Source organism: Ornithinimicrobium cerasi, from assembly GCF_003702705.1.
GTDB lineage: Bacteria > Actinomycetota > Actinomycetes > Actinomycetales > Dermatophilaceae > Ornithinicoccus > Ornithinicoccus cerasi.
Window position 1 is genome coordinate 1 of record NZ_QZMN01000014.1, and the last position, 115343, is coordinate 115343.

The window sequence follows — 115343 nt, forward strand, 5'->3', positions numbered from 1 at the left end:
CCAACGCCTCCTCACCAACCCCACCCAGGAGGCCATGGCCGCGACGGGTTGACACAGGGCTTCTCATCGCTCCTCCTCGCCGTCGCCGGTCGCGGGGTCGGTCAGGTGGTGGTCCTGGTCGTCGGGCCACACCTGGACGTGCGTCGACTCCTTCTCGATCCGCACCCGGTCGTGGAGACCGAGCTGCTGCACGTGCTGCTTCGGGAGCTGGATGCGGCCGGCGCGGTCGATCACGGTGTACTCCCGCGCGACCGTCCGCTCGACCCCGTCCGGCCCGACGACCTTCTGTCGCAGGACCTCGGTGGAGGTGCGACCGTCGCGGATCTGCACCGTCCGGCGGACGTGGTCGGAGACCGTGGGGTCGTGGGTGACGACGAGGACCGTGGTGCCGAGCTCACCGGCCGCCGTCCGCATCGCCTCCAGCACCTGCTCCGACGCCGCGTCGTCGAGCTCGCCGGTCGGCTCGTCGGCGAGGAGCACGGCGGGGGAGTTGGCCAGGGCGGTCGCGATGGCCACCCGCTGCTGCTGACCGCCGGAGAGCTGGGAGGGCCGACGGTCGGCGCAGTCGGCGACCCCGAGGAGCTCCAGCAGCTCGCCGACCCGGCCGCCGCGCCCCGTCCGGCTGCTGATGACCATGGGCAGGGCGACGTTGTCGGCGGCGGTGAGGAACGGCAGCAGGTTGCGCGAGGTCTGCTGCCAGACGAAGCCGACGACGTGCCGCTGGTAGTCCACGCGCTGCGCCCGGTTCATCGTGAGGAGGTCGACGCCGGCCACCCGGGCGCGGCCGCCGGTGGGACGGTCGAGCCCGGAGAGGATGCCGAGCAGCGTCGACTTGCCCGAGCCGGACGCCCCGACGAGGGCGACCACGTCACCGGGGTCGACGACGAGGTTGAGACCCTGGAGCGCCTGGACCTCGACACCCTCGGTCGAGTAGATGCGGACGAGGTCCTCGCACCAGATGTCGGGGCCCACGTGGGCCCTGCCGCCCTGCTCCTGCGCCCGGGCTGGACCCCCGGCGCTGTCGGGCGGTCGCTGGGTGCGGTCGGTCGTGGTCATCGTTCCTCCCCGACGCGCAGGGCCTGCGCGAGGTTGGTCCGCCCGGCGAGCCAGGCGCTGACGGTGATGGCGAGCAGGACGGTCAGGACGACGGCGGCCAGGACGGCGCCGACGAGGAGCGGGTCGAGGGAGAGCGGGGGTTGGGCTCGGCCACCGGTGACCCCGGTGAGGTCGAGGGCCCGGACGAGGACCCACGGCACGACGAGGCCGAGCACGGCTCCGACGACGATCGAGGTGAGGACCATCGGGGCGAGCTCCCAGGCCGTCAGGGCACGCGTCTGACGCGCGCCCAGGCCGAGGGTGCGCAACACGGCCAGCAGCCGCGCGCGGGCGTCGGCCCCCATGAGCTGGACGACGGCGATGGCGAGGACCGTCAGCAGGCCGGTGAGGACGGTCGCCCCCACGAACGCCCGCGTCAGACCCGTCGTCACGGGTGCCGAGGCGAAGGCGTCCAGCTCCTGCTGGACCGTGGTCACGACGGAGCTGCCGAGGACACCCTCCACCTCACCGGCGACCCGGCCGTGGTCCGCGCCGTCGGCGAGCGACACCAGGGCGGTGGTGGCCGCCGGGACGCTCCGGCCCGCACGCTCCCACCTCTCCGCGCTGATCAGCACCCAGCTCCCGGGCGTCCGGAACCCGGGCAGCTCGGCGGCGTGCCCGAGGACCACCACCTCCCCCACCCCGCGGACCGAGGCCGGGCCGGACCTCGTCGGGGCCGACCCGCCCGCGAGCACCGGGACGGGTCCTCCCTCGGCGTACAGCCCGGGAGGCGGGCCGGCGGCCGGACCGTCCGCCGGCATGACGGAGGAGAGCTCGGTGTCCGCCAGCAGCACCCGCACCGGCGTCCGGTCCTCTCCCGCGCTCAGCTCGAACGTCGTCCCGGCGTCCCGGAGCCGCACCACCGCCTCGACCCCCTCGATGCCGCGCAGCGCGGCGACCACCTCGTCCGTCATCTGCGGCCCGCGGACCCTCACGTCCGCGCCGTTGCGCTCCCAGGCCGCCGCGTCGGCGCCGTGGGTCACGGTCGTGAGCAGCACCGCGCTGACCAGCGCCACCGACGTCCCGAGGACGACGGCCAGCGTGGGCACGAGCCCGCCGGCCGGGTCACGCAGGGCCCTGGCCGCACCGAGGAACGGGGTCAGGCCGCGCCCGGACCGGAGCACCCGGACGAGCGCGGCCAGCGGGAGCGGGTAGAGACGCAGCGCCACGGAGCACGCCACGAGGGCGAGCAGGACGGGGGCGGCGGCGGCCAGGAGGTCGATGCCCGAGTCGGACGCGGCGTCCCCCCGCGTGTCCCGGTCCAGCAGACGCCAGGTCGCGAGCCCGGCCAGGACGGCCACGGACAGCTCGGCCACCCACCGCCACCTGCTGCGGCTGCGTCCTGACAGGTCGCGACGCTCGTGGAGGAGCGAGGCGTCGTCGAGGCTGGCGGCGAGCGCGACGGCGGGGGTCGCCGCGACGGCGGCGGTCACCAGCCACTCCCACCACCGGCCGGCTCCCGGGACGGCGGCGACCGCCAGGGCGTGACCCAGCAGGGCGGCCGGGACGCCGAGGGCCAGCCCCTCACCCGCGACGAGCCACCGCACCTGCCGGGGGCTCGCCCCGCGGGCCAGGACCACCGCGAGGGCGGCCCGGCGACGGGAGACGACGAGCCGGGCCGCGAGCCCCAGGACCGCCGCCGCGACCCCCAGCGGCCCGGCGGCCACCACCGCCAGCAGGGAGGAGGTGGCTCGCTGCTGGCGCACGACCTTGTCGAGCGCGTCGGTCAGGCCCGTGGTGAAGGCCGGGACCTGGTCGCCCTCGAGGGCTGACAGCGCCGGGTCACCTGCGGGCACGAGCACGTGCTGCTGCGCCAGCATCCCGGTGAGCTGGCGCCGGAGCTCGGCCGTGTCGACGCGCCCCGTGGTGACGGCGGCGGCGTCGACGGGATACCAGACCTCGGTCCGCACCGCGGTCGGCTGGCCGAGGAAACCCCTGCTCAGCGGGCTGACGAACGCGGTGATCGTGCCCTGCTCGCCACGGTTGGGATCGGCGAGCACGCCCATCGTCGTGCCGTTGTCGACGTGCTGCCAGCGGGGGTTGTCGGGGTCGACCGGTCGGTACGTCCCGACCAGCTCGAGCCGTCCGGCGATCTCCTCCCCGACCTCCCAGAGCATCTCCGCGGCCGCCTCCTCCAGGACCACGACGGGGACGAGCGGGCCGGAGGGCTGCTGCGGACCCCGGGCGACCGGCCCCTCGGCCTCCCGGGGGTCGGGGAGCACCGTCTGCTCGAGCTCGGGCCACCCGCCCTCGACGAGCTCGACGTGCTCGGTGAGCCCGGGGTCGGCGCGCACGGTCACCTGGGCGTTGTAGTAGCCGGACTCCACGGCGGGCACGTGGTCGAGCGCGTTGGTGACGCGCGCCGTCATCTGCGCCTCCTGCAGGACCGTGCGCAGCGGCTCCGGCTGGGCGGAGCGGACACGCTCGGCCCCCTCCCGGAACGCCTGCCAGGGGTCTAGCGCGGTGGGCTGCCCGTCCTGGTCGACGCTCCCCACCGCCGTCTCCACGGTCGTCCCCCAGGCGCCGGTGACGTCGCGCTGCTGCGCGGAGAGGAGCCCGAGGTCCTGCACCAGCTGACGGGCGTTGACGTCCTCCAGCGCGCGGGGCACGGCGGTCAGCAGGAACGAGACCAGGGCGACGAGGAGCGCGAGCGCGGCGGACACCCACGGGTCCGCCACGAACTGCCGCCACGCCAGACCCGCTCCGGTATGCCGCCCCGCACCACCGGGAGCCCGGACACCCGTCGTCGCCCCGGTGCCGCGGGGTGTGGCGCGGTGCCGGCCGGTCACCGGATCTCCTCGCGGTAGTCGCGGTCGACCGCCTGGCGCGCCACCATGACGGCCTGGACGAGGACGACCGCCAGCACGACCACGGCACCCGCGGTGAGGAGGGCGACCCAGGGGCCGACCTCGAGCCGCAGCGGCGCGGCGAGCGCCACCTGCGCCCGCTGGGTCGTCGACCGCGCCAGCTCGGGCACCACGGCACGGCTGACGAGCCACCCGGCCGCGAGGCCCATCAGCACCGCGGCCGAGACCACGCCGGCCAGCTCGACGGCGCGCGAGCGCGCCTGGGCCCGCGGCGGCATACCGAGGGCGCGCAGGACCGCGACCTCCGGGCGGCGTGCACCCAGGAGCGTCGCCGCGACGGCGGCGATGCCGGTGGCCGCCAGCAGCACGGCCCCCGCCGAGGCGACCCGGAAGACGAGGCGGGCTGCGGTGGTGGCGTCGGTGACCGTGACCGCACCCGGCCCGGTGACCGTGGCCACGTCCGCGCGCCCGGTCAGCTCCTCGACGACGGCGTCCGTGTCCGCACCGGGTGCCGTGCTGGCCCAGACCTCGGTCGGGTGGGGCAGCGGGCGGTCGAGGTCGGCGAGCACCGCGGCCACCGCGTCGCGGTCCACGAGCGCGGCCAGCGGGGCCAGGGTGCCGGGGACCGCCGGGACGATCGCCGACACGGTCACCGGCAGGGTGGCGCCGAAGGCCCGGATCTGGGCGGGGGACCCCACCGCGAGGTTCGCGGCGCGGGCGGCGGCCGGCGTCAGCGCCACCGGCACGGTGCCCGGCGTCGCCTCGTCGTCCCCCCGCGGGGGCGCGGGCGCGAACGGGCTGCCCGGGACGGGCTCGCGGTAGCTGGTCCCCGGTGCGACCGTGAGCGACGGGGGGAGGTTGACGTTGGACCTCCCGGCGATCACCCAGGGGGTGGCGCTCACGTCGAGGCTGGGTGGCACGTAGACCGCGTCGTCGACGGTCAGGACGTGACCCGTCCGCGGGTCGACGTAGGTCCTGATCCCGGGATCACCCTGCGCCTCCCGCTCGGCCTCCGCCTCGGCGACCACGTCCGGGGGGGCCGCGACCGGCGAGCCCCACCCCGACGCCAGCGCGAGGAGGTCGGTGCCGTCGTCGGTCCGTGCCGTCAGCGTCAGCCGGACGTCCTGGGGGACCGGGTCGAAGCGGTCGTCGTGCGTCACCGGGATGCGCAGGCGCAGGTCGCGCACCACCAGTCCGGTGGCCTCCGGGAGGGTGAACGTCACGGTCCCCCCGCCCCCGCCCGCCGCGACCGCGGAGTCCGTGTAGGGCCGCGGTGCCTGCGGCGGCTCGACGGTCGCCCGCGTCACCTCGACGGGCGCACCGTCCACCGTGCTGATCAGACCGGTCGCGGGGTCGGCGACGGTCATCGAGACGACCCAGTCCTTCACGGCCTCGGCACCGGCGGCACGCAGCGGCTCGTCGGTCATGGAGCGCGCCGTGGCGCGGGCCTCCTCCTCGGGCAGCGGCGCCGCGTCCGGGCCGAGGAAGACCTCCCCCTCGGCCTCGCCGGTGAGCTGGTCGACGAGGGACTCGTAGCCGGCCTGCAGCCTCTCCAGCTCCTCGTCCGGGACCGTGAGCTCGGCCTCGAGGGTGAGCTCGACGGTCCGGGTCCCGGCCGGTAGGAGCACGCCCTGGCCGGTGAGGTCCGGGCCCCCGCCGGTGAGCTCGGCGACCGGCACGACCGGCCCGGACCCGTCCGGCAGGTCGGGCTGCGTCACGACGTCGGCGAGCTGAGCGGCGGGGGCCATGGTCACGGCGACCGTGAGGTCGGCGAGGCGGGCGTCCGGGTCGGTCCAGACGGCGACCGACGACGCCACGCCGGGGGTGTCGCCGAGGAGGTCAGGCGCCGGTGGGACCACCCCGGGGCCCGTGGTGACCGGGGGCTCGACGAGGACCGCGCGCACCGGTGCTCCCTGGCCCACCGCGGCCAGGTTGTCCCGCAGGTGGGCGGCCGTGCCGGCGTAGAGGCCGGACAGGGTGGTCGCGCCGACGGCGAGCACGGTGAGGACGGCGGGCACGGCATACACCGGGAGGCGGCGGGAGACCTGGGCGGCCGCCAGGTGCCCGGACGCCGCCCGCCCGGGCCGGGTGAGGGCCTCAGCCAGGCGCCCGGCCGGGCCCAGCAGGGCCATGGCGACCACCGCCGCGGCGGCCAGGAGCAGCGCCGGTGCCGCTCCGGCGAGGAGGTCGGTGCCGAGGGAACCGTCCGCCCGGACGAGGACCGGGGACCCTGCCCGCCGCAGCTGCCACCACGCCACGCCGGCCGCCCCCAGGACGAGCACGACGGTCGCCAGCGCCGTCGCCGCACGCGCCCGGCCCGACAGGTCGGCGGTGGCCGTCCCGCCACCGGTGAGGCGGCGCACCTGGGCCGTGGCGACGACGGCGAGCACGAGCAGGACGAGGAGCCCGCTCACCGCCGCGACCCCTGCCACGGTGGTGCCCTGGGCGTCACCGGCGGGCACGGCCCGCAGGACGAGGCCGGCGGCCAGGGCCCCGAGCGCCGTGCCGAGCAGGGCCACGAGCGCCGCCTCCCCGACCGTGCCGACGAGCACCTGCGTCCGTGTGGCTCCGCGGGCCACGAGCAGCTGGGCCTGCGCGTCGCGGGTGGTGGCGAGGAGCCGGGCCAGCTGGACGACGGCGAGCATCGTGACGAGCACGAGGACCGACAGCGGGATGACCCCCAGCGCCCGGGCGGTCGCGAGGTTGGTGGACGCCGCCGCGGCGGTCGGGGCGAGGTCACCGTCGACCGTCACCCCCCGGACGTCCACCTCGGGCACCTTGAGCGAGGCCTGCAGGCTGGCCGCCGCGGAGGCCAGCCGGGCCAGGTCGTCGGGCTGGATCCGGCTGGCGTCCGGCTGCACCGTCCAGCGCACGAACGGCGCGTCCACCAGGGTGGTCAGCGTCGACGGGGGGACGACCAGGGGGCCGCGGTCGGACCCGTCGGCGCCGGCAGCCACCAGCCGGTCGCCGAACCAGTACGCGTCCGCGGCGTCCACCGGACGCCAGGTGCCGACGATGGCGACCGGTGTGCCGTCGACCTCGAGGGTGTCGCCGACGCCGACCTCCCACTCCCCGGCCGTCGCCGCGTGCAGCATCCCCTGGACCGGGTCGGTCGCGTCGACGGGCCAGGACCCCTCGGTCAGCGACACCCGGTCGGCCGCACCCGGGTCGGCCGGGGTGAGGGAGCCGCTGGCGAGCACCACGAGACGCCCCGGCAGCGCGGTGCCGCCGAGCGTGACGGGACGCGGCTCGCTGACGAGCGTGCGCTGGACGCTGATCGGCGCCGGCGTGAACGCCGCGTCGATGCGGCTCCGGGCGGCGACGTCCTGCGCCTGCGGGTCCTCGCCCTGACGCGTCTGCACGCGGATGCCGGCCTGGTCGGGCGGCGCGTCGGTGAGGGCCGAGCGGGCGGCCGTGGTCGCGGCCGCGCTGGAGTAGCCCACAGCCCCCGCGAGGATCGCGGTGGTCACGGTCACGAGGGCGAGCAGGGTCAGCAGCAGACCCGTCGAGGCGCGGGCCCGCCGGAGGGCCCACCCCCACCAGGTCGTCATGAGCCGACCCTAGGGAGTGTCCCCGACACACGTCGACCCTGTGTCCGGACGGGACCTGATCGGGACCGCGTCGGGCTCAGCCTTCCTCCCGCCGGTCCACGATCCGGCGGGCCTTGCCGACCGAGCGCTCGATGCCGCCCTCGCCGAGGATCACGACCTGCGCACTCGTGCCGATGCGCGACTTGACCTGGTGCGAGACCTCCCGGGCGAGCGCGTCATACCGCGCGGGGTCCAGGCCGGGGGCGGCCTCGACGTTGACGGTCAGCTGGTCCATCCGTCCGGGCCGGGTGAGGATGCACTGGAAGTGCGGGGTCAGCCCCTCGACCTTCAGCACGATCTCCTCGATCTGCGTCGGGAAGACGTTGACCCCGCGCACGATCATCAGGTCGTCGGAGCGACCGGTGATCTTGGCCATCCGGCGCATCGCCGGCCGGGCGGTGCCGGGCAGCAGGCGGGTGAGGTCGCGGGTACGGTAGCGCAGCACCGGCATCGCCTCGCGGGTGATCGCGGTGAGGACCAGCTCGCCCTCCTCGCCGTCGGGCACCGGCTCCTCGGTGATCGGGTCGATGATCTCGGGGAGGAAGTGGTCCTCCCACAGCGTCAGCCCGTCCTTGGTCTCGACGCACTCCTGCGCCACGCCGGGCCCCATCATCTCGCTCAGCCCGAAGATGTCGGTCGCGTGCATCTGGCAGGTCTGCTCGATCTCCTCACGCATCGCCTGGGTCCAGGGCTCGGCGCCGAACACCCCGATCCGCAACGAGGTCTCCGCGGGGTCCAGGCCCAGCTCCTTGACGTGGTCGACCAGCGCCAGGAAGTAGGACGGCGTCACCATGATGACGTCCGGGCGGAAGTCCTGGACGAGCTGGATCTGCTTCTCGGTCTGGCCACCGCTCATCGGGACGACCGTGCAGCCCAGCCGCTCCGCGCCGTAGTGCGCGCCGAGGCCGCCGGTGAACAGGCCGTAGCCGTAGGCGACGTGCACCATGTCGCCCGGTCGCACTCCGGCGCCGCGCAGGGAGCGCGCGACCAGCCCGGCCCACGTGTCGATGTCCTGCTGGGTGTAGCCGACGACCGTCGGCCGGCCGGTCGTCCCCGAGCTCGCGTGGAGACGCACGCACCGCTCGCGGGGGACGGCGAGCATCCCGAAGGGGTAGTTGTCGCGCAGCGTCGCCTTGGTCGTGAACGGCAGCAGCCGGACGTCGTCGAGGCTGCGGATGTCGTCGGGGTGCAGGTCGCGCCCCTCCATCTCGCGCCGGTAGTGCGGCACGCCGTCGTAGGCGCGCCGCACGCACGACCGCAGCCGGGTGAGCTGCTCGGCGCGCAGCTGGTCCATCGACCATCGCTCGGCGTCGTCGTAGAGCTCCGGTGCGGGTGTGATCTCCGGCAGCGACATCGGTGTCTCCTCCTGGGCTCCTGCTCTGGGGGCAGGGTATGCCGTCCCGCACCCGGGCGGGGCGCTGCCCCTCAGCGGGGCGGCAGCGACCTGCTCCGGCCGCGGAACTCCGCGACGACGGCCCCGTCGGCCTCGCGCGTGACGGTGACGTCGGTGAGGCCGCTGCGGCCGTAGGTGAGGCGCTCGCGGGCGTCCGCCACCAGGACGTCACCGAGGCGGGCCGAGGTGACGAAGGTGATGTCGCAGCCCGCGGCCACAGTCAGCCGGCCGGTGGCGTTGCAGGCCAGGGCGAAGGTGGAGTCGGCCAGCGTGAAGATGTAGCCGCCGTGCATGATGTCGTGGCCGTTCACCATCGTCGCGACGACGGGCATGCGGGTGCGGGCGAGGCCGACGGGCGGCTCGCCCGTGGTGTCGACGGAGACCTCGAGCAGCTCGATGCCGAGCGCGCCCGAGGCCCTGTCGTCCGCCCACATGGTGCGCACGTGGGTGAGGTCGGGCTCGGGCTGCGCGTCGGGGCCCGGTGTCGCGCCGGGCCGGGGTGCCCCGGTGCTCACAGCGCCTCGCTCGGGCGGTAGCGGCCCCCGGGGTAGATCTCGTCCAGCTCGAGCAGCTGGGCCCGGACCTCGGCGGCTCCGATCTCCTCGAGCCACTCGAACGGACCCCTGGGGTAGTTCGTGCCGAGCCGCATCGCGGTGTCGACGTCCTCGGCGCTCGCCTCCCCGCGGTGGACGAGGTCGACGCCCTCGTTGACGAGCATCGCCAGCGTCCTCGCCACCGGGTCGGTGACGAGCGGCCCGCCGACGAGCCGGCCCGCGAGGTCCTGGTCGGGGGTGGCGTCGACCGCGGTGCCGGACTCGTCATAGCGGAAGACGCCGTGCCCGGTCTTGCGCCCGAGCCGGCCGGCGCGCACGAGGTCGCGCTGGTATGCCGTGGGCGCGTAGCGGGGGTCCTCGCCGGTCTGGTGCCACACCGACTCGCCGACCGCAAGGTTGACGTCCTGCCCGATGAGGTCGGTCAGCTCGAACGGGCCCATGCGGAAGCCGGCGGAGCGCAGGGCGAGGTCCAGGGTGGCGGGGTCGGCGATGCCCTCGGCGGCCATCCGCTGGGCCTCGCCGTAGTAGGGGCGGGCGACGCGGTTGACGATGAAGCCGGGGGTCGAGGTGCACCGGACGGGGGTCTTGCCCCAGCGACGCATCAGCGCGCAGGCGTCGTCGAGGACGGCCGGGTCGGTGGCGAGGCCCGTGACGACCTCCACCAGCCGCATCAGCGGGGGCGGGTTGAAGAAGTGCAGCCCCAGCACCTGTCCTGGCCGGGCCATGGCGGGCGAGACCCCCCCGTGGAGCGCGGCGTCGTGACCGGTGGTCGCCTCGCCCGTGATCGCGTCGATCGACAGGCTCGAGGTGTTGGTGGCCAGGACGGTCGTGGGTGGCTGCGTCTCCTCGAGCTGGCGGAAGATGACCCGCTTCACGTCGAGGTGCTCGACCACGGCCTCGATGACCAGGCCGGCAGGGGGGACCGCGCGCATGTCCGCGGTGGTGAGGGTGGACAGGTGCGAGACGGTGGCCTCCGCCTCGTCCGCGGTGACCCTGCCCTTGGCGGCGAGGGTGGCCAGGGTGGCGGCGATGTCGTCGCGCGCCCGGTCGGCCGCCCCCGGCTGGCTGTCGACGAGGACCACCGGGTGGCCGGCCTGCGCCGCGACCTGGGCGATCCCCCGGCCCATCGCCCCGGCCCCGATCACCGCGACCGTGACGCCACCGGGGTCACCGAGGAGGGTGGTGCCGGCTTGGGTGGTGCCGGCGTGGGTGGGCGCCGGTCGGCTGGCGTCGGCGCTGGGGGCGTCCTGCGGCTGCGTCATGGCGCCCACTCTGGCACGCGGCTAAAGGCACCCATGCGCGTCCTCGCTCGCCTCGACCCCTCGCCCCCTTGCCCATCGCTGTGGTCACGTCACCTCGTCCCGTAGAAGAGGGTCCCGTGGAAGTGCGGCGCTCTGCCTCATTCCCACGGGACGCTCTTTCACGGGACCGGTGGGGACGCGGTCGGCACGCGGTTGGCACCCGTGCCCTGTGGACGACGGGCCAGCTCGGCACCCGCCGCGTGGCAGCCTCAGGGTCGGTGGAGATGGGGTAGGGGGCACGAGGTGGCTGGAGGCCAGATGCACGGTGGTGGGCCGGCGGGTGGTGGGCGCTCGGGTGGGGACTCCGGGCGTCGCATCTGGGCACCGACGTCGGCCAGCCGGCTGGCACGGCTGACCGCGATCGGGGACCGTGTCGCCGCCCGGTACTCCGGGGTGGCGCGTCGGGGGGACCTGCTCGCGGCCGGCCTGACGCGGGACGACGTGGACGGCCAGTTGCGACGAGGTGCCTGGCACCGCGCCGGCGTCCGCACCATCTGCGTCGACGGCCGCACGCCGCGGGGCCAGGGTCTGCTCTGGCAGGCGTTGTGGGAGTCGGGGCCGCGCTCCGTCCTCGACGGACCGTCCGCCCTCATCGCCGCAGGGCTGACCTCCTGGACGGAGGCGGAGGTCCACGTGTCCGTGCCGAGGAACGCCACCGTCCGTCCGCTCGACGGGGTCCGGCACCACATCCTGCGGGACGTCGGGCCCGCGATCCGGACGGGTCTGCGGCGGACCCGGCCCGAGGTCGCCCTCGTCCGCGCGGCGGAGTGGGCCAGGACGGACCGCGCCGCCGCCACCATCCTCGCCATGGCCGTGCAGCAGCGTCTCGTCTCGACCTCCGCGCTCCTCGACCGGTGGCGAGGAGTAGGACGCTCACGACGACGCCGGACCCTCGACGGGGTCATCGGGGACATCTGCGACGGCGCCCACTCGATCAACGAGCTCGACGTCGTGGACGTGTGCCGGGCCCGTGGCCTGCCGACGCCGTCACGTCAGGTGGTGCGGACCGGTCCGGACGGGCGGGTGTATCTCGACCTCCTCTGGGACGACGAGGGGGTGCATGCCGAGGTCCAGGGAGCGCATCACTTCGTCGGCCTCACGCTCGTCAGGGACGCGCTTCGGCTGAACAGCCTGTCGATCTCCAGCCCCACGACGATCAGCCTGCAGATCCCGGTCCTCGGATGGCGCGTCGACCCCGAGCCGTTCGTGCAGCAGATCGCGATGGCCCTGGCCGAGGGGCGACGACGCCGACTGGACCACGGCCTAGGGCGTCCCACGACCTAGCGGTCCCACCGCGTCAGGGTGTCCCTTGAAAAGAGCGTCCCGTGAAAGTGAGCCAGAACGCCTCACTCCCACGGGACCCTCTTCCACGGGACGGTGGCCGGAGGCGACCACGCTGGCCACGGGACACCCGCCGCAGGGCACAAAGGAGTGGACTCCGCCACCTCCACCTGCCACCCTCGCTCCCGTGGGGCACGTCGAGCTGAGCCAGATCTCCTACGTCCTGCCGGACGGCCGTCCGCTGCTGGACGAGGTCGGCTTCCGCGTCGGCGAGGGCGAGAAGGTCGCGCTCATCGGCCCCAACGGCACCGGCAAGACGACCCTCCTGCGCATCGTCGCCGGTGACCTCGACCCGCACGGGGGCAGCGTCACCCGCACCGGCGGGCTCGGCGTCATGCGGCAGTTCATCGGGTCGCTGCGCGACGACTCCACCGTCCGCGACCTGCTCGTCTCCGTCGCGCCGGAGCGGATCGTCACCGCCGCACGGGCCCTCGACACCTCCGAGCTCGCCATGATGGAGGTCGACGACGAGCCGGCGCAGATGGCCTACGCCCAGGCGCTCGCGGACTGGGGCGACGTCGGCGGCTACGAGCAGGAGACCCGCTGGGACGAGGTCACCACCGCGGCGATCGGCATCCCCTACGAGCGGGCCCAGTGGCGCCGCGTCTCCACCCTCTCCGGCGGGGAGCAGAAGCGCGTCGTCCTCGAGGCGCTGCTCCGCGGACCGGACGAGGTGCTGCTGCTCGACGAGCCGGACAACTACCTCGACGTCCCGGGGAAGCGCTGGCTCGAGGACCAGCTGCGCGCCACGCCCAAGACCGTCCTGCTCGTCAGCCACGACCGCGAGCTGCTCAGTCGGGCGGCCACCCGCGTGGTCACCCTCGAACCGGGTGCGGCGGGGGCCTCGGCCTGGACGCATGCCGGCTCCTTCGCCACCTGGCACCAGGCCCGGGCCGAGCGCAACGCCCGGCTGGAGGAGTCGCTGCGACGCTGGGAGGAGGAGCACGCCAAGCTGCGCCGGCTCATGCTCCTCTACAAGCAGAAGGCCTCGTACAACGCCGACATGGCCGCCCGCTACCAGGCCGCCCAGACCCGGCTGCGCCGCTTCGAGGAGGCCGGGCCCCCGGAGAAGGTCGCCCGCGACCAGAACGTCACCATGCGCCTCACCGGCGGTCGCACGGCCAAGCGCGCGGTGATCTGCGAGCGGCTCGAGCTGCTCGCGCCCGGACCCGCCACCGGTCCGTCCGTCGACCCGCTCATGCACCCCTTCGACCTGGAGATCTGGTATGGCGAGCGCGTCGCCGTGCTCGGGTCGAACGGGTCGGGCAAGTCGCACCTCCTGCGGCTGCTGGCGGCCGGGGGCAGCGACCCCGACCTCGAGCACCAGCCGGTGGGGGACACCCCGCCGGCGCCGGTGCGGCATACCGGGTCCGCCCGGCTCGGCTCGCGGGTGCGCCCCGGCTGGTTCGCGCAGACCCACGAGGGGCACGGCCTCGCGGGTCGCACGCTGCTGGAGATCCTGCACCGCGGGGACGACCACCGGCGGGGTCGCACCCGCGAGGAGGCCTCCCGGGTGCTCGACCGCTACGAGCTGGCCCACCAGGCCGAGCAGACCTTCGACACGCTCTCCGGCGGGCAGCAGGCGCGGTTCCAGATCCTCCTGCTCGAGCTGTCCGGCGCGACCCTGCTGCTGCTCGACGAGCCGACGGACAACCTCGACCTCGACTCCGCCGAGGCGCTGGAGGAGGGGTTGCGCACGTTCGACGGCACGGTCGTCGCGGTCACCCACGACCGGTGGTTCGCCCGCGGCTTCGACCGGTTCCTCGTGCTGGGCGCCGACGGCGAGGTCTACGAGGCGGACGAGCCGGTCTGGGACGAGGAGCGCGTGCGGCGACGGCGTTGAGCCCGCCGGCGCGCGGCATACCTGCGCGTCCCGCAGGATGGGCCGGTGCAGACCTTCCTCCCCGTCGCGGACTTCGGGGCGAGCGCCCGGCTCCTGGACCCGGCCCGCCTGGGCAAGCAGCGGGTGGAGACGCTGCAGGTGCTGCGCGCCCTGGAGCTGCCGGACTACGGGTGGGCGGCGCACCCGGCCGTGCGGATGTGGCGGGGGCGGACACCCGCGCTCGTCGCCTACGGGCTGGCCACCGTGCGCGCCTGGCGGGACGTCGGGCACGCGGACAGCACCGGGCCGCAGATCGCCGAGTTCGCCCCCCAGGTGGTGGGGATGACGCAGGAGGAGCTGGACCGGGCCGGTCTGCTGCCGAGCTGGCTCGGGGACGAGGCCCTCCACCGCTCGCACCGGTCCAACCTCCTCGCCAAGGACCCCGCCTACTACCGGCCCCGGTTCGAGGCCGAGTTCGGGCTGGAGCCCGACGACCTGCCCTACGTCTGGCCGGAGGGTGACGACCTCCCCGCGGACGAGCCTCCCGAGGGGGTGCGGGTGTGGGTGGTGCGGCCGAAGGGGGACGGCGAGCTCGGGGTATGCCTGGGGGCGGGGGTCGTGGGGCTGGACGCCCGGTCGGGGGTCGAGGTCGACGCCGACGGCCTGCGGCCGGAGGAGCTGAGTGCTCTTGCGCGCGAGCGCACCGGCCGGCGGCCGGCCAAGGACCTGCGGCAGCTGTCGACGTTCCTGGACGAGGTGAGCCCGGGCGACGTCGTGGCGGTGCCGGTCGAGGACGGCACCGGGCTGCTGCTGGGCGAGGTGGTCGGTGGCTACCTCTTCGCCGGGGGCGACGGGCCGCTGCCGCACCGGCGGCAGGTGCGGTGGAGGCAGGTCGTGCCCCGCTCGGCCGCGCTGCGGCCGTTCACGCTGCAGGACCCACGGGGGCTGTTCGCCGTGGTGCTCGATCCTGCGCAGGTCGGACCTGTCAGCAGCGCTGGTTAGGCTGACGTCATGCCGAACACCGCAACGCTGCCGTCGACGCACCCGCTCCTCGAGGCCCACCGTGAGACCCTCGACGCCGCCGCCCGCGCGCTGCGCGAGCGCAGCTACTACAGCCGCTACCCGGAGTCCCCGAGCCCGCGGGTCTACGGCGAGACCGCGCCCCAGGACGGGCAGGCGGCGCACGAGGCGACCCTGAACAAGGACTTCGAGGCCCTTGCCGGCCAGCCCTCGACCGGTGCGGTCGTCGGCTCGGAGGTGAGCCCCTTCGGCCCCCGGCTCGGCGTCCGCTACCCCCAGCTCGACGTGCCGCGCGCGATGGAGGCGGCCCTGGCCGCCATGCCCGCCTGGCGGGACGCCGGTGCCGAGGTGCGGGCCGCCGTCTGCACCGAGATCATCGAGCGGATCAACCGTCGGTCCCACGAGATGGCGCACGCCGTGATGCACACCAGCGGCCAGCCCTTCGTCATGTCCTTCCAGGCGGGCGGACCGCACGCCCAGGACCGCGCGCTGGAGGCTGTCGTCGCGGCGCTCGAGGAGCAGCGTCGGTTCCCGGCGTCGGTGGTGTGGGAGAAGCCGGCCAAGGGGGAGCCGGTGCGGATGCAGAAGGACTACCGGGTGGTCCCGCGCGGGGTCGCGCTGGTCATCGGCTGCAACACCTTCCCGACCTGGAACGCCTATCCCGGCCTCTTCGCCAGCCTCGCCACCGGCAACCCGGTGATCGTCAAGCCCCACCCCCGGGCGGTCCTGCCGCTCGCCCTCACCGTGGCCATCGCCCGGGAGGTGCTGGCCGAGGCGGGCTTCGACAGGGCACTGGTCCAGCTCGCCGCCGAGGACGACGGGGGCACCCTCGCCAAGGACCTGGCGCTGGACGACGCCGTGAAGATCATCGACTACACCGGCGGTCCCGGTTTCGGAGGCTGGCTGGAGACCGAGGCGGCCGCCCGGGGCAAGCTCGTCTACACCGAGAAGGCCGGGCTCAACAGCGTCGTCGTCGACTCCACCGACGACCTGCGCGGGACGCTGGGCAACCTCGCCTTCTCCTTCTCCCTCTACTCCGGCCAGATGTGCACCGCGCCGCAGAACGTCTTCGTGCCCGCGACCGGCGTCGGGACCGACGAGGGCCACCTGAGCGCCGAGGAGTTCACCGGGCGGCTCGCCGAGGCGATCAGCCGCTTCACCGCCGACGACGCACGGGCCGTGGAGATCCTCGGGGCCACGGTCAACGACGACGTCCGCGGCCGGGCCACCGACGTGCCGGCCCTCGCCGAGCGGCTGGGGGGCGAGGTCGTCCTCGACTCCCGCGCGGTGACGCACGCGGCATACCCCGACGCGGTGGTGCGCACCCCCGCCCTCGTCGCGGTCGACGCGGGCAACGCGACGGCCTACACCCAGGAGTGCTTCGGCCCCGTCGCGTTCGTGGTCCGCACCGCCGACACCGGGGAGTCGCTGCGCATCTTCGCCGACACGGTGCGCGAGCACGGCGGCATGACGGCGGCCGTCTACTCCTCCGACGAGCAGGTGCTCGAGGCGGCGCGCGACGCCGCCGCGGAGGCGGGCGTGGCGCTCTCGGAGAACCTCACCGGCCAGGTGTTCGTCAACCAGACCGCGGCGTTCTCCGACCTGCACGGCACGGGCGCCAACCCGGCCGCCAACGCCGCCTACGCCGACGCCGCGTTCGTGGCGAACCGGTTCCGCGTCATCACCAGCCGCCGGCACGTCTGAGCGGCCGGGGAGACGGGGGTATGCCCTCGGGCGGGCCGCGCACCCCCGGCACCACGGCGGTGGCGCCGGGGGTGGCGGCGCTGACCGGCCTGTCGTCGCTGCCCCCGGCCGAGGCGGAGGCGGTCTTGGTGGTGGGTGCACTCGTGCAGGAGGCCTTCGCCGCGGGTCACCACCGGGTGGAGGCGGAGGTGGACGCCGACGACGCGGGGACCCGGCGGGTGCTGCAGCGTGCCGGGCTGCGGCCGGAGGGCCGCGCTCGCGGCCGCGGGCTCGACGGGAGCGGGAGGGTCGACCTGCTGCGGCTGGCGCGGCTGGTAGAGGACCCCGAGCCGGGCACCCCCGCGGCCTTCCTCGGCATGCTCGACGCGACGCTGCCGCTCAAGCGGGTCATCGTGCAGGGCCTGATCCACGACGGGGACGGTCGGGTGCTGCTCTGCGAGCTCACCTACAAGAAGGACTGGGACCTCGTCGGCGGTGTCGCCGAGCCGGCGGAGTCCCCGGTCGACTCGCTCCTGCGCGAGGTCCGTGAGGAGCTGGGCGTCGACCTGCCGGTGGGCGAGCTCCTCGCGGTCGACTGGCTGCCGCCCTACCGTCAGTGGCGGGACGCGCTGCTGCTGGTCTTCGACCTGGGCGTGCACCCTGACCTCGCGCAGCGGGTGGTGCTCCAGCCCAGCGAGCTGACCGCGGTGCGCTGGTGCACGGTCGAGGAGGCGGAGGGACGTGTGGCGCCCTACGTCCACCGGCTGCTGGTCTCGCTGCGGGCTGCCCTCCGTGACGGCGGGAGCACGGTGTTCCTCGAGGACGGCGTCCCCCTCCGGACCGCCCGGTCCCTCTAGTCGCCCGGCAGCCCGTGCGCAGGCTTGCCCCCCGTGGCCAAGCACAGCACCCCCTCCTCCGCCGGGTGCCTTCGTGCTGCGCGACCCGCGCGAGCTGCCCCGGGTCCTCGTCGATGTCGTCGCCCGCCGCGCCCCCTGACAGGCGGACTCACCGGCTGGCAGGATGCGCGCCATGACCATCGACGCGCGTTCCGTCCGGACCGACCGGCTCTCCACCTTCGTCCGTGAGGCGGGGGACCCCTCCGCGCCGGTCCTGCTCCTCGTCCACGGCAACGTCAGCTCCTCGGTGTTCTTCGAGGAGCTCATGGAGGACCTCGCCGCCGACTTCCACCTCATCGCCCCGGACTACCGCGGCTACGGCGACTCCGAGCGCAAGGTCGTCGACGCCACCCGCGGGATGGCCGACTTCTCCGACGACCTCGCCGCCCTGCTGGACACCCTCGGCGTCGAGGGACCGGTGGACGTGCTCGGCTGGTCGGCCGGCGGCAACATCGCGCTGCAGCTGGCGATCGACCACCCCGGGAGGGTGCGCCGGATCGTGCTGGAGGCCTCCGGCAGCCCCTACGGCTTCGGCGGCACGACCGGGCTCGAGGGTCGCCCGGTCGCCGCCGACTTCGCCGGGTCGGGCGGGGGCACGGCCAACCCGGAGTTCTGCCGGGCGATCGCCGAGGGGGACCGTGGGGACGGGCCCACCAGCCCCCGGACGACGCTGCGCTCCTTCTACGTCCGGCCGGGGTTCACCTTCGCCCCGGACGTGGAGGAGAAGTACGTCGACGGGATGCTGCGGATGTCGATCGGCGAGGACGTCTACCCGGGCGACCTCACCCCCACCGACACCTGGCCCGGCGTCGCGCCCGGCACCACCGGGACGAACAACGCCCTGTCCCCGAAGTACCTGGACCAGTCGGTCTTCGCCCGCCTCGACCCCGTCCCGCCGGTGCTGTGGATCCGCGGCGCGGACGACCAGATCGTCTCCGACACCTCGATGTTCGACCTCGCGCAGCTCGGCAGGCTGGGCGTGGTGCCGGGCTACCCCGGCGAGGAGGTCTGTCCCACGCAGCCGATGGTCTCGCAGCTGCGGGCGGTCCTGCAGGCGGGCGGGGGCGAGGTCACCGAGATCATCTACGAGGAGTGCGGTCACAGCCCCCACCTGGAGCACCGGGAGCGCTTCGCGACCGACGTGCGGGAGTTCCTGCTCCGCTGAGGACGCGGCACCCGCCCAGCGACCGTGCGCAGGTCACCCGCCTGAGTGGCTGGTGCACGCCAGGACGGGTAGGCGCGGGCAGGCGCCACTCACGAGAGTGAGTCGGGCACGTCCTGTGCGGGTATGGCGTGCCCGCGCCACTCACGTGGGTTGCGCGCGCCCGGTCAGGCGGGCAGCGGGGTCGCCAGCATCGCCTCGAGCGCAACGGTGACCATGTCGCCGAAGGTCTGTTCGCGCTCCTGGGCCGTCGTCTCCTCGCCCGTGACGATGTGGTCGGAGACGGTCATCACCCCCAGCGCCTGCCGACCGTGCCGCGCCGCCAGCGTGTAGATCTCGGCCGCCTCCATCTCCACCGCCAGCACGCCGTACTCGACGACGTTCGCGGTCAGCTCCGCGCGCGAGTGGTAGAAGCTGTCGGAGCTGAAGACGGTGCCGACCTGGTGGCGGACCCCGGCGCGCTCGGCGGCCTCGACGGCGTTGCGCAGGAGCGCGAACGTCGCGGTGGGCGGGAAGTGGTAGCCCTGGAAACGCAGGGTGTTCATCGAGCTGTCGGTGGCGGCCGCCTGGGCGATGACGACGTCCCGGACCCTCAGCCCCTCCGCGAGCGCCCCGCAGGAACCGACCCGCACGAGCTGCTGCGCGTCATACTCGCGGATGAGCTCGTTGACGTAGATCGAGGCGGACGGCTGGCCCATCCCGGTGCCCTGCACCGAGACCGGCTCACCGCGGTAGGTGCCGGTGAAGCCGAGCATCCCGCGCACCTCGCTGTAGCACTCCGACCCCTCCAGGAACGTCTCGGCGATCCACCGGGCCCGCAGGGGGTCGCCGGGGAGGAGGACTCGGGGGGCGACCTGGCCGGGCTGGGCGGCGATGTGCGTGCTCACGGGGGACAAGGGTATGCCGTGCCGTGCGCCTACGCCCGCAGCGCCGCCTCGATCGCCGTCGCCGCGGCCCCGGCACCGTCCTCCTGCGCCACCGCGGCGGCCTCCTCGCGGGCCCGGCGGACCACCTCGGGAGCGAAGGCGCGCTCCAGAGCGGTTCGCAGTGCGGGGGTGCTGACCCGGGGGGCCGGTACGGGAGGGGCGGCGACGCCGATCTCGTGCAGCCGGCGGGCGAAGAACGGCTGGTCCATGGTGAACGGCACGACGACCTCCGGCCGGCCCGAGAGCAGCGCCGAGGCCGTGGTGCCGGCGCCCCCGTGGTGGACGACGGCGCTGGTCCGGGGCAGGAGCAGGGCGTGCGGCACGTCGTTCACGGGCCGGACCAGCGTGGGGTCGAGGCCGTCCTCGAGCCCCGAGCCGGCCTGGAGCACGACCCGCATGCCCAGCTCTCCGGCCGCCCGCACCGACGCCTCGAGCACCTGGCGCACGGCCGGCAGCGTGTGGGAGCCCATGCCGACGTAGACCGGGGGCTCACCCTCGTCGAGCCACGCGGCCAGCGGCCCGGGCAGCGCGGCTCCCGGAGGGAGGTCCGGGAAGGGGTAGCCGACGCAGCGCACCTGCCGCCCGGCGACCCGCCCCGTGGCGACGAGCCGGGGGGTGTGGGCGACGAAGGCGCGCGTGCTCGCCATCCCGAGCAGGGCCCGGGGGTGCGGCGCGACGAGCCGTACGGCGGTGGGGAGCGCGCCGAGCGCGGCCCGGAGGTTGCGCCAGGATCGCCCCTCCACGACGGAGAACAGGCTGGCGTCGCCGCGCAGGCTCGGGAGCGCGGGCACGAACATCATCAGCACGGGACGGACCCGCCAGCCGCTCAGCCCCGGCCAGCCGGCGGTCATGGCGGTCGTGACCACGCCGTCGTAGGACCCCCGCATCTGGTGCAGCCGGTCGAGCACCGCGGGCGCCATGTGATGCGCCAGGCCCTGCAGCATCCGCAGCTGGGGGCGCAGTTCCACGGGCATCCCGTGCCGCGCGAGGTGCTCGCGGTAGTAGGCCATGGCGTCCACGTGGACGAGCTCGGCCTGCAGGCCGGCGGAGGTGACGAGGTCGGCATACTCGCGGGTGGCGGTGACGCCGACGTCGTGGCCGCGGGCCGCCAGCCGTCGCCCGACCGCGACGACCGGCTGGTAGTCGCCGCGGCTGCCCGCAGCGAGGAGGGCTATCCGCATGGCGAGCCGTCGCCCGACCCGTCCTCGGGCCGGAGCAACCGGGCCAGCCGGGGTCCGGCGTCGATGGTGACGACGTCCGAGCCGGCGGCGACCCCGTGCTCGGCGAACGCGCGCAGGACCGCGACCACGACGGCGTGCGTGGCCTCCTTCGTCTCGAGCTGGCGGGCGCCGGACCAGAACCGCAGCTCCATCTGCACGGTCGCCGTGCCGACGGAGGTGAGGAAGGCCTCGGGGGCGGGCTCGTCAAGGACCTGCGGCGCCGCGTGCATGGCGGCGACCGCGACCTCGGCCGCCCGGTCGAGGTCGCCGTCGTCGGCCAGGTCGACCACGACCGAGCTGCGCACATGCTCGAAACCGGTCTGGACGGTGACGATCTCCGAGTGCAGGGTGCCGTTGGGGACCAGCACCAGCCGACCGTCGAAGGTCCGGACCGAGGTGCTCGTCAGCCCCATGTCGACGACGGTGCCCCGGTGGTCGAGGACCGAGATCTGGTCGCCCACGCGGAACCGGTCGCGGGTGAGGATGACGATGCCGGCGAACATGTTGCCCAGGACCGTCTGGAAGGCGATGCCGGCCGCGATCGAGATGACCCCGAGCCCGCCGAGGACGTTGACGGGCCGGATGCTCGGGAAGGTGACGGCCAGGGCGACGCCCACGGCGAGCGCACCGACCAGCCAGGAGACCAGCCGCCCGAAGACCCGGGCGGAGCTCTCGCTGCGCCCCCGCCACGACAGCCAGCGGCTGACCGCCGTCCTGACGAGCTGCCCGAGGAGCAGGCCCACCAGGAGCACCCCCAGCCCGAGCCCCGCACCGAGCCAGGTGACCGGGGGGAGCTCCAGGGCGTGCAGCGGGCCGCTCACCACGGCGACTCCTCGTCCGCCCGCCCGACCGACGCCTCCGCGCGCCCGAGCCAGGTCCGCAGGTGGGGGCGGTGCGCGGGCAGGGACGCGGTGAGCAGGTCCTCGACCATCGACACCACCCGGCGCGGCACCTGACGGGCGTCGCGGCCGTAGTGCAGCGGCTCGGTGAGCGCGAGGTCGACGAGCTGCTCGACGCGCTGGGGGCGGTGCACCAGGCGCACCGCACCGTCCTGCGTGACGACGGCCGGGAGGTCCGCCCGGGTGACGGTGAGCCGCAGCACGCGGTGCAGCTCGTCGAGAGCCTGCACGGCCGTGGTGGGGTCGTTGATGCCGGGGGAGAGAGCCCGCTCGGCGATGTCGACGAGCTTGCGGATCCCGAAGCCCGGGTCCTGGGTGAACCAGCGGTCCTGGGCGACCACGACCATGCGGCGGGGTCGGCGGAGCTCGTCCTCCTCCAGCGCGGGGGCCGCGCGGTCACGCCATACCCGCAGCGCCGGGGCACCCTCGGGGATGAAGGTGCCCACCTGCGGCAGCACCTCCACAACGGCCCCGTGCTCGGCCGCCCACGACACCAGCCCGTGGTGGTCGACCTCGACGACCGCACCGTGCTCCTGGGCGGGGACCGTCGTCGGGACCAGGCCGTCGTCCGGCTGCCACGTCTGCGCACCCAGGCGCGCACCGGACGCCCCCGCCTCGGGCAGGTAGCGCCCGACCACGTCGACCGTCCCGTCACCCAGGTGCGAGACGATCGAGGACACCTGGATGGAGTTGGTGATGTGGTGGATGAAGGCCAGGAACATCCCCACGCTCGCCAGCACGAGCAGGAAGCTGAGGGTGACCGAGACCTGCGGGACGAAGGCGCCCCCCTCGCCGCTGTCCCCCTCGACCGAGCGCAGCACGGTGAGCGCGTAGGTGAAGCTGGCGGCGAAGATGCCGAGCGTCACCTGCGTGACCCGGCTGGAGAGGAAGTCACCGAGGACGCGCGGGGAGTACTGGCTGCTGGCGAGCTGGACGACCACCATGGTGATGGAGAAGACGAGGCCGGTGACCGAGATCATCGCCCCGGCGATGGTGCCCAGGAGGTCGCGGGCCCCGCTCGGGCCGCCGGGGAAGACGAAGGGCAGCTGCTCCCCGAGGGTGCGGTCGAGCTCCGGCATGAGGTAGCCGGCCAGCAGCGCGACGATGACCACGACCATCGGCAGCACCCAGAAGGGCCGCCACACCCGGTCCCAGCGGCTCGTCCGGTTGGTCCTGGGCAGTGCCCCGAGGTCCTCGCCGTCGGCCGCGTCCGCGGAGGTGGCCCCGGTCCCCCTGTGCGGCTCGGTCCGGTCGGGGGGCGGGCTCGGCATCCCGTCACCCTACGCTGGGCGGTCATGACGAGCGCGCAGGTCACGACGCCGGAGCCGCCGAGGGCCGAGCCGCCCCGGGCCGAGCTGGCGCGGGCCGAGCCGCCCCGGGCCGAGCTGGCGCGGGCCGAGCTGGCCCTGGGCAGGACCGCCGACCGGCTGCAGGCAGTCGCGCTGCGCAGCCGGCACGAGGCGGTCCTGGGGGCACTGGCCGACGCGGCCGGGATGCCGGCCGAGCCGCGGGCGCTGGTGGGGCGCCTGCTGGCGGGCGCGCCGCTGCCCCGGCGCTCGCTCGTACCCCGCCGGACGCTGCCGTTCACCCTCTCCCTCGCGACCGCCTGGGCGGGGATGGCGCGGGAGGACGCGGAGCGGTCGGCGGCCGTCGAGGTGTACCGCCAGGTGCTGGCCGAGCACGGGCCCCGGGGGTTGCGGCGCCTCGAGCAGAGGCACTACCTCCAGGCCGCCTTCCTCGCCGGCCGGCACGACCTGGTGCGGGAGGGTCTGGGCCTGCTCGACGGGGTCAGCGGCGACGTGACCGCGGGGCTGCGCGCCGACCTGGCGAACCCGCATGCGCTGCAGGACGGGCGCCCGGTGGTCGGTGCGGCGCCCGAGGACCACCGCCGGTGGGTGGAGCTGCTCGGGTCGCGGTTCGTCGAGCGCGGGCTCGCTGCGCCACAGGTCGACCCGGAGGCCTCCCCGGCCCTCGACGGGCTCTCCCTGGCTCCCGGCAGGTCGGTCGACGGACCGCTGGTGACGGTGGTGGTGCCGGCGTGGCGGCCCGGCCCGGAGCTGCTGACCTCGGTGCGCTCGGTCCTGGCCCAGAGCTACGGCCACCTCGAGGTGCTCCTCGTCGACGACGCCTCCGGGCCGGAGCACGAGGCGGTGCTGGCGGCGTGCGAGGCGCTCGACCCACGGGTGCGGCTGCTCCGGCAGCCGGTCAACGGCGGGTCCTACCTCGCCCGCAACGCCGCGCTCGCGCTCGCCCGCGGCGCCTTCGTCACCACCCAGGACGCCGACGACTGGTCCCACCCGGAGCGCGTCGCGGCGCAGGTGACCGCGCTCGACGAGCGCCCCGACGCGGTCGCCAGCCGCAGCGTCGCGATCCGTGCGCGGCCCGACCTGACGCGGCAGTGGTTCGGCTACCGCCCGGAACGGATGAACGCCAGCTCGCTGCTGCTGCGCCGGGAGGTGCTCGACCGGGTGGGGCCGTTCGACGGCATCCGCAAGGGGGCCGACTCGGAGATGACCGAGCGGCTGCGCCTCGTCGGCGAGGTGGTCGACGTGGTCCGGCCGCTCGCGATCACCCGGCTCGCGGCCGGCTCGCTCTCCCGCGCCGACTTCAGCTGGGGCTGGCACCACCCCGACCGGGTCCTGTTCCGCAGCTCCTACCGCGACTGGCACCGCAGGGTCGCCGACGGGGCCGGTCCGGCCTCCCTGCCGCTGACGCGCGAGGGGAGGCACCCGTATGTCGTGCCACGCGCCTTCGTGCGCGGGCTCCCCCCGGCCGGGTCCGACCCGGTGCCGCGGACGGCATACCCGCTGCTGCTCCTCGCGGACGCCGCGGACCCGGTGCCCGCCGCCACCGGCCTGACGATCGACGGGCTGGCCGCCACGGTCGACCGGCTGGCGGTGCTGGGGCGCGAGGACCTGACCCTGGCCCGCGTGGAGCAGCCCGAGCACGCGACGGAGCTGCTCGGGGCCGCCCGGGAGGCTCGTGTCGACCTGCTCACCGACGCCGACGAGGTCGAGGCGGCCGTGCTGCTGGTGCTGGAGCCGTCCCTCCTCGCGCTGCCTGCGCTCCCGCTGCCGAGGCTGCGCGGGCGCGAGGTGGTGGTCGCCGCGGTGCCGCCCGGTCAGCACGAGCGCCCCCGGGATCTCGAGGCCGCCGGGTCCACCGCCCGCGCCCTGTCCGGTCGTGCACCGCGGTGGTGCGCACGGGACGCGGCGGAGCAGCAGGTGTGGCGGACCGAGGGCTGGGAGCTGCCGCTCCTGGGGGAGGTGCTCCGAGAGGTCCTGCCCGGGCAGGCGAGCGTCAGGGGCGCGGGGTGACCCGGAGGACCACGTCGTCCTCACCGTCCGAGCTGGTCACCCAGAGCGCCCCCTCGTCGTCGAGGGTCAGCGAGCGCAGCCGGCCGTGGGTCCCGTCGAGCTCGGGCACCCGCTCCTCGGCGACGACCGTGGTGCCGTCCACCGTCAGCACGGTGACCCCGCTCCCCTTGAGCTCGGCGACGGCCAGGGCACCAGCCCAGGCGCCCCACTGCTCGCCCTCGAGGAAGACCGCCCCGCTCGTGGCGTGCGTCGGCGTCCCGCTGGACCAGGCCGCCTCCACGGCGTCCGGGAACGCCTCCAGGTCGGTCATCGGGACCGACTCGTCGTAGCCGGGCACCGGGTCCCAGCCGTAGTTGCCGCCGGGCACGAGCACGTTGACCTCGTCGTCGACGTCCGGGCCGTGCTCCACCTCCCAGACCGCGCCGGTGCCGGGCTGCTCCGCGAGGCCCTGCACGTTGCGGTGGCCGTGGGTGAGGACGCGGGGGTCGGCGCCCTTGACGTGCCCGTCCGGGTCGGCGGGTGCGCCGTCGAGCGTGAGGGCCAGCACCTTGCCGCCGAGCGAGCCGAGGTCCTGCGGGTGCGTGCCCACCGCCGCGTCGCCGGTGCCGACGAGGAGGGTGCCGTCACCGGTGACGAGGAGCCGGCAGCCGCTGTGCCGTCCGGAGCTGAGCGGCAGCCCGGTGACGAGGGTGGTGTCCACCGCCGCCCGGGTGACCGCCTCGTCCAGCCGCAGGCGGGTGACCCGCACGTCGGGTGCCTCACCCGTCGGGTGCGCCGCGTGGCAGACGAGGACGGACCGGTCGTCCTCGAACGTCGGCGACACGGCCAGGCCCATGAGCCCCGCCTCGCTGCCGACGAACAGCCCGTCCAGCTCGAGGTCCAGCTCACGGACGGCGCCGCCGTCGGGGTCGACCGCCAGCAGTCGGCCGCCGCGCTCGGTCACCAGGGCCGTCCCGTCAGGGAGCAGCTGGACGTCCCACGGCAGCGCCAGCCCGTCCGCGACGACCTCGACGTCCAGCGCCGGGGCCTCGTCCGAGGGAGCGTCGTCGGGTGCGGAGGTGGCCGGGGTCGAGGAGGTGCCGCCCTCGGGAGCGCCGTCCTCGGTCGGACCGGCCGCACCGTCCTCGGTCGGGCCGTCCTCACCGTCGTCCGGGCTGCCGGTGGCGGGCGCGGAGGCCGGGGACGCGCCGTCGCCGGGCACCTCCGCGTCCGTCCCGACGCTGCACCCGAGGAGGGCCAGGGACAGGAGCGCGGGCACGACGACCGGTCGTGGGAGCCTCATGCCGATCCACTGTAGGTCGCGCGTCCGAGCCGTGCGTGTTGGTGGGCGCCCGCCGCCATGGCGCTGAATAGGGTGGCGCGATGGTGCTGGACACGCGGGGGCTGCGGTGGTGGACGCTCACGCTCCTCGTCGTGACGGGGCTCCTGGCCGCCGCGTCGGTGCTGCTGCACCTCAGGGTGCGGGGCACCGCGGCCAACGACCTCTTCAGCTACTTCCACCTGGGGTCGGAGGTCGGCCTCTCCGCGTACTGGAACGCCCTCCTCCTCGGGCTGGTGGCCGCCTGCGCGCTGTTCAGCGGGTTCGTGACCCGGGCGAGGTCACGGCGGTGGGGCTGGTTCGTCGTGGCGGCCGTGACCCTCTTCCTCAGCCTCGACGAGGCGACCCGGCTGCACGAGCGCACCGCCGCGTTGGTCACGACCAACCCGCTCCCGACGTACACGTGGGTGGTCGCAGGCATCCCGCTCGCCGCGCTGATGGTCGGCGTCCTCTGGTTCGCCACCCGCAGCCTGCCCACCGTCCTGCGACGTCGGCTGGGGATCGCGCTCGCGGTCTACATCGTCGGGGCGCTCGGCTTCGAGGCGCTGAGCGGGGTGGCCTGGCGCCAGCAGCGTCCCGACCTGTCCGAGGCCCTGGGCACCGTCGAGGAGGTGCTCGAGATGGTGGCCTGCGTCTACGCCGTCCACGTGCTGGTGCAGTCCTGGCTGCCCCTGCGCCTGGAGGTGCGCTCGACGCCGGCCGGGGTCTCAGACCGCGTCTGAGGTGATCCCGAGGAACTCCCGGATCGCCGGCAGCTCGCGCCGCGCCTGGGCGAGCCCGGCCTCGTGGCTGGCCCGCAGCCGCGCCACGCTGCGCTCGCCGTTGCCGACCGGCATCACCTCGGGGACGAACAGGTAGGCCGCCCCGGCCCTCTCCAGCTCCCACAGCTCCTCACGGGTCGCGTTGTAGCGGGCAGGGCGGTCCCGCAGCGCGTCGGCGACCGTCGGCAGGCGGCGGTACCACCGGCGCAGCAGCCAGTCGTTGCGCAGCGGCTCCTTGACGTAGGCGCGGGGCTGGGTCAGCACGACGAGGAACCGCTGCCACCCGTCCGCCCGTGCCGCGTCGAGGGGTATGCCGCCCGCCGGACCGAGCGCCCCGTCCACGTAGACCTCCCCGTCGATGGTCACCGGCGGCATCACCACCGGCATGGTCGAGGAGGCCCGTACCCGCACCATCAGGTCGGCCAGCGTCGGTGTGTCCTCGCGCCCCCAGTGCACCTGCACCCCGCGGGTCGCGTTGAACGCGCCGATCCGCCAACGGGTGCTGACCGAGGCGGCCGAGAAGGTGTCCCAGTCGAAGGGCAGCGCCTGACCCGGCAGCCCGGTCTCCTCGTAGATGTACCGCGCGTTGAACAGCCCCTGCCCGCGGGCGAACGTGCGCCAGTCCCCGAACTGCGGATCGGCGGCAAAGTCGGTGAAGCTGTGCCGCGCCCTCCAGGGGTCGCGGGAGAGGTAGTTGACGGCGTTGCTCGACCCGGCCGAGATCCCGCCGACCCAGTCCAGGTGCAGCCCCGCCTCCAGGAGGGCGACCAGCAGGCCCGACGTGTAGGAGGCGCGCATGCCGCCGCCCTCGAACAGCAGCGCCGTGCCGGTCACGGTCGGGTGCAGCGGGGCGCTCACGACCACACGGTATGCCGTCGCGCGGCATACCCCCCTCCCTCCCCTGGACGACCACCTCCGCTCCACCGGGCCTCCCGTCCCCCGCTCCCACTGGCCGCCCGTCCCCCCTCCGCCTGGCCGCCCCTCCGTGTCAAGGTGCGGTCACCTTGCCGGGACCTTCATCACCCTGTAGCGCGATGAAGGTCCGGCGGAGGCGATTGCACCACGTGGGGTCAGCCCGCGCGTCGTGCCGTGGCCAGCGCGGCCCCGACGAGCGACCGCACCCGCTCGGGACGGGAGAGGTCCGACCAGATGAGGCGGACGACGACGTACCCGGCCCGCTGCAGCCGTATCTCGCGACGCTTCTCGCGCACGAGCGCGTCGGGGGACGCGTACTTGACCATGCCGTCGAACTCGACGATGACCCTCGTCCCCTGCAGCAGGAAGTCCACCCTGCCGATGACCGCACCGAGCTCGTCCCGGATGACGACCTGCGGCACCGGGGTGTATCCGAGCCCACGGAGCAGCAGCCTGCTCAGGGTCTCCCCGGGTGACTCGGTCCGCGCGTCCATGAGGTCGATGGCCCGCACGAACGTGGCGTGCACGGGATGGTGCGGTCGGGTGACCACGGCCGTGCGCAGGGCGTCGTGGGTGACCAGCTGCCGGTGCAGGGCGGCGTCCCCCACGACGACGGCCTCGTCGCGCCCGCGCAGCTGCGCCACCCCCATCACGACGAGGACCGGCTCCAGGACCTCGACACCGTGCACGGTGGTGTGCCGAGCGTCGGTGTAGCCGGTGTGGATGGTCGAGCCGGCCCGCCGGCGGTGCTGCCCGGCGCCCCGCCGGCACCCGTGGACCCGGTCGGGGACGACGGTGAGCGGCAGGCCGTGCATCAGCGCGGCGCTCGTGTGGCTCACCAGGACGTCAGGCGGCCAGGTCCTGGCGACCGCGGTCGCCCGCAGGACGTGCCGGCCGGCTGGGTCGGCACGCTCGTGACGGTCGCCGTCGACGAAGGCGGACCGGCCCACCCGACGGAGGACGCCCGCGGCCACGAGCCGGCGCACGCCGTCCGGTCCTACGCCGAGACGGTGCAGGTCGGCGCTCGTCACCGTGCCGGCGTGGAGCCGCAGCTCACGACGCACCAGGTCCAGCTGGCCGGGCGGAAGGCGGAGATCGTGGGAGGACGTCACCCGGTCCACTGTGCCGAAGCCAGCCCCGGTCCTGACCGCGTTGTCCACAGGCTGCGTCCTGGGCCTGAATGGCCCGACCACAACCCTTCACCCAGGTGCGGTCACCACGATGGGACCTCCATCACGCTGGAGGGTGATGGAGGTCGGCCGGGGGTGAGCGCACTCCGCAGGCCGGACTCGGACGCGACCACCCTCAGCCGGTCCGTGGCCCCGACGCCACCACCCGCCCACCCTCGTCGCCGGCTCCGGGCCCGACCTCGACGAGCCAGTCCGCGGTCGCGACGGCCGCCGGGTCGTGCTCGGCCAGCAGCACCGTGTGGCCGGCGTCGACGAGGGCGTGCAGGACCGACAGCAGCCGGTGCACGTCGGCGGGGTGCAACCCGGAGGTCGGCTCGTCGAGGACGTAGAGGGTCGGTGCGCGGCGCTCCTTCTGCAGCTCGGTGGCGAGCTTGATCCGCTGCGCCTCGCCGCCGGAGAGCTCGGTGGCCGGCTGGCCGAGGGTCAGGTAGCCCAGGCCCAGGGCCTGCAGGGCCTCCAGCGCGCGCCGCGCCGCGGGCAGCTCGCGGAGCACCTCCAGGGCCTCGGACACGCTGCGCCGCAACAGGTCCGCGACGGTCAACCCGTGCCAGCGCACCTCCAGCGTCTGCGGGCCGAAGCGGTCGCCCCGGCAGTCGGGGCACAGCGAGTAGGTCCCGGGCAGGAAGAGCAGCTCGACGGACACTGCCCCCTCGCCCTGGCAGGTCGGACACCGCCCGGCCGCGGTGTTGAAGCTGAACCGGCTCGCCCGGAATCCGCGCTCGCGCGCGTCGGGGGTCGCGGCGTAGGCCGCCCGGACGGCGTCCCACAAGCCGGTGTAGGTCGCCAGGGTGGAGCGGGGTGACCGCCCGATCGGCTTCTGGGTGATCCGCACGACCCGGGTCGGTATGCCGTCCCCGCTCGCCCGGGCGCGCGCCGCGCCCCCGCCGCCCCGCTCCTCCCGGCCGGTGCCCTCGTCCGCCGCGGCGTCGTCCTCGTCCTCGAGCTCCGCCTCGTCCTCGACGCTGGCCAGCCGTTCACCCACGACGTCGTGCACCGCGTCGAGCAGGCTGGTCTTGCCCGACCCGGAGATCCCGGTGACGACGATGAGGGCACCGAGCGGCAGGTCGAGGTCGGCGCCGCGCACGGTGTGACGGCTCAGCGCGGAGAGCGCAAGGGTGCCGGTCCCGCGGCGCGGCGGTCCCTCCCGGACCTCCTCGGGATGGACGGGCCGGGAGAGGTAGCGGGCGGTGACGGACCCCGCGGCACGGGGAAGCCCGTCCAGCACCCCGGACCACAGCACGCTGCCGCCCTCGTCCCCGGCCCCCGGACCGACGTCCACCACCCAGTCGCACCCGGCCACGACCCCCATGTCGTGCTCGACGACGATCACCGTGTTGCCGGCGGCGACCAGGCCGCGCAGGAGGGCGACGAGCCGCTCGGTGTCCTGCGGGTGCAGCCCCGCGGACGGCTCGTCGAGCACGTAGACGACCCCGAACAGCCCCGACCGCAGCGCCGTCGCCAGCCGGAGCCGCTGCAGCTCGCCCGACGACACGGTCGTCGTCCCCCGACCGAGCGAGAGGTGGCCCAGGCCGAGGTCGACCATGAGCGAGAGGCGCCCGACGAGGTCCTCGAGCAGCACCCGCTCGGCCTCCTCCCGGGCGCTCGGCCCCGCTGGCACCACCGACCCTCCGGTCCGTCCGCGCGGACCCGCCGGTGGTGGGAGGGCGAGCTGCGCGAGACGGGCGCCGAGCAGGTCGAGCAGGTCGGTGACGGGGAGGGCGGACGCCTCGTCGACCGCGAGCCCCTCCCAGGTCACGGCCAGCGCGTCCGGGCGCAGGCGCCGACCCGCGCAGACCTCGCAGGGGTGCGTCTCGACATACCGGAGGGCGCGGCGGCGCTGGGAGACCGAGCGGGTCTCGGCGAGGGTGCGCAGGACGTAGCGGGAGGCGGAGGAGAAGGTGCCCCGGTAGGGGCGGGAGATGCGCTCCGGGTCACGGGTGGGCACGACCGTGACGACCGGCTGCTCGTCGGTGAACAGGACCCACTCGCGGGTGGCCGCCGGCAGGTCGCGCCACGGGACGTCGACGTCGTGACCCAGGGTCGAGACGATGTCGCGGTAGTTCTTGCCCAGCCACGCCCCGGGCCACGCCGCCACCGCCCCGTCGGCGATCGAGCGCGACGGGTCGGGGACCATCGCAGCCTCGGTGGGCAGGTGCCGCACGCCCAGGCCCCCGCAGCCCGGGCAGGCGCCGACGGCCGTGTTGGCGGAGAAGTGGTCGGAGTCCATCGGCGCCACGCCGTCCGGGTAGTCGCCGCAGCGCGACCACAGCATCCGCAGCGTGCTGCCCGCGGTGGTCGCCGTGCCGACGCTGGAGCGTGTCGAGGCGCCGCCGCGGCCCTGCTCGAGCGCGACGGTCGGCGGCAGTCCCTGGACGTCACCGACCTGCGGGTCGACCGCCGCATGGATGAGGCGGCGGGCGAACGGGGCGACCGAGTCGAGGTAGCGGCGCTGCGCCTCGCCGTGGATCGTGCCGAACGCCAGGCTCGACTTGCCCGACCCGGACACCCCGGTCACCGCGACGAGCGCGTCGCGGGGCAGGTCGACGTCGACGTCGCGCAGGTTGTGCAGGCGCGCGCCCCTGACGCGGATGGAGTGCTCGCTCACCCGCCCGAGGGTATGCCGTGGGCTCGTCGGGTGCGCCCGCTCAGACCGTGGTGCCCGGCTCGAGCCGGCCCCCGGCCTCCACGACGCGCCCGCCCCCGACCCGGCTGTCGCGACCGACGAGGGTGATCGCCTCGTCGGTGAGCAGGGTGCCCGCAGGCGCGGCGCCGACGCTGGCCCCGCGGCCCACCCGGGAGCCCTCGTCGACGACCGCGGTGCGCACGGTCGCACCGGCCTCCACCACGACGTCGCCCAGGAGCACGCTGTCCTCGACGACCGCCCCGCTCCCCACCTCGACGCGGGGGCCGAGGACGCTGCGCCGCACCGTCCCGCGCACCCGGCTGCCGGGGCCGACCATCGAACCGCTGACCCGGGCCTCGTCGTCGAACCACGCTGGCGGGTCCGGGATGCTCGGGGCGAGGACCGGGCGGAGGGGGTGGTCGAAGACGTCGACGCGTCCGGCGAGCAGGTCGCGGTGAGCCTGCAGGTAGGCCTTCGGCCGGCCGACGTCCCGCCAGTAGCCGGGGAGCGGGTCGGCATACACCCTGCCGCGGTCGACGAGGGCGGGCAGCAGGTGCTCGCCGAAGTCACCCAGCCCGGTGTCGCCGTGCTCCGTCGCGTCCTGGTGCAGCAGGACGCGCAGCCGCTCCAGCTCGGCGACGAGGACGGCGGGCTCGTAGAGGAAGATCTCGACCGCCACGGTGCCGGTCCGGGTGGAGGAGGGCTTGTAGTCGACGGCGGACACCAGGCCCTCGGCGTCGGCGTGGACGACCATGTTGTGGACGGCCTCCCGCACGCCGACCTCGGCCGTGACGACGGTGCACTCCGCTCCGCGCTCGAGGTGCCGGCTGACCATCGGGCGCAGGTCGGCGGAGAAGACGTGGTCGGCGGAGAGGACGAGGAGGACGTCGGGGTCGAAGGCCAGGATCTCGTCGCGCAGCCGGAACAGCCCGTCGGCGTTGCCGTGGCTGAAGCCGTCGTCCTGCGCCGGGCCGGAGCCCTGCTCGGGCGTGATCCTCCGGAAGCCGCCGTGGGTGCGGTCGAGGTCCCACGGGCGCCCGCCGGCCAGGTAGGTGTCCAGGGTGCTCGACTGGTACTGCACGCTCACCCAGACGTCCGTGACCCCGCTCGCGACGAGCGAGGAGAGGGGGAAGTCGACGAGGGCGTGCGTCCCGGCGAAGGGGAGCGCCGGCTTGGCACGCTCGCGCGTCAGCACGTCCATGCGGCTGCCCGCACCGCCCGCCTGCACGATCGCGAGGGTCCGCAGCCCCACCGGCAGAGTCGTCACCCGGGGGAGTGTATGCCGCCCCCCCTCATCCCTGTCGGCCGGTCGGGACCGGCGCGCTGGGGGACCCGCGCGGTGGCCTCGTCACGGGTGCGTGTCGCCGGTGTGTGATGGCTCACGGTGCGAAATAGATGACGGTTCAACCGAGTTGGACAGGTCATGAAGATCGGCATCGTCATCAGCACCACCCGTCCCTCGCGCATCGGCCACCGCGTCGCCGGGTGGATCGCCTCCCAGGCGCCCGAGGGCGTCACCGCGGAGGTCGTGGACCTCGCAGAGGTGGCCCTGCCGTTCTTCGCGGACAGCGCCCACCCGAAGCTGGGCCGCTACACCGAGCCCGCGACGATCGCCTGGGCCGAGCGGGTCTCCGGCTACGACGCGATGATCTTCACCGTCGCCGAGTACAACGGCGGCTACCCCGCCCCGCTGAAGAACGCCATCGACGCCCTCTACCCCGAGTGGAACGACCTTCCGGTCGGTGTCGTCGGCTACGGCTGGGGCGGCGCCGGTCGCGCCGTCACCGCCCTGCGCCCCGTGCTGGAGAACATCAAGGCCGTCCGCGTCGACGGCCCGGCCCTCACCTTCGGCACCCACCTCACGCCCGAGGGCGAGTTCCTCACCGACGCGCGCGACCTGGCCGTCCCCGCGCTCTACGCCGACCTCGCCGCCCGGGTGCCCGCCCGCGTCTGACCGCCCCCGCGCTCCCCGACCGCCGCATCCAGGGCCGGCCGGGAGCGGGTCGTGCTCGGATCAGGCGAGGCGCCACCGCATACCCTGCCCCTGTGAGCCAGCCAGCACCTGACGCGACGCCCCTCGTCCTCCTCCACGGCACCGGCCAGGCGCCCATGGCGTGGGAGGACGTCGTGGTGGCGCTCTACGGGTCCCGGCGGCTGCTGACCCCGTGGGTCCCCGGGCTGAAGCCGACCGACAGGCGCTCGCTGCCGCTCGACCAGGCGGCCGCCGCGCTCGACACCCAGCTCATGCTCGAGGGGATGGAGCAGGCCGACGTGTGCGGTCTCGGGCTGGGGGCGATGGTCGCGGCCCAGCTCGCCGCGGACCACCCGGGGCGGGTCCGCAGGCTGGTGCTCGTGGGCGGGCAGGTCAGGCCCTCCCGCGCCGCGCTGCGGATGCAGTCGGGGCTGGTCAGGCTGGCCCCCGCCGCACGCCTGGCCGACGCGGGTCTGTCCAAGAACCGGCTGCTCGAGGCGCTCTCGGTGGCTCGCGACCTCGACCTCACCCTGGTCCTCCCGAGGATCACGGCGCCGACGCTCGTCGTCGTCGGCGGCACCGACCGGGCGGGGCAGCTGGGTGCCCGCGCGCTGGTCGACGGGATCGCGGGGGCCCGGCTGCGGGCGGTCCCCGGGTCGGGTCCTGCGGTCAACGTGGACGCGCCCGCCGAGCTGGTGACCGTGCTGCGGGAGTTCCTCGACTGACGGGGGTCGGTCGGTCCCGGTCGGGGTGCCCGACCTCAGCGGCCCGGGAGGCCGGTCCGGTCAAGCCGCGCCAGGAGGGCGAGCTGGGTGCGGCGCTCGCGCGCCAGGGTCAGGTATGCCGGTGCCGTCACCGCTCCGTCGAGCAGCCGCTTGGCCCTCGCCACGGCCCGGGGGTCGTGCCGCACGACCTGGGACACCAGCTCGTCCGCCACGGCCGCAGCGTCGACGGCGACCCGCGTCGCCAGGCCGAGCCGCACCGCCTCGGTGCCGTCCACCGACCTGGCGGTCAGCGTCAGGTCCTTGGCGACGTCGAGGCCGACGACCTCGGTGAGCGTGCGGGTCCCGCCCATGTCCGGCACCAGCCCCCAGCGCACCTCGCGCACCGACCACTGCGCGTCCGGGGTCGTCACCCGCAGGTCCGCGCCGAGCGCGAGCTGGAGTCCGGCGCCGAGGCAGTGACCGTGCACGACCGCGACCACCGGCACGGGCAGCCGGCGCCAGGCCCAGCAGGCCTCCTGGAACACGTTGGTGCCCGTCCACGGACGTGGGACGAAGCGTGCGGCGATCCCGCCCGGCCGCCGCAGCGCAGCCCGCAGGTCGAGCCCGGCGCAGAACGTCTCGCCCTCGCCCGACAGCAGCACGGCCCGGACCGACCGGTCCCGGCGCAGCGATCGTGCGGTCGCGACCAGCTCGTCGAGCATCTCCAGCGTCAGCGCGTTGAGCTTGTCGGGCCGGGCGAGGCGCACCCGCGCCACCCCCTCCGCGACCTCGCAGGTGACCGTCCCCGCCAGCGTGAGCGCCGTCATACGCGCGAGCATGCCACGGACGCGCCCGCCACCGACCGGGCAGCCCGACGCCTACGCCGCCCAACGTCCACCGCCTCCGCCTGCCTCACGCTCGACTCACGACCGTCTTCTGTTCTGTGCGTCGGATGGATCGGACTCTCAGCACAGAACCTGGTCGCGAGTGGCCGCCGCAGTCATCTCGCCGTGAAGTTGTCCACAGGCCGTCGCCCGCTGGACGGTGACAGGAGCAGTTCCGGCTCAGACTGGCGGCCATGGATCCGCGAGTGCGCAGCCACCTCGACAGCTTCTCCGGCGTGCTCTCGACGAGGGCGGCGGTCAGGCTCGGGCTGACGGCCAACGACCTCCGGGCGATGGTCGCCGCCGGCGAGCTCGTCCGGGTGGCGCACGGTGCCTACCTCGACGCCGCCCTGCTGGTCGGCGCGACGCCGGAGGAGGACCACCGGCTCCGAGTGACCGCGATCGTCCTGGCCAAGGGTGGGTCGGTCGCCGCGAGCCACCACAGCGCCGCGGTGCTGCACGGGCTGCCGGTCCTGCGCGAGGCCCTCGGCTCGATCAGGGTGGCTCACACGCGGTCACGGTCGAACACCCGGAGGCGCCCCACCTTCACCCTGCACCGGTGCCCGGGCGAGGACGCGTTCGGCAGTGTCGGCCCGGTCGCGACGGTCGTCCCGGCGCTCGCCGTGATCGGCACCGCGGTGCTCGTGGGCGTGCGGTCGGGGTTGATGGCTGCCGACGCGGCGCTGCGCGGTGAGCTGACGACCCGCGATGAGATGGCGAGCTGGCTCGTCCGGTGGTCCCGCGTGCCCGGCGTCGACCGCGCCAGGCACGTCGTGGACCTGATGTCCCCGCTGGCGGAGTCGCCCGCCGAGTCGCTCCTGCGCCTCGCGCTCATCGCGCTGCGGCTCGACTTCGTTGAGCAGCACCCGCTCGAGCTGGAGGGCTGGACCGCGCGCGTCGACTTCTACCTTCCTGCGCTGGGTGTCGTGGTCGAGATGGACGGCATGTGCAAGTACGAGGGGAGCACCGGTTCGTTGAACCTCGCGGCCGAGAAGAGGCGGGAGGACCAGATTCGCGCTCGTGGCTACGGGGTCGCGAGGATCGAGTGGGCCGACCTCTTCAGGCCCCAGCGCATCCACGCGAAGATCAGGGCTGCTGCGCTGACCTCCCGCGTCTGAGGTCGACTCACGACCGGCTTGTGTCCTGTGAGTCGGATCGATCAGACTCACACGGCAGAACCAGGTCGTGAGTGGGGACGTGTCCGACGCCCCTGGCCGACCCGTCAGGCGGGTGTAGTTTTCTGCGGGTGACGACGCCGGTGCACCCAGCAGACTCCCACGACCTCATCCGCGTGCGCGGGGCCCGGGAGAACAACCTCCGCGACGTCAGCGTCGACCTGCCCAAGCGGCGGCTCACGGTGTTCACCGGGGTGTCTGGCTCCGGGAAGAGCTCGCTCGTCTTCGCCACCATCGCCGCCGAGTCGCAGCGGATGATCAACGAGACGTACTCGACGTTCGTGCAGGGCTTCATGCCCACCCTGGCGCGCCCTGACGTCGACCTGCTGGAGGGGTTGACGACGGCGATCATCGTCGACCAGGAGCGGATGGGCGCCAACATCCGCTCGACCGTGGGGACGGCGACGGACGCCAACGCCATGCTGCGCATCCTCTTCAGCAGGTTGGGCCGGCCGCACATCGGCACCGCGAAGGCGTTCTCCTTCAACGTCGCGTCGATGTCGGGTGCGGGGGCGGTGACCCTGGAGAAAGGTGGGCAGCAGGTCAAGGAGCGGCGGGAGTTCAGCGTCCAGGGCGGCATGTGCCCCCGCTGCGAGGGCACCGGCCACGTGACGGACTTCGACCGGAGCGCGCTCTACGACGAGGAGCGGTCCATCAGCGAGGGCGCGCTGACGATCCCGGGCTACACCATGGACGGGTGGTACGGCCGGATCTTCCGGAGCACCGGGCTCTTCGACGCCGACAAGCCGATCAAGGACTTCACCCAGCGCGAGCTGCGGGCCCTGCTCTACCAGGAGCCGACCAAGCTCAAGGTCGACGGCATCAACGTCACCTTCGAGGGCCTGATCCCGAAGATCCAGAAGAGCTTCCTGGCCAAGGACCGCGAGGCGATGCAGCCGCACATCCGGGCCTTCGTCGACCGGGCGGTGACCTTCGCGACCTGCCCCGACTGCGACGGGACGCGGCTCAACGAGGCGGCACGGTCCTCCAAGATCGACGGCACCAGCATCGCCGACGCCTGCCGCATGCAGATCAGCGACCTGGCCCGGTGGATCCGTGGGTTGGAGGAGCCGTCGGTGGCGCCGCTGCTCCAGGGGCTGCGGGAGACCCTCGACTCGTTCGTGGAGATCGGGCTCGGCTACCTGTCCCTCGACCGGCCCTCCGGCACCCTGTCCGGCGGTGAGGCGCAGCGCACGAAGATGATCCGGCACCTCGGTTCCTCCCTCACCGACGTGACCTACGTCTTCGACGAGCCGAGCATCGGGCTGCACCCGCACGACATCCAGCGGATGAACAGCCTGCTCCTGCGCCTGCGGGACAAGGGCAACACGGTGCTCGTGGTGGAGCACAAGCCGGAGATGATCGCGGGCGCCGACCACGTCGTGGACCTCGGCCCGGGCGCCGGCACCGCGGGTGGGGGGATCGTCTACGAGGGCAGCCTGGAGGGACTGCGCGGCAGCGGCACCCTCACCGGGCAGCACCTCGACGACCGGGCCAGGCTCAAGGAGACGCTGCGCCCGGCGACGGGTGTCCTGCAGATCCGCGGCGCGTCCACGAACAACCTCCAGGACGTCGACGTCGACGTGCCCACCGGTGTCCTCGTCGCCGTGACCGGCGTCGCGGGCAGCGGCAAGAGCTCGCTCATCCACGGCTCGCTCGCCCGCGAGGACGGCGTCGTGGTCATCGACCAGGGCGCCATCAAGGGGTCACGGCGCAGCAACCCGGCCACCTACACCGGTCTCCTCGAGCCGATCCGCAAGGCCTTCGCCAAGGCCAACGGGGTCAAGCCGGCCCTGTTCAGCCCGAACTCCGAGGGGGCCTGCCCGACCTGCAACGGCGCCGGCGTCGTCTACATGGACCTGGCGATGATGGCGGGCGTGGCCACCACCTGCGACGAGTGCGAGGGCCGTCGCTTCCAGGCGTCGGTGCTGGAGTTCACGCTCGGCGGCAAGGACATCAGCCAGGTGCTGTCGATGCCCATCGCCGAGGCGGAGGACTTCTTCGAGACCGGAGAGGCCCGCATCCCGGCCGCGCACAAGATCCTCGTCCGGCTCGAGGACGTGGGGCTCGGTTACGTCACCCTGGGCCAGCCGCTCACCACGCTGTCCGGCGGCGAGCGGCAGCGTCTCAAGCTGGCCGCCCAGATGGGTGACAAGGGCAAGGTCTACATCCTGGACGAGCCGACCACCGGCCTCCACCTCGCCGACGTGCAGAACCTGCTGGGACTGCTCGACCGCCTGGTCGACGCGGGCCGGTCGGTCATCGTGATCGAGCACCACCAGGCCGTCATGGCGCACGCCGACTGGATCATCGACCTGGGTCCGGGCGCGGGGCACGACGGCGGTCGCGTGGTCTTCGAGGGCACCCCGGCCGACCTCGTCACCGGGCGCGCCACCCTCACCGGGCAGCACCTCGCCGAGTATGTCGCCCGCTGACCTGCGCGGGCGCCGGGCCAGATCCGTGCTCGCGCCCGGTGGCGGGCGTACGAGCGCCATGCACGGCGCCGCTCCGCGGGGCGTCGTTGGTCTCGCCGCCGCCTTCCTCGCCTCCGGGACCCTGCACCTCGTGCGTCCGGAGCTGTTCGAGCCGATCGTGCCCCGGTTCCTCCCGGCACCCCGTGAGCTCGTGCTCGCCTCCGGCGTCGCCGAGCTGGTCTGCGGGGCGGGCCTGCTCCACCCGCGGACCAGGCCGGTCGCCGGCGCCGCGAGCGCGGCGCTCCTGGTCGCGGTCTTCCCGGCGAACGTGCAGATGAGCCTGTCGCACGGCCGTCGCGCGGCACGGACACGACAGCCGGCGCACGGCCTCGCATTCGCGGCCACGGTCGCCAGGCTGCCGCTGCAGTGGCCGCTGGTGCGGGTGGCGCTCCGGGCCGCCCGCGCCCAGGACGGGGCGCAGCCGCCGGCGCGCCGCGCTCAGGCCGCGGGGTAGCCCTCCCGGCGCAGCAGCCGCGCCAGGTGTGCAGCGTTGGCCGCCAGGGTCTTCGTCGCCGACGCGGTGACCTCCGGCGTCTCGTCGAGGTCCTTGTAGTCGACCGTGTGCATCGCCTCTCCGTTCCAGTACGTCACGCCGTGCGCCGGGATCGTGAAGCCGACGTCGTTGAGCGCCTGGAAGAGGATGGCCGAGATGTGGTGCGCACCGTCCTCGTTGCCGACGACGACGGCGACCGCGACCTTGCCGAAGGTCAGCAGCCGCCCCTCGTCGTCCTCCTCCGACAGCTCGGCGTCCAGCCGCTCCAGGACGCGCTGCGCGACGCTGGAGTGCTGACCCATCCACGTGGGCGTGCCGAGGACGAGGATGTCGGCAGCCATCACCTGCTCGCGGATCCCGGGCCAGGCGTCGCCGTCACCCATGTCCAGCTCGACGCCGGGCCGCACGTCGTGGTCGACGACGCGCACCTGCGACCCGGTGACGCCGTGCGTCGCCAGCGCGTCGAGCACCTGCTGCCCGAGCAGCCCGGTGCTGGACTCCGCGGGCGAGGGGCTGAGGGTGCAGTTGAGGACGAGGGCGGTCAGGGGGACGTCACCGGAGAAGGCCATCCCGGCACGGTATGCCGCGTGCCGGCGCCGCGCACCCGCAGAGGCCCGCGGCGCTCAGCGGCCGTGGTGACGCAGGTCATGGCAGCCCGGCGCCGGGGGGCCTAGCCTGGGGTCCATGAGGCGCGCGCTCGGCGCAACGGTGGTGGCCCTCCTCGTCCTGTCGGGGTGCGAGTCGGCGGGGGACGACGACGGACAGAGCCCGCCCACCACGACGACCGGCACCTCCGCACCGGCCGAGACGTCCTCCGAGGGGCCCACGTCGGAGGACCCGTCGTCGGAGGAGCCCACGTCCGACGACGCGACGGACGAGCCGACCGAGACGTCGTCCGGAACCGGTGACGCGACCTCCACGGGTGACACCGGCGACATACCGTCCGAGCCCGACCCCGACCGGTACCCGTGGGTCGGCGGCCCGGTGGAGGAGGAGACCCGGGCGGGTGCCGAGGGTCAGGAGATCACCGACGTGCGCACGGGGCTGCACGAGGGCTACGACCGGGTCGTCCTCGACCTGACGGGTGAGGAGCCGGCGCTGGGCTGGTTCGTCAGCTTCGTCGACGAGGCGGTCGAGGACCCGAGCGGCCTGCCGCTCGACGTCGATGGGGACGCGTTCCTGCAGGTGGTCGTGCGCGGCATCGACTGGACCACGGAGTCCCCCGAGCGCTACGACGGCGACCCCGTGGAGGGTGCCGGCACCGAGGTCGTGACGGAGGTCGTCCTCGGCGGGCTCTTCGAGGGTCAGCAGCAGATCGTCATCGGCCTGACGCAGGAGACGGCGTTCCGGGTGTTCTCCCTGCCGGACCCGGCCCGGATCGTCATCGACGTCCAGCACCCCTGATGCCCTGAGCCCCAGCCCGGCCCACGGTCGTCGGCTGAGCGCGAGGCAGCTGTAGGTTCTCGGACGACCTGTCGGAAGAGCAGTCGCGTGACCTGCAGAGGGACAGTCCTTGAGCCGCCGTCCGTCTCCTTAACTTGTCGGAATCCTCACGCCGGGGTCGCTGATCCAATGCCGGTTCACCGTCCCCATTCCGTCGAGCGGGCCGACATTCTCTTTGTCTGGGGGAGGGTCAACCAGGCAGGTCATGTGGTTAGTTAGGGGGCGTCTCATGCGCTGGCGCGCATTTGTCCAGACCGGAGACATACCACCACTTACCAGATCTGGCTAGTCGCAGGATGTGGCTCGCTCGACCGTCCGCGCCTACCCTGACCCAGACACCCGCAGACACCTCGCTGTCCTTGCCGGCAGGCAGTCCTTCGAGGGTGGCGAAGTTCCGGATTGCCTGCGCCGGATCTTCTGCGGCGCCTGGGCCGGTAGCCGCCCCGCCATCCCCCGCGACCACAATGTCGCTACCCTCCCACTGATCGCACCCCAGCGTCGAGTGCTCCACCGGGCGGTCGGTAACCGCCGCCCCCTCACCCGTCGTTCCCGGTGCTGGGTCGGACCCGGCGCAGGCTCCCAGCCCAACCGCTAACGCGACAGTCGCGGTCACTACTGCGAACCGTCGCCCCCTGCTGCGCCTCGGACCCATCCTGACTCCTAGTCGTAAGCCGCCTCTGTTGTGTGAATGTCGTGCGTTCCTAACGTTCGCCAGTACGTCGAGCCTAGTTCGAAACCAGACACGGGCTCCGACGTACAGCTCTACCACCGCGGCACTCATGTCCTGCCTGCCCTGACACTGATCATCGACGTGCTGTCGACAGGCGTGGTCATGTCCACCGCCCAGTCGCCGCGCCACAGCAAGCTCAGCAGGGCAAGCCGCCCGCCAGGCTTTCCCGAAGCTGCCAGGAGGTCCTCGACCTGACCGATGGTCATGCCCGTGCGTCCGGCAGCGGAGGCGGCCGCCAGCTCGGCCGTTCCAACACCGCGGCGGGCGACGGCGAACGTCTGGATGTTCGCCAGGGTGACCGGGTCGGCGCCGGACCATACCTCGTACCGGACGCCTTTGGCCTGGCACAGACGTGCGGTCGACGAACTCGGCGGGCTTGACGTCCACGACCGTCATAACGCCACGCCTGTCGGTCAGCAGCAGGTCCGGCGCGTGCCGCCGTAGGACTCCCTCGTCCGATCCGCCGAACCACATCGGCTGGGCGGCGATCCAGTGCACATCAGCGTCGAAGTCGGCCAGCCACAGCCGATCCAGCTCCAACCGACTCTCATAGGGCACGTGCGCACCCGTAGTCGCCGACCAGAACAGGCCTGAGTAGTGACGTTGGCGGACATGCGACTTCAGCCGACGCACCGGCAACGCGGTGGATGCGCGCTTGAGGTCCAGCTGCCGAAGCGACGTCGTGACCGACTCGCCGTCGGCGTAGCGAACCTCCGTGTCCAAGGGGTTCGTCGCGCCCAGGGCCACCAGCGTCCTACCAGGACACGAAATCGGGACTCAGGACACGCGCGGGACACGAAACTGGGATCGGGACAAGAAATTCGGGTTCCTACAGACGTCCTGAACCTCCCACGACCCAGGAGCGGGAACAACCCCGCGTCGGCAAGAGTTGAGCCTGATGAACTCAACTTCGCTGAGCGCCGGTTTGACAACACGACGGCCGTTCCGCAAGGTTGAGCCCAGACGTGTCAACCCGCGTCCCGCCCGTCCGGGGTGAGGCGCACCGCATACCAAGGAGAGCACCCACATGGGACGTGCAGTCGGCATCGACCTCGGCACCACCAACTCGGCGGTCGCCGTCCTCACCGGCGGCGAGCCGGAGATCATCGCGAACGCGGAGGGCGGTCGGACCACCCCGTCCGTCGTCAGCTTCGCCAAGAACGGCGAGGTCCTCGTCGGTGAGGTGGCCAAGCGCCAGGCCGTCACCAACGTCGACCGCACGATCCGCTCGGTCAAGCGCCACATGGGCACCGACTGGTCGACGCAGGACATCGACGGCAAGAAGTACACCCCGCAGGAGATCAGCGCCCGCATCCTGATGAAGCTGAAGCGCGACGCGGAGGCCTACCTCGGCGAGCCCGTCACCGACGCCGTCATCACCGTGCCGGCCTACTTCGACGACGCGGAGCGCCAGTCCACCAAGGACGCCGGCGAGATCGCCGGCCTCAACGTCCTGCGCATCGTCAACGAGCCCACCGCCGCGGCGCTGGCCTACGGCCTCGACAAGGGCAAGGAGGACGAGCTCATCCTCGTCTTCGACCTGGGTGGCGGCACCTTCGACGTGTCACTGCTCGAGGTCGGCAAGGACCCCGAGGACGGCTTCGCGACCATCCAGGTCCGCGCCACCCACGGCGACAACAAGCTCGGCGGTGACGACTGGGACCAGCGCGTCATCGACCACCTGGTCACCACCGTGAAGAACCAGTCCGGCGTCGACCTGTCCAAGGACAAGATCGCCCTCCAGCGCCTCAAGGACGCCGCCGAGCAGGCCAAGAAGGAGCTCAGCTCCTCGACGAGCACCAACCTCAACCTGCAGTACCTCTCGATGGGTGAGAACGGCCCGATCCACCTGGACGAGACGCTCACCCGCGCGCAGTTCGAGCAGATGACCTCCGACCTGCTCGAGCGCACCAAGGCCCCGTTCGACCAGGTGATCAAGGACGCCGGCATCAAGGTCGAGGAGATCGACCACGTCGTCCTCGTCGGCGGCTCGACCCGCATGCCCGCGGTCGGCGACCTGGTCAGGAAGATGACCGGCGGCCAGGAGCCCAACAAGGGCGTCAACCCGGACGAGGTGGTCGCCGTCGGCGCCGCCCTGCAGGCCGGTGTCCTCAAGGGCGACCGCAAGGACGTCCTCCTCATCGACGTCACCCCGCTGTCCCTCGGCATCGAGACCCAGGGCGGCATCATGACCCGCCTCATCGAGCGCAACACGGCCATCCCGACGAAGCGCTCCGAGGTCTTCACCACGGCCAGCGACAACCAGCCGTCGGTGGGCATCCAGGTCTACCAGGGCGAGCGCGAGATCGCGGCGCACAACAAGCTGCTCGGCAACTTCGAGCTCACCGGCATCGCCCCGGCCCCCCGCGGCGTGCCGCAGATCGAGGTCACCTTCGACATCGACGCCAACGGCATCGTGCACGTGTCCGCCAAGGACCGTGGCACCGGCAAGGAGCAGTCGATGACGATCTCCGGCGGCTCGGCGCTGCCCAAGGACGAGATCGAGCGGATGATCAAGGACGCCGAGGCGCACGCCGAGGAGGACCGTCAGCGCAAGGAGGAGACCGAGACCCGCAACACCGCGGAGCAGCTCGTCTACTCCACCGAGAAGTTCCTGGCCGACTCCGGCGACAAGGTCCCGGCGGACGCCCGCGGCCCGGTCGACACCGCCCTGAAGGACCTCAAGGACGCCCTCAAGGCCGACAGCGGAGCCTCGCTGGACGACGTCAAGGCCAAGATGGAGACCCTCTCCACCGAGTCCCAGAAGATGGGCTCGGCCATGTATGCCGCGCAGCAGTCCGAGGGTGCCGGCGCCGGGGCGGGTGCGGGCTTCGCGGACGCCACCGGTGCGGCGGACGTCGACCCCAACCGCGCCGCCGGGTCCGACGACGACGTGGTGGACGCCGAGGTCGTCGACGACGAGGAGACCAAGTGACGGCCGACGAGACCGCCCGCACCGGCGGCCCCGGTGAGGACGAGGCCGTCGGCCGGGGACCGGTGATCCGGGACAAGCGGCGCATCGACCCGGAGACGGGCGAGGCCCGCAGGGCGCCCGCGGCGGAGCCCGACCGGGGCGACGTCGACGGCGGGTCCGACGACGCACCGGCCGAGCCGGGCGGCGCCGCCCAGACGGGCGCCGCGGACCAGTCGGGCGCCGCGGACCAGTCGGGCGCCCCCTCCGAGCCGGGCCCCGCCGAGCCGGGCCCGGTCCTCGACGGTGCGGTCCCGGCCGACGGGCCCCACCCCGACACGCTCCTGGCGGCCGAGCGCCTCGAGGAGATGCGCCGGATGCAGGCGGAGTTCGTCAACTTCCGCAACCGCACCCAGCGGGACCGCGAGGGCGACCGCGCCCGCGCGACCGGTGCCGTGGTGGAGTCGCTCCTGCCGGTGCTCGACGACATCCACTGGGCCCGCGAGCACGGCGACCTCGTCGAGGGCACGCCCCTCGCCGCGATCTCCGAGAAGATCGAGCAGGCCCTGGGCCGGTTCGGCGTGGAGCGCGTCGGCGAGGTGGGCGAGGTGTTCGACCCGACCGTCCACGAGGCGCTGATGCACATGCCGGCGGACAGTCCCGACGTCGAGATGCCCGAGGGCGCGACGGAGATGACGGTCGTCCAGGTCATGCAGCCGGGCTTCCGGATCGGCGAGCAGGTCGTCCGGGCCGCGCGCGTAGCGGTGGCCGACCCGGCCTGAGGACGGACCCGGCCGGGCGCGCGGGGGTGAGCTTCGACATACCCCCCGCGCGCCCCGGTCCCGGGGGACAATGGACACCCGAGGAGGTGAGGAACGATGGTCAGCCAGGACTGGATGGACAAGGACTTCTACGCGATCCTCGGCGTCAGCAAGGACGTCGACCCCAAGACGCTGAAGAAGACCTACCGCAAGCTCGCACGCGAGTGGCACCCCGACTCCAAGCCGGGTGACAAGGCTGCCGAGCAGAAGTTCAAGGACATCGGCGAGGCCTACGCCGTCCTCTCCGACCCCGAGCAGCGCAAGCAGTACGACGCCGTCCGTGCGATGGGCGGCGGCGCCCGCTTCACCGCCGGGGCCGGCGGCGCCGGCGGCGCGGGCGGTTTCGAGGACGTCTTCGCCCAGATGTTCGGCGGGGCCGGCGGCGCGCAGAACGTCCGCTTCTCCACCGGATCTGGCGGAGGCGTCGGCGGCCTGGACCTGGAGGACCTGCTCGGCGCGTTCGGCGGCGCCGGCGGGTTCCAGCCCGGCGGGCAGGGTTTCCCGGGAGGCGGCCAGGGGTTCCCCGGCGGCTTCGGCGGCGCGCGCGGGGGCTCCGGGGGTATGCGTGACGTGCGCGGCCAGGACGTCGAGGCCCGCACCTCCCTCGACTTCCGCTCGGCCGCCCACGGTGACACGGTCACCCTGAGCAGCCCGGACGGCGGCCGCATCACGACCAGGATCCCGGCCGGGGTCAAGGACGGGCAGAAGATCCGCCTGCGCGGCAAGGGCATGCCCTCCCCGGTGCAGGGCGGGGAGCGCGGCGACATGTACCTCCACGTCAGCGTGACCCCGGACAAGGTCTTCGGCCGCGACGGGGACAACCTCACCCTCGACCTCCCGGTCACCTTCTCCGAGGCCGCGCTCGGCGCGACCGTCGCGGTGCCGACGCTCGACGGCGACACCGTCAAGGTCCGGATCGCCCCCGGCACACCCTCCGGACGTGTCCTGCGCGTCAAGGAGCGAGGCATCCGGACGAGCAAGCGCACCGGCGACCTGCTCGTGCGGGTCCAGGTGGTCGTCCCGCAGAAGCTGTCCGACAAGGCGCGCGAGGCGGTCGAGGTGCTGCGGGCCGAGGAGGCCGGGGCCGACCCGCGCGCGGACCTGCACCGCCAGACGGGGGTGTGAGGCACCGTGGTCGACCGTGACACGCCCGTCTACGTGATCTCGGTGGCCGCCGAGCTGGCCGGGATGCACGCGCAGACCCTGCGGCAGTACGACCGTCTCGGACTCGTCGTGCCCTCCCGCACCCGCGGCGGCGGCCGGCGCTACTCCTCGCGCGACATCGACCGGCTGCGCGAGGTGCAGGCGCTCTCCGCCGAGGGGGTCAGCCTCGTCGGGATCCAGCGCATCCTCGACCTCGAGCTGCAGGTGGAGGCCCTGCGCTCGCGGCTCGCGCAGGTGCTCGCCGAGAACGAGCAGCTGCGCAACCGCGCGGGCCAGGGCCAGCGCGTCTTCGCGGCCGACCTCGCCGGCGAGGTCGTGCCTCTGCGCTTCGGCCGCCGCCCCGGTGCCCGCTCGGCCTCGACCGCGCTGGCGCTCTGGCGGCCCGAGGGCTGGCCCTTCGGCGGCTGACGCCCCCTTCCCAACTCACAAGCGCGAACACCTTCCTCCAGGCGGATGCATGCGGGGGTCAGCAGGGCTCGGGCCTGTGAGTTGCGCGATGCTGGGCGGCATGGATCACCCGGGAACCGACCAGCTGCCGACCTACGCCGACGTGGAGGCGGCCGCCGCCGTGATCGAGGGGATCGCGCACCGCACCCCCGTGCTGCGCTCCCGGCGTCTCGACGCGTTGGCGGGCTGCGAGGTCCACCTCAAGGCGGAGCACCTGCAACGGGTCGGGGCGTTCAAGTTCCGCGGTGCCCTCACCGCACTGTCGGCCTTCGACGCGGCGCAGCGCCGTGGGGGCGTGGTCGCCTACTCCTCCGGCAACCACGCCCAGGCGGTCGCGCTCGCCGCCCGGGAGCTCGGCATCCCCGCCGTCATCGTCATGCCCCACGACGCGCCGGAGCTCAAGGTGGAGGCGACGCTCGGCTACGGCGCGCAGGTGGTGCGCTACGACCGCTACACCCAGGACCGCGAGGCCATCGGCGCGGAGATCGCAGGAGAGCGCGGTATGACGCTCGTCCCGCCCTACGACCACCCGCACGTCATCGCCGGGCAGGGCACGGCCGTGAAGGAGCTGCTCGAGGACGCGGGGGCGCTGGACGTGGTCGTGACGCCGCTGGGGGGCGGTGGCCTGCTGTCGGGCTCGGTCCTCGCCGCCCGGGCGCTCGCGCCGGCGGCCCGCCTCTACGGGGTCGAGCCCGCCGCGGGCGACGACGGCCGGCGCTCCCTCGAGGAGGGGCGCATCGTGCACATCGACCCACCGCGCACGATCGCCGACGGTGCCCAGACCCTGCACCTGGGAGAGCTCACCTTCCCGATCATCCGCGACGGCGTCGCGGCCGTGCTCACGGCGACGGACGAGGAGCTCGTCGCCTCGATGCGTCTCGTGGCCGCCACGCTCAAGCAGGTCGTGGAGCCGACCGGCGTGCTCGCGCTCGCCGCGGTGCTCTCGGGGGCCGTCCCGGACGTCGCCGGACGGCGGGTGGGGGTCGTGCTCTCGGGCGGCAACGTGGACCTCGGGCGGTTCGCCACGCTTGTCGGTGACGACTGATAGAACGGGGCATCGCCCCGGGCAGGGATAACAGATGTAACAACGGCCCGGAGATGTAACAGATGTAACGCGAGAGGAGGGCCGATGGCCACGGGCAACCCGTTCCGACCCAGCTTCGGCGTGTCCCCGCGCGTCCTCGCGGGACGGGAGGATCTCCTCCAGGACTTCGACGTCGCCCTCGACGAGGGGCCAGGGTCACCGCTGCGCTCGCTCCTGGTCAGCGGGGCGAGAGGGATGGGCAAGACGGTGGTGCTCAACGAGCTCGAGGACATCGCCCGCACCCGCGGCTGGCTCGTGCTCCGCCTTCCCGAGGGGGACCGGATGCTCGAGGAGCTGGAGTCCTCGACCGTCCCCGCGCTGCTGGCCGAGCACGACGTGGCCGCGGTGCGGCGGCGTCTCACCGGGGGCGGCCTCGGCCCGGTGGGATCAGTCTCCACCTCGGTCGAGGACCGCTACCCCGTCCGTCACTCCCTCACCCGGCTGCTGGCCCGGCTCTCCGACGTCCTCGCCATGCACGAGACCGGGATGCTCTTCACCCTCGACGAGGTCCAGGCCGCCACGCCGGACCTCGTGGGGGAGTTCGCCGCGATCTACCAGCACCTCGTGCGCGACGACCGCGAGGTCGCCTTCACCGCCGCGGGGCTCCCGACCGGCATCGACGCGCTGCTGCGGCAGGCGGGGACGACCTTCCTGCGACGGGCCGAGCGGGTCCACCTCCGGGCGCTCGCCGACGAGGAGGTCGCGACCGCCGCCCGGGCGACCGTCGAGGACACCGGCCGGACCATCGGCGACGCCGCCCTCGAGCAGTTCGTCGACATCGTCCACGGCTACCCCTACCTGCTCCAGCTGGTCGGCTACCACGCCTGGCGCGTCGACCCGGCGCGCACCGAGGTGACCCTCGACGACGTCGGGAGCACGCTGCCGGTCGTCGTGGAACGCATGGGGCGCCTCGTCCACGCCCCGGCGCTCGCCGGCGTACCCGAGCGGCAGCGGGGCTACCTGCGCGCCATGGCCGTGGACGACGGCCCCGCGGCCACCAGGGAGGTCGCCCGCCGCATGGGCGTGACGATGTCCGAGCAGAACGTCTACCGGGCCCGCCTCATCGACCGGGAGCTCGTCGTGGCAGCCGGCCACGGTTACGTCGACTTCGCGCTCCCCTACCTCCGCGAGCACCTCCGTGCCCGGACCCGCTGAGCCGCGCCCCGGGCGTGGAGCCGCGAGACCGCATACCCCGGGAGATCTGGATCCTCGTCGGGTCGGCGTTCGTCATCGCCGTCGGCTTCGGTCTGGTCTCCCCCGTGCTGCCCGCGTTCGCGCGGTCCTTCGACGTCGGCGTCGCCGCGGCGACCGTCGTCGTCTCGATCTTCGCGCTCTTCCGCCTCGTCTTCGCCCCGGCCGGCGGCGCCCTCGTCGAGCGGCTGGGCGAGCGGCCCGTCTACCTCACCGGGCTGCTCGTCGTGGCGGTCTCCTCGCTGGCCACAGCGTTCGCGCAGAGCTACTGGCAGCTCCTCGTCTTCCGGGGTCTGGGCGGGATCGGGTCGACGATGTTCACCATCTCCTCGATGGCGCTCCTCGTCCGGCTCTCGCCCCCGCGCGCCCGGGGCCGGGTGTCGTCCGCCTACGCCTCGTCCTTCCTCGTGGGCAGCATGGTCGGCCCGGTCCTGGGGGGTCTGCTCGCCGAGTGGGGGCTGCGCGCGCCGTTCATCGTGTATGCCGTCGCGCTCCTCGTCGCGGCGGCGGTGGTCGCGGTCGGGCTGGGTGGGGCCAGGCTGCGCCCGGCGACGACCGGGGGCCAGCCCCGGGCGCTGCTCACCGTGGGCGAGGCGTGGGGGGACCCGGCGTTCCGGGCCCTGCTGGTGGCGGCGGTGGCGAACGGCTGGGTGAGCTTCGGTGCCCGCATCGCCGTGCTCCCGCTGCTCGCCGCGGCCGTGCTCGACCGCCCGTGGGTCGCCGGCGCCGCCCTGGCCGTCGGGGCCGTCGGCACGGCGCTGACCCTGCAGGTGTCGGGACGTCTCGCGGACCGGGTCGGCCGACGTCCGTTGATCCTCGTCGGCCTGGCGGTCATGGGCCTCTCGGTCGGGGTGATCGGCCTGGCCCGGCATCCCGCGCTGTCCGTGACCACCGGGGTGGCCGTGCTGCTCGCGCTGTCCGCGGTGTCGGGGGTGGGCGCAGGTCTGGTCGGGCCGGCGTCCCAGGCCTCGCTCGCCGACGTCGTGGGCCACGAGCGCAACGGCGGCAAGGTCCTCGCGGCGTTCTCGATGGCGCAGGACCTCGGCACGATCGTCGGCCCGGTGCTCATCGGGGTGGCGGCCGACCGCTTCGGGTTCGAGGTGGCGTTCGCGCTGTGCGGCGTGGTCTGCCTCGTGGCGTTCCTGGCGTGGTTGCGGGCACCGGAGACCATCGGCAGGCCCGACGCCTCGGGCGCCGTCCGGGCGACCCCGGGGGCCTGAGACGGGACCGTTACCCGGTCGACACCGGTTGGCCGCCGGAGCGATACCGGTGGGCTGCACGGTGGTCGGACCACGGGGGTCACCCAGACCACCGACGACCGGGAGGACCGGATCGATGGACCCGACCAGGAACCACGCAGGACACCGCACGGCAGCGCTCGCGGCGCTCATGCTGGCGGGCAGCCTCAGCCTCGCCGCCTGCGGCGAGGAGATCGCCACCGACGACGCGCAGCAGGTCGAGGCCCCGACGCCCGCGCCCGACGCGACCCGGTTCGAGCCGGGCGGGCCGGGCCGGCCGGCCACGCACCACACCGGGATCCCCCGGGCCGAGATGACGGCGAGGACGACCCCCGAGCCGGCGAACAGGTTCGAGCGTCACCCCGAGTGACGTGCGCCGCTCAGCCCTGGCGGGCCGCCCGCCAGTCCGGCTCCAGGACCGCCATCAGGTGCGCGTCGACCCAGCCGTCGCCATACCTCAGCGCCTCGCGCCGGGTGCCCTCGAGGACGAACCCGACCTTCTCGTAGACCCGCCTCGCCCGGGGGTTGAAGGCGTAGACCTCGAGCTCCACCCGGTGCGCACCGAGAGTGGCGAAGGCGTGGTCGACGGCCAGCCGGGTCACCTCGGTCCCCAGCCCGCGATCGCGGGCCCCGCTGATCCACAGGCGGTAGCCGAGGGACCGGTTGGCGGGGTCGTGGTCCAGGAGGAGAGCCTCCCCGACCGTCGCGCCGGTGGACCTCTCGACGATCACCCAGACGATGCGGTCCTCGGCGGCCGCCCACCGGTCGTAGACCTCGGCCAGCCGGTCCGCGGACCAGGACGGCCCGGCGTCCGCCGGGTCGTCGCCGTGGGTCGACCCGGTCAGGCGACCCACCTCGGGGTCCGCCATCAGCGCGTGCAGGCGCGCGGCGTCGCGCCCGTCCGCGGGGCGCAGCTCGACAAGCTCCCCGGTCAGGCGGGCGGGAGAGGTGAAGGGGTCCACGCGTCGCATCCTGGCAGGTCCGCCGCCCCCCGCGCCTGCTGCCGTCCGGCGGTGCGACGGCATACCCTCAGCAGGTGACGACCACCGGGCGCCCCCACACGGGCAGCGAGCACCTCATCATCCTGCCCGACCGCGCGGCGGCCGAGGGCCTGGCCGAGGAGCTGGCCGAGGAGGGGTTCGAGCACGTGCGGGTCGTCCGCGAGGCGGCGCGCAACCAGGAGCACGGGGAGGACGACCACGAGGTGGAGTGGGCCGTCTACGTGCTCGACACGCGCCTGCCCGACACCGAGGGCGGCGGTGCCTACGAGGGACTGCGCGTGCGGTTCACCGAGGTCGCGCGTGAGCACGACGGGTGGTACGACGAGCCCGGGGACCCCCGTCCGCCCGCGCCCTGACCGGCACCACAATGGCAGGTATGAGGCAGGTCGAGTCGGAGCGCAAGTTCGACATCGGGGTGGATGACCCGCTGCCGGCCCTGGGGGGGCTGCTGGGCGTGGGGCAGGCCCGCGAGCACCGCCTGCGGGCGGTGTACCTGGACACGCGTGACCTGCTCCTCGTGCGCCACCGCATCACCCTGCGCCGTCGCGAGGGAGGCGCCGACGAGGGGTGGCACCTCAAGCTCCCCCGACCCGACGGGTCACGTCTGGAGGTGCACGCGCCTCTCGACGCCGGTCCGGGGAGGCTTCTCGTGCCCGCCACGCTGCGCGAGGAGATCACCGGGGTCCTGGGAGAGGAGTGGCCGGGCGGGGTCGACGGGGTGCTGCTGCCCGCCGCCACGCTCTCCACCCACCGGATCGAGGTCGATCTCCTCGACCCGCAGGGTCGGGTGCTCGCCCAGCTCTGCGACGACACCGTGACCGCGTCGCCTGCGGGGTCCACGTGGCGCGAGCTCGAGGTCGAGCTGGTCGAGGGCGAGGAGGAGCTGCTGGACCGGGTGGTCGACGTCCTCGCCGAGCAGGGGGTGACCCTGGCGGATGCGCCCTCCAAGCTCGCCCGGGCGCTGGGGGACCGGCCACGGCGGGTTGCGGAGGGGGAGACGGCGAGCCGGACGGGACCGGCGGCCGACGTGCTGCACGACGACCTGGCCAAGCAGGTGGCCGTCATCCTCGGACGGGAGGCCGACGTTCGCGCCGACGCGCCGGACGCCGTGCACAAGACCCGGGTGGCGACGCGGAGGCTGCGCAGCACGCTGCGCACCTTCCGCCGCCTCCTCGACCGCGAGGTCACCGACCCCCTGCGGGAGGAGCTCCGGTGGTTCGCCGCCGCCCTCGGGGAGCCTCGCGACGCCGAGGTCATGAAGGAACGGCTCCTCGCCGCGCTGGACGACCTGCCGGCGGACCAGCTGGTGGGTCCGGTCCGGGAGCGGGTCGGTCGCGAGCTCGACCGACGCCACGCCGCCGCGCACGCGGCGCTGGTGCAGGTGCTCGACTCGGACCGTCACCGCGCGCTGGTGGACCGCCTGCTCGAGCTGCTCGCCATGACGCCGTGGCGCGGCAGGGCCCGCAAGGGTGCCGTCAAGGTGCTCCCCCCGCTGGTGGCCCGGGCGGCCGACCGGGCCGAGCTCGAGTGGGCGGCGGCCACGGAGGCGGAGGGCGAGGAGCGTCTGCACCTGCTTCACGAGACCCGCAAGCGGGCCAAGGCGGTGCGCTACGCGTGCGAGGCGCTGGAGCCGTCGTTCGGCGAGGGCGCGGCACGGCAGGCGGAGGCGTGGGAGAGCGTGACGGAGACCCTCGGCGCGCTCCAGGACTCCGCGGTCGGGACCCGGTGGCTGCGTGAGCTGGAGCGGGCCGCCGACGAGGCGGGCGAGCCCACGTTCACCTACGGGGTGCTCGTGGGTGGGGAGAGGGCGCGGGCCCGTGAGGACGAGCAGGGCGGTCTGAGACTGGTCGAGCAGGCGCTGGAGAGCACGACGAGGTGAACGCCGGGTGACCAGGGGGTAGATCCTCGTACCCCCAAGCGTCACCTGCCGGACAGGAACGGGCCGTAGGACATTCATGTCGTTCCTCTTCCATGGGGTTGCTGGCACCGCCAGCAGCGGACACCGCTCCGCGATCCGGTACGAAAGGAATCCCCGTGTCCCTTCGGCACAACACCCTGGCCCGCGCCTCCGTCGTGGCCGCCGCCCTCCTGGCGCTGACCGCCTGCGGCGACGACGCGGACGGCGCGACCGACGAGACCACCTCTGCCGCCGCGGGATCGGAGGACGGCGCCGACGAGGAGTCGGAGGGCGGCATGGCCCTCGCCGGCGACATCGCCATCGACGGCTCGTCCACCGTGACGCCCCTGACCGAGCCCGCCGCCGAGCTGTTCATGCAGGAGAACCCCGACGTGCGCATCGCCGTCGGCACCTCCGGCACCGGTGGCGGCTTCGAGAAGTTCTGCGCCGGCGAGACCGACATCTCGATGGCGTCCCGCCAGATCGACGAGGAGGAGATCGCCGCCTGTGAGGAGGCCGGGATCACCTTCGAGGAGCTCGGAGTCGCCAACGACGGCCTGGCTGTCGTCGTCAACCCCGAGAACGACTGGGCCACCTGCCTCACGGTGGATGAGCTCAACGCTGCGTGGAGGGACGGTTCGACCGTCCAGTCCTGGTCCGACATCAACCCGGAGTTCCCGGACGAGGCGATCGCCCTGTACGGCCCCGGCACCGACTCCGGCACCTTCGACTACTTCACGGACGCCATCAACGGGGAGGAGGGCAACATCCGCCAGGACTACAACGACATCGGCGAGGACGACAACGCCGCGGTCACCGGCGTGTCCGGGGAGGTCGGCGCGATGGCGTTCATCCCGCTCTCCTTCGTCCTCGAGGCAGGCGACCAGGTCAAGGCCATCGAGGTCGAGAACGAGGCCGGCGAGTGCGTCGCCCCCACCAACGAGACCGTCCAGGCGGGCGACTACAACCCGCTCGGCCGTGAGCTCTTCATCTACCCCAAGGGTGAGTCCATCGCGGACAAGCCGGAGGTCAAGGCCTTCGCGGAGTTCTACGTGAACAACTCCGACGAGATCGCCGAGGCGGCCGGGTTCATCGCGCTGACCGAGGAGCAGAAGGCGGAGGCGCTCGAGCAGATCGCCACCCTCGGCGGCGGTCGCTGAAGCACCCACGACCAGGACCGAGGAGGCCCCCGATGACCACCACCGCACGCGCACCGTCGGCGCGCGTCGACAACCCCCTCCCCACGGTGTCGCTGAGCAAGAGCTCGCCACGCCACGGTGAGAAGGTCGTCGTCGGCTGGCTGTTCCTCTGTGCGGCCTTCTCGGTCCTGGTCACGGTCGGGATCGTGCTCTCGCTGATCCCGCCCACGATCGAGTTCTTCAACCGCGTCGCGCCGGCTGACTTCTTCTCCACGGACTTCTGGGCGCCCACGAACTCCGGCAACCCCGGCTTCGGCGTCCTGCGGCTCATCGTCGGCACCCTGAACGTCACCCTGTGGGCGCTGCTCATCGCCATCCCGGCGGGGCTGGGGGCGGCCATCTACCTCAGCGAGTATGCCGGCCGCACGTCCCGCAAGATCCTCAAGCCCGTGCTGGAGGTCCTCGAGGGCGTCCCCACCGTGGCCTACGGGTTCTTCGCGCTGACCTTCGTCACACCGATCCTCCGGGAGATCTGGCCGACCTTCCTGCCGGGCAGGCTCGGTGAGCCGCCCGGCATCTTCTCCGCCGCCTCGGCGGGTCTCGTCATGGGGGTGATGATCATCCCGACCGTCGCCTCCATCTCCCAGGACGCGATGTCCGCCGTCCCCTCCGGCCTGCGCCAGGCCGCCTACGGCCTCGGGAGCACCCGGATGCAGGTGGCGACGAGGGTCGTGGTGCCCGCAGCGATGTCGGGCATCGTCGCCAGCTTCGTGCTCGGCGTCTCGCGAGCCATCGGCGAGACGATGATCGTGCTGCTGGCGGCCGGGGCCGCGGCCAACCTCACGATGTGGCCGAACGACTCGGTGCTGACGATGACCACGTTCATCGCACGGACCTCCACCGGCGACATCGGCACGGGCACGACCACGTACTACACGATCTTCGCGGTCGGCTCGGTGCTCTTCGTCATGACCTTCCTCATGAACATGGTCAGCATCGCGCTGGTCCGACGCTTCCGGGAGACCTACGAATGAACGGTGCGAACCGCGTCGCGGTGGCCGGTGCCCGCCGCACCACCGAGCTCCGTCTGGACGGCAGCGGCCGGGGCGGCAGGTGGAAGGGCGAGGTCTTCCGCGCCCTGCTGATCTTCTGCCTGGTGATCGCCTTCGTCACCCTGCTGGCCGTCATCGTCCAGGCGTCCGTGCGCGGGATGCCCCGCATCGACCTCAACCTCATCACCCAGATGCCCTCCACGCTCGACCGGGAGACCTCGGGCATGCAGTCGGCCATCTTCGGCACGATCTACGTGATGGTCGGCCTGATCGTGACGGTGGTGCCCATCGGCGTGTCCGCGGCCATCTTCCTCGAGGAGTTCGCCGACGGCACGAAGTGGTGGGTGCGCTTCATCGAGCTCAACGTCCAGAACCTGGCCGCCGTCCCCTCGATCGTCTTCGGCATCCTCGGCCTGGCCTTCATCGTCCGCGGGCCCCTCGACCTCGGGACCGTCGCCTACGCCGGCTCGCTGACCCTGGCCCTGCTGGTGCTGCCCACCGTGATCCTCGCCTCGCGCGAGGCCATCCGGGCCGTCCCCACCAGCCTGCGGCAGGCCTCGCTCGGGCTGGGGGCCACGAAGTGGCAGACGATCTGGCACCACGTCCTGCCGTCGGCGGTCCCGGGGATCGTCACCGGCACCATCCTCGCCCTCTCCCGCGCCATCGGCGAGACCGCGCCGCTGCTGCTCGTGGGGGCCACGGTGTTCGTCACCTACAACCCGGACGGCTTCTTCGAGGGGGCCTACACCGTGCTGCCGGTCCAGATCTTCCAGTGGGCCGTCCGGCCCCAGGAGGAGTTCCGCATCCTCGCCGCCGCCGGGATCATCCTGCTCCTCGCCGTCCTGCTGGTGATGAACTCCATCGCCATCTGGATCCGCAACAAGTACACCCGTGACGCATGACCGCCGCGTCCCCTTCCCTCAAGGACCTGCCATGACCGAGCCCAGCGTGACGCACCCCTACACGCCGCAGCAGGAGCTCCCCGACCACCCGGTGCCGGTGATGCAGACCCGCAGCCTCAACGTCTTCTACGGCGGGTTCCACGCCGTCCACGACGTCGACCTGGCCTTCGGCCACCACGAGATCACGGCGTTGATCGGACCCTCCGGGTGCGGCAAGTCGACGGTGCTGCGCTGCCTCAACCGGATGAACGACCTCGTGCCGTCGGCGCGGGTCGAGGGCGAGGTCCTCTACCACGACCAGGACGTCTACGCCCCGTCCGTGGACCCCATCGAGGTCCGTCGCCACATCGGCATGGTCTTCCAGAAGGCCAACCCCTTCCCCAAGTCTATCTACGACAACGTCGCCTACGGCCCTCGTGTCACCGGGATGAAGGTCGACAGCATGGACGACCACGTGGAGAGGTGCCTGCGCGGGGCGGCGCTCTGGGACGAGGTCAAGGACAAGCTCAAGGAGTCGGGCTACAGCCTCTCCGGCGGCCAGCAGCAGCGCCTGTGCATCGCCCGCGCCATCGCCACCGAGCCGGACGTCATCCTCATGGACGAGCCGTGCTCGGCCCTGGACCCGATCGCGACCGCCGCCATCGAGGACCTCATGCTGCAGCTGCGCGAGCAGTACACGATCGTCATCGTCACCCACAACATGCAGCAGGCGGCCAGGGTGTCGGACCGCACCGCCTTCTTCACCGCGCGCCCCGACGAGACCACCGGCAACCGGACCGGTCTCCTCGTCGAGTTCGACAAGACGTCGACCATCTTCGAGAACCCCTCGGACCAGCGCACCGAGGACTACATCTCCGGCCGCTTCGGCTGACCGGGACCCAGGGCCGCCTCGAACTCCCGCAGGACGTCGGGGCTGAACAGCACGAACCGGACGTCCGTCACCGAGGGGTGCAGGTCCGCCGCGCCCCGCACGGTGGCCACCGCCACGCGCGCGACCTCCGCCGGGTCCCACCCGTAGATCCCCGCGCTCACCGCAGGGAAGGCGACGGAGGTGGCACCGACCTGCGCGGCCTCCTCCAGGCTGCGGCGGAAGCAGGACGCCAGCAGCGCCGGGTCGGTCTGGCCCCGGTGGCGGTCGGGACCGACGGTGTGCACGACCCAGCGCGCGGGCAGTCTCCCGGCCCCGGTGACCACCGCCTCCCCGACCGGCAGCCCGCCGGGCCAGCGGTCCGCCCGCACCCGGCGGCACTCCGCGAGCAGGTCCGGCCCCGCGGCCCGGTGGATCGCACCGTCGACGCCACCGCCGCCCAGGAGCGATGGGTTGGCGGCGTTGACGACGGCGTCGACCCGCTCGGTGGTGATGTCGCCCAGGCGGCAGGTGATGCGCATACCGCCAGCCTGTCACCCGTCGGGGCGAGAGGGTGCGCACGGCGTCCCGCCGCTGCTGCACAATTCCCTCCTGGGCCGCTCCGCTGCGACCGGGACGAGGAGGTATGCCGTGACGCTCGCCTTCGTGGTCGCCCTGCTCGCCGGCCTGTCCACCGTCGTGGGCGGCTGGCTGGGCACCCGGGACGGCCTGCTGCGCCGCGACCTGCTCGCCTCCGCCCTTGCCTTCGCCGCCGGGCTGATGATCACGATCTCGGTGGTCGAGATCGCCCCGGCGGCGCTGCGGTCGTTGTCCGACGTCGTCGGGACGCAGGGTGCGCTGGCGTGGGTGGGCGGCGCGGGGGTCGTGGGGGTGCTGGCGGTGGTGGCGATCGACAGGGTCATCCCCCACGACGTCAACCCGGCCGAGCTCGAGGGCGGCGAGCAGCTCGGGCGGATCGCGGAGGGGCAGGTCGACGGGCGGCTGCTGCGCAGCGGGGTGCTGCTGGCCGCCGTCGTCGGGCTGCACAACCTGCCGGAGGGGCTGGCGACGTTCGTCGCGACGCTCGAGCAGCCGACCGGCGGGATCACCCTGGCCGTGGCCATCGCGATCCACAACGTCCCCGAGGGCCTGGCCGTCGCGGCCCCCATCTACGCCGCGACCCGGAGCCGTGTGCAGGCGCTGACCTGGGCCACCATCTCCGGGCTCGCCGAGCCGTTCGGGGCGATCGTGGGCTACCTCCTGCTGCGCGCGGTGCTCCCTGAGGAGTGGCTGATCCTCTCCCTCGCGCTCGTCGCCGGGATGATGCTCGCCGTGAGCTTCCTCGAGCTGCTGCCGGCGGCGCGGCGCTACGAGACCCACTACACGCAGTCGCTCGTCGGCTTCTTCCTCGGCGCCGTGGTCATGGTCCTCTCGCTCCAGCTGCTCGCCGGGCCGCTCGCCTGACGTCCGAAGCCGCAGTGGCGATTCTCGTGCGATCTGTCGGGTCGCCACCACCGCCCATAGTCAACGAGTGCACCAGATACTGCCGGGATCTCGAGCTGGGGCGCGCACATCCGGTGCACTCGTGGCCTCGTTCCCCCTCGAGGATGTTTTCGGCGGGTACTGGTCACCCTGCATCACCGACGAGCGCAAAGTTGAGCGGAATACACTCAACTTTGCACCGGTTGCACAGAGCAGAAGAGACCCAGCCGACCGAACGTCATACCCGAAGGGGAATCGATGGACCTGACCACCAAGGCGCAGGAGGCCCTCTCGACCGCCGTCCGCGACGCCGCCGCCGCGGGACACGCGCACGTCGAGCCGGCCCACCTGCTCGCCGCCCTCGCCCAGCAGACCGAGACCACCACCGGGCCGCTGCTCGACGCCACCGGCGCCTCGGCCGCGTCGGCGCTGCAGGCCGCGCGCAGCGCTCTGGCCGCGCTGCCCACCGCGTCCGGCACCACGATGGGCAACCCCCAGCTCTCGCGGGCGATGCACGGTGTCCTCAAGGACGCCGAGACGGCGATGACGCAGCTGGGGGACAGCTTCGTCTCGACCGACCACCTGCTGCTCGGTCTGGCCCGCACCGGGCAGTTCCCGCTGCTCGACGCCGGTGCGGTCGAGGAGCGGATCCCCGCGCTGCGGGGCGGCAAGAAGGTCGACACCGTCGACCCCGAGGCCACCTTCGACGCCCTCGGCAAGTACGGCACCGACCTCACGGCGATGGCGCGCGAGGGCAAGCTCGACCCGGTGATCGGGCGGGACGCGGAGATCCGCCGGGTCGTGCAGGTGCTCTCGCGCCGCACCAAGAACAACCCGGTGCTCATCGGCGAGCCCGGCGTCGGCAAGACCGCCGTCGTCGAGGGACTGGCCCAGCGCATCGTCGCCGGTGACGTCCCGGAGTCGCTGCGGGACAAGACCCTCATCTCCCTCGACCTGGGCGCCATGGTGGCCGGGGCCAAGTACCGCGGCGAGTTCGAGGAGCGGCTCAAGGCGGTGCTCGGGGAGATCCGCTCCAGCGACGGCCGGGTCATCACCTTCCTCGACGAGCTGCACACCGTGGTCGGCGCGGGGGCGACCGGGGACTCCTCGATGGACGCCGGCAACATGCTCAAGCCGTTGCTGGCCCGGGGGGAGCTGCGCATGGTCGGTGCCACGACGCTCGACGAGTACCGCGAGAACATCGAGAAGGACGCCGCCCTCGAGCGACGCTTCCAGCAGGTCCTCGTCGGGGAGCCCACGGTGGAGGACACCGTCGCGATCCTGCGCGGCCTCAAGGAGCGCTACGAGGCGCACCACAAGGTCGCGATCGCGGACTCGGCGCTCGTCGCCGCGGCGACCCTGTCCGACCGCTACATCAGCGGGAGGCAGCTGCCGGACAAGGCGATCGACCTCGTCGACGAGGCGGCCAGCCGGCTGCGGATGGAGATCGACTCCAGCCCGGTCGAGATCGACGAGCTGCAGCGCCAGGTCGACCGGCTGCGGATGGAGGAGATGCATCTCGCCCGGGAGGAGGACGCCGCCTCGCAGGAGCGGCTCGCGCGCCTGCGCGCCGACCTGGCTGACCGGCAGGAGCAGCTCGCCGGCCTCACCGCCCGCTGGGAGGCGGAGAAGTCAGGGCTGAACCGCGTCGGCGAGCTCAAGGCCCGCCTCGACGAGCTGCGCACCCAGGCCGACAGGCTGCAGCGCGAGGGTGACTACGCCGCAGCCTCCCGGCTGCTCTACGGCGAGATCCCGCAGGCCGAGCAGCAGCTGGCCGCCGCGCAGGAGGAGGAGGCGGGCGGACGGCATACCGAGCTCTCGCCCATGGTCAAGGACGAGGTGGGCGCCGACGACATCGCGGACGTCATCTCCGCCTGGACCGGCATCCCCGCCGGACGCCTGCTGGAGGGGGAGACCGAGAAACTGCTGCGGATGGAGGAGGTCATCGGCCGGCGGCTCGTGGGCCAGACCGCGGCCGTGCGCGCGGTGAGCGACGCGGTGCGGCGGGCCCGCGCCGGCATCTCCGACCCCGACCGACCCACCGGTTCCTTCCTCTTCCTCGGACCGACGGGCGTCGGCAAGACCGAGCTGGCCAAGGCGCTCGCCGACTTCCTCTTCGACGACGAGCGCGCCATGGTGCGCATCGACATGTCGGAGTACTCCGAGCGGCACGCGGTCGCGCGCCTCGTCGGCGCACCCCCGGGGTATGTCGGGTACGAGTCGGGCGGGCAGCTCACCGAGGCGGTCCGCCGTCGGCCCTACTCCGTCGTCCTCCTGGACGAGGTGGAGAAGGCCCACCCGGAGACCTTCGACATCCTGCTGCAGGTGCTCGACGACGGGCGCCTCACCGACGGGCAGGGGCGGACGGTCGACTTCCGCAACGTCATCCTCGTGATGACCTCCAACCTGGGCAGCCAGTTCCTCGTCGACCCGACCACCGAGCCCGCGGCGCGCCGTGAGCTGGTCCTGGGCGCGGTCCGCTCGGCGTTCAAGCCGGAGTTCCTCAACCGGTTGGACGAGGTGGTCGTCTTCGACGCGCTGAGCAGGGAGGAGCTCGCCACCATCGTCGGGCTCCAGGTGGACCAGCTCGCCGCCCGGCTGCGCGACCGGCGGATCGAGCTCCAGGTCACCGACGTCGCGGCCCGGTGGCTCGCCGAGCGTGGGTTCGACCCCGCCTACGGGGCGCGGCCGTTGCGCCGGCTGGTGCAGACCCAGATCGGTGACCGCCTCGCGCGCGGGCTGCTCGCCGGCGAGGTCCGGGACGGGCAGGTCGTCACCGTCGACGTCGACCCGGCCACCGACGAGCTGACGCTGCGCTGAGCCCAGGGGCGGCCGACCGGTCAACCCTCGCCCGGCGTCGGGCCGGTGAAGACTCGGGGCGCCTTGTTCACCCGTTGTTCACCCAGGTGACGACAGGGTGACACCGAGGTGTCCTACCGTCAGGCTCGGCCAGCGGTGTCCGCGCAGACGGGTCGTGCTCGGCTGCGGCCTCCCGCCCCCGTCCAGAGAGGACCCCCGTGCTGCCCAGCCGGCTTCCCGCCGCCCTCGCCCTGACCCTGACGCTTCCCCTCCTCGCCGCGTGCGGCAACGACGACCCGACGGGTGCTCTCGCCGCTGCCGAGGGCGGGCTGCTCACGGGTGACATCAAGGCGTCGGGCTCCTCGGCGCAGGAAGCCGCGATGACTGCCTGGATCGCCGGCTACCAGTCGCACCAGCCGGGGGTGCTCGTGCAGTACGACGCGATCGGCTCCGGGGGCGGGCGCGAGAACCTCATCGCCGGCGCGACGGACCTGGGCGGGACCGACGCGTTCCTGGACGAGAAGGAGCGGGAGGCGGTCGAGGCGTCGTGCGGCCCCGGCGGCGCCCTGCACGTGCCGGTCTACATCTCACCGATCGCCCTGCCCTACAACCTCCCCGGGGTGGAGGGGCTGCAGCTGAGGCCGGCGACCATCGCGGGGATCATGGACCTGCGGATCACGAGCTGGGACGACCCGGCGATCCAGGAGGACAACCCGGGCACCGACCTCCCCGCCACGGACATCACCGTCGTGCACCGCTCGGACGACTCCGGCACCACGGAGAACTTCCTGGAGTACCTCACCGCGGCCGCGCCCGAGGCGTGGCCCCACGAGGTCGACAAGGCGTGGCCGGTCCCCGCCGAGGCCGCCCCCCAGAACACGGGCGTCATCCAGGTCGTCGAGTCGACCGAGGGGGCCATCGGCTACGCCGACGCCTCCGTCGTCACCGGGTCGTCGGTGGCGGTCGGGGTCGGCGGGGAGTTCGTGACCTTCTCGCCCGAGGCCGCCGCCCGCGTGGTCGACGCCTCCGAGCCGGTCGTCACCGGCGTCCCCGGTGACCTCGCCCTGGACCTCGCCCGCGACACCACAGCCTCCGGGGCCTACCCCATCGTCCTCGTGTCCTACCACGTCGCGTGCACCTCCTACGAGCGGGCGTCGAGGGCGGAGCTGGTCAAGGACTTCCTCCACTACGTCGTCTCCGAGGAGGGTCAGGCGACGGCCGCGGAGGCGGCCGGGTCCTCGCCGATCTCGGACTCCCTCCGGGAGCAGGCGGACTCGCTCATCGACACCATCGACGCCGGTTGAGCACCCGGCCGACCCGAAGGACTCCATGACGACCTCGACCAGACCTGCCCGCCGGAGGCCGGCGGCCCCCCGGCGGCCGGGCGACCTGGCGTTCGCCGGCCTCTCGCTCGGGTCGGCGAGCCTGATCCTCCTCGTGCTGGCCGGGGTGGCCTTCTTCCTCGCGCGGGAGGGGGTGCCCGCGCTCACCGCGGACCCGGAGGAGGTGACCGGCGGGGCCGGGTTCGGCCGCTACGTCCTGCCGCTGGTCATCGGCACGGTCATCAGCTCGGTCATCGCGATGGTCGTGGCCACCCCGGTGGCGGTCGGCATCGCGCTGTTCATCTCGCACTACGCGCCCCGGCGGGTCGGGACGGCCGTCGGCTTCGTGGTGGACCTCCTCGCCGCCGTCCCGTCCGTGGTGTTCGGGATGTGGGGGCTGGCGGTGCTCGCCCCCCAGCTCGGCCCGCTCTTCGGCTGGCTCGAGCGCAACCTCGGCTTCCTTCCGTTCTTCGGCGAGGCGTCAGCGACCGGCCGCACCCTGCTGACCGCCTCGATCGTGCTGGCCGTGATGATCCTGCCGATCATCACGTCCGTCTCCCGGGAGGTCTTCCTCCAGACCCCGCGCCTGCACGAGGAGGCGGCCCTGGCCCTCGGCGCCACCAAGTGGGAGATGATCCGCACCGCCGTGCTCCCGTTCGGGACCCCCGGCGTGGTGGGCGGCACGATGCTGGGCCTGGGCCGGGCCCTCGGCGAGACGATGGCCGTCGCCATCATCCTCGCCCCCGGCGCCCTGAGCTGGAACCTGCTGGGCAGCGGGAACAAGACCATCCCCTCCGAGATCGCCCTCAACTTCCCCGAGGCCGCGGGCCTGCGGCTCTCGGAGCTGATCGCCGCGGGCCTGGTCCTCTTCCTCATCACGCTCGCCGTCAACCTCGTCGCCCGGTGGATCGTCGCGCGCCGGGCCGCGTTCTCGGGAGCCGGCGGATGAGCGCCCCCCTCCGGCCGGCCCCGCCCGTCGTGCCACCGCCGCCCCCCTCCAGGCTGAGGGACGTCGAGGGCCTCGTGCTGTCCCCGCTGCGCCCGACCACGCGTCGGCCCGCGGTGCTGGTGGGCTCGCTCTCGGTGCTCCTCACCGTGGGGTTGTGGCTGGGGGACCTCCACCCCGGCGCGGCGGTCGCCGCAGGGGCGCTGACCCACCTCGTCCTGCTGTATGCCGTGTACCGCGTCCTGGGCGGGCACCGGGTGGCGGTGGACCACGTGATGCGGGCCCTGGTCCACCTCGCCTTCGGGCTGGCCCTGCTGCCGCTGGTCTCCCTCCTGTGGACCGTGCTCACGCTGGGCGGGGGACGCGGCTTCGACCCTCAGTTCCTGTGGCAGACGATGAACGGGGTGACCGGGCTCCACGACCAGGCCTACGCCGAGGGGCGGGGCGACTTCGTCGGGGGCGCCTTCCACGCGATCGTCGGCACGCTCGTCATCACCGGCCTGGCGACGCTCATCTCGGTCCCGGTCGGGTTGTTCACGGCGATCTACCTGGTGGAGTACGCCGCCGGCAACCGTCTGTCCTCCGCCGTCCGGTTCCTCGTGGACGTGATGACCGGCATCCCCTCGATCGTGGCCGGCCTGTTCGCCTTCGCCCTCTTCGCCCAGATCTTCGGCCTGCGGGACGCCAAGATGGGGCTGGCCGGGGCGGTCGCCCTGTCGGTCCTCATGATCCCGACGGTCGTGCGCAACAGCGAGGAGATGCTGCGGATCGTCCCGAACGAGCTGCGCGAGGCGTCGCTGGCCCTCGGGGTGCCCAAGTGGCGCACGATCGCCAGGATCGTGCTGCCCACCGCCGCCTCCGGCCTGGCGTCCGGGATCACCCTCGCGGTCGCGCGGGTCATCGGCGAGACGGCCCCGCTCCTGGTCGCCGTCGGCTACGCCCGGGCGCTGAGCTGGAACCCGTTCGAGGGACCGATGAACACCCTCGCCGTCTACGCCTACTTCATGTTCACGAAGCCCCTCAGCCCCGCGGTGCGCGAGCCCAGCCTCGAGCGCGCCTGGGCGGCGGCCCTCCTGCTCGTGCTCATCGTCGTGGCGCTCAACCTGCTCGCCCGACTCATCGCGCGGCTGTTCGCGCCCAAGACCGGCCGCTGACGGCTGCCACCACCAGGGAAGAGAACCGATGTCCAAGCGAATCGACGTCAAGGACCTTGACATCTACTACGGCGACTTCCAGGCCGTCCGCGGTGTCGGCATGACGATCGAGCCGCGGTCCGTCACCGCCTTCATCGGGCCGTCGGGCTGCGGCAAGTCCACCTTCCTGCGCACCCTCAACCGCATGCACGAGGTCATCCCGGGCGCCAGGGTCGAGGGGGAGGTCCTGATCGACGGCCAGAACCTCTACGGCCGGGACGTCGACCCGGTCGACGTGCGTCGTCAGGTGGGGATGGTCTTCCAGCGGCCCAACCCCTTCCCGACGATGTCCATCAAGGAGAACGTGCTCGCCGGGCTCCGCCTCAACGCCCGTCGGCTCTCCGGCAGGGCCGCGGACGAGCTGGCGGAGCGGGCCCTGCGCGGCGCCAACCTGTGGAACGAGGTCAAGGACCGTCTCGACAAGCCCGGCTCGGGCCTCTCCGGCGGGCAGCAGCAGCGGCTGTGCATCGCCCGCGCGATCGCCATCCAGCCCGAGGTCATCCTCATGGACGAGCCGTGCTCGGCGCTGGACCCGATTTCCACCCTGGCCATCGAGGACCTGATCAACGAGCTCAAGTCCGACTACACGGTGGTCATCGTCACGCACAACATGCAGCAGGCGGCCCGCGTCTCGGACCGGACCGGCTTCTTCAACCTCAAGGAGACCGGTCAGCCCGGCGAGCTCGTCGAGTACGACAGCACGCAGACGATCTTCAACAACCCGCGCCAGAAGGCGACGGAGGACTACATCTCCGGTCGTTTCGGCTGACCGACCCACCTCCGACGGCCGGCCCGGCACGTGGCCCGGCCGCCGCGCGCCCGGCGGCACCCGCCGGCGGGTGCGACGGCATACTGGCTGCATGACCCGCACGCCGCGACCGCAGGTCGCCCTCGCCCTCGGCGCCTTCCTGCTCCTCGCCGCGTGCAGCGACGGGGGCGGCGACACCGAGACGCAGACCACCCAGGCACCGACGGCGGCCGACCGGCTGGAGCAGGCGCAGGGCGTCCTCGTCGACGCCGGCACGGTGCACCTCGCGCTGGCCGGGACCGAGCTGCCCGAGGAGGAGAGCAGCTACATCATCGCCGCCGAGGGTGACGGCACCATGGAGCCGCCCGCCTTCGCCGGCACGATCACCGCCAAGCTGGTCGGCATCCAGGCCGACGTCCCCACGGTCGCGCTCGACGGCGAGCTGTGGGTGCAGCTGCCGTTCTCCCCGGCCTACGTGCGCACCGACCCGGAGGACCTCAACGTCCCGGACCCGGCCAGCCTCTTCGACCCGTCCACGGGGCTCGTCGGCCTGCTGCCGCAGACGCAGGACCCGCAGTTCGGCGAGCAGGCCCGGGTCGGGGCCGAGGTCGTGCAGGAGGTCACCGGAACCCTCCCCGGCGAGGCGGTCACCGAGCTCCTCCTCGTCGGCGACGCCGGCTCGGCCTTCGACGTCACCTACGGCCTGGTCGAGGAGACCTGGCAGATGCGCACCGTGGCGATCACCGGTCCGTTCTACCCCCCGGCGACGTCCACCTACACGGTGACCCTCGACGCCTACGGTGAGCCCGTCACCGTGACCCGGCCCTGACCGTGGCCCGGGAGGCCGCGGGGTCGGGCACCGCGCGGGGCGCCCGCCCGCTGCTGACGGTGGCCTCCCTCGCGGTCGCGCTGGCCGCGGCGGACACCTACGTCGTCGTCCTGGCCCTGACCGACATGATGGCCGGGGTCGGCGTCGGGATCGAGTCGCTGCAGCGCGGGACGCCGATCGTCTCGGGGTTCCTGCTGGGCTACATCGCGGTGCTCCCGCTCATCGGGCGGCTCTCGGACCTCGTCGACCGCCGCCGCATCCTGCTGTGGTGCCTCGTCGTCTTCGTCGTGGGTTCTGCCGTGACGGCCGTGGCGGTGGAGCTGCCGGTGATGGTGGGCGGCCGCTTCCTGCAGGGCCTGGGGGGCGGCGGTCTGGTGCCTGCCACCCTCGCGCTCGTCGCGGACCTCTGGCCACCGGGGCGGCGCGGTATGCCGCTCGGCGTCGTCGGCGCGGTCCAGGAGCTGGGATCGGTGCTGGGTCCGCTGCTCGGCGCGCTGGTCCTCGCCGTCGCCGGGTGGCGGGAAATCTTCTGGCTCAACGTCGTGCTCGGCCTCGCGTGCCTGGCCGGGGTCTGGGTGCTGGGGAGGGACGGCGGCGGGGGCGGCGCGGAGCCTCGGGCCCGGACGGGGGGAGCCCTGGGACGGGGCACGGCATACCTCGTGGGGGCGGTGGCGGTCGCGCTGACCACCCTCGCCCTGTGGGCGCCGGAGGTGCTCACCACCTCGGTGGCGCTCGGGGGACCGTTCGTGCCGTTCGACCCGGCGAGCGGCTCGCGCGCGATGACGCCGGTCGGGCTGGTGGCCTCGCTGGCGTGGGTGCTGCTGGCGGTGCTCTCCGCACGGGCCTGGCTGCCGCTGCTGCTGCGGGCCGACCTGCTGGGCGCGACGCTGGTGGCGACCGCCCTGGGCGCGCTGGTCCTGACGTTCTCCAGCGCCGACCCGGAGACGGAGGTGCTCGGGCCGTGGGGGCTGTGGCTGCTGCCGCTCGGGGCACTGGCCGTCATCGGTTTCCTCGTCCGGCAGCGCACGGCCGCCGCACCGCTGGTCCCGCGAGGGGTGGTGCGCCGTCGGGTCTGGCCGGCGCTCGTCGTCAGCCTGCTCGTCGGCGCGTCCATCGTCGCCGTGGTCGTGGACGTGCCGCTCCTGTCCCGGCTGACGCAGGACACCGACGAGACGGACGCGGCCCTGGTCCTGGTCCGCTTCCTCGTGGCCGTGCCGGTCGGCGCGGTGCTCGGCGGCTGGCTGCTCCGTCGCGTGGGACCGGCGGTGGTGGCGGCGCCCGGCCTCGCGCTCGCCTCGGTGTCGATCCTGGCGATGGCCCGGTGGGAGCGCGCGACGCTCGAGGACGTGCTGGCGACGACGCTGCCGCTGCTGGGGGCCGGCCTCGGGGTCGGCCTGGCCATCGCGCCGGTCAACGACGCCGCGCTCGCCGACGCCCGCGACGACGGCCACGGCACGGTGAGCTCACTGGTCGTGGTGGCCCGCATGGTGGGCATGGTGGTCGGCCTCGCGCTGCTGACGTCGCTGGGGCTGCGGCGCTTCCACCAGGAGGTGGCCGTCCTGCCGGACCCCTCCGACACGGACGCCATGCTCGACGCCGCCGTGGTGCAGGTGCAGACGGTGCTGACCGGGGCCGGCGTCGCTGCGGCCGCGGCGGCGCTCGTGGCCCTGCTGCTGGGGATGCGCCCGGTAGGCCACCTCTCGCAGGAGGAGCAGGAGACGGCGGAGCCGCTCGCCGCGCAGCGACCGGCGGGCTGACCCCGCGTCGCCGGCTCGCCCCGGTCCGACCGTCCGCCACGGCGTGCGGACGAGCGGTCGAGCTCCGGCGGTCAGTCGGCGCGGAAGGAGCTGCGCTTGTGCGTCGAGTCGCAGAACGGCTTGATCCGCGACAGCCCGCACCGGCACAGCGCCACCGGGCCGTCGCGGTGCGGGATCGGCTCGCCGTCGACCGTCCGCAGGTCGACGTCACCACGCACGACGAGCGGCCCGTCGGGGTAGGCGGTGATCGTGACGGACGGTCGGGCCTGCGGCACGGCGGTCCCCTCCCGGGTCGCTCGTCCGGGCTGATCGGTCGGCGCAGCCACCTCAGACCGGCCCGGCGGTCAGCGGACGCCGCAGGCTTGAGCGGCCGTCCTCCCAGGCGGTCAGCACGTGGCGACCGACCAGCGCGTCCATGGCCAGGGACGAGGCGGCGCCGAACATGATGTCCCCCACCAGCGAGGGGTCCTGCTCGGCCAGGGCGCCGGCCAGGTCGTGGGCGGCGATCTGCTCGTGCACCGCGTCCGCCTCGACGTGCTCGGCGAAGTAGCGGGTCACCTCCTCGCCGTACCCGAGGCGCGCGAAGCCGTCCCGGTAGTAGCGGTTGGGGATCGAGGACGTCATCTCGAACGCCGCCAGGTGCCCCACCACCGCCCCGCGCAGCCGGTGGTGCAGCCCGAGCAGCGACATGGTGTTGTGCGAGGCCAGCACGACCGCCGGGGCGTGGTCGAGGTAGGCCGGGTAGGTGTCGTCCAGCCCGACACCGCGCATCGTCGTGGCGAACAGGACCGAGTGCATGGACCCGGGGTGGCCGCTGCCGTACTCGTCGGCCTGAATCTCCACGAGCGCAGCCTTCGCCCGTCCGGTCAGCCGCGGGATCGCCCAGGAGTGGGCGTCGGCCTCCCGCAGGGTGTAGATGCTGCGCAGCGCAAGCAGCTCGAGCGCCTGCTCCGTGGTCGCCCGCCGGGCGACGTACCGCGCCAGGCTGGGGCCGTCGTCCGCCGCCGTCAGGTCGAACAGAGCCTGGGCGACCGACCGCGCCGTCGGCTCCGGCGCCGGCACCGTCCCGGCGAGCTCACGCAGCTCGGCCTCGTGCAGCCTCTCGAACAGCTGCCGCACCTGCAGCAGCTCCAGGTCCCACTCCAGGTCGTCGCCGAGGGCACCGAGCCAGCCGTAGTACAGGCCGTAGAGCAGGAACAGCGCCAGCTGGACGTCGTCGTCCTCGAGGACCGGTCCCCGGTCCGCGGCCCGCGCCCCGGCGAGCCGCAGGAGCTCCTCGTGGGCACCGGTGCCACGACGGCCCGCCCCGATGACCTGCAGCGTCAGGGCGCTCAGCGGTCCGCGTCCGCCCGCCAGCAGCGGGGGAGCCGGGAGCACGGGCGTCGTCATCGGTCCACCTCCTGGGTGCGCCGCCGAGATGGTCTCGGACGGGGGTCTCTTCCCCTCACAGTGCCCCCAGGCACGACGCCCCGCGAGCCGAGCGTGCACCTGCCGGCACGGCCGCGCGGGGCCGCCCCGCGCGGCATACCATCGGCGCATGAGCCAGACCCTGTCCCTCGTCGGGGACCCCGAGGCCGACCGGATCCTGACCGAGCACCCCTTCGCCCTGCTCGCCGGCATGCTGCTCGACCAGCAGATCCCGATGGAGGTGGCCTTCGACGGGCCGCGCAAGATCGCCGAGCGTCTCGGGTCGGTCGAGCCCGACCGGATCGCCGCGACGGACCCCGAGGAGTTCGTCGCTGTCTGCTCCACACCGCCCGCGGTGCACCGGTTCCCGAGGTCGATGGGGCAGCGGGTGCACGACCTCGCGGCCGCCGTCGTGCGCGACTGGGACGGGGACGCCGCGACGATCTGGACCCGGGACGACCCGGACGGGACGGAGGTGCTGCGGCGGCTGAGGGCGCTGCCCGGCTTCGGCGACCAGAAGGCGCGCATCTTCCTGGCGCTCCTGGGCAAGCAGCGGGGGTTGCGCGCGCCGGGGTGGCGCGAGGCCGCCGGCGACTACGGCCGCGACGGCGTGCACATGTCGATCGCCGACGTCACCGGTCCTGAGTCGCTGCAGCAGGTGCGTGCCTACAAGAAGGAGAAGAAGGCCGCCGCCAAGGCTGCCAGGGCGTGACGACGTCGCGGCCCGAGGTGCCCGGGAGCATCTGGGCCGTCCCCGGGATGACCGCTCTCGCCGTCGTCGCCTTCACCGGCTTCTCCGGGTATGCCGCGCTCCTCCCCGTGGCGCCGCTGTGGGCCGTCCGCGGGGGAGCGGACAGCGCCGGGGCGGGGCTGGTGAACTTCGTCCTGCTCGGCACCACCGTGGCCACGCAGTTCTTCGTGCCGGCCCTGATCCGGCGCCTCGGCTGGGGGCACGCGCTGGCGCTGGGCATGGTGCTCCTCGGGGCGCCGGCGCTGCTGCACGTGGTGAGCGACGCCCTCGCCCCCACGCTCGCGCTGTCCGCCGTCCGGGGGGTGGGTTTCGGCATCCTCACCGTGGCGGCCAGCGCCGCGGCGGTCCTCGTCGTGTCGGCGGGGCGGAGGGGCGCGGCGGTCGGGGCCTACTCCCTGGCGCTGTCCGTCCCCAACGTCATCCTCATGCCCTCCGGCGCCTGGGTCGCCCAGGCCTGGGGGTTCGGGCCGGTCTTCGTCCTCAGCGCGCTCCCGCTGCTCGGCGTCCCGGCCTGCTACCTCCTCGGTCGGCACCTGCCGGAGCGGGCGACCCGGGGCCCCGGCCACGCGGACGTGCCGGGCGCAGCCGCCGGCGCCTCGACCTACCGGGCGCTGGTGCGGCCCACCCTCGTCCTGCTGGCGATCACCCTCGCGGGTGGCGCGCTCATCACCTTCGCCCCGCAGCTGGTGGCGACCGGGTGGCTGGCGGCGGCCGGGCTGTTCTCGCTGGGCCTGCTCTCCGCGGTCACCCGCTGGCGGGTCGGGGCGCTGGCCGACCGGGTGGGCGCCGGCCGGCTGGTCTGGCCGTTCGTGCTCGTCGCGGTGGTCGGGCTCGCCTGGGTGGCCTGGCTGGTGCGGACCGAGGTGGGCGAGGACCGGGTCGTGCCGTGGGTCCTCGCGTGCGCCCTCGTCGGCGTGGCCTACGGCGCGCTGCAGAACCTCACCATGCTGCGCGCCTTCGAGGCGGCGGGGCCGCGCCGGGTGGGCGCCGCCAGCGCCGTCTGGAACGCCGGCTTCGACGCGGGCACCGCGGTCGGTGCCGTCCTCGTGGGGACGGTCGCGGTCGGCGCGGGCTTCGGCGTCGGGACGGCGATCACCGCCGTCCTCTGCCTGCTCACCCTGCCGCTGGCCCTGGGTCGCCGCGGCGGGCGCACGCCCCAGGCAGGGGTGCGGTCACCCTAGCGGGACCTTCGTCACGCCCCAGCGCGATGGCGGTCCCTGGAGGGTGACCGCACCCGGGTGTCAGACGTCGGTCAGGGCGACGACCACGGGCGCGTGGTCGCTGGCGCCCTTGCCCTTGCGCTCCTCGCGGTCGATGAAGGCCCCCTCGACGCGCGCGGCCAGGGCCGGGCTGCCGAGGCAGAAGTCGATCCGCATGCCTCGCCGCTTCGGGAACGCCAGCTGGGTGTAGTCCCAGTAGGTGAAGGTCCCGGGCCCCGGCGTGTGGCTGCGCGTGACGTCCTCGAAGCCCGCGTCGACGACCGCCGCGAAGGCGGCACGCTCCTCCGGCGAGGTGTGCGTCCGGCCCCGGTAGTAGTCGACCGACCAGACGTCCTCGTCGGTCGGCGCGATGTTCCAGTCGCCCATCAGCGCGATCTGCGCGTCGGGGTCCTCCGCGAGCCACCGTGACCCGGCGTCCCGGAGCGCGGCGAGCCAGTCGAGCTTGTAGAGCAGATGAGGGTCCGCGAGGCTGCGGCCGTTCGGGACGTAGAGGCTCCACACCCGCACCCCGCCGCACGTCGCTCCGAGGGCGCGGGCCTCGGCGGCGACGGGGTCGCCCCAGCCCGGCTGCCCGGGGAAGCCGACCTGCACGTCCTCGATCCCGACCCGGCTGACGACCGCGACGCCGTTCCACTGGTTGTGGCCGACGTGCGCCACCTCGTAGCCCGCCAGCTCGAACGGCAGCGCCGGGAACTGCTCGTCGGTGCACTTGGTCTCCTGCAGCGCCAGGACGTCGACGTCGTGCCGCTCCAGGAGGGCGACGACCCGGTCGACGCGGGTGCGGATGCTGTTGCAGTTGAACGTGGCGAGGTGCACCGGTCCACCCTAGACAGGGCGCGCCGGGCGGGTGATCCGCCGCAGCGCCAGCAGGTATGCCGTGCGCACGGCCGGGCGCGCGAGCGCCACCAGGCGGTCGGGCAGCCGGGTCACGGCGAAGCTCTGCCGCCAGCGCACCCGGGTGCGGCCGTGGGTGTCCGGCTGCAGCGTCGCCACGATCGTGCCGCGCAGCGGGGTGCCGACCTTCTCGACGACGCACCGGCGCGGCGGGTCCCACTCGCGCACGACCATGACGTCGTCGAAGCCGACCGGACCCAGCGCGGTGCGTCCGACGAACCGGGACCCGGGGCCGAGGGGGCCCCCGGTCACGACGGTCAGGGGGACGGCCGCGGTGTGGCGGTCGAGGTCCCAGAGCCGCTCCCACACCTCCTCCCGGGCGCCCCGGACGGAGAGGGAGAGGTCGAAGGCGGGGTGCGGCATACCCCGAAGCGTAGGTGGGCGGGACCGTCGGTGGGGCTGCCTACGATGGCCGCATGAGCGCACTGCCCCTGGGAGCCCACGTCGAGCAGACCGACCCCGTCGCGGAGGCGGTGGCACGCCGGGCGCCGCTCGTGCAGTTCTTCCTCGGCGACCCGCAGAGCTACAAGGGTCCAGAGGTGCGCCACGAGGGCGGGGCGGAGGGGCTGCGGGCCGCGGCGGAGGAGGCGGGCGTCGACCTCTACGTGCACGCGCCCTACCTCATCAACGTCGCGACCCTCAACAACCGGATCCGGATCCCCTCCCGCAAGCTGCTGCAGCAGCACATGGACGCGGCGGCGCAGATCGGGGCGAAGGGGCTGATCGTGCACGGTGGCCACGTGGGCGTCGACGACGACGCCGCGAAGGGTTTCGACAACTGGCGCAAGGCGGTGGAGGCGACCGACCTGAAGGTGCCGCTGCTCATCGAGAACACCGCGGGCGGGGACAACGCCATGGCGCGGCACCTCGACCGCATCGCGATGCTGTGGGACGCCGTCGGTCGCGCCGAGGGTGCGGACCAGGTCGGCTTCTGCCTCGACACCTGCCACGCCTGGGCGGGCGGGATCGAGCTCGGGGACGCCGTCGAACGGGTCCGGGCGATCACCGGACGGATCGACCTGGTGCACGCCAACGACTCGCGCGACACCGCCGGGTCCGGTGCCGACCGGCACACCAACCTCGGCTCCGGCCACGTCCCCCCGGACGAGCTGGCCGACGTCGTCCGTGCGGCCGGCGCCCCGGTCGTGGTGGAGACGCCCGGAGGTGCCGCCGAGCACGCCGCCGACCTCGACTGGCTCCGCTCGCGACTCTGAGCCGGGCCCCCGGCGGCAGCGCGGATCTTGTCGGGCGGCTCAGCGTGCGCGTCGTGCCGCGAACGGCAGGGCCCGCTGCGTCAGCCCAGCCCGAGGTCGGCGAGCGAGTAGGCCGCCCGGTAGTCCACCCCGGCCCCGCGCACCCGCTCGGCAGCACCGCTGTCGCGGTCGGCGATGACCGCGACCGCCACGACGTCCGCCCCGGCCTCGCGGCAGGCTTCCACGGCCGCGAGCGGCGACCCGCCGGTCGTCGAGGTGTCCTCCACGACCAGCACCCTGCGTCCGGCGACGTCCGGCCCCTCGATCCGCCGCTGCAGGCCGTGGGCCTTCTCGGCCTTGCGCACCACGAAGGCGTCGAGCCTGCGACCCCGGCGGTGGGCCGCGTGCAGCATCGCGGTGGCGACCGGGTCGGCGCCCATCGTCAGCCCCCCGACCGCCTCGACCTCCAGGTCGTCCACGAGGTCGAGCATGACGTCGCCGACGAGCGGGGCGGCCTCCCCGTCGAGGGTGATCCGCCGCAGGTCGACGTAGTAGTCGGCCTCCTGGCCCGAGGAGAGCCTGACCCGTCCGTGCACCACGGCCCGGTCCCTGACGAGCTCGAGCAGGCGGTCACGGGCGGCAGTCATGGGATGGAGGGTAACGCGCGTGGACGGCGCCCGACGCTCACCCGCGTGCCGGTCCACGTCGCCGGGTCGAGAGCGCCCCGGCGGCCCGTCGGGTCAGCCGCCGCGGGGCCACGCGCAGCAGGGCCACGAGCCCCTTGTAGGGCGCGGACGGCACCGACACGACCCGGCCCCGGCGGACCGCCTCCAGCGACTCCCGCACCACGTCCGCCGCGTCCAGCCACAGCGACTCCGGCAGCCGCGACATGTCCATCCCCGCGCGCTCGTGGAACTCGGTGCGGGTGAAACCCGGGCACACGGCTGTGACGTGCACCCCGGACCCGGCCAGCTCGGTGGCCAGCCCCTCGGTGAGCACCGTCACGTAGGCCTTGATCGCCGAGTAGTGCCCCATCGCCGTGAACCCGGCCACGGAGGAGACGTTGAGAATGCCCCCGTGCCCCCTCTCCCGCATGACCCGGCCGGCAGCGTGGCAGAGCACCATGACCGCACCGACCATGAGGTGCACGGCCCGCTCCTCCTCGGCGAGGTCGTTGCGCAGGAAGTCCCGCTGCTGCCCGAACCCGGCGTTGTTGACGAGGAGGTCCACCGGGCGCTCGCTGCTGCTGACGCGCTGCGCGACCCTCCGCAGCTGCTCGGGGTCGGCGAGGTCGGCGGGGAGCGGCTCGACCTCCACGCCGTGCGCGGTCCGCAGGGTGGCGGCCACCTCCTCCAGGCGCGCCCCGTCACGGGCGACGAGGACCAGGGCACTCCCCCCGGCCGCCAGCTGCTCCGCATACTCGCGGCCCAGCCCGGCCGTGGCGCCGGTGATCAGTGCTCGACCCATGGACCGAGGGTATGCCGTTCCCGGACGACGAGGCCCCCGCACCTTCCCCGGGTGCGGGGGCCGCGTCGTGGCCGGGTCGGGCAGGTCACATGCCGGGGAGCCGGCCGAACCAGATGCGGGTGGTGACGGGGTCGCCGTAGCGGACGCCCGCGGTGGGGTTGAGCGCCTCGTAGACCTTGCCGTCGCCGGCGTAGAGGCTCACGTGGTAGAAGTCGTCGTAGAAGACGAGGTCGCCGGGCTGGGGGTCGGTCACCCGGGTCACCATCGCCTTCTGGTCACGCACGGTGCGCGGGATGTTCACCCCGTTCTGCTGGTAGACCCACCAGGTGTACGACGAGCAGTCGAAGGCGTTCGGGGGCGTGCCGTAGAGGACGTAGGGGTAGCCGACGTAACGGCTGGCGGTCTCCAGGACGGCCTGGCGCAGCGGCGAGGTGCCGGACGGCGGCGGGGTCACCGTGGGCGGGGGCGTCGGGGCCGGTGCCGGCGAGGAGGCGGGCGGTGTGGAGGTGAGCACGGTGGGGGCCATCCACTGGCTGGCGGACATCTGCAGCCACCCGTTGGTGCTCACGGTGCCGCTCACCTCGGTGCCGGCGACCCGGGTGCCGACGACCCCGTAGGACGTCGACGGGCCTGAGCGCACGTTGGCGACCGCGGCGCTGACCCAGCGCTTGACGGTCGTGGCCTCGCCACCGCCACCGGGCGCCCCGCCCGGGGCGGTGGTGGTCAGGACCCCGGGGGACATGAACTGGCCGTCGGCGATCCGCAGCCACCCGTTGGAGCTCAGCGGGCCCGAGACCTGCGCGCCGGCCTGGCGCGACCCGACGACGGAGTATGACGTGGACGGCCCGGACCGCACGTTGGCCGCGGTGGTGACCCAGCGGGTGACGCTGGTGCCGCCGACGTCCGAGCCGCCCCCACCGCTCCCCCCGTCGGGGTCGGTGGAGGAGAGGATCGTGCTGCTGATGAACTGCCCGCTGCCCAGGGAGAGCCAGCCGTCGACCCAGCTGCCCCGGACCTCGGTGCCCCGGGTCTTGGTCCCCACGACGCCGTAGCCGAGGCCGGGGCCGGAACGGACGTTGCCGACGGCGGCGGTCACGTACTGGGTGACCGTGCCGGTGCTCGCCGGCGTGCTGAGCACCGACGGGGCCATGAACTCAGCCGCGGAGATCTTCAGCCACCCGTTGGTGCTGATGACACCACGCACGGTGGTCCCGGAGGTCCTGGTCCCCACGACCCCGTGGGCGGTGCTCGGGCCGGACCGCACGTTGGCGACCGGGACGCTCACGACGCGGGTGACGGTGGTCTCGACCGTGGGCAGCGTCGGGAGCATCGTGAAGGGGGCGGCCGGAACCTCGATCGCGGGCAGCACCGGGGTCGCCGGCGTGAGGGGCGTCCGGGGCACAGGCGCAGGCGCGGGGGCGGCCTGCGCCGCCGGGGCCAGAGCCATGACGGGCGCGGTGGCGGCCGCCGCAGCGACGAGCGTGCGGGAAAAACTGCGCGTGCGTGTGGTCATCGGGGACTTTCCATCATCACGTTCACAACAGGGACAGCTCGACGGGACGAGCAAGAGCAGTGAATAGGCAAACCCGAGACGCTCGCAACCCCCCTGACCAGCAAGAGTGTGATTTTGCTGGGAACTACAATTATGTAACACCGTGATGTTCGTCACACCCTTTGCGCATCGCCGCAGGTCACCACAGATATCACAGCGGTGTAGTTATCCGGATCGAGATTTTTCCCGGTTTCACACCAGTTTCGGGGGTCACAGCAGACCCGTGCCAGGTGGGACGAGCGGTGCGCGAGTCGGCGGTTGGGACTACCCGGCCGGTCGCGCGCGCGGGGAGGCAGGGGCACGGACAGGCCCCGCCGACCGAGGTCGACGGGGCCTGCGGGTAGAGAGCGTGGAGAAACCGCCCGGTGCTGCGTGCTCAGCGGCGGCGACGGTCCCAGTGGGCGAACCCGGCGTTGCGCGCCGCGTCCTCGTTCTCGAACCACACCTCGGCGCGCACGGCGTCGTAGGAGGGCGAGTCGGAGGTGTGGAAGAGCATCGAGCCGCTGTTGCCCTTGACCTCCCAGCCGGCCGGCCCGGACCCGTCCTCGAGCGGCTGGGCCGACCCGGGTCCGTAGACCGACTCGGCGAACATCGTGCCGGCGGCCGCGGCTCCGCCGCCGGCGGCCGGTGCGGAGTCCCAGCCCTGGCCCTCGTCCTCGGTCCTGGCGTCGTCCGTCGCGTCGCGCTCCCGCTCGGGGTCGGTGTCGACGTCCTCACGCTCGGCCGGGGTGTCGGCGGGCAGGTCGCCGGCGGACCGGTCGGCGGCGGCGGCCGTCGTCCCGGCGTACGTCGCTCCGGAGGTCTCGGTGTCGTCCGCGGTGGTCGGCACGAGGGGGTCCTGGGTGTAGGTCCCCCCTGCCGGCGCGGAGCTCACCGCCGTGTCGCGCGTGTCGTCCTCGACACGGGTGGGTGTGTCGTCGTGCACCGGGACGGCGTCCCCCTCGTCCGCGCGGTAGGTCTCGCGGTCACCGACGGGGTACTCGTCCTCGCGCGTCCCGACCTCGTCGCCGTAGCCGGAGCCGTCGGCAGCGACCACCTCGTCCGCGGTCAGCGGCTCGGTGCGGGCGCCCGCCTCGACGTCCTCGTCCGAGAGGGGGTGCACCTCGGCACCCGTCTCGCCGGTGTAGGCGGCGGACTCGTCGCGGTATGCCGTGGTGTCGGCCGCGTAGCCCGCCTCGTCCACACCGATCCGCTCCTGGTCGTGGTGGCCGGGCTCCTCGTGGGCGACCTCCGAGCGGTCATGGCTCGCCGCGACGGCGCTACCGGCTGCAGCCGCAGCACCGATCGCAGCCGCGTCACGCATGGGCGGACCGTCCTGGGCCGCACCGGTCTCGTCCGGTCGGTCCGTCGTCGTCGGGCGGGACGTCTCGTCCACATGACCCGAGTCGTCGGTGTCGTAGGCCCCCGCGGCCGGCTGGTAGGTGGACTCCTCCGGGGTGGGCCCGTCGATGTGCTCGTCGGTGCGCTCGTCGACGACCGGCTCGTAGGTCTCCTCCGACGTCGCCCCGAGACGGCTCTCGTCGACGGTGACCGCGTCACCCGGGCGGTCCACGGCATACTGCGGCGCCTCCTCCATGGCTGCGCGGTCACCGGCGGCCCGGTCCTCCGCCGCCTGGTCGTACACGCCGCGCTCCGGCCGGCCGGAGTCCATGCCGCGGACCTCGTCGGTGTCGGCGACCCCGTCGCGGTCGGCGTCGGTCTCACCGCGCCGCAGCTCCTCGCCGTCGTCCTTGCCGGGGGAGCGCAGGAGCATGAACACCGCCGCGCCGATGAGCAGCAGCAGCAGGATGATCATGATCCACCTGGTGGTGTCGGTCATAAGACGTCCCTCCTAGTGACGACCGGCGCCCGGTCGCGTCGAGGCCACCGCACTGCGCGGCGCTGCGTCCACCGTAGTGCGAAAGTGCAGGTCCGGCCACGGATGCGCCCGCGACCCGCGGGTGATGGGACAATCGTCCTTCCCCCTGACAGGAGTACCCGCACGTGACCACGCAGACCGAGCTCACCGGCGTCGCCGGGTGGGCCGTCGACGTCATGGAACGGTTGGGTGGCCCCGGCGCGGGCCTCGTGATCGCCCTCGAGAACCTCTTCCCCCCGCTGCCGAGCGAGGTGATCCTCCCGCTGGCGGGCTTCACCGCGAGCCAGGGGACCTTCTCGGTGCAGGGCGCGATCGCGTGGACCACGGCCGGCTCGGTCGTGGGCGCCCTCCTCCTCTACACCCTGGGTGCCGTCTTCGGCCGGGAGCGGCTCCGGGCCGTGTGGGGGAGGCTGCCGCTGGTCAACCTCGATGACCTCGACCGCACCGAGGCCTGGTTCTCACGGCACGGGAAGAAGGCGGTGTTCTTCGGCCGGATGGTGCCGATCTTCCGCAGCCTCATCTCCATCCCCGCGGGCGTCGAGCGGATGCCGGTGGGGATCTTCACCCTGCTCACCCTCTCGGGCAGCCTCATCTGGAACACCATCTTCGTCCTCGCCGGCTACACCCTCGGGGAGAACTGGCACGTCGTGGAGGAGTACGCCGGCGTCCTGCAGCTCGTCGTCATCGGCGCGGTGGTGCTGGGTGTGGCGTGGTTCGTCGTGAGCCGGGTGCGCACGCTGCGCTCCCGCCGCTCCGAGGTATGACGGACCGCCCGGCGGGCTCGGTCGGCGTCGGGCCCTGGGACGGAGGCTGGCCCGTCGACGGGGACGGTGCGCTCCCCGGCCACCTCGACCCCGAGCTGCTCGCCGCCGGTGACGCCCGCAACGTGGTGGACCGCTATCGCTACTGGCGGCACGAGGCGATCGTGGCGGACCTCGACACCCGCCGGCACGGGTTCCACGTCGCCGTGGAGAACTGGGAGCACGACTTCAACATCGGCTCGGTCGTGCGCACCGCGAACGCCTTCAACGCGGCGGCCTTCCACGTCGTGGGCCGTCGGCGCTGGAACCGCCGGGGGGCGATGGTCACCGACCGCTACCAGCACGAGCACCACCACGCCGACGTCGCCGCGCTCGTCGCCTGGGCCGGGGAGCGGGGGTTGCCGCTGCTGGGCGTGGACAACGTCCCCGGGTCCCGCCCGCTGGAGGGGTATGCCGTTCCGCGCGACTGCATACTCCTGCTGGGTCAGGAGGGGCCGGGCCTGAGCGTGGACGCCCTCGCCGCCTGCGAGGAGGTGCTGGCGATCACCCAGCACGGGTCGACCCGCTCGATGAACGCCGGTGCGGCGGCCGCCGTCGTGATGTACCACTGGGCGCTGCAGCACGCCGGCGCCTGAGACGATGCCCTCCATGCGCCGCCACGTCACCGCCCAGCTCACCGCCACCGTGACCTCGCCCGTCGAGGCCACCCTGGGGGTGGCGGTGGCCGACCAGGTCGTCCGGAACCAGGAGCGCCTGGAGGTCACGGTCGACGGTCGGCCGGTCCCGGTCACCGAGGTGCTCGACCGCGCCTCCGGCACCCGGTGGCACGTCCTGCGCGACGTCCCGCCCGGCGAGCTGAGCGTGGCCTACGACGCCCGGGTCGAGGACGGCGGGGCCGGTGGGGCGGTCACCGACCTCGACCGGATCCACTTCGTGCGACCCAGCCGCTACGTGGACCTCGACCGGCTGGAGGCGGTGGCCCGCGCCGAGGTGGGTGACGTCTCCGGCGAGGAGGGCGTGCTGAGGGTGGCCGGGTGGGTGTCCGGGCACCTGAGCTACGTCCTGGGTTCCTCGCGCGTGACCGACGGTGCCAGCGACACCTACCTCAAGCGGCAGGGCGTGTGCCGCGACTACGCCCACCTCACGACGGCGCTCCTGCGGGCCAGGGGGGTGCCGGCGCGGCTGGTCGGGGCCTACGCGCCCGGTCTGTCCCCGATGGACTTCCACGCCGTCGTCGAGGCCGCGGTCGACGGCCGGTGGGTGGTGGTGGACCCCACCCGGCTGGCGCCGCGGCCCGCCCTGGTGCGCATCGCGACCGGGGCGGACGCGAGCGAGACCTCGTTCCTGACGACCCACTCCGGCGGGCTGCGGTTCGGCTCGATCACCGTCACGGCCACCGTGGAGGACGGGGAGCTGCCGACCGACGATCACACGGCGCCCGCCCGGATCGGCTGACCGCGCTCAGCGCAGCGCGGTGAGCTCCACCTCCACGAACATCGCGCTGCTCCTCGTGCCGGTGTAGATCCCGCGCAGGGGCGGCACGTCGCCGTACTCACGCCCGCGACCCACCTCCACGTGGCGGGGTCCCGGCCGGACGGCGTTGGTCGGGTCCATGCCGACCCACTCGCCGTCCCACCACCGGATCCACGCGTGCGACTCTCCCTTGTAGGCCTTGCCGACCTCGGGCTCCCGTGCGGGCAGGAGGTAGCCGCTGACGTAGCAGGCCGGGATGCCGACCGAGCGGAGGCAGCCGATGGTGAGGTTGGACATGTCCTGGCAGACCCCCGAGCGCCCCGCCCACGCCTCCGCGGCGCGGGTGTGCACGCCCGTTGACCCGGTCACGTAGCGGATCTCGTGGTGGACGAGGTCGACGACCTGCCGGGCGCACTCGCCCGGCGTCGCGCTGCTCCCGGCGATCTCCGCGATGAGGGCGCGCAGGTCCGCGGGCGGCTCGACGGAGGGCGTCTGCAGGAGGTACTCGCTCAGGTCGTCGAACACCTCTGCCGAGCGCAGCGCGTCCCAGCTCAGCCCGTGCCCGTCGACCGGGGGGCGCTGCACGTCCACCGTGGAGGTGGCCGTGACCATGAGCTGCTGGTGCGGCTCGTACACCTCGAACTGGGTGACCGTGGTCCCCCAGTAGTCGGTGTAGGTGTTGGTCCAGGCGGCCGGGGCGATGTCGACCTTGGTGTGCAGCACCTGCTGGTGCAGGGTCTGCCGCGGCGTCATCCGCGCCTCGTTGAAGGAGTGGCTGGCGGTCCCGGCGTACTCGTACCCGGTCCGGTGCACGACGCGGAGCAGCATCAGCGCACCCCCGCGCGCCACACCGACTGGCCGGAGCCGTCGAAGTAGTCGGTCGCCACGGCGTCGTTGACGACGCCGCAGGTGCGTTGCAGCTGGCTCATCCGCTCCGGCAGGTCGTGCATCATCTCCTCGATCGAGCCGTACTCCAGCTGCGCCCGGGACCGGCCCAGCATGCGGTGCGACTCGCTCGTGCGGGGGGCCCGGCTGGCCGCGGTCTCCAGGGCGGTCAGGGCCTCCTCGGCCTGCTCGAGGGAGGACAGGACCGAGCGGGGGAAGCGTCGGTTGAGCAGCAGGAACTCGGCTGCCTCGCGGTCGGTCGCCAGCCCGCGGTAGGTCCGGACGAACGCGTGGTGCGCACCGCAGGCACGCAGGGTCTGCGTCCAGGCCGACGGCGAGTCGCCGTTGTAGGCGGCCGACTCGATGATGCGGGACGTCATGTCGACCCGCTCCAGGGAACGGCCCAGCATGAGGAAGTGCCATCCCTCGTCCCGGCTCATCGTCGAGTCGGCGATGCCGGCCACGATCTGGCACCGCTCCCGCACCAGCCGGCAGGACCGGGGGGCCGGCAGCAGCTGCAGCCGGTTGCCGCGCATCATGTTCCAGGTGGTGTTGATGGCCTCCCACATCTCCTGGGAGACCGTCTCCCGGGAGCGGCTGGCGCTCTCCCGCGCACCGTGGAAGGCCGCGACCATCGAGGAGGGACAACCCTCGTCCCAGCCCAGCTGGCGCAGCACGGTCTGGTGGTCCGGGCTGGTCTCGGAGTCGATCCCCATGACCCGCAGCAGCACCAGGCTGGTGGCCTCCTCGTCGAGCACGGGGTCCTCCAGCAGCAGCGTCAGGTGCACGTCGAGCAGCCTCGAGGTGTCCTCCGCCCGCTCGAGATAACGACCGATCCAGAAGAGCGACTCGGCGATCCGGCTCAGCACGGCGCACCCCCGGCACGGGGGAGCCGCACCTGCTGCTGCTGCTGCTCCTGCTCGGAAGGTTCGGCCTCCGAGCGCTTCTGCGCCACCTGGGGTGCCGAGGCGGTCTGGAAAGCCACCTGTGGCCGCGGCAGGACCCGCGTGCGCCGACCGTCGCCGGAGAGCACCCACGTGTCCTTGGAGCCGCCCCCCCGGCTGGAGTTGACGATGAGCTCGCCCTCGCCCAGCGCGACCCGGGTCAGACCGCCGGGCAGCACCCAGACCTTCTCCCCGTCGTTGATGGCGAACGGCCGCAGGTCGACGTGCCGCGGCCGCATACCCTCCTCGACCATCGTCGGGACGGTCGAGAGCTGGACCACGGGCTGGGCGACCCAGCCCCGGGGGGCGGCGATCACGCGTTCCCGGAGGGCGTCCAGCTCGGCCCGGTCCGCCTGCGGGCCGATGACGATGCCCTTGCCGCCCGAGCCGTCGACCGGCTTGAGCACCAGCTCGTCGAGCCGGTCGAGCACCTCCTCCCGGTGGGACGGGTCCTCAAGCCGCCAGGTGTCGACGTTGGGCAGGAGCGGCTCCTCGTCGAGGTAGTACCGGATCAGGTCGGGCACGTAGCTGTACATGAGCTTGTCGTCGGCGACGCCGTTGCCGACGGCGTTGGCGATCGTCACGTTGCCCGCCCGCGCGGCGCTGAGCACGCCGGGGCAGCCGAGGACCGAGTCGTTGCGGAACGCCACGGGGTCGAGGAAGTCGTCGTCGACCCGGCGGTAGATCACGTGCACCGGCTGCATGCCGTGGGTGTCGCGCATCATCACCCGACCACCCTGGGTGACGAGGTCACGGCCCTCGACGAGCCGGCACCCCATCAGCCTGGCCAGGAGGCTGTGCTCGAAGTAGGCCGAGTTGAACGGGCCGGGGGTCAGCACGACGACCTCGGGGTCCTGGACGCCGCTCGGCGCGGCGGCGCGCAGCGCGCGCAGCAGACGGGCGGGGTATGCCGCCACGGGCCGGATCCGGTGGGTCCCCACCACCTCGGGGAGGGTGGCGGTCATGGCGCGCCGGTTGGTCAGGACGTAGGAGACGCCGCTGGGGATGCGGACGTTGTCCTCGAGGACCCGGAAGACGCCGTCCCCGTCCCGGACGAGGTCGATGCCCGAGACGTGGATCCGCACCCCGTTCACGGGCTGGATGCCGAACGCCACGCGGTGGTAGTGGGCGCTGGTGGTCACCACGTGCCGCGGGAGCACCCTGTCGGTGACGATCTGCATTGCGCCGTAGACGTCGGCCAGGAACTCCTCCAGCGCCCTGACCCGCTGCGCCACCCCCGCCTCGACGTGCGCCCAGGTCGGCGCGTCGATGACGCGCGGCACGATGTCGAGGGGGAAGGGCCGTTCCTCGCCCGCGTAGTCGAAGGTCACCCCCTGGTCGTGGTAGCTCGTGCTGACGTACTCCGCGCGCGAGCGCACGTCCTCCAGCCCCAGGGCCTCGAACTGCTCGACCATCTGCCGGTAGGCCTCCCGGACGGCGCCGTCGCCCGCGACGGTCTCGTCGAAGACGCCGGCGCGGGTGGGGTACTGGTCCAGCGGGCCTGCCATGCGCACACCCTAGGGGTTCGGGATCGCGCCCTGTGGAAGCATGGGGAGCAGCCCTAGCCGCGCCCGTCCGAGGAGGACTCCCATGCCCATCGCCACTCCTGAGGTCTACGCCGAGATGATCGACCGGGCCAAGTCAGGCAGCTTCGCCTACCCGGCCATCAACGTCAGCTCGAGCCTGACCCTCAACGCCGCCATCAAGGGCTTCGCGGACGCCGGCAGCGACGGCATCATCCAGGTCTCGACGGGCGGCGCCGAGTTCTTCTCCGGCCAGGGCGTCAAGGACATGGTCACCGGTTCGCTGGCCTTCAGCGCCTTCGCGCACGAGGTGGCCAGGAAGTACGACGTCAACATCGCCCTGCACACCGACCACTGCCCCAAGGACAAGCTCGACGGCTTCGTCCGTCCGCTCCTGGCCGCCTCGATCGAGCGGGTGAAGGGGGGCGGCCTGCCCTACTTCCAGTCGCACATGTGGGACGGGTCCGCCGTGCCGCTGGAGGAGAACCTGCAGATCGCCGAGGAGCTGCTGGACCTGTCCGCCCAGGCGCGCACGATCCTGGAGGTCGAGATCGGGGTCGTCGGTGGCGAGGAGGACGGGGTCGCCAACGAGATCAACGAGCAGCTCTACACCTCGCCCGAGGACGCGATCGCGACCGTCCGGGCCCTCGGGAGCGGTGAGAAGGGCCGCTACCTGGCGGCGCTGACCTTCGGCAACGTGCACGGGGTCTACAAGCCCGGCAACGTCAAGCTGCGCCCCGAGATCCTCCTGGCGGCGCAGGAGGCCGCCGCGCGCGAGCTGGGCCTCGGCGCGGACGAGCGGCCCTTCGACCTCGTCTTCCACGGGGGGTCCGGCTCCAGCGCCCAGGAGATCTCCGACGCGGTGGACTACGGCGTCGTGAAGATGAACATCGACACCGACACCCAGTACGCCTTCACGCGTCCCGTGGCCGGCTACATGTTCGCCAACTACGACGGCGTGCTCAAGGTCGACGGCGAGGTCGGCAACAAGAAGCTCTACGACCCCCGCGCCTGGGGCAAGGTCGCCGAGACCGCCATGGCGGAGCGCGTCGTCGAGGCCTGCCAGGCCCTGCGGTCCGCGGGCACCCACGCGTGAGCGGCCCCGACCTGCTCGGGATCCCGCCCACCCACCTGCCCGAGGACCCCGCCGCCGCCCGGTTGACCGAGCAGGACCCGCGGACGGTCGCGGCGGCATACCCCGCCTCGAGCCTGGTCTGGGCGGTGCTGGCCGAGGCCGCCCTGGAGGAGGGCGAGGACGTCGCGGCCTACGCGTACGCGCGGACCGGGTACCACCGGGGGCTGGACGCCCTGCGGCGCTCCGGCTGGCGGGGCCAGGGTCCGGTGCCGTGGGAGCACGAGCCGAACCGTGGGTTCCTGCGCGCCCTCGCGGCCCTGGCGCATGCCGCGGGACGGATCGGGGAGGTCGAGGAGCAGGTGCGCTGCACCGAGTTCCTCCGGGCCTCCTCCGCGCAGGCGGCGCGCGAGCTGGGGCTCTAGCTCCCCCCGCGCGGTGGGGCCGGGAGTGATCCCGGCCCCACCGCGCCCCCTGAGGTCAGACGGCTCGCGTCCCCTGACGTCTCGTCCGACGGGCTCATACAACCAGAACCCCGCACCCTCCGGTGGCCCAACCCGGCCAGTGGCCCTAACCTGCCATGAGTGAAGTCTCAACCACGTGACCTGGTGCTGGACGGGGAGCCCGAGCAGCTCTACCGCCACCTCCTCCGCTCCTCCACGGGGTCGCTCGACGACCACGCCGGCGCCCTGGGGTGGACCCTGCGTCGGGCGGAGCGGGTCTTCCGCGACCTGGAGCGCATGCAGCTCGTCGGCGTCTCCCCCGACGGGACGGTCCGGGTGGACGACCCGAGGGCCACCGTCGGGCGGCTGCTCGACGGCGAGGAGGCCGAGCTGGACGCTCGGCGGCTGCAGCTGCTGGGCCTGCGGCGGGCGCTGGAGAGCTTCGAGTTCGACTACCGGAGGGGCCTGCAGCTCTCCGGACCGAGGCTGCCGCTCTTCGAGCAGGTCCCGCCCAGCCAGGCCCCCTCGGTCGTCGACCACCTCTTCCGGACCTCCCACGGCGACGTGCTCCAGGTCGCCGGTCAGGTGGAGGCGGGCCCCGGTCACGACGAGGGGGTGCGGCGGCAGTTCGAGGACGTCGTCGCCTCGGGAAGGGTCGTGCGGACCATCTTCCCGCTCTCGATGCTCGAGGACCCCCACTGGCACGCCTTCGTCGAGCGGCGGGCCGCCGCCGGCGAGCGCCAGCGTTACCTGCCGGACGACGCGATCCGGGTGGAGTTCGGCGTGTGGGGCCGGACCGGTGTCCTCCTCGACGAGGGCGGTGGCCCTGACGGCGACTTCCTGCTGCTCCGGACGGGCCCGGTGGTGGAGGTCTTCGTCACGTTGTTCGAGGAGCTGTGGCGGCGCGCGGAGCCGGTGCTGAGCCGGGACGCGGCCGCGCGGGACCTCAAGCTGCTCGAGCTGCTGGCGCTCGGCTTCAAGGACGAGGCCCTCGCGCGCCAGCTCGGGCTGAGCCTGCGGACGGTGCGGCGGCGGATCGCGGCGCTCATGGAGGAGCACGGGGTGGACACCAGGTTCCAGCTGGGGCTGGCGGTCGCCGGCCGCGGACTCCTGGGGAACGACCGACGCTAGAGTTGGGCGTCCCGTCCACGACCCGAAAGGCAGACATGCCTGCGATCGTCCTCGTCGGCGCCCAGTGGGGTGACGAGGGGAAGGGCAAGGCCACCGACCTGCTCGGCTCCGAGATCGACTACGTGGTGAAGTTCAACGGCGGCAACAACGCCGGGCACACGGTGGTCGTCGGCGACCAGAAGTACGCGCTGCACCTGCTGCCCTCCGGCATCCTCTCGCCCGGGTGCACGCCGGTGATCGCCAACGGTGTGGTCATCGACCTCGCGGTCCTGATCGAGGAGCTCGACGGCCTCGAGGCTCGCGGGGTGGACACCTCGAAGCTGCTCATCAGCGCCAGCGCTCACCTGATCCCGCCCTACAACCGGGTCCTGGACCGGGTCCACGAGCGCTTCCTCGGCAAGCGCAGGATCGGCACGACGGGGCGCGGCATCGGACCGACCTACGCCGACAAGATGAACCGCATCGGCATCCGGGTGCAGGACCTGTACGACACCTCGATCCTGCGGCAGAAGGTGGAGTCCGCGCTGGACACGAAGAACCAGCTGCTGCTCAAGGTCTACAACCGGCGCGCGATCGAGGTCGAGGAGGTCATGGAGGAGCTGCTCCGCCACGCCGAGCGCATCCGGCCGATGGTCACCGACACGGTGCTGGAGCTGGGCCAGGCGCTCGACGCCGGGAAGACCGTGCTCTTCGAGGCGGGCCAGGCGACGCTGCTCGACGTCGACCACGGCACCTACCCCTTCGTCACCTCCTCCAACGCGACCTCGGGCGGGGCGTGCACCGGCTCCGGCGTGCCGCCCACCCGCATCGAGCGGGTCATCGGGGTGTTCAAGGCCTACACCACGCGCGTGGGGGAGGGCCCGTTCCCGACCGAGCTGCAGGACGACCTCGGTCAGCGGCTCCGCGACGTCGGCGCCGAGTACGGCACCACCACCGGCCGGCCGCGCCGCTGCGGGTGGGCGGACGTCGTCATCGGCCGCTACGCCCAGCGCGTCAACGGCATCACCGACTTCGTCGTCACCAAGCTCGACGTCCTCACCGGTCTGGAGACGGTGCCGGTGTGCGTGGCCTACGACGTGCAGGGGACCCGGTTCGAGGAGATGCCGGTCAACCAGTCCGACTTCCACCACGCGACCCCGGTCTACGAGGAGCTGCCGGGGTGGAGCGAGGACATCACCGGGTGCCGCGAGTTCGCCGACCTTCCCGACGCGGCGCAGCGGTACGTCGAGCGCCTCGAGGAGCTGATGGGGGCCAGGGTGTCCGTCATCGGCGTGGGTCCCGGCCGTGACCAGGTCGTCGTCCGTCACGACCTCCTGGGCCGCACGGGCGACTGAGGCGCCCGGAGCTGGCCCACACCGACGAGACCGTCGAGCTCGTGCCGGGTCACGGAGGGGCGGCGGGCCTCGTAGGCCGCGATGCCCGCCGGGTGCATGAGTCCCTCGGCCAGCAACCGTTCCACGTGCGCGACGTTCACCAGGCTCCAGGTGCTGCCCCGGCGCCGTGGCGTCCAGCGCTGGCGGCGGGAGTCCTCGTCGATCCGCTGGCTCAGGGAGTCGATCCAGCCGAAGCACAGCGCCACGGGCACCGCCTCCGCCCAGGTCAGCCCCCGGTCCTCCACCCCCTTGCGCCGCAGTCCCATCCACAGCTCGGGGGCTGTGGCGTGGTGCTCCTCGAGCCAGGCGCGGAACGCCTCGGGGCCGTCGAAGAAGACCGCAGGCCGCTCGGCCGTCCCGCCCTCCCGCCAGCGCGACGTCATACCGGTTCCTCCGTCGTCGCGGCGCGGAAGGTGAACCGGGTGCAGTCCTGGGGGAAGGCGAACCAGGCCATCGCCCGCGTGGGGGTGACCACGCGCAGGCCGCCGCCGTGCGGCACCGACCACGAGTCGGCCGGCGGGGTGTAGCCCGACGACGCGTACTTGCCGAACGCCTCCGCGAGGCGGGCGCCCAGCCCTTCGGGGTCGGCGCGGGTGGCGCTCGACTCACCCTCCACGATGACGACCTCGGTGCCGCTCTCCAGCGTGAGCGTCACCGCGGGGTTCTGCTCCACGTTGCGGGTGTGCCGCGTGGTGGGCGCCCCGTCGTACCAGAACCGACCGTCCAGCCACACCCCCCACCGGGGCACGGAGTGCGGGCGACCGTCGGGCCGCACGCTGCTCAGCCAGTAGTGCATCGCGTCGCGCAGGCGGGGCTCGACCTGGTCCCAGGTCAGGAGCCCCTCGGACGTCTCGGGTATGCCGTAGCCGTCGGGGAACGTGGGGCGGCTCGACGTCGGTGTCGTCTCCATGGATCGACGGTAGACCCGGCCACCGACAGCGTGCAGCGACGCAGGTCGGTGCGGGTGTCCCCGGTGAGTGGCATCATCGCCGTGGTGGGCACCCGCACCGCGAGCGACCAGCGGTTGCGCGACCTGGCGCTGCTGCGACGGGTCCGTGACCGGATCGACCGCGACTACGCCCAGCCGCTGGACGTGCCCGCGCTCGCCCGGGAGGTGCACCTGTCGGCGGGCCACCTCTCCCGCCAGTTCCGGGAGGCCTACGGGGAGTCGCCCTACTCCTACCTGATGACCCGCCGGGTCGAGCGTGCGATGACCCTGCTGCGCCGGGGTGACCTCAGCGTGACCGAGATCTGCTTCCAGGTCGGCTTCTCCTCGCTCGGCACCTTCAGCACCCGCTTCTCCGAGCTGGTCGGGATGTCGCCGAGCGTCTACCGCAGGGATGCCGGGCGGCTGGCCATCCCGCCGTGCGTCACGAGGAAGGTGACCAGACCGATCAGGAATCGAGAAGCGCCGCTGCCGACGACACCCCTACCGTGAAGCGCATGGACATCACCATTCAGTCAAGCTTCCTGCCGGCGGACGACCCCGAGGCGTCGCTGGCCTTCTACCGCGACGCCCTGGGCTTCGAGGTCCGCGGGGACGTGGGCTCGGGCCAGATGCGCTGGATCACGGTCGGCCCTCCCGGTCAGCCGAACACCTCGATCGTCCTGCACCCGCCGGCGGTCGACCCGGGCATCACGGACGACGAGCGTGCCGTCATCACCGAGATGATGGCCAAGGGCACCTACGCCGGCATCAACTTGGCGGCCACGGACCTGGACGCCGCGTTCGAGCGGGTGCAGGCCAGCGGGGCCGACGTCATGCAGGAGCCGATGGACCAGGACTGGGGTGCGCGGGACTTCGCGGTGCGGGACCCGGCCGGCAACTCCGTCCGCATCCAGCAGGCCTGACCGACCCCGAAGGAGAGCGACCATGGCAGGGACGACGAACAAGGAGTCCTTCTCCGCGGCGGAGAAGAAGGCGATGAAGGAGCGCGCGGCCGAGCTCAGGGCGAGCCAGAAAAAGGAGAAGCTGGAGGAGGCGGTCCTGGAGAAGATCGCCGAGATGCCCGAGGACGAGCAGAAGCTGGCGAGACAGGTCCACGGGATCGTCAGGGAGGTGGCGCCGGACCTGAAGGCGAAGTCCTGGTACGGCATGCCGGCCTACGCCGACGCGAACGGCAAGATCGTCGTCTTCTTCCAAGGCGCCTCGAAGTTCGAGGCCCGTTACTCCACCATCGGATTCGACGAGGCCGCACACCTCGACGAGGGCTCGATGTGGCCGGTCTCCTGGGCCCTCACCGCGCTCACCGACACCGACGCCGACAAGATCAGGGAGCTCGTGAGGCGGGCGGCCGGCACCGACTGACCTCCCACCCCCGCACCTGTGCAACGACGTCGGAGCTGTGCGCGGGTTATGACACCCGTACAAGTGACCTCGAGGTGCACAGGTCGGGAAGGGCGGGCATCGCCGGCTGACGGTCGGACGAAGGGACGTTCAGGCGACGGGCCGGCGGCGGACCCGGGCTCGACTGAAGGCGGCCCGGATCTTTGCCAGTACGCGCTCGGGCTGAGCAAGGTCCGACCAGGTGATCCGGACGATCTCGTACCCGAGCTCACGGAGCCGGTCCTCGCGACGCTTCTCTGCGACCAGGTCGACCCTGCCGCTGTACTTGAGCGCCCCGTCGAACTCGACGATCGTCCAATGCTCCCGAAACAGGAAGTCCACGATGCCCACCAGGTCCCCGGCCTTGTCACGGACCGGCACCTGCAGCTCGGGCGCCGGCAACCCGACCGTGTGCATGATCCACCTGCACCGCGTCTCCCCGCCCGAGTCGCTGAGGCCCGTGGCGTGCTCCAGGATCACGTCGGCTCGTGGGGACCTGGGTCCGACGATGCACGGTCTGGCCCTCTCCAGGCCAGGCGGGTCGGTTGCCCCGACGCGCAGGGCTGAGTCTGCGCTGACCAGGCCCGAGACGACCCCTGAGGCGACCCCGACCTGCAGGCACGCAAGCTCGGGGACGACCACAGGTATGCCGTCCCGTTCGGCCACCCAGCGGGGGAGGACGGGGGGATGCACATGAACGACCTTCCCGCTCCGACCGCGGCGGCCGTCGGTGCGGACCAGGTGCACGCGGTCGTCCACGTCGTAGACGCCGATGCCGAGCACGGCAAGGGCGCTGTGATGACTCAGCGCGTACGGCGAGGCCGGTGCGCACAGGACCAGCGCCACGGCCCGTGCGCGCAGCTCGTGCCGGTCCCAGTGGCTGGCCTCCCGCCACCTCGCCCCGTCAACGAAGGAGGATCGACGGATCCGCACCAGGACATCCGCAGCGAGCAAGGACCTGAGCTGGACCGGCGTCACGCCCAGAGCCGCCAGCTGCGCCGTCGTGGCGACGCCACCGTGTGCGCCGAGGACGGCCCGTACCTCGTTGACGTCCGACATGCCCCCGAGCCTGACCCATCGCTGGCCCGGCGGGCTGCGGTTGTCCACAGGCGGGCACGGGTAGGCCCGGGCCTCAGCCCGCCCTCACCACCTGTGCACCGTAAGGGAGGTTGTGCACGCGAAATAGCACGGGCACAAGGTCGCTAGCGGTGCACAGGTCGGGAAAGCGCGCAGGTGGCCCACAGGGGTGCGCTGGCTCAGCCGACCCACACCCGCGCGTTGCGGAACATCCGCAGCCACGGGCTGACCCCCTCGACGCGGCCCGGCGTCCACGACAGCTGGGCGTTGCGCTGCACCCGCTCCGGGTGCGGCATCATCGCGGTGACGCGCCCGTCGGGCGTGGTCACCGCAGTGAGCCCGCCCGGCGAGCCGTTCGGGTTGGTCGGGTATGCCGTGGCGGCGCGCCCCGCGTGGTCGACGTAGCGCACCGCACCCAGCACCGCCGCCTCGTCTCCCCGGGCCGAGAAGTCGGCCCGCCCCTCGCCGTGGGCGACGGCGATCGGGATCCGCGAGCCGGCCATCCCGGCGAAGAAGACGGACGGGGACTCGAGCACCTCGACCAGGCTGAGCCGGGCCTCGTACTGCTCGCTGCGGTTGCGGGTGAACCGCGGCCAGGCCTCCGCCCCGGGGATCAGGTCCGCCAGCGCGGCAAACATCTGCGCGCCGTTGCAGATGCCGAGCGCGAAGGTGTCCTCCCGCCCGAAGAAGTCCGCGAAGGACCCGGTCAGCCGGTCGTCGAAGAGGACCGACCGGGCCCAGCCCTCACCCGCACCGAGGGTGTCGCCGTAGGAGAAGCCTCCGGCTGCCACTAGCCCGACGACCCCGGCGAGGTCGAACCGTCCCGTCTGCAGGTCGGTCATGTGCACGTCGTAGGTGTCGAAACCGGCCCGGTCGAAGGCGAAGGCCGTCTCGACGTGCGAGTTGACGCCCTGCTCGCGCAGCACCGCGACGACGGGTCGGGCCCCCCGCGCGACGTAGGGTGCTGCCACGTCGTCGGCAGGGTCGAAGGTCGTCGACAGGTGCAGCCCGGGGTCGTCGTCGGAGCCCACGAGCGCGTGCTCCTCGTCGGCGCAGTCCGGGTTGTCGCGGAGCGCGGCGATCCGCCAGGAGACCTCGTCCCACGCCTGGGCGAGGTCGCGCAGCGGCTCGTCGAGGCTCACCGTGCCGGCGCGCACCCGCACCCGCCGCTCCGTCGTCGAACGGCCCAGCCTCGAGATCGTGGGGCGTCCGTGCCGTTCGAGCACCTCGACAGCCTCGGGCAGCCGACCAGCGGGCACCTCGAGGACGACGCCCAGCTCCTCGGCGAAGAGGGCGGCCATCCCCGCGCCTGCGTCGACCGGGCCGTCCGGGTTTCCGTGGACCGGTACGTCGACGTCGAGGCCCACGCCGCCCGCGAAGGCCATCTCGCACAGGGTCGCCCACAGGCCGCCGTCGGAGCGGTCGTGGTATGCGGTCACCAGGCCCTGCTCCCGCAGCTCGACGAGGGCGGCTCCCAGGTCGGTCAGGAGGGTGGGGTCGTCGAGGTCGGGCACCGGTCCTCCGAACTCCGCGAGGACCTGGGCCAGGATCGAGCCGCCGAGACGCCCGGCACCGGGGCCGAGGTCCACGAGCAGCAGCTCGGACCCGGCGTGCAGCTCGGGGGTCCAGGTGCCGCGCACGTCGGGCAGCGCCGCGAACGCCGAGACCACGAGCGACACCGGGGAGATGACCTCGTGGGCCTGGTCGTCCGCACCGGTCCAGCGGGTGCGCATCGACAGCGAGTCCTTGCCCACCGGGACGGAGATGCCCAGGGCGGGGCACAGCTCCATCGCCACGGCGTGCACGGTGTCGTAGAGCGCGGCATCCTCGCCCTCCTCGCCGGCGGCCGCCATCCAGTTGCAGGACAGCTTGACCCCGGACAACGTCACCGGGGCGGCGAGCAGGTTGGTCAGGGCCTCACCGACCGCCATCCGGCCGGACGCGGGGGCGTCGACGGAGGCGACCGGCATGCGTTCGCCCGTGGCCATGGCCTCGCCGGCCAGCCCGACGTGGTCCGCCAGGGTCACCGCGACGTCGGCGACCGGGACCTGCCAGGGACCCACCATCTGGTCGCGGTGCGTCAGACCGCCGACGGTGCGGTCGCCGATGGTCACGAGGAACCGCTTGGACGCCACGGTGGGGTGGCGCAGGACGGCGTAGGCGGTGTCCCGCACCGCGGCCGCGTCCAGGTGGTCGAGCGACAGCTCGGGGGCGGACCGCTCGACCCGCCGGACGTCGCGGGTCATCCTGGGCGGCTTGCCGAGCAGCACGTCCATCGGCATGTCGACCGGCCGGTCCCCGTCACGATCACCGTCGACGAGCACCAGCCGGGCGTCGCCGGCCGCCACCCCGACCACGGCGTACGGGCAGCGCTCCCGGTCGCAGAGCGCGGCGAACGCCTCCAGCGACTCCGGGGCGAGCGCCAGGACGTAGCGCTCCTGGCTCTCGTTGGACCAGATCTCCTTGGGCGAGAGGCCCGACTCCTCCAACGGCACGGCCGAGAGGTCGAACCGCGCGCCCAGCCCGGCGTCGTCCACGAGCTCGGGGAACGCGTTGCTCAGCCCGCCCGCGCCGACGTCGTGGATCGCGAGGACGGGGTTGTCCTCACCCAGCGCCCAGCAGTGGTTGATGACCTCCTGCGCGCGCCGCTGCATCTCGGGGTTGCCGCGCTGCACCGAGTCGAAGTCGAGCTCGGCGGCGTTGGCGCCGGACGCCATCGAGCTGGCGGCACCGCCCCCCAGGCCGATGCGCATGCCCGGCCCGCCGATCTGCACGAGGAGGGTGCCGGGCCCGAAGCGCACCTTCTCCGTCTGCGACGCGCTGATGGAGCCCAGGCCGCCCGCGCTCATGATCGGCTTGGCGTAGCCGCGGTGGACGCCGTCGACGACCTGCTCGTAGACCCGGAAGAAGCCGCCCAGCCCGGGCCGGCCGAACTCGTTGTTGAACGCCGCCGCGCCGATCGGGCCCTCGACCATGATGTCGAGCGCGCTCGCCAGGTGGGCGGGTGCGGCATACCCGGGCTCCTCCCACGGCTCGTGGGTGCCGGGCAGGTGCAGGTGCGAGACGGCGAACCCGGTGAGCCCGGCCTTGGGCGCGCTGCCGCGACCGGTGGCGCCCTCGTCCCGGATCTCGCCGCCGGCGCCGGTCGCCGCGCCGGGGAAGGGCGAGATCGCGGTCGGGTGGTTGTGGGTCTCGACCTTCATGAGGACGTGGACCTCGTCCTCGCGGGCGGAGTAGCGGCTCGGGCCGCCGTCCTCCGGCAGCCAGCGCACGACGCGCCCGCCCCGCATCACCGACGCGTTGTCCTTGTAGGCGACGACGGTGCCCTGGCCGGCGACGGCCTCGGTGTGCCGGATCATCCCGAAGAGGCTGCGCTCCTGCGCCTGCCCGTCGACGACGAAGTCGGAGTTGAAGATCTTGTGCCGGCAGTGCTCGGAGTTGGCCTGGGCGAACATCGTCAGCTCGACGTCGGTCGGGTTGCGCCGCAGCGCAGTGAAGGACTCGACGAGGTAGTCGATCTCGTCCGGCGCCAGCGCCAGTCCGAAGGCGCGGTCGGCCTCCACCAGCGCCTCACGACCCCGGCCCAGCACGTCGACGTGCTCCATGGGTGGGGCCTGGCGCTCGGCGAACAGCGCGACAGCCTCCTCACGGCTGCGCAGCACCGTCTCGGTCATCGGGTCGTGGAGCACCGCGCCGCAGGCCGTCAGCTCGTCCTCGCCGAGGTCGGCGCCGTCGGCGAGCCCGAGGTGGTACTCCATGACCCGCTCGACCCGGTGGAGGTCCAGGCCGCAGTTGTGCACGATGTCGGTCGCCTTGCTCGCCCACGAGGAGATGGTGCCGAGCCGGGGCGCCACGACCAGGACGCGTTCCCGCGCCGCCGTCGCCTCGCCGGGACGGTCCTGGCCGCCGCCGGTCCACGGCTCGCCGTAGGTGAGCAGCGCCGCGAGCCGTCCCGCGTCGACGGGATCGAGGTCGCGGTCGGCGGCTGCCCAGTGCACGTGCCGCGCGGAGACGGCGGTCACCTGCGGCGCGACCGCCTGCAGCCGACGCAGCAGCGCGGCGGCGCGGAAGCCGGACAGGGCGGAGCCGCCGGGGAGGACGGTGAGCCGGTGCTGAGGAGCATGCAGGGCGGACATCGCGGGCTCCTAGGCGCTGGGGGCGGCGGGCGGGAAGGTCTGGCCGGTGAGGGTCTCGTAGGCCTCGACGTAGCGGGCCCGCGTCAGCGCGACCACCTCGTCCGGCAGCGACGGGGGAGGGGCGTCGGAGCGTCGGTCCCACCCGCTGTCGGGAGAGGTGAGCCAGTCACGCAGCACCTGCTTGTCGTATGACGTCTGCGTGCGCCCCGGTGCCCACTCGTCGGCCCGCCAGAAGCGTGAGGAGTCGGGAGTGAGCACCTCATCGGCGAGGATGACGTCGACGACGTCGGGATCTACTGCGGCCCAGTCGATCTCGCCCTCGAGTGCGTCAGCGGGGGAGATGCCGAGAGCCGCGGCCAGCTCCTCGGGGTCGACACCGAACTCCACCTTCGTGTCGGCGATGAGGATCCCCCGGCCGGCGGCGATCTCGTTGCCGCGCTGCAGGATCGCGACGGTGAGGTCCCTGACCCTGGCCGCGAGGCGGGGACCGACCAGGTCCTCCACCTCTGCGAAGGAGATCGGCTGGTCGTGCTCGCCGGCGGGCGCCTTGGTGCTGGGCGTGAAGACCGGCTCCGGCAGACGCGACCCGTCGACCAGACCGTCCGGCAGCCGGACCCCCGAGACGGTGCCGGACGCGGCATACTCGGCCAGACCGCCGCCGGTGAGGAACGCCCGGGCGACGCACTCGACCGGGAGCATCCGCAGCCGGCGGACGTAGACCGCGCGTCCCGCGACCGCGGGCGGCACGTCCGTCGCGACGACGTGGTGCGGGGCCAGGTCGGCGAGCTGGTCGAACCACCACAGCGAGAGCTGGGTCAGCACGGCACCCTTGTCCGGCACCGGTGTGGACAGCACGTGGTCGTAGGCGCTGACCCGGTCCGAGGCCACGAGGAGCAGGCGCGTCCCGTCGTGCTCACCGGTCCGGTGGTCCAGCGGTGCGTAGAGACCGCGCACCTTGCCGGAGTAGATCAGCTCGTGGCCCGCCAGCGGCGGTGACGCGGTGCCCCCGGGGACGACGACGTCCCCCTGCTCGGCGGCACGGGCGATGTCCCCGCGGAAGAAGGAACCGTCCAGGGAGATCCGGTGGACGGCCGAGTAGGCACGCGCCCGCGCCTGCGCGAGGTCCTCGCCGAGACCCACGACGGACAGCACCCGGCCCCCGGAGGAGACGAGCTGGTCGTCCACCAGCCGGGTGCCCGCGTGCAGGACGTGGACGCCCTCCACCTCCTCGGCGGGCGTCAGGCCCGCGACCGCGCCGCCGGTCACGGGTGATGCCGGGTACCCCTCGGCTGCGACGACGACCGTGACGGCGCTGAGCGGCGACCACTCCAGCGGGGGCACCTCGGCGAGGCGGCCCTCCGCAGCCGCGAGGAGCACCCCCGCCAGCGGCGTCCGGAGGCGGGCGAGCACCGACTGGGTCTCCGGGTCCCCGAACCTGGCGTTGAACTCGACGACGCGCGGACCGGCGGCCGTCAGCGCGAGGCCGACGTAGAGCACCCCGGTGAACGGCGTGCCGCGACGGGCCATCTCCTCGATCGTCGGCAGGGCGACGGCGCGGACCACGTCGGGGACGAGGCCCGGCACCTGCTCGTCCATCCAGGGGAGGGGGCTGTAGGCGCCCATGCCGCCCGTGTTGGGACCGGTGTCCCCGTCGCCGACCCGCTTGAAGTCCTGGGCCGGTGCGAGGGGCAGGACGGTGCGGCCGTCGGCGAGGCAGAACAACGACACCTCGGGGCCGTCGAGGAAGTCCTCGACGACGACGCGCCCGCCCTTCCGGGACAGGCAGGCGGCGGCGTGGTCGAGGGCGACGGCCCGGTCAGAGGTGACGACGACCCCCTTGCCCGCGGCGAGACCGTCCTCCTTGACCACGTAGGGGGCCCCGGTGGCCTCCAGGGCGACCACCACCGCGGCCAGGTCCTGGCACACGTGGGCCGCCGCGGTCGGGACGCCGGCCGACCGCATGACCTCCTTGGCGAAGGCCTTGCTGCCCTCGAGCCGGGCGGCCGCGGTGCTCGGCCCGAAGCACGGGACCCCGGCCTCGACCAGCGCGTCGGCCACGCCTGCCACGAGGGGCGCCTCCGGACCGACGACCACGAGGCCCACCCCTTCAGCCATGGCCAGGGCGACCACCGCCGCGACGTCGGTCGGGTCGCCCGGGACGCACCGGGCGGTCGTGGCGATGCCCGGGTTGCCGGGGAGCGCCAGGAGCTCGGTCACGTCGGGGTCGGCGGCCAGGGAACGGGCCAGGGCGTGCTCGCGCGCGCCGGCGCCGAGGAGGAGGACCTTCACGGATCGCGAGCCTAGTTCGTTCCCGGGCACGGCACGAGGTCCGGTCCGACGGGTCCGCCCGGGGCAGACCCGTCGGGTGCGCATGGGCACATCGCCCGGAAACCGCTGGAGAATAGGTGTGGCCCCCCTGGGAGGCAGGGGGGGTATCTCCCAGGAGGGCCACATCGCAGGGCGAGGTCAGCCAGATTGATGGGGGGGCATATATCCGGCGACTCACACTTTCCCTGCACCGGCCGAAGCCGGTGAATCCAATATGGCACACGTCGCGGCCGATGTCACACCGGCCCGTGTCGGGATGGCGTCATTGTCGGCGATCCGACAGGATGGCGCGCATGACGACCTGGACGGGTGGGTCCCCGGCATTCTCGCGGCCGCACGGTGACGCGTACGAGGAGCTGGTCAGCCGGGTCTACATCACCGCGGTGCGGCTGGGCAGGCCCACCCGGGACGCGCTGCGCAACGAGGGCCTGCGGGACGAGGAGATCGACGACCTGACCGCCGAGCTCGTGGCCCGGGAGCTGTTCCTGCCCGGGATCGACCCGGACAGCTGGCAGGTCGCACCGCCGCGGGAGGCGATGACGCGCATCGCGGACCGCATCGAGCGTCGGGCTGCGATGAGCCGGGCGACGGCCTCCGAGGTGGAGCAGCTCTGGCGCGCCGCCGTCGGGGACGGGCGCGTGATGGAGGCCCCGGGGATGGACCTGCTCAAGGGGGTCCAGGACATCGTCGACCGGGTCCGCGGGCTGCACCGGGTGGCCGAGGAGCGGCTCTGGTGGGCCATGGACGCCTCGGCCGCGTCCTGCCAGCTGCTCCAGCAGGCCGCGGACGACCCCGACCTCCTCTCGATCCGGCCAGGGGCGGACGTGCGCGTCATGCTCGACACCGCCCTCCTCGAGGACGAGGCCGCGCTGCGCTTCATGGAGCGCCACGAGGCTGCCGGTCACCCGGTGCGCGTCGGCAACGGGATCCCGTTCTCCCTGCTGCTGTGCGACAACAGGGCCGCGCTGCTGGACCTGAGCCGCCACGACCCCCTCGGCGACGGGTCGCTGGAGGCCCGGCGGACCGGGCCCCTGCTCGCCATCGGGACGCTGCTCGACGAGATCTGGCAGCTGTGCACCCCCTACCGGACCACCGCGGAGGCGGCAGCGCGCGCCCCGGGCAGTCGGGCCCCTCTCGACCAGCGCGACCTGCGCATCCTCAACCTCCTCACCACGGGGGCCAGTGACCAGCTCATCGCCCGCCAGACCGGGGTGTCCGTGCGCACGGTCGAGCGGCGGGTCCGCTACCTCATGGACCATCTCGCCGCGGCGACACGCTTCCAGGCGGGGGTCCAGGCGGTCCGGCGCGGCTGGGTATGACGTCCCGCGCGCGGTCCCGCGCGCGCCGCTCGGTACAGTTGATGCTTTGTCAGGGGTCGGGCACGTGGGGCCGAGCCCCGTCCCGTGCGGCAGAGAGGATGCGTGTGAGCGCCACGACGAACGACGTCGTCGCCGCCGAGATCGCGGCCGAGCAGCAGCACGTCGACCGTGTGTACACCGAGCTGGCCAAGGCCGCGGAGCGCACCGAGCTCATCCACGCCGAGGGGATGGCGCGGGGACGCACCGACCGGCCGGGCACCGGTGACCCCCGCGAGGAGGAGATGGTCGGGCTCTTCGAGCGCGACGCCCTGGTCTTCTCGGCCAGCAAGCGGCGGGTGTCCCTGGAGACCCAGCACGAGGGCCTCGTCTTCGGACGGCTCGACCTCGAGCACGCCACCCCCGACGAGGACGGCGAGACCCGTGAGATCCGTTACGTCGGGCGCCTGGGGGTGCGCGACGACGACTACGAGCCGCTGGTGGTCGACTGGCGGGCGCCGGCCGCCGCGCCGTTCTACCGGGCGACCCCGGTCGACCCGCTGGGGGTGATTCGGCGCCGGGTGCTGCGCTGCTCCGGCGAACGGGTGGTCGGCGTCGAGGACGACCTCATGGTCGCCGACGCCCCCGACGACCTCGTGGTCGTGGGCGACGGTGCCCTCATGGCCGCCCTCACCCGCAGCCGCGGCGCACGGATGCGCGACATCGTCGCCACCATCCAGCAGCACCAGGACGAGGCGATCCGCGCTCCCGCCCGGGGGGTCACGGAGATCACCGGTGGTCCGGGCACCGGCAAGACCGTCGTCGCCCTGCACCGGGCGGCCTACCTCCTCTACTCCGACCGGCGACGCTTCGAGAGCGGCGGCGTCCTCGTCGTGGGACCGTCCTCCGCGTACACGGCATACATCGAGCGGGTGCTGCCCTCGCTCGGCGAGGACAGCGTCGTGCTGCGCTCCATCGGCGACGTCCTCGCGGGGATGACCGCCACCCGCCTCGACCCGCCGGCCACCGCCGCCGTGAAGGGGTCGCTGCGGGTGCGGCAGCTGCTGGCCCGGCTGTCGCGCCAGCCCATCCCCGGCGGGCCCTCGCTCCTGCGCCTCTTCGTGATGGGCCACGCGGTGCGGATCGAGGTGCGGGACCTCGACCGGGTGCGGGCCCAGGTGCTGCGGCACCATCACCGCAACAGCTCCTACGAGGCCGCCGTGCGTGCCCTCGCCGAGGTCGCCTGGGCGCAGGTCCACCAGGGGGAGAAGCAGGAGTTCGTCGACAGGTTCGCGGACGCCAACGACGTCGAGGCCTTCATGCGGGAGTGGTGGCGACCCGTCGACCCGCGCGAGATGCTCCTCTGGCTCGCCGACGAGGCGCTCGTGCGCGACCTGGGCGTCGTCAGCGACAGGGACGCCGCCCTCGTCGCCGCGTCCTACCAGCTGGCGCTGCGCGAGGGGACCTGGTCGGTGGCGGACGTGGCCATGGTCGACGACCTGCACGCCCGGCTCGGCACCATGGTCGAGCTCCCCGACGAGGACCGCGGTTTCTACGAGATCGAGGAGCTCGAGGACGCGTCGCAGTACGGGGTCGCCGCCCTGCGCGGCAGCCGGGCCGAACGACCGGTGCCGGTGGGTGACGGCGAGGAGGGCCACGTCGCCGCGGTCGAGCCCACGGCGTCGGAGCGGATCTCCTCCGACCCCAGGACGCGCCTGCTCGCCGGGCACATCGGATCGGTCGAGGAGTATGCCCACGTGCTCGTCGACGAGGCGCAGGACCTCTCGCCCATGCAGTGGCGGATGCTCGGCCGTCGGGGGCGCTGGGCCTCGTGGACCGTCGTGGGTGACCTCGCCCAGGCCTCGTGGTCGGACCTGGAGGAGGCCGGCCGGGCGCGCGAGGAGGCCTTCGGCAGCGCGGTGCGCCGGGCCTTCCACATGGACACGAACTACCGGAACGCGCGGGAGATCTTCGACCTGGCGGCCCGGATGATCCGCGAGCACGTGCCGGACGCCGACATCCCGGAGGCCGTGCGGGAGACCGGTCACGACCCGGTGGAGCTGACCTCGGACGACGTCCCCGCGGCCGCGCGGGAGGCGGTGACCGAGCTGCTCGGCCAGGTCGACGGTCAGGTCGCGGTCATCACGCCGGCCGTCTGGCGGGCGGCGCTGGAGCCGCTCACCGGGCTCGACGGTCGGCTCCTGGTCATCGACCCCCTCTCGACGAAGGGCCTGGAGTACGACGCCACCCTCGTCGTCGACCCGGACGGGATCGTCGCCGAGTCACCCGGCGGGGTGCGGGTCCTCTACGTCGCCCTGACCCGGGCCGCGCACCGCCTCACCGTGCTGCGTCCCGCCTGACCGAGGGGGTCGGCACGGACGGACCGGGGGGCCGGCACGGACGGACCGGCCTCCCTGTGGACGGGAGGAGGGTCTGACGGCGGCGACGACTAGGGTCGGAGCCGTGAGCACCGCCCTGTACCGCCGCTACCGACCCGAGTCCTTCGCCGACGTCATCGGCCAGGAGCACGTCACCGAGCCGCTGATGCAGGCGCTGCGCTCCGGCCGCGTCAACCACGCCTACCTCTTCTCCGGCCCCCGGGGGTGCGGCAAGACCACCTCCGCGCGGATCCTGGCGCGTTGCCTCAACTGCGACCAGGGGCCGACACCCGAGCCGTGCGGCACCTGCGACTCCTGCGTCGCGCTGGCGCGCGACGGCGCCGGCACGGTGGACGTCATCGAGATCGACGCGGCCAGCCACGGCGGGGTGGACGACGCCCGTGACCTGCGCGAGCGGGCCGCGTTCGGCCCTGCGCAGTCCCGCTACAAGGTCTACATCATCGACGAGGCGCACATGGTGACGCCCAACGGCTTCAACGCGCTGCTCAAGGTCGTCGAGGAGCCGCCGCCCCACGTCAAGTTCATCTTCGCCACCACCGAGCCGGAGAAGGTCCTCGCGACCATCCGCTCCCGCACGCACCACTACCCCTTCCACCTCGTCCCCCCGCAGCGGCTGACCTCCTACCTGGAGCAGGTGTGCGAGCGGGAGGAGGTCGCGCTGGAGCCCGGGGTGCTCTCGTTCGTGACGCGCGCGGGGGCCGGTTCGGTGCGGGACTCGTTATCGGTGCTGGACCAGCTCATCTCCGGGGCCCACGAGGACGGCCTGACCTACGAGCGCACCGCGGCCCTGCTGGGTTTCACCGACGTCGAGCTGCTCGACGCCGTGGTGGACGCCGTGGCTGCGGGCGACGCGGCCACGGTCTTCCAGCAGGTGCACAAGGTCATGGAGTCCGGTCACGACCCGCGGAGGTTCGTCGAGGACCTGCTCGAGCGCTACCGCGACCTCATCGTGCTCTCCGCCGTCGGTGACCAGCCGGCCGGTGGTCTGCTGCCCGGTCTGCCCGCCGACCAGATCGAGCGCATGCGCCACCAGGCCGCGGTGCAGGGGCCCGAGACGCTCTCCCGCGCGGCCGACGTCGTCAGCTCCGGCCTGTCGGAGATGACCGGAGCCATCTCCTTCCGTCTCGTCCTCGAGCTCCTCGTGGCCCGGCTGCTGCTGCCCGGCCCCTCCGGGGAGGAGGGGTATGGCGCACGCCTGGACCGCATCGAACGTCGCCTGGAGGCGGCGGCCGGGGGGCAGGGTGGTCCGGCCCTCGCCCCGTCGCCGGGCCGAGCAGACAGCGGGCCGTCACGGCCCCCGGAGGGCCCCCGTGCGCAGCCGCTGCAGCCCCGCCCGGACCAGCCGCGTGCGCAGCACCAGCCGCCGGCCCAGGAGGAACCGCCGCAGCACGCCGAGCCGGACGAGCAGCACGAGCAGCACGAGCGGCCCGAGGCGGCGGGTCCGGTCCCGACCGCGCCCGGAGTCCTGGACACCGCGGCGATGCGGCGGCAGTGGCCGGAGATCCTCGAGGCGGTGAAGGCGATCAGCCGACAGACGTGGAGCGGTCTGCAGACGGCCCAGCTTCTCGACTTCGACGGCCGCAGGATCTTGCTGGGCAAGCCCGACCGGTGGTGGGTGGACAAGTTCATGGGCACCCGCCACGAGGAGACGCTCAAGCTGGCCATCTCCGAGTACCTCGGTCTCACGGTCGGCGTCGAGGCCGTCTCCACCGGTGGCCCGGACGCCGGCCCCCCCGGTGCCGGCCTCACCGGTGCCGGCCCCCCCGACGAGCAGGTGGGCCCGCCCGCGCCGGGGACGCCGCCCTTTGAGGAGCCCCAGCACGTCGTCGAGCGTCCGCAGGTGGGCCGGCTCCGGACCCGCCCGGGCGCGGCGGCGGCCGCGACCGCGCTTTCTTCCGACGGCCGGCCGGCGGACCCACCTGGGGTGTCCCGCGAGGTCGTCGTCGTCGGATCGCCCGGGCCGACCGTGGCCGAGCAGCTCGGCGCGGCCGCGGGTCGTCGGTCCACCGGTGCCGCAGGACCCGACTGGTCCGAGCAGACCCGCACGACCGCGGCCCCCGGATGGGCGACCGGCCCTGCGTCCGCCGTCCCGGGCCCTGCTGGCCCTGCCCCTGCCTCCGCGCCTGCCGCCGAGACCTCCCAGGACGTCCGTCGCGGCGCCGGAGGTGACGCCCCCAGCGTCGACGACGAGGACCTGGCGTCCTCGGGGGCGGTCGGGCAGCCCGTCATCGAGACCGTGCTGGGCGGTACGGTCATCGCCATCAACGACGACCCCGTGGCCTGAGAGGCTCCGATGATCTACGAGCTGCTGCACCCGATCGTCACGCCCCTGGCGACGGCGATCTGGCGCCCGGACGTCGTCGGCAGGGACAACGTGCCCGCCACCGGCCCGGTGATCCTCGCCAGCAACCACCTGTCCTTCGTCGACAGCGTGGTGATCCCCCTGACCTCCCCCCGGCAGGTCGCCTTCCTGGCCAAGGCGGAGTACTTCACCGGCACCGGGGTGCGGGGCTGGATCAGCCGCGAGTGGTTCACCGGCGTCGGGTCGATCCCGGTCAACCGCGACGACGCGCGAGCCGCGCAGGAGTCCCTGGACCTGGCGCTGGCCCACCTCCGAGGCGGCGGGGCGTTCGGGATCTACCCCGAGGGCACCCGGTCCCGTGACGGGCGCCTCTACCGGGGCCGCACCGGGGTGGCCTGGCTCGCCCTGCAGGCCCGCTGCCCCATCGTGCCCGTCGGGCTGAGCGGCACCGACCAGATCCAGCCGGTCGGGGCCCGCCTGCCCCGGCGCGCCAGGGTCCGGGTGGAGTTCGGGTCGCCCATCCAGGTCGAGGGCCGCTTCGACGGCATGCCCCAGGGCCGTGCCCGCCGCGAGATCACCGACGAGGTGATGGCCGCCATCCTGACGATGACCGGTCAGGAGTGGGCGGGGGAGTACAACCAGCGGCAGCCGGACCTGCCGGCCTGAGTCCTCCGCCCGGGCGGCACCTCGGGCCGTCCCCCCGGCCCGGGTGCCCCACCCCGGCCTGCGCGCCTGTGCGGCAGACCCAGCCCGACGACATACAGTCGAGGACTGTGTATGAAGGCGTGGTCCAGGACCTGATCGACGAGCTCGGCCGACTCCCCGGGGTCGGGCCGAAGGGTGCCCAGCGCATCGCCTTCCACCTGCTCACCGCCGACCCGGAGGACATCACCCGGCTCGCCGACGCGCTGGTCCAGATCAAGGAGAAGGTCCGGTTCTGCGACACGTGCGGCAACGTCGCCGAGGCCGAGCAGTGCCGGATCTGTCTCGACCCCCGTCGCGACCCCGCGCTGATCTGCGTCGTCGAGCAGAGCCAGGACGTCGCCGCGGTCGAGCGCACACGCGAGTTCCGCGGCCGCTACCACGTGCTCGGCGGGGCCATCAACCCCATCGGCGGCGTCGGTCCCGATGACCTGCGGGTGCGCGAGCTCGTCACGCGGCTCGCCGACGGGGCGGTGACCGAGGTGATCATCGCCACCGACCCCAACCTCGAGGGTGAGGCGACCGCCACCTACCTCGCCCGGATGCTGTCCGCCTTCGAGGGCGTGCGGGTGAGCCGGCTCGCCTCGGGACTGCCCGTCGGGGGAGACCTGGAGTATGCCGACGAGGTCACCCTGGGCAGGGCGTTCGAGGGCCGGCGGCTCCTCTCCGGCGGCGCGCCCGCGACCGGGGGCTGACGAGCGCCGGGCCCCACCACCAGGGCAGCGGGCCGCCCGCGCAGGGGGGCGCCAGGCAGGACGGGCGACCGCGTCTGGGCCTAGGCTGGGCCGCATGGACGAGCAGCTCGACGACGGCTGGGACGTGCTGGCGCACGAGATGAGCCTGGAGGTTGCCGCCTACCTCGCGGCGCTGCAGGAGGTCACCTCGGGGGAGGCCCCGGACGCCGCCCTGCCCGTGCTGCTGCTCGCGGTCGGGCAGCTGTGCGGCGCGGGCGCGAGGATCGGTGCGCTGGTCGACGTCGTCCCGGAGGAGCGCTTCGAGCCGGACACGGGTTCCGAGGACGACGTGGAGGACCTGCGGGAGCGGCTGCACGCCCTCCTCGGGGGGCTCGACGTCTACTGCGACCTCGAGGACCCGGTCCTGTCCGGGGAGGTGACGAGCGGCTCGCTGTCGACCGACCTCGTCGCGATCGCCGCCGACCTCCAGCACGGCCGCGACCACTTCGAGGCCGGGCGCCCGACGGAGGCGATGTGGTGGTGGCAGTTCAGCTACCTGTCGTCGTGGGGCGAGCGGGCGGCCGCCTCCCTCCGCGTCCTGCTGACGCTCCTCGCGCACGTGCGGCTCGACGCCGACGCCGAGCAGGTCATGGAGGCCGAGATGGCGGCCCTCCACGCGCACGAGTGACTCAGGCGCCCGTCCGGGGCTCCTCCGCGAGCTCGTTGGGCCGGGTGGCGGGGTCGATCGGGGCGCCGGAGCGATAGGCCGCCCGACCCAGGTTGTTGGACGCCACCGAGGACATGATCACGAACCCGAGCACGGCGATGAGCGCCTTGACGAGGTCCACCCAGTCGAAGCCGTTGGTCGCGACGTCCTGCACCAGGGCCCCGGCGACGATGAGCGGCATACCCAGACCGGTGGCGGCCGAGAGCACGTTGATCCGCGAGAGGCCGTCGCGAGCCTTCATCATGGCGACGGCGCTGACCAGCACGAAGAGGGCGCCGGTGAGGCACAGCAGCCCGACGATCACGGTGACGACCATCAGCGCCTCCCCCTGGTCAGGATGCGGGAGAGCGCGATGGTGGCCAGGATGCCGATCATCGAGGCGATGGCGGCTACGTCGAAGGTGATGGAGGAGCCGGCCGCCAGGGCACCCATGACCACGATGCCGACGGCGCAGAAGTAGAGCAGGTCGCTCACGGCGGCCACCGAGGCGTCGTCCCTGGCGGTGTAGAGCCGGACCAGACCGAGCACGGCGGCGACGAGCAGCACCCCCACGGTCCCGGCGACGACGACGGTCATGACGCCCTCCTCTCCCAGCCGGGTCCCCGGGTCATCCCCAGCACATGGTCCTCCATGTCGCGGAGGGCGGCCCGGACCTCCTCCGGGCGGTCGGCGTAGATCGCGTGCACGTAGAGCGTGGGCGGGGTCTGGCCGGCCGCGCTGGCGATCCCGACGGTGATCGTGCCGGGGGTGATGGTGATGGAGGAGGCCATGACGCTGATCTCCAGGTCGGTGCTGCACCGCAGCGGGAGCTCCAGGATCGCCGGCTGCATGTCCACCCCGGGCAGGACCGCGTCCTGCGCGACCGCCAGGGCCCCCTTGACGATCTCCACGGCGAGCCAGACGCTGTAGCCGGCGACCCGCACCGGGTTGATCACCGCAGCACCGCCTCGACGTAGGGTCCGGTGTCGACCAGGCCCTGGGCCGCCCGGGCGACGAGGGGCATGAGCGTGCCGGCACCGAAGAACATCCCCAGCTGGACCGTCACGAGCGTCGCGCCCGGGAGCCACAGGCGCGCCGGGATGAGCACGTCCTGGGGGAGCGGCGCCAACGCCGCCCGGCCCGTCGCGGGGCTGTCCGGGCGGTAGGTCTCCATCTCCGGTCCCCAGAACACCCCGGCCCACAGCCGCTGCATCGCGACGAGGCTCAGCACCGAGACCACGAGGACCGTGCTGAGCAGGAGCCAGCCCTGCCAGGTGCCGGTGGCCGCGGCGGCGCTGATCAGCGCCACCTTGCCGAAGAACCCGGAGGAGATCGGGATGCCGATGAGGGACAGCAGGCCGAGCGCGGTGAGGATCGCCACCGCACGGTCGCGATGGATCAGCCCCGAGAGCCGTTCGTAGCGTCCGCTGCCGTAGACCTGCTCGATCGCGCCGGCCAGCAGCAGCAGGGCACCCATGGTGACGATGTGGTGGAGCATGTAGAACAGCCCGGCAGCGAGCGAGGCCGCGGTAAACAGGGTCAGGCCGACGAGGATGTGCCCCACGCCCGCGATCATCTGCCAGGCCAGCGCCCGCCGGATGATGTGCTCCCCGAAGGTGCTCCACGCGCCCACCCCCAGCGTCAGCACCACGAGGACCACGAGGACGACCGCCCACGGGGCGTGACCGTCGAAGACGGTGGCGTAGATCCGGTAGATCGCGTAGAGGGCGACCTTGGTGTGCAGCGCCGAGAAGAGGGCCATGACCCCCGCGGACGTGGCCGGGTACGTCTGCGGGAGCCACCCGTGCACGGGCACCACCGCGCCCTTGACCGACAGGGCGAGGAGGACGACGGCCGCGGCGAGCGCCAGCGGGGGGTTGTCGGCGGCGGCGTCGGAGAGCAGGGCGAGGTTGACGGTGCCGGCCACGGCATACACCAGTCCCACCCCGGTGAGGAGGAGCGCGCTGGTGACGAGGTTGACGACGACGAAGGTGCGCCCGATGCCCAGACGCCGCCAGGTGCCGGTCACCGCGATGAGCGCGTAGGACGGCAGGAGCATGACCTCGACCATGACGAAGAGGTTGAAGAGGTCACCGGTGAGGAAGGCGCCGTTCACGCCACCGTGCAGCATCAGGAGCAGCGCGGGCAGGAACCGGTAGCGGTCCTCGCCCGTGACACAGAGGAACCAGGCCGCGACGAGGGTGGCCAGGGAGGTGACCGCCAGCATCAGCGCGGCCAGGGTGTCCGAGACGAAGGGGATGGCCACGCCCGGCGCGAAGGCGCCGACCTGGTGCGCGAGCACGGGGACGCTGCGGTGCTCCAGCAGCAGCAGGACCGCCATCACCAGGGTGCCCGCCGGCACGGCGAGCACGACCACCCGCTGCACGCCCCGGCTGCGGACGATGACGAGCAGCCCGGCGGCCAGGAGCGGCACGGCGAGCAGCAGGGGGAGGAGGGCGGGGTTCACGTGGCCCGCTCCTCACCCGTCGCCGGCATCCGCTTGGTGTCGTCGTTGTGGCCGATGACGGCCAGGGCGAGCATGAGGACGGTGACGGCGAAGGCGATGACGATGGCCGTCAGCACGAAGGCGTGCGGCAGCGGGTCGGTCGCCAGCGCGGGATCGACGCGGTCCGGGAGCGGCTCGCCCCGCCAGGCGCTGACGCCGGCGAGCAGCAGCATGAGGTTGGCGGCGTGGCTGATGAGGGCCAGGCCGAAGATGATGCGCACCATGCCGCGCTGCAGCAGGAGGTAGACGCCGCCGGTGACGAGCACCGCGATCGAGAGGGGGATGATCACCGGTCCCTCCCGTCGCCGAGGTTGCCCGGGCGCACGCCGTGGGCCAGGTATGTCGTGCCACGCCCCACCCGCCCCTTGCCCCGGGGGTCAGGCCCGTCCGGCACGCCGGCGGCGTGGGCCGCCGCCAGCGCCAGCGCGCGGTCGGCCAGCTCCCGCGGGGTCTCGCCGCGCGTGGCGTCCATCGGGCCGGAGAGCTCCCCCTCGACGGACTCGTCGGCGCGCTCCCGGGTGCCCTCACGCCCACCGGTGGCCCCCAGCAGGTTGAACGCCTCCATGACCAGTCCCAGCACCGCGGCGTAGACGCCGAGGTCGAAGAGGAGGGCCGAGGTCAGGTAGGTCCACCCGACGTCGCGGCTCACCGGCGCCAGGAAGGACCCCTCCACCACCAGCCCGCCGAGCCCGGTGAGGATGGCCAGGGCGACGCCGCTGCCGATGAGGATCATCGGGGCCCGGGCGGGGCCGACCTGCTGGTCCCTGGCGGAGGCGAGGTAGAAGAGCGCCACGATGGCCGACCCCACGAGGGCGGCGATGAAGCCGCCGCCGGGGGAGTTGTGCCCTCGCCAGAAGAGGATGAAGGAGATGAGCACGAGCAGGGGTGCCGTGACCCGGACGAGGAGCTGCATCGGGACCGCGTTGCCCCACGCCTCGTGGACGGCGCGCTCGGCGGCGGTCCCGGGGCCGCGCAGCGGGATCTGCGGGTCCTCGACGAAGCTCCGGTCGGAGGCCGGGGGCGGGTCCAGGTAGCGGTCGCGCACCGTGGACAGGACGGCCACCATCGCCGCCCCGGCCATGCCGAGGACGGTGAGCTCGCCGAGGGTGTCGAGGGCGCGGAACTCCACGAGGATGGTGTTGACGACGTTGTAGCCGTGGGTGATCTCCGGCCCCTGGGTCAGGTAGTACTCCGCGATCTCGGAGCGCTCCCGCCGTCCGGTGAGCACGAACGCCCCCAGGCCGGCCGCCGCTCCGGCGCTGACGGCCAGGGCGAGCGCCGTGCGCTGGCCCCACCGTGGCGACCGGCCGAAGCGCAGCGGCAGCTTCTGCAGGACGAGCATGATCATGAGCACGGTGAGCGCCTCGACGAGCAGCTGGGTCAGGCCGACGTCCGGGCCGCCGAGGGCGAAGATCTGGACCGTGATGCCGATGCCCACCGCCGAGAGGCTGACGACGGCCGCGAGCCGGGACTGGGAGATGCACACCCCGGCCACGCCCAGCAGGATGACGACGAGGGCGACGCCGTCGCTCCAGCGGTCCAGGCCGGGGTGCTGGTCGGCGACGCGTCCGGTGAGCAGCAGCCCGAGCGAGCCGCCGCCCAGCACGAGGGCCAGGAGGACGACGACCGGCGCCACGTGCCGTGTGGGGCTGTCGGCGCGCACGAGGAGCGCGAGCTGCATACCCGCCCTCGCCACCGGCGCGGTGAGCGCCTCGATGACGGCGGCGCCGTCCGGCCCGGGCGTGCGTGGCTCGAGGGCCGGGAGCAGCCGGCGCCGGGCCAGGATGACCGCCACCCCGGCCGCGATGATGAGCATGCTGGCGACCAGCTCGACGTTGACGCCGTGCCACAGCGCCAGGTGGGTCTCGGGCTCGACGTCCGGACGCGCCGCGGCCAGGGCCCGGTCGAGCGGGACGTCGAGGACGCCCACCACCAGTGCCAGCGGGACGCCGGCGAGGATGGGCAAGGCGGCGAAGATGCCCATCGCCGGCGGCGTGGCGTGCAGCGGTGCGTCCTCGGGCCAGCGGTCCTGGCCCCGCCCGTCCACGAACCCGTGGAAGACGATCTTGGCCGAGTAGGAGAAGGTCAGCACGGAGGCGAGCACGGCCCCCACGAAGGCCGCCCACCCCGTCCAGGCCGGGCCGGGGGTCTCGAGCAGCCCGGTGAGGATGCTCTCCTTGGAGACGAACCCGAGCAGCGGCGGGACGCCCGCCATGGACGCGCAGCCGAGGACCGTGGTCCAGAAGGCGAGGGGCATCGCGCGCCGCAGCTCGGGCAGCCGCCGCACGTCACGGGTCCCGGTCGCGTGGTCGACCACCCCGACCATCATGAACAGGCCCGACTTGAAGAGCGCGTGGGCGATGACGTGCAGGACCGCAGCGGTGATGGCGTACTCGGTGCCGACGCCGATCGCCGCGACGATCAGACCCAGCTGGCTCACGGTGGAGTAGGCCATGAGCTTCTTCAGGTCGGTCTTGCGCAGCGCGAACCAGCCGCCCAGGGCGCAGGTGAACAGGCCGACCGTGACCAGCGCGACGTTCCAGGCGGGCACGTCGTGGAACAGCGGGGAGAAGCGCAGCAGCAGGAAGATGCCCGCCTTGACGACCGCGGCGGCGTGCAGGTAGGCGCTCACCGGGGTGGCGGCGGCCATCGCGTCCGGCAGCCAGACGTGGAACGGGAACTGGGCGGACTTGGTGAACGCGGAGAGCAGGACGAGGACGGCCACGCCGGTCGTCAGGCCCGGCCGCTCGTCCCAGACCGGGTGCGCCATCGCCTCCTGCAGGCCGGTGGTCCCGGTGGCGGCGACCATGATGCCGACCGCGGCCAGCAGCGTCAGCCCGCCCAGGAAGGTGATGAGGAGCGTGCGCATCGACGCGCCCTCGCCGGAGAAGCCGCTCCGGGCGATGAGGAGGAAGCTGGCCAGGGAGGTCAGCTCCCAGCACAGGAAGAGCAGGATGAGGTCGTCGGCCAGGACCAGCCCGACCATGGAGACGGTGAAGACGGCCAGGTAGAGGTAGAAGGTCAGGTTGCGCCCCGGCTTGAGGTAGGCGGTGCTGTAGGCGAGGACCACGGCGCCGATGACCAGCGCGATCATCACGAAGACCAGCCCGATGCCGTCTGCGCGCAGCGACAGGTCCAGCCCGAGCTCGGCGACCCAGGGCCGGCTCCAGGTGACGACCTCGCCGCCCATCACCGCGGTCGCGGCCGGCCAGAAGGCGCCGACGGCGGCGAGGTAGATCACGGCCAGCGGCCAGCCGGCGTTCCGCCCCAGGACTCGGGTGAGCGGGAAGCTGGCCAGCACGGCGAGGACGCACACGACGAGCGTCCACACCAACGTCATGGGGCGCCGTCTCCGGGCGCGGCGCTCCCGCCGGGGCAGCTGCGGGAGCGTCGATGCATGCGCTGCAGGCTATCAAGGGGCGGACCCGCCCACGCACCCTGCCTCGTGCCGGTCGGGCCCGGCCCGGGGACGACGACGGAGCGGGGCGAGGAGGTCCTCGCCCCGCTCCGCGGGTGCTGCTGGTATGCCGTCGTGGGGCTCAGGCGGGGACGATCAGCCCCGAGGTGCTCTGCCGCGCGGCCGTCAGCCGGCTGGCGACGTCGGCCCAGTTGACGACGTTCCACCAGGCGGAGACGTAGTCGGCCTTGACGTTCCTGTACTGCAGGTAGAAGGCGTGCTCCCACATGTCGAGCATGAGCAGCGGCGTCTGGCCGATCGGGACGTTGCCCTGCTGGTCCCACAGCTGGAAGATGAGCGGCTGCTGACCGATGGAGTCCCAGGACAGCACGGCCCAGCCGGAGCCCTGGATGGTGGTGCCGGCGGCCTCGAACTGGCCCTTGAAGCCCTCGAAGGAGCCGAAGTGCTCCTGGATCATGGCCGCCACCTCGCCGTCGGGGCGGTCGCCGCCGTCGGGGGACATGTTGTTCCAGAAGACCGAGTGGTTGGTGTGGCCGCCGAGGTTGAACGCGAGGTTCTTCTCCAGCATCGGCACGGTGGCGAAGTCGCCGGACTCGCGGGCGCCGGCGAGCTTCTCGAGCGCCGTGTTGGCGCCGTCCACGTAGGCCTTGTGGTGCTTGCTGTGGTGCAGCTCCATGATCTCGCCGCTGATGTGCGGCTCGAGCGCGGCGTAGTCGTAGGGGAGGTCGGGAAGGGTGTAGGTGCTCACGGCAAGGCTCTCCTCGGGGTAGCGGATCGCGGGCTCCTCGCACTATAGACGCGGCCCGGGAGGGTCGCCCGGCGAGGGCCGGGGCACACTGGGTCCATGCCCGGTGACCTCGTGCTCGGCCCGCTGCTCCGGCACGTCGACGGCTCCTCCGCAGCCGTGTGGGTGCAGACGTCCCGGGCGGCCGAGGTGTCGGTCCGCCTCGACGACGACGAGGACGGCGAGCGGGTATGGCGTGCGCGCACCTTCGGGGTGCACGGTCACCACTACGCGCTGGTCGAGGTGGACGGGCTGCGCCCGGGTGAGCGGACGGCATACCAGGTGCTCGTGGACGACGAGGTCGCCTGGCCGTCCGGAGATGAGGGGTTTCCGCCGAGCACGGTGCGGGCGACGCCGGAGGAGGGTCCGGTGCGGCTGGCGTTCGGGTCCTGCCGGACGAGCGTGCCGCACGACGCGGTGCACCACGTCAGCCACGGGGTGGATGCGCTCCGCGCCTACGCCCTGGCCGTCCGCGACGGCGAGAAGGGGCCGCTGGGGACCGAGCCCGACCTGCTCCTGCTCCTCGGGGACCAGGTGTACGCCGACTCCACGACCCCGGCGATGCAGGACTTCATCGCCGCGCGGCGCGACCTCGATCAGGATCCGGGACCCGAGCTGGCGGACTACGACGAGTACGCCGAGCTCTACCGCCTGGCGTGGGGCGACCCGGCGTTGCGCTGGCTGTTCTCCTGGCTGCCGTCACTGATGATCTTCGACGACCACGACGTGCGCGACGACTGGAACACGTCGGTGCGGTGGCGCGAGGAGATGGAGGCCACCTCGTGGTGGCACGGGCGGATCGTCGCGGGGCTCGGGTCCTACTGGGTCTACCAGCACCTGGGCAACCTGTCCCGGCGGGAGCGGGCCGCGGACCCGCTGTGGGTGGAGCTGCTGCGGCGGCAGGAGGCGAGCCCCGACGAGGAGGCCGACCTGACGGAGGCGGTCGACGCGTTCGCCGAGCGCGCCGACCGCGAGCCGACGAGCTACCGGTGGAGCTACACCCACCCGCTCGGCCGCTCTCACCTGGTCGTCGTCGACTCCCGCGCCGCGCGCCAGCTCGAGCCGGGGGACCGCTCGATGCTCGACCACGAGGAGATGCGGTGGCTGGACGACCAGCTCACCGGCGGCCACGAGCATCTCCTCGTGGCCACCTCGCTGCCGTTCCTCCTGCCCCGTGGCCTGCACCACCTCGAGGCGTGGGACGAGGCGGTCTCCGAAGGGGGTTGGGGGCGGCGGTTGGTGGGTGTGGGCGAATGGCTGCGGCAGGAGCTGGACCTCGAGCACTGGGGGGCGTTCTCGCGGTCCTTCGACCGGGTCACCCGGATGGTCGACGAGGTGGCGGACGGGGAGCGGGGACCCGCGCCGTCCTCCGTCCTCTTCCTGTCCGGTGACGTCCACCACTCCTACGTCACGGAGGTGGAGCGGACGACCGGGTCTCGGGTGCTGCAGCTCGTGTGCTCGCCGATCCGCAACCCGCTGCCGCGTGTCATGCGCGCGGTCGTGGCCGGGATGTCGCACGCCGCCAGGCCGCTGGGAACCCTCCTCGCGAGCTCGGCGCAGGTGCCCGACCCGCGGTGGCGCTGGCACGGCGTCGCCGGCCCCTGGTTCGACAACAACCTCGCGCTGCTGGAGATCGACGGGGAGGACCTGCGCGCCGCGTGGGTCGGCGGTCGCATCCTGGGTGGGGAGCACGACCGCCCCCGGCTGACGACCGTGGCCGACCTGTCGCTGGACGTCCCGCCGGTGGGGTCCGAGCACCGCCCGGCCCTGGCGCACGTCCACCCGGGCGTGGTCGGCGGGCTCAGGGGGCGGGTCCGTCGGCTGCGCGAGCGGGTCGCCGACCGCGGGCGCTGAGCGAGTGCTCGGGAGGCGTCCTGCTCAGCGGATGTCGCGCACCTCGAGCTCGACCTCGTGCTGGCCGTCGTAGACGAAGCTGATGCTGCGGTAGGCGAGGCCGACCTGCTCCGCCAGCATGTCGTCGCGGTCCGGAGCCGGTGCGAGGTCGTACCTGACCACCACCACGTCCGTCAGCGTCACGACGAGGTAGTCGCTGGTCTCGCCCTCGACCGTGCGGCGCACCGACAGGACCACCTCGCGCAGGCGCCGGTTGGCCACGAGCGCCTCCTTTAGAGGCGGGGAGGAGCGGTCGTAGTACTTCGAGACCGAGACCATGTCGAAGGAGACCCTGCCCCTGCGCGCCGAGCCGCCCGCCTCGTAGTGCGCCTCCAGGCCGAACGTGACGCCGTGGATCTCGATCTCGTCCTC

General features: G+C 73.4%; 100 protein-coding genes (1 of these 100 running past the window's edge). 56 read left to right on the forward strand and 44 right to left on the reverse strand.

The window, feature by feature from the left end:
* Positions 1-63: 63 nt before the first annotated feature.
* From D4B81_RS14965 to D4B81_RS14990, 6 genes are all read right to left on the reverse strand, one after another.
* A complete protein-coding gene (locus tag D4B81_RS14965) occupies positions 64-1056 on the reverse strand; it encodes an ABC transporter ATP-binding protein (RefSeq protein WP_122263501.1) in 993 nt (330 codons plus the stop codon).
* On the reverse strand, positions 1053-3884 hold the full coding sequence (locus D4B81_RS14970; RefSeq protein WP_122263502.1) for an ABC transporter permease: 2832 nt from the start codon (positions 3882-3884) through the stop codon (positions 1053-1055). Before D4B81_RS14970 ends, D4B81_RS14965 begins: the two co-directional genes overlap by 4 nt.
* The gene (locus tag D4B81_RS14975; RefSeq protein WP_122263503.1) at positions 3881-7453 is read right to left on the reverse strand and encodes an FtsX-like permease family protein; all 3573 of its coding nucleotides are present in this window, start codon (positions 7451-7453) and stop codon (positions 3881-3883) included. Before D4B81_RS14975 ends, D4B81_RS14970 begins: the two co-directional genes overlap by 4 nt.
* Before the next feature lie 76 nt (positions 7454-7529).
* Positions 7530-8846: a phenylacetate--CoA ligase PaaK gene (gene paaK, locus D4B81_RS14980; RefSeq protein WP_202613717.1), complete on the reverse strand. Its 1317-nt coding sequence runs from the start codon at positions 8844-8846 to the stop codon at positions 7530-7532.
* A gap of 71 nt (positions 8847-8917) precedes the next feature.
* Positions 8918-9400 (reverse strand): hotdog fold thioesterase, encoded by a 483-nt coding sequence (locus tag D4B81_RS14985; RefSeq protein WP_237566029.1) that lies wholly within the window; start codon positions 9398-9400, stop codon positions 8918-8920.
* Positions 9397-10701: a 3-hydroxyacyl-CoA dehydrogenase NAD-binding domain-containing protein gene (locus tag D4B81_RS14990; protein ID WP_122263596.1), complete on the reverse strand. Its 1305-nt coding sequence runs from the start codon at positions 10699-10701 to the stop codon at positions 9397-9399. Before D4B81_RS14990 ends, D4B81_RS14985 begins: the two co-directional genes overlap by 4 nt.
* Before the next feature lie 282 nt (positions 10702-10983).
* Between D4B81_RS14990 and D4B81_RS14995 the strand changes: the two genes are divergently transcribed.
* From D4B81_RS14995 to D4B81_RS15020, 6 genes are all read left to right on the forward strand, one after another.
* Entirely contained in the window at positions 10984-12024 is a 1041-nt protein-coding gene (locus tag D4B81_RS14995) for a hypothetical protein (protein WP_161965193.1), read from the forward strand.
* 184 nt (positions 12025-12208) lie between these two features.
* A complete protein-coding gene (locus D4B81_RS15000) occupies positions 12209-13924 on the forward strand; it encodes an ABC-F family ATP-binding cassette domain-containing protein (protein ID WP_122263505.1) in 1716 nt (571 codons plus the stop codon).
* Positions 13925-13969: 45 nt separating this feature from the next.
* Complete coding sequence (locus tag D4B81_RS18945) at positions 13970-14905, forward strand: MSMEG_6728 family protein (protein ID WP_122263506.1); 936 nt, start codon at positions 13970-13972, stop codon at positions 14903-14905.
* A 9-nt stretch (positions 14906-14914) separates the two neighbouring features.
* Complete coding sequence (gene paaN, locus D4B81_RS15010) at positions 14915-16627, forward strand: phenylacetic acid degradation protein PaaN (protein WP_122263507.1); 1713 nt, start codon at positions 14915-14917, stop codon at positions 16625-16627.
* Positions 16628-16647: 20 nt separating this feature from the next.
* The gene (locus D4B81_RS15015) at positions 16648-17463 is read left to right on the forward strand and encodes an NUDIX hydrolase (RefSeq protein ID WP_122263508.1); all 816 of its coding nucleotides are present in this window, start codon (positions 16648-16650) and stop codon (positions 17461-17463) included.
* Between the two features lie 172 nt (positions 17464-17635).
* Positions 17636-18667: an alpha/beta fold hydrolase gene (locus D4B81_RS15020; RefSeq protein ID WP_122263509.1), complete on the forward strand. Its 1032-nt coding sequence runs from the start codon at positions 17636-17638 to the stop codon at positions 18665-18667.
* Between the two features lie 164 nt (positions 18668-18831).
* On the opposite strand, the gene deoD is transcribed toward D4B81_RS15020, so the two are convergent.
* The 4 genes from deoD to D4B81_RS15040 are packed head-to-tail and all read right to left on the reverse strand — an operon-like array spanning position 18832 to position 22980.
* Positions 18832-19551 (reverse strand): purine-nucleoside phosphorylase, encoded by a 720-nt coding sequence (gene deoD / locus D4B81_RS15025; protein WP_122263510.1) that lies wholly within the window; start codon positions 19549-19551, stop codon positions 18832-18834.
* A 29-nt stretch (positions 19552-19580) separates the two neighbouring features.
* The gene (locus D4B81_RS15030; RefSeq protein ID WP_122263511.1) at positions 19581-20771 is read right to left on the reverse strand and encodes a glycosyltransferase; all 1191 of its coding nucleotides are present in this window, start codon (positions 20769-20771) and stop codon (positions 19581-19583) included.
* On the reverse strand, positions 20762-21631 hold the full coding sequence (locus tag D4B81_RS15035; protein WP_237566030.1) for a mechanosensitive ion channel family protein: 870 nt from the start codon (positions 21629-21631) through the stop codon (positions 20762-20764). The genes D4B81_RS15030 and D4B81_RS15035 overlap by 10 nt, the downstream gene beginning before the upstream one ends.
* Entirely contained in the window at positions 21628-22980 is a 1353-nt protein-coding gene (locus D4B81_RS15040) for a DUF2254 domain-containing protein (RefSeq protein ID WP_122263512.1), read from the reverse strand. The genes D4B81_RS15035 and D4B81_RS15040 overlap by 4 nt, the downstream gene beginning before the upstream one ends.
* Positions 22981-23004: 24 nt before the next feature.
* Here D4B81_RS15040 and D4B81_RS15045 point away from each other — a divergent pair, with 24 nt between their 5' ends.
* Positions 23005-25026 (forward strand): glycosyltransferase family A protein, encoded by a 2022-nt coding sequence (locus D4B81_RS15045; RefSeq protein WP_122263513.1) that lies wholly within the window; start codon positions 23005-23007, stop codon positions 25024-25026.
* Here the strand turns inward: D4B81_RS15045 and D4B81_RS15050 are convergent.
* A complete protein-coding gene (locus D4B81_RS15050) occupies positions 25010-26308 on the reverse strand; it encodes a PQQ-dependent sugar dehydrogenase (protein ID WP_122263514.1) in 1299 nt (432 codons plus the stop codon). The genes D4B81_RS15045 and D4B81_RS15050 overlap by 17 nt on opposite strands.
* Positions 26309-26388: 80 nt before the next feature.
* On the opposite strand from D4B81_RS15050, the gene D4B81_RS15055 reads away from it, so the two are divergent.
* Entirely contained in the window at positions 26389-27066 is a 678-nt protein-coding gene (locus tag D4B81_RS15055) for a hypothetical protein (protein ID WP_122263515.1), read from the forward strand.
* On the opposite strand, the gene D4B81_RS15060 is transcribed toward D4B81_RS15055, so the two are convergent.
* From D4B81_RS15060 to D4B81_RS18950, 4 genes are all read right to left on the reverse strand, one after another.
* On the reverse strand, positions 27052-27963 hold the full coding sequence (locus D4B81_RS15060) for a patatin-like phospholipase family protein (RefSeq protein ID WP_122263598.1): 912 nt from the start codon (positions 27961-27963) through the stop codon (positions 27052-27054). The genes D4B81_RS15055 and D4B81_RS15060 overlap by 15 nt on opposite strands.
* A gap of 212 nt (positions 27964-28175) precedes the next feature.
* Positions 28176-29132: a type IV toxin-antitoxin system AbiEi family antitoxin domain-containing protein gene (locus tag D4B81_RS15065; protein ID WP_161965194.1), complete on the reverse strand. Its 957-nt coding sequence runs from the start codon at positions 29130-29132 to the stop codon at positions 28176-28178.
* 193 nt (positions 29133-29325) lie between these two features.
* On the reverse strand, positions 29326-31815 hold the full coding sequence (locus tag D4B81_RS15070) for an excinuclease ABC subunit UvrA (protein ID WP_122263517.1): 2490 nt from the start codon (positions 31813-31815) through the stop codon (positions 29326-29328).
* Between the two features lie 40 nt (positions 31816-31855).
* The gene (locus D4B81_RS18950; protein ID WP_237566031.1) at positions 31856-33100 is read right to left on the reverse strand and encodes a glucose-1-phosphate adenylyltransferase family protein; all 1245 of its coding nucleotides are present in this window, start codon (positions 33098-33100) and stop codon (positions 31856-31858) included.
* A 156-nt stretch (positions 33101-33256) separates the two neighbouring features.
* On the opposite strand from D4B81_RS18950, the gene D4B81_RS15080 reads away from it, so the two are divergent.
* On the forward strand, positions 33257-33787 hold the full coding sequence (locus D4B81_RS15080; RefSeq protein WP_122263518.1) for an NADPH-dependent FMN reductase: 531 nt from the start codon (positions 33257-33259) through the stop codon (positions 33785-33787).
* A 92-nt stretch (positions 33788-33879) separates the two neighbouring features.
* On the forward strand, positions 33880-34530 hold the full coding sequence (locus D4B81_RS15085) for an alpha/beta fold hydrolase (protein WP_122263519.1): 651 nt from the start codon (positions 33880-33882) through the stop codon (positions 34528-34530).
* Positions 34531-34565: 35 nt separating this feature from the next.
* Here the strand turns inward: D4B81_RS15085 and D4B81_RS15090 are convergent, their stop codons facing one another.
* Positions 34566-35336: a crotonase/enoyl-CoA hydratase family protein gene (locus D4B81_RS15090; protein ID WP_122263520.1), complete on the reverse strand. Its 771-nt coding sequence runs from the start codon at positions 35334-35336 to the stop codon at positions 34566-34568.
* 251 nt (positions 35337-35587) lie between these two features.
* Here D4B81_RS15090 and D4B81_RS15095 point away from each other — a divergent pair, with 251 nt between their 5' ends.
* The 3 genes from D4B81_RS15095 (at position 35588) to D4B81_RS15105 (ending at position 39496) form a co-directional block, all read left to right on the forward strand.
* Complete coding sequence (locus D4B81_RS15095; protein WP_122263521.1) at positions 35588-36511, forward strand: type IV toxin-antitoxin system AbiEi family antitoxin domain-containing protein; 924 nt, start codon at positions 35588-35590, stop codon at positions 36509-36511.
* Between the two features lie 128 nt (positions 36512-36639).
* Positions 36640-39003, forward strand: a complete 2364-nt coding sequence (locus tag D4B81_RS15100) for an ATP-binding cassette domain-containing protein (protein ID WP_237566032.1) — start codon at positions 36640-36642, stop codon at positions 39001-39003.
* Complete coding sequence (locus D4B81_RS15105) at positions 38990-39496, forward strand: DoxX family protein (protein WP_337189881.1); 507 nt, start codon at positions 38990-38992, stop codon at positions 39494-39496. Before D4B81_RS15100 ends, D4B81_RS15105 begins: the two co-directional genes overlap by 14 nt.
* Here the strand turns inward: D4B81_RS15105 and D4B81_RS15110 are convergent.
* Positions 39481-40104 (reverse strand): flavodoxin family protein, encoded by a 624-nt coding sequence (locus D4B81_RS15110; protein ID WP_122263523.1) that lies wholly within the window; start codon positions 40102-40104, stop codon positions 39481-39483. The genes D4B81_RS15105 and D4B81_RS15110 overlap by 16 nt on opposite strands.
* Before the next feature lie 115 nt (positions 40105-40219).
* On the opposite strand from D4B81_RS15110, the gene D4B81_RS15115 reads away from it, so the two are divergent.
* Positions 40220-40939 carry an AMIN-like domain-containing (lipo)protein gene (locus D4B81_RS15115; protein ID WP_161965195.1) on the forward strand — a complete coding sequence of 240 codons (720 nt, stop codon included), beginning with the start codon at positions 40220-40222 and terminating at the stop codon, positions 40937-40939.
* 816 nt (positions 40940-41755) lie between these two features.
* Here the strand turns inward: D4B81_RS15115 and D4B81_RS18210 are convergent.
* The gene (locus tag D4B81_RS18210; protein WP_161965196.1) at positions 41756-41914 is read right to left on the reverse strand and encodes a hypothetical protein; all 159 of its coding nucleotides are present in this window, start codon (positions 41912-41914) and stop codon (positions 41756-41758) included.
* An 821-nt stretch (positions 41915-42735) separates the two neighbouring features.
* Here D4B81_RS18210 and dnaK point away from each other — a divergent pair.
* From dnaK to D4B81_RS15155, 8 genes are all read left to right on the forward strand, one after another.
* Complete coding sequence (gene dnaK / locus D4B81_RS15120; protein WP_122263525.1) at positions 42736-44643, forward strand: molecular chaperone DnaK; 1908 nt, start codon at positions 42736-42738, stop codon at positions 44641-44643.
* Positions 44640-45401: a nucleotide exchange factor GrpE gene (locus D4B81_RS18955; RefSeq protein WP_237566033.1), complete on the forward strand. Its 762-nt coding sequence runs from the start codon at positions 44640-44642 to the stop codon at positions 45399-45401. Before dnaK ends, D4B81_RS18955 begins: the two co-directional genes overlap by 4 nt.
* Before the next feature lie 96 nt (positions 45402-45497).
* Entirely contained in the window at positions 45498-46565 is a 1068-nt protein-coding gene (locus tag D4B81_RS15130; RefSeq protein ID WP_122263526.1) for a DnaJ C-terminal domain-containing protein, read from the forward strand.
* A gap of 6 nt (positions 46566-46571) precedes the next feature.
* Positions 46572-47012 carry a heat shock protein transcriptional repressor HspR gene (locus D4B81_RS15135; protein ID WP_122263527.1) on the forward strand — a complete coding sequence of 147 codons (441 nt, stop codon included), beginning with the start codon at positions 46572-46574 and terminating at the stop codon, positions 47010-47012.
* Positions 47013-47112: 100 nt separating this feature from the next.
* Complete coding sequence (locus D4B81_RS15140) at positions 47113-48096, forward strand: threo-3-hydroxy-L-aspartate ammonia-lyase (protein ID WP_122263601.1); 984 nt, start codon at positions 47113-47115, stop codon at positions 48094-48096.
* A gap of 84 nt (positions 48097-48180) precedes the next feature.
* Positions 48181-49290 (forward strand): ATP-binding protein, encoded by a 1110-nt coding sequence (locus D4B81_RS15145; protein ID WP_122263528.1) that lies wholly within the window; start codon positions 48181-48183, stop codon positions 49288-49290.
* Between the two features lie 14 nt (positions 49291-49304).
* The gene (locus D4B81_RS15150; RefSeq protein ID WP_237566034.1) at positions 49305-50546 is read left to right on the forward strand and encodes an MFS transporter; all 1242 of its coding nucleotides are present in this window, start codon (positions 49305-49307) and stop codon (positions 50544-50546) included.
* Between the two features lie 115 nt (positions 50547-50661).
* The gene (locus D4B81_RS15155; protein ID WP_122263530.1) at positions 50662-50934 is read left to right on the forward strand and encodes a hypothetical protein; all 273 of its coding nucleotides are present in this window, start codon (positions 50662-50664) and stop codon (positions 50932-50934) included.
* A gap of 10 nt (positions 50935-50944) precedes the next feature.
* Here D4B81_RS15155 and D4B81_RS15160 read toward each other — a convergent pair whose 3' ends face one another.
* Complete coding sequence (locus D4B81_RS15160) at positions 50945-51535, reverse strand: GNAT family N-acetyltransferase (protein ID WP_122263531.1); 591 nt, start codon at positions 51533-51535, stop codon at positions 50945-50947.
* 65 nt (positions 51536-51600) lie between these two features.
* Here D4B81_RS15160 and D4B81_RS15165 point away from each other — a divergent pair, with 65 nt between their 5' ends.
* From D4B81_RS15165 to pstB (D4B81_RS15190), 6 genes are all read left to right on the forward strand, one after another.
* Positions 51601-51921 carry a hypothetical protein gene (locus tag D4B81_RS15165; RefSeq protein ID WP_097188978.1) on the forward strand — a complete coding sequence of 107 codons (321 nt, stop codon included), beginning with the start codon at positions 51601-51603 and terminating at the stop codon, positions 51919-51921.
* A 20-nt stretch (positions 51922-51941) separates the two neighbouring features.
* Positions 51942-53444 carry a CYTH and CHAD domain-containing protein gene (locus tag D4B81_RS15170; RefSeq protein ID WP_161965197.1) on the forward strand — a complete coding sequence of 501 codons (1503 nt, stop codon included), beginning with the start codon at positions 51942-51944 and terminating at the stop codon, positions 53442-53444.
* A 155-nt stretch (positions 53445-53599) separates the two neighbouring features.
* Positions 53600-54622, forward strand: coding sequence for a PstS family phosphate ABC transporter substrate-binding protein (locus tag D4B81_RS15175; RefSeq protein ID WP_202613719.1), 1023 nt, complete (start codon positions 53600-53602; stop codon positions 54620-54622).
* Positions 54623-54654: 32 nt separating this feature from the next.
* Complete coding sequence (gene pstC / locus D4B81_RS15180) at positions 54655-55635, forward strand: phosphate ABC transporter permease subunit PstC (protein ID WP_122263534.1); 981 nt, start codon at positions 54655-54657, stop codon at positions 55633-55635.
* Complete coding sequence (gene pstA, locus D4B81_RS15185; protein WP_122263535.1) at positions 55632-56555, forward strand: phosphate ABC transporter permease PstA; 924 nt, start codon at positions 55632-55634, stop codon at positions 56553-56555. The genes pstC (D4B81_RS15180) and pstA (D4B81_RS15185) overlap by 4 nt, the downstream gene beginning before the upstream one ends.
* 100 nt (positions 56556-56655) lie before the next feature.
* Positions 56656-57426, forward strand: a complete 771-nt coding sequence (gene pstB, locus D4B81_RS15190; protein ID WP_202613721.1) for a phosphate ABC transporter ATP-binding protein PstB — start codon at positions 56656-56658, stop codon at positions 57424-57426.
* Here pstB (D4B81_RS15190) and D4B81_RS15195 read toward each other — a convergent pair.
* On the reverse strand, positions 57402-57944 hold the full coding sequence (locus D4B81_RS15195; RefSeq protein ID WP_122263537.1) for an O-acetyl-ADP-ribose deacetylase: 543 nt from the start codon (positions 57942-57944) through the stop codon (positions 57402-57404). The genes pstB (D4B81_RS15190) and D4B81_RS15195 overlap by 25 nt on opposite strands.
* A gap of 109 nt (positions 57945-58053) precedes the next feature.
* Here D4B81_RS15195 and zupT point away from each other — a divergent pair, with 109 nt between their 5' ends.
* The 8 genes from zupT (at position 58054) to D4B81_RS15235 (ending at position 68478) form a co-directional block, all read left to right on the forward strand.
* The gene (zupT, locus tag D4B81_RS15200; protein WP_161965198.1) at positions 58054-58866 is read left to right on the forward strand and encodes a zinc transporter ZupT; all 813 of its coding nucleotides are present in this window, start codon (positions 58054-58056) and stop codon (positions 58864-58866) included.
* 276 nt (positions 58867-59142) lie between these two features.
* The gene (gene clpB, locus D4B81_RS15205; protein ID WP_122263539.1) at positions 59143-61704 is read left to right on the forward strand and encodes an ATP-dependent chaperone ClpB; all 2562 of its coding nucleotides are present in this window, start codon (positions 59143-59145) and stop codon (positions 61702-61704) included.
* Between the two features lie 197 nt (positions 61705-61901).
* Positions 61902-62987: a phosphate ABC transporter substrate-binding protein PstS gene (pstS, locus tag D4B81_RS15210; protein WP_122263540.1), complete on the forward strand. Its 1086-nt coding sequence runs from the start codon at positions 61902-61904 to the stop codon at positions 62985-62987.
* 25 nt (positions 62988-63012) lie between these two features.
* Complete coding sequence (gene pstC, locus D4B81_RS15215) at positions 63013-63954, forward strand: phosphate ABC transporter permease subunit PstC (protein WP_122263541.1); 942 nt, start codon at positions 63013-63015, stop codon at positions 63952-63954.
* Positions 63951-65105 carry a phosphate ABC transporter permease PstA gene (gene pstA, locus D4B81_RS15220; protein WP_122263542.1) on the forward strand — a complete coding sequence of 385 codons (1155 nt, stop codon included), beginning with the start codon at positions 63951-63953 and terminating at the stop codon, positions 65103-65105. Before pstC (D4B81_RS15215) ends, pstA (D4B81_RS15220) begins: the two co-directional genes overlap by 4 nt.
* Before the next feature lie 28 nt (positions 65106-65133).
* A complete protein-coding gene (gene pstB, locus D4B81_RS15225) occupies positions 65134-65913 on the forward strand; it encodes a phosphate ABC transporter ATP-binding protein PstB (protein ID WP_122263543.1) in 780 nt (259 codons plus the stop codon).
* A 91-nt stretch (positions 65914-66004) separates the two neighbouring features.
* Complete coding sequence (locus tag D4B81_RS15230; protein WP_122263544.1) at positions 66005-66721, forward strand: LppX_LprAFG lipoprotein; 717 nt, start codon at positions 66005-66007, stop codon at positions 66719-66721.
* Between the two features lie 2 nt (positions 66722-66723).
* Entirely contained in the window at positions 66724-68478 is a 1755-nt protein-coding gene (locus tag D4B81_RS15235; RefSeq protein WP_237566036.1) for an MFS transporter, read from the forward strand.
* A gap of 71 nt (positions 68479-68549) precedes the next feature.
* Here the strand turns inward: D4B81_RS15235 and D4B81_RS15240 are convergent, their stop codons facing one another.
* The gene (locus D4B81_RS15240) at positions 68550-68753 is read right to left on the reverse strand and encodes a CDGSH iron-sulfur domain-containing protein (protein WP_122263602.1); all 204 of its coding nucleotides are present in this window, start codon (positions 68751-68753) and stop codon (positions 68550-68552) included.
* A 52-nt stretch (positions 68754-68805) separates the two neighbouring features.
* A complete protein-coding gene (locus D4B81_RS15245; protein ID WP_122263546.1) occupies positions 68806-69867 on the reverse strand; it encodes an iron-containing redox enzyme family protein in 1062 nt (353 codons plus the stop codon).
* A 148-nt stretch (positions 69868-70015) separates the two neighbouring features.
* Here D4B81_RS15245 and D4B81_RS15250 point away from each other — a divergent pair, with 148 nt between their 5' ends.
* Together D4B81_RS15250 and D4B81_RS15255 are read left to right on the forward strand one after the other, a co-directional pair.
* Positions 70016-70597: an HhH-GPD-type base excision DNA repair protein gene (locus tag D4B81_RS15250; RefSeq protein ID WP_122263547.1), complete on the forward strand. Its 582-nt coding sequence runs from the start codon at positions 70016-70018 to the stop codon at positions 70595-70597.
* A complete protein-coding gene (locus tag D4B81_RS15255; protein WP_237566037.1) occupies positions 70594-71817 on the forward strand; it encodes an MFS transporter in 1224 nt (407 codons plus the stop codon). The genes D4B81_RS15250 and D4B81_RS15255 overlap by 4 nt, the downstream gene beginning before the upstream one ends.
* A gap of 60 nt (positions 71818-71877) precedes the next feature.
* Here D4B81_RS15255 and D4B81_RS15260 read toward each other — a convergent pair whose 3' ends face one another.
* Both D4B81_RS15260 and D4B81_RS15265 read right to left on the reverse strand, forming a co-directional pair.
* Positions 71878-72672, reverse strand: a complete 795-nt coding sequence (locus D4B81_RS15260) for an exodeoxyribonuclease III (RefSeq protein WP_122263548.1) — start codon at positions 72670-72672, stop codon at positions 71878-71880.
* Between the two features lie 9 nt (positions 72673-72681).
* The gene (locus tag D4B81_RS15265; protein WP_122263549.1) at positions 72682-73113 is read right to left on the reverse strand and encodes an SRPBCC family protein; all 432 of its coding nucleotides are present in this window, start codon (positions 73111-73113) and stop codon (positions 72682-72684) included.
* Between the two features lie 53 nt (positions 73114-73166).
* Between D4B81_RS15265 and D4B81_RS15270 the strand changes: the two genes are divergently transcribed.
* Positions 73167-73964: a deoxyribonuclease IV gene (locus D4B81_RS15270; RefSeq protein WP_122263550.1), complete on the forward strand. Its 798-nt coding sequence runs from the start codon at positions 73167-73169 to the stop codon at positions 73962-73964.
* Positions 73965-74044: 80 nt separating this feature from the next.
* Here the strand turns inward: D4B81_RS15270 and pyrE are convergent, their stop codons facing one another.
* From pyrE to D4B81_RS15290, 4 genes are all read right to left on the reverse strand, one after another.
* Positions 74045-74590 (reverse strand): orotate phosphoribosyltransferase, encoded by a 546-nt coding sequence (pyrE, locus tag D4B81_RS15275; RefSeq protein ID WP_122263551.1) that lies wholly within the window; start codon positions 74588-74590, stop codon positions 74045-74047.
* 37 nt (positions 74591-74627) lie between these two features.
* Complete coding sequence (locus tag D4B81_RS15280) at positions 74628-75410, reverse strand: SDR family NAD(P)-dependent oxidoreductase (protein WP_122263552.1); 783 nt, start codon at positions 75408-75410, stop codon at positions 74628-74630.
* Positions 75411-75495: 85 nt separating this feature from the next.
* Positions 75496-76923: a C40 family peptidase gene (locus D4B81_RS15285; protein WP_161965199.1), complete on the reverse strand. Its 1428-nt coding sequence runs from the start codon at positions 76921-76923 to the stop codon at positions 75496-75498.
* A 415-nt stretch (positions 76924-77338) separates the two neighbouring features.
* Positions 77339-78781, reverse strand: a complete 1443-nt coding sequence (locus D4B81_RS15290; protein ID WP_122263554.1) for a sunset domain-containing protein — start codon at positions 78779-78781, stop codon at positions 77339-77341.
* Between the two features lie 215 nt (positions 78782-78996).
* Between D4B81_RS15290 and D4B81_RS15295 the strand changes: the two genes are divergently transcribed.
* The 3 genes from D4B81_RS15295 to D4B81_RS15305 are packed head-to-tail and all read left to right on the forward strand — an operon-like array spanning position 78997 to position 81036.
* On the forward strand, positions 78997-79584 hold the full coding sequence (locus tag D4B81_RS15295; protein ID WP_122263604.1) for a DedA family protein: 588 nt from the start codon (positions 78997-78999) through the stop codon (positions 79582-79584).
* Positions 79581-80216 (forward strand): TrmH family RNA methyltransferase, encoded by a 636-nt coding sequence (locus D4B81_RS15300; RefSeq protein WP_122263555.1) that lies wholly within the window; start codon positions 79581-79583, stop codon positions 80214-80216. The genes D4B81_RS15295 and D4B81_RS15300 overlap by 4 nt, the downstream gene beginning before the upstream one ends.
* Before the next feature lie 13 nt (positions 80217-80229).
* Complete coding sequence (locus tag D4B81_RS15305; protein ID WP_122263556.1) at positions 80230-81036, forward strand: transglutaminase-like domain-containing protein; 807 nt, start codon at positions 80230-80232, stop codon at positions 81034-81036.
* A gap of 6 nt (positions 81037-81042) precedes the next feature.
* On the opposite strand, the gene D4B81_RS15310 is transcribed toward D4B81_RS15305, so the two are convergent.
* Genes D4B81_RS15310 through D4B81_RS15320 form a run of 3 tightly spaced genes read right to left on the reverse strand, consistent with a single transcriptional unit; the run spans position 81043 to position 84391 of the window.
* Entirely contained in the window at positions 81043-81882 is an 840-nt protein-coding gene (locus D4B81_RS15310) for a transglutaminase family protein (RefSeq protein ID WP_097188532.1), read from the reverse strand.
* On the reverse strand, positions 81882-82808 hold the full coding sequence (locus tag D4B81_RS15315; RefSeq protein ID WP_097188386.1) for an alpha-E domain-containing protein: 927 nt from the start codon (positions 82806-82808) through the stop codon (positions 81882-81884). Before D4B81_RS15315 ends, D4B81_RS15310 begins: the two co-directional genes overlap by 1 nt.
* A complete protein-coding gene (locus D4B81_RS15320; RefSeq protein ID WP_122263557.1) occupies positions 82802-84391 on the reverse strand; it encodes a circularly permuted type 2 ATP-grasp protein in 1590 nt (529 codons plus the stop codon). The genes D4B81_RS15315 and D4B81_RS15320 overlap by 7 nt, the downstream gene beginning before the upstream one ends.
* An 82-nt stretch (positions 84392-84473) precedes the next feature.
* On the opposite strand from D4B81_RS15320, the gene fbaA reads away from it, so the two are divergent.
* The 4 genes from fbaA to D4B81_RS15340 all read left to right on the forward strand — a co-directional run bounded on the left by fbaA (position 84474) and on the right by D4B81_RS15340 (position 88386).
* Positions 84474-85502 (forward strand): class II fructose-bisphosphate aldolase, encoded by a 1029-nt coding sequence (fbaA, locus tag D4B81_RS15325; RefSeq protein WP_122263558.1) that lies wholly within the window; start codon positions 84474-84476, stop codon positions 85500-85502.
* Entirely contained in the window at positions 85499-85903 is a 405-nt protein-coding gene (locus D4B81_RS15330; RefSeq protein WP_122263559.1) for a DUF3151 domain-containing protein, read from the forward strand. Before fbaA ends, D4B81_RS15330 begins: the two co-directional genes overlap by 4 nt.
* A 159-nt stretch (positions 85904-86062) precedes the next feature.
* Positions 86063-87052, forward strand: coding sequence for a helix-turn-helix transcriptional regulator (locus D4B81_RS15335; protein ID WP_161965200.1), 990 nt, complete (start codon positions 86063-86065; stop codon positions 87050-87052).
* A gap of 35 nt (positions 87053-87087) precedes the next feature.
* Complete coding sequence (locus D4B81_RS15340; RefSeq protein ID WP_122263561.1) at positions 87088-88386, forward strand: adenylosuccinate synthase; 1299 nt, start codon at positions 87088-87090, stop codon at positions 88384-88386.
* On the opposite strand, the gene D4B81_RS15345 is transcribed toward D4B81_RS15340, so the two are convergent.
* Positions 88356-88808 carry a YdeI/OmpD-associated family protein gene (locus D4B81_RS15345; protein ID WP_237566038.1) on the reverse strand — a complete coding sequence of 151 codons (453 nt, stop codon included), beginning with the start codon at positions 88806-88808 and terminating at the stop codon, positions 88356-88358. The two genes, D4B81_RS15340 and D4B81_RS15345, sit on opposite strands and share 31 nt — an antisense overlap.
* The gene (locus tag D4B81_RS15350) at positions 88805-89335 is read right to left on the reverse strand and encodes a pyridoxamine 5'-phosphate oxidase family protein (protein WP_122263562.1); all 531 of its coding nucleotides are present in this window, start codon (positions 89333-89335) and stop codon (positions 88805-88807) included. The genes D4B81_RS15345 and D4B81_RS15350 overlap by 4 nt, the downstream gene beginning before the upstream one ends.
* Positions 89336-89398: 63 nt before the next feature.
* On the opposite strand from D4B81_RS15350, the gene D4B81_RS15355 reads away from it, so the two are divergent.
* Genes D4B81_RS15355 through D4B81_RS15365 form a run of 3 tightly spaced genes read left to right on the forward strand, consistent with a single transcriptional unit; the run spans position 89399 to position 90733 of the window.
* A complete protein-coding gene (locus D4B81_RS15355; RefSeq protein WP_237566039.1) occupies positions 89399-89863 on the forward strand; it encodes a helix-turn-helix transcriptional regulator in 465 nt (154 codons plus the stop codon).
* A gap of 5 nt (positions 89864-89868) precedes the next feature.
* Complete coding sequence (locus D4B81_RS15360) at positions 89869-90276, forward strand: VOC family protein (protein WP_122263606.1); 408 nt, start codon at positions 89869-89871, stop codon at positions 90274-90276.
* A 22-nt stretch (positions 90277-90298) separates the two neighbouring features.
* Positions 90299-90733: an iron chaperone gene (locus D4B81_RS15365; RefSeq protein WP_122263563.1), complete on the forward strand. Its 435-nt coding sequence runs from the start codon at positions 90299-90301 to the stop codon at positions 90731-90733.
* Between the two features lie 129 nt (positions 90734-90862).
* Here D4B81_RS15365 and D4B81_RS15370 read toward each other — a convergent pair whose 3' ends face one another.
* The 3 genes from D4B81_RS15370 to purD all read right to left on the reverse strand — a co-directional run bounded on the left by D4B81_RS15370 (position 90863) and on the right by purD (position 98253).
* The gene (locus D4B81_RS15370) at positions 90863-91810 is read right to left on the reverse strand and encodes a type IV toxin-antitoxin system AbiEi family antitoxin domain-containing protein (protein ID WP_161965201.1); all 948 of its coding nucleotides are present in this window, start codon (positions 91808-91810) and stop codon (positions 90863-90865) included.
* A 197-nt stretch (positions 91811-92007) separates the two neighbouring features.
* The gene (gene purL / locus D4B81_RS15375) at positions 92008-95964 is read right to left on the reverse strand and encodes a phosphoribosylformylglycinamidine synthase (RefSeq protein WP_122263565.1); all 3957 of its coding nucleotides are present in this window, start codon (positions 95962-95964) and stop codon (positions 92008-92010) included.
* Between the two features lie 9 nt (positions 95965-95973).
* The gene (gene purD, locus D4B81_RS15380) at positions 95974-98253 is read right to left on the reverse strand and encodes a phosphoribosylamine--glycine ligase (RefSeq protein ID WP_122263566.1); all 2280 of its coding nucleotides are present in this window, start codon (positions 98251-98253) and stop codon (positions 95974-95976) included.
* A 332-nt stretch (positions 98254-98585) separates the two neighbouring features.
* Between purD and D4B81_RS15385 the strand changes: the two genes are divergently transcribed.
* From D4B81_RS15385 to D4B81_RS15410, 6 genes are all read left to right on the forward strand, one after another.
* On the forward strand, positions 98586-99611 hold the full coding sequence (locus D4B81_RS15385) for a helix-turn-helix transcriptional regulator (protein WP_161965202.1): 1026 nt from the start codon (positions 98586-98588) through the stop codon (positions 99609-99611).
* A 98-nt stretch (positions 99612-99709) separates the two neighbouring features.
* Positions 99710-101947 (forward strand): HelD family protein, encoded by a 2238-nt coding sequence (locus D4B81_RS15390; protein ID WP_122263568.1) that lies wholly within the window; start codon positions 99710-99712, stop codon positions 101945-101947.
* 103 nt (positions 101948-102050) lie between these two features.
* Complete coding sequence (locus D4B81_RS15395) at positions 102051-104270, forward strand: DNA polymerase III subunit gamma and tau (protein WP_122263569.1); 2220 nt, start codon at positions 102051-102053, stop codon at positions 104268-104270.
* Positions 104271-104279: 9 nt separating this feature from the next.
* Complete coding sequence (locus D4B81_RS15400; protein ID WP_122263570.1) at positions 104280-104954, forward strand: lysophospholipid acyltransferase family protein; 675 nt, start codon at positions 104280-104282, stop codon at positions 104952-104954.
* 107 nt (positions 104955-105061) lie between these two features.
* Entirely contained in the window at positions 105062-105685 is a 624-nt protein-coding gene (gene recR / locus D4B81_RS15405) for a recombination mediator RecR (protein ID WP_122263571.1), read from the forward strand.
* Positions 105686-105779: 94 nt separating this feature from the next.
* Positions 105780-106352: a DUF5063 domain-containing protein gene (locus tag D4B81_RS15410; protein WP_122263572.1), complete on the forward strand. Its 573-nt coding sequence runs from the start codon at positions 105780-105782 to the stop codon at positions 106350-106352.
* Between the two features lies 1 nt (position 106353).
* Here the strand turns inward: D4B81_RS15410 and D4B81_RS15415 are convergent, their stop codons facing one another.
* The 7 genes from D4B81_RS15415 to D4B81_RS15445 form a co-directional block, all read right to left on the reverse strand.
* Positions 106354-106707, reverse strand: a complete 354-nt coding sequence (locus D4B81_RS15415; RefSeq protein WP_122263573.1) for a cation:proton antiporter — start codon at positions 106705-106707, stop codon at positions 106354-106356.
* Positions 106707-106967: an MrpF/PhaF family protein gene (locus tag D4B81_RS15420; protein ID WP_122263574.1), complete on the reverse strand. Its 261-nt coding sequence runs from the start codon at positions 106965-106967 to the stop codon at positions 106707-106709. The genes D4B81_RS15415 and D4B81_RS15420 overlap by 1 nt, the downstream gene beginning before the upstream one ends.
* Complete coding sequence (locus D4B81_RS15425) at positions 106964-107326, reverse strand: Na+/H+ antiporter subunit E (protein WP_122263575.1); 363 nt, start codon at positions 107324-107326, stop codon at positions 106964-106966. The genes D4B81_RS15420 and D4B81_RS15425 overlap by 4 nt, the downstream gene beginning before the upstream one ends.
* Complete coding sequence (locus D4B81_RS15430; RefSeq protein WP_122263576.1) at positions 107323-108837, reverse strand: proton-conducting transporter transmembrane domain-containing protein; 1515 nt, start codon at positions 108835-108837, stop codon at positions 107323-107325. Before D4B81_RS15430 ends, D4B81_RS15425 begins: the two co-directional genes overlap by 4 nt.
* Entirely contained in the window at positions 108834-109166 is a 333-nt protein-coding gene (locus D4B81_RS15435; RefSeq protein WP_097188407.1) for a sodium:proton antiporter, read from the reverse strand. Before D4B81_RS15435 ends, D4B81_RS15430 begins: the two co-directional genes overlap by 4 nt.
* The gene (locus D4B81_RS15440; protein ID WP_122263577.1) at positions 109163-112216 is read right to left on the reverse strand and encodes a DUF4040 family protein; all 3054 of its coding nucleotides are present in this window, start codon (positions 112214-112216) and stop codon (positions 109163-109165) included. Before D4B81_RS15440 ends, D4B81_RS15435 begins: the two co-directional genes overlap by 4 nt.
* 199 nt (positions 112217-112415) lie before the next feature.
* Positions 112416-113042, reverse strand: a complete 627-nt coding sequence (locus D4B81_RS15445; protein WP_122263578.1) for a superoxide dismutase — start codon at positions 113040-113042, stop codon at positions 112416-112418.
* 96 nt (positions 113043-113138) lie between these two features.
* On the opposite strand from D4B81_RS15445, the gene D4B81_RS15450 reads away from it, so the two are divergent.
* Positions 113139-114932 (forward strand): alkaline phosphatase D family protein, encoded by a 1794-nt coding sequence (locus D4B81_RS15450; protein WP_122263579.1) that lies wholly within the window; start codon positions 113139-113141, stop codon positions 114930-114932.
* 24 nt (positions 114933-114956) lie between these two features.
* Here D4B81_RS15450 and D4B81_RS15455 read toward each other — a convergent pair whose 3' ends face one another.
* Positions 114957-115343, reverse strand: partial view of an Hcp family type VI secretion system effector gene (locus tag D4B81_RS15455; protein WP_122263580.1) — the 3' portion only. Its footprint extends 63 nt past the window's final position; 387 of the gene's 450 nt are visible here — the last part of the coding sequence; its start codon lies off the right edge, out of view; it ends in the stop codon at positions 114957-114959.

Coding starts and splice junctions, on each gene's coding strand:
- D4B81_RS14965 (WP_122263501.1), bottom strand. CDS start 1,056: ATGACCACGACCGACCGCACCCAGCGACCGCCCGACAGCGCCGGGGGT.
- D4B81_RS14975 (WP_122263503.1), bottom strand. CDS start 7,453: ATGACGACCTGGTGGGGGTGGGCCCTCCGGCGGGCCCGCGCCTCGACG.
- paaK (WP_202613717.1), bottom strand. CDS start 8,846: ATGTCGCTGCCGGAGATCACACCCGCACCGGAGCTCTACGACGACGCC.
- D4B81_RS14990 (WP_122263596.1), bottom strand. CDS start 10,701: ATGACGCAGCCGCAGGACGCCCCCAGCGCCGACGCCAGCCGACCGGCG.
- paaN (WP_122263507.1), top strand. CDS start 14,915: ATGCCGAACACCGCAACGCTGCCGTCGACGCACCCGCTCCTCGAGGCC.
- D4B81_RS15015 (WP_122263508.1), top strand. CDS start 16,648: ATGCCCTCGGGCGGGCCGCGCACCCCCGGCACCACGGCGGTGGCGCCG.
- D4B81_RS15020 (WP_122263509.1), top strand. CDS start 17,636: ATGACCATCGACGCGCGTTCCGTCCGGACCGACCGGCTCTCCACCTTC.
- D4B81_RS15030 (WP_122263511.1), bottom strand. CDS start 20,771: ATGCGGATAGCCCTCCTCGCTGCGGGCAGCCGCGGCGACTACCAGCCG.
- D4B81_RS15040 (WP_122263512.1), bottom strand. CDS start 22,980: ATGCCGAGCCCGCCCCCCGACCGGACCGAGCCGCACAGGGGGACCGGG.
- D4B81_RS15045 (WP_122263513.1), top strand. CDS start 23,005: ATGACGAGCGCGCAGGTCACGACGCCGGAGCCGCCGAGGGCCGAGCCG.
- D4B81_RS15050 (WP_122263514.1), bottom strand. CDS start 26,308: ATGAGGCTCCCACGACCGGTCGTCGTGCCCGCGCTCCTGTCCCTGGCC.
- D4B81_RS15055 (WP_122263515.1), top strand. CDS start 26,389: ATGGTGCTGGACACGCGGGGGCTGCGGTGGTGGACGCTCACGCTCCTC.
- D4B81_RS15080 (WP_122263518.1), top strand. CDS start 33,257: ATGAAGATCGGCATCGTCATCAGCACCACCCGTCCCTCGCGCATCGGC.
- D4B81_RS15090 (WP_122263520.1), bottom strand. CDS start 35,336: ATGACGGCGCTCACGCTGGCGGGGACGGTCACCTGCGAGGTCGCGGAG.
- D4B81_RS15095 (WP_122263521.1), top strand. CDS start 35,588: ATGGATCCGCGAGTGCGCAGCCACCTCGACAGCTTCTCCGGCGTGCTC.
- D4B81_RS15105 (WP_337189881.1), top strand. CDS start 38,990: ATGTCGCCCGCTGACCTGCGCGGGCGCCGGGCCAGATCCGTGCTCGCG.
- D4B81_RS15110 (WP_122263523.1), bottom strand. CDS start 40,104: ATGGCCTTCTCCGGTGACGTCCCCCTGACCGCCCTCGTCCTCAACTGC.
- D4B81_RS15115 (WP_161965195.1), top strand. CDS start 40,220: ATGAGGCGCGCGCTCGGCGCAACGGTGGTGGCCCTCCTCGTCCTGTCG.
- D4B81_RS18210 (WP_161965196.1), bottom strand. CDS start 41,914: ATGACCATCGGTCAGGTCGAGGACCTCCTGGCAGCTTCGGGAAAGCCT.
- dnaK (WP_122263525.1), top strand. CDS start 42,736: ATGGGACGTGCAGTCGGCATCGACCTCGGCACCACCAACTCGGCGGTC.
- D4B81_RS15130 (WP_122263526.1), top strand. CDS start 45,498: ATGGTCAGCCAGGACTGGATGGACAAGGACTTCTACGCGATCCTCGGC.
- D4B81_RS15140 (WP_122263601.1), top strand. CDS start 47,113: ATGGATCACCCGGGAACCGACCAGCTGCCGACCTACGCCGACGTGGAG.
- D4B81_RS15145 (WP_122263528.1), top strand. CDS start 48,181: ATGGCCACGGGCAACCCGTTCCGACCCAGCTTCGGCGTGTCCCCGCGC.
- D4B81_RS15155 (WP_122263530.1), top strand. CDS start 50,662: ATGGACCCGACCAGGAACCACGCAGGACACCGCACGGCAGCGCTCGCG.
- D4B81_RS15160 (WP_122263531.1), bottom strand. CDS start 51,535: ATGCGACGCGTGGACCCCTTCACCTCTCCCGCCCGCCTGACCGGGGAG.
- D4B81_RS15170 (WP_161965197.1), top strand. CDS start 51,942: ATGAGGCAGGTCGAGTCGGAGCGCAAGTTCGACATCGGGGTGGATGAC.
- pstC (WP_122263534.1), top strand. CDS start 54,655: ATGACCACCACCGCACGCGCACCGTCGGCGCGCGTCGACAACCCCCTC.
- pstA (WP_122263535.1), top strand. CDS start 55,632: ATGAACGGTGCGAACCGCGTCGCGGTGGCCGGTGCCCGCCGCACCACC.
- pstB (WP_202613721.1), top strand. CDS start 56,656: ATGCAGACCCGCAGCCTCAACGTCTTCTACGGCGGGTTCCACGCCGTC.
- D4B81_RS15195 (WP_122263537.1), bottom strand. CDS start 57,944: ATGCGCATCACCTGCCGCCTGGGCGACATCACCACCGAGCGGGTCGAC.
- clpB (WP_122263539.1), top strand. CDS start 59,143: ATGGACCTGACCACCAAGGCGCAGGAGGCCCTCTCGACCGCCGTCCGC.
- pstC (WP_122263541.1), top strand. CDS start 63,013: ATGACGACCTCGACCAGACCTGCCCGCCGGAGGCCGGCGGCCCCCCGG.
- pstA (WP_122263542.1), top strand. CDS start 63,951: ATGAGCGCCCCCCTCCGGCCGGCCCCGCCCGTCGTGCCACCGCCGCCC.
- pstB (WP_122263543.1), top strand. CDS start 65,134: ATGTCCAAGCGAATCGACGTCAAGGACCTTGACATCTACTACGGCGAC.
- D4B81_RS15230 (WP_122263544.1), top strand. CDS start 66,005: ATGACCCGCACGCCGCGACCGCAGGTCGCCCTCGCCCTCGGCGCCTTC.
- D4B81_RS15245 (WP_122263546.1), bottom strand. CDS start 69,867: ATGACGACGCCCGTGCTCCCGGCTCCCCCGCTGCTGGCGGGCGGACGC.
- D4B81_RS15250 (WP_122263547.1), top strand. CDS start 70,016: ATGAGCCAGACCCTGTCCCTCGTCGGGGACCCCGAGGCCGACCGGATC.
- D4B81_RS15265 (WP_122263549.1), bottom strand. CDS start 73,113: ATGCCGCACCCCGCCTTCGACCTCTCCCTCTCCGTCCGGGGCGCCCGG.
- D4B81_RS15270 (WP_122263550.1), top strand. CDS start 73,167: ATGAGCGCACTGCCCCTGGGAGCCCACGTCGAGCAGACCGACCCCGTC.
- pyrE (WP_122263551.1), bottom strand. CDS start 74,590: ATGACTGCCGCCCGTGACCGCCTGCTCGAGCTCGTCAGGGACCGGGCC.
- D4B81_RS15280 (WP_122263552.1), bottom strand. CDS start 75,410: ATGGGTCGAGCACTGATCACCGGCGCCACGGCCGGGCTGGGCCGCGAG.
- D4B81_RS15285 (WP_161965199.1), bottom strand. CDS start 76,923: ATGACCACACGCACGCGCAGTTTTTCCCGCACGCTCGTCGCTGCGGCG.
- D4B81_RS15290 (WP_122263554.1), bottom strand. CDS start 78,781: ATGACCGACACCACCAGGTGGATCATGATCATCCTGCTGCTGCTGCTC.
- D4B81_RS15295 (WP_122263604.1), top strand. CDS start 78,997: ATGGAACGGTTGGGTGGCCCCGGCGCGGGCCTCGTGATCGCCCTCGAG.
- D4B81_RS15300 (WP_122263555.1), top strand. CDS start 79,581: ATGACGGACCGCCCGGCGGGCTCGGTCGGCGTCGGGCCCTGGGACGGA.
- D4B81_RS15305 (WP_122263556.1), top strand. CDS start 80,230: ATGCGCCGCCACGTCACCGCCCAGCTCACCGCCACCGTGACCTCGCCC.
- D4B81_RS15310 (WP_097188532.1), bottom strand. CDS start 81,882: ATGCTGCTCCGCGTCGTGCACCGGACCGGGTACGAGTACGCCGGGACC.
- D4B81_RS15320 (WP_122263557.1), bottom strand. CDS start 84,391: ATGGCAGGCCCGCTGGACCAGTACCCCACCCGCGCCGGCGTCTTCGAC.
- fbaA (WP_122263558.1), top strand. CDS start 84,474: ATGCCCATCGCCACTCCTGAGGTCTACGCCGAGATGATCGACCGGGCC.
- D4B81_RS15340 (WP_122263561.1), top strand. CDS start 87,088: ATGCCTGCGATCGTCCTCGTCGGCGCCCAGTGGGGTGACGAGGGGAAG.
- D4B81_RS15345 (WP_237566038.1), bottom strand. CDS start 88,808: ATGACGTCGCGCTGGCGGGAGGGCGGGACGGCCGAGCGGCCTGCGGTC.
- D4B81_RS15350 (WP_122263562.1), bottom strand. CDS start 89,335: ATGGAGACGACACCGACGTCGAGCCGCCCCACGTTCCCCGACGGCTAC.
- D4B81_RS15360 (WP_122263606.1), top strand. CDS start 89,869: ATGGACATCACCATTCAGTCAAGCTTCCTGCCGGCGGACGACCCCGAG.
- D4B81_RS15365 (WP_122263563.1), top strand. CDS start 90,299: ATGGCAGGGACGACGAACAAGGAGTCCTTCTCCGCGGCGGAGAAGAAG.
- D4B81_RS15370 (WP_161965201.1), bottom strand. CDS start 91,810: ATGTCGGACGTCAACGAGGTACGGGCCGTCCTCGGCGCACACGGTGGC.
- purL (WP_122263565.1), bottom strand. CDS start 95,964: ATGTCCGCCCTGCATGCTCCTCAGCACCGGCTCACCGTCCTCCCCGGC.
- D4B81_RS15385 (WP_161965202.1), top strand. CDS start 98,586: ATGACGACCTGGACGGGTGGGTCCCCGGCATTCTCGCGGCCGCACGGT.
- D4B81_RS15390 (WP_122263568.1), top strand. CDS start 99,710: ATGCGTGTGAGCGCCACGACGAACGACGTCGTCGCCGCCGAGATCGCG.
- D4B81_RS15400 (WP_122263570.1), top strand. CDS start 104,280: ATGATCTACGAGCTGCTGCACCCGATCGTCACGCCCCTGGCGACGGCG.
- D4B81_RS15410 (WP_122263572.1), top strand. CDS start 105,780: ATGGACGAGCAGCTCGACGACGGCTGGGACGTGCTGGCGCACGAGATG.
- D4B81_RS15415 (WP_122263573.1), bottom strand. CDS start 106,707: ATGGTCGTCACCGTGATCGTCGGGCTGCTGTGCCTCACCGGCGCCCTC.
- D4B81_RS15420 (WP_122263574.1), bottom strand. CDS start 106,967: ATGACCGTCGTCGTCGCCGGGACCGTGGGGGTGCTGCTCGTCGCCGCC.
- D4B81_RS15440 (WP_122263577.1), bottom strand. CDS start 112,216: ATGACGTTGGTGTGGACGCTCGTCGTGTGCGTCCTCGCCGTGCTGGCC.
- D4B81_RS15450 (WP_122263579.1), top strand. CDS start 113,139: ATGCCCGGTGACCTCGTGCTCGGCCCGCTGCTCCGGCACGTCGACGGC.